General features: G+C 68.8%; 97 protein-coding genes (2 of these 97 running past the window's edge). 67 read left to right on the top strand and 30 right to left on the bottom strand.

Translation table 11 applies throughout. From position 1 onward, the window contains the following. The 3 genes from ACN22W_RS06880 to ACN22W_RS06890 all read left to right on the top strand — a co-directional run. Window positions 1-539, top strand: the 3' portion of a protein-coding gene (locus ACN22W_RS06880) for a class II aldolase/adducin family protein (protein WP_419686934.1). The gene continues 229 nt to the left of window position 1, outside the view; the window shows 539 of its 768 coding nt (coding positions 230-768); its start codon lies off the left edge, out of view; its stop codon occupies window positions 537-539. Between the two features lie 109 nt (window positions 540-648). Then, complete coding sequence (locus tag ACN22W_RS06885) at window positions 649-2,475, top strand: acyl-CoA dehydrogenase (RefSeq protein WP_419686936.1); 1,827 nt, start codon at window positions 649-651, stop codon at window positions 2,473-2,475. A 148-nt stretch (window positions 2,476-2,623) separates the two neighbouring features. Further along, a complete protein-coding gene (locus ACN22W_RS06890; RefSeq protein ID WP_419686937.1) occupies window positions 2,624-3,604 on the top strand; it encodes an NADPH:quinone oxidoreductase family protein in 981 nt (326 codons plus the stop codon). 52 nt (window positions 3,605-3,656) lie between these two features. Here ACN22W_RS06890 and ACN22W_RS06895 read toward each other — a convergent pair whose 3' ends face one another. Beyond that, window positions 3,657-4,574 (bottom strand): LysR substrate-binding domain-containing protein, encoded by a 918-nt coding sequence (locus tag ACN22W_RS06895; protein WP_419687381.1) that lies wholly within the window; start codon window positions 4,572-4,574, stop codon window positions 3,657-3,659. A 180-nt stretch (window positions 4,575-4,754) separates the two neighbouring features. Here ACN22W_RS06895 and ACN22W_RS06900 point away from each other — a divergent pair, with 180 nt between their 5' ends. From ACN22W_RS06900 to ACN22W_RS06915, 4 genes are all read left to right on the top strand, one after another. Further along, window positions 4,755-5,453, top strand: coding sequence for a pirin family protein (locus ACN22W_RS06900; protein WP_412022065.1), 699 nt, complete (start codon window positions 4,755-4,757; stop codon window positions 5,451-5,453). A gap of 49 nt (window positions 5,454-5,502) precedes the next feature. Then, entirely contained in the window at window positions 5,503-5,919 is a 417-nt protein-coding gene (locus ACN22W_RS06905; RefSeq protein WP_122166525.1) for a DoxX family protein, read from the top strand. 171 nt (window positions 5,920-6,090) lie between these two features. Continuing rightward, window positions 6,091-6,690, top strand: coding sequence for an NAD(P)H:quinone oxidoreductase (gene wrbA / locus ACN22W_RS06910; RefSeq protein WP_343491597.1), 600 nt, complete (start codon window positions 6,091-6,093; stop codon window positions 6,688-6,690). 71 nt (window positions 6,691-6,761) lie between these two features. Further along, the gene (locus ACN22W_RS06915) at window positions 6,762-7,775 is read left to right on the top strand and encodes an alpha/beta hydrolase (protein WP_419686939.1); all 1,014 of its coding nucleotides are present in this window, start codon (window positions 6,762-6,764) and stop codon (window positions 7,773-7,775) included. A 32-nt stretch (window positions 7,776-7,807) separates the two neighbouring features. Here ACN22W_RS06915 and ACN22W_RS06920 read toward each other — a convergent pair whose 3' ends face one another. Beyond that, complete coding sequence (locus tag ACN22W_RS06920; protein WP_048244274.1) at window positions 7,808-8,344, bottom strand: PadR family transcriptional regulator; 537 nt, start codon at window positions 8,342-8,344, stop codon at window positions 7,808-7,810. A gap of 149 nt (window positions 8,345-8,493) precedes the next feature. Between ACN22W_RS06920 and ACN22W_RS06925 the strand changes: the two genes are divergently transcribed. Further along, a complete protein-coding gene (locus ACN22W_RS06925) occupies window positions 8,494-10,515 on the top strand; it encodes an FAD-dependent oxidoreductase (protein ID WP_419686941.1) in 2,022 nt (673 codons plus the stop codon). Between the two features lie 43 nt (window positions 10,516-10,558). Beyond that, complete coding sequence (locus ACN22W_RS06930; RefSeq protein WP_419686943.1) at window positions 10,559-10,999, top strand: nuclear transport factor 2 family protein; 441 nt, start codon at window positions 10,559-10,561, stop codon at window positions 10,997-10,999. Window positions 11,000-11,033: 34 nt separating this feature from the next. Here the strand turns inward: ACN22W_RS06930 and ACN22W_RS06935 are convergent, their stop codons facing one another. Next, the gene (locus ACN22W_RS06935; RefSeq protein WP_419686944.1) at window positions 11,034-12,467 is read right to left on the bottom strand and encodes a PLP-dependent aminotransferase family protein; all 1,434 of its coding nucleotides are present in this window, start codon (window positions 12,465-12,467) and stop codon (window positions 11,034-11,036) included. Window positions 12,468-12,640: 173 nt separating this feature from the next. Between ACN22W_RS06935 and ACN22W_RS06940 the strand changes: the two genes are divergently transcribed. Then, window positions 12,641-13,801: a pyridoxal phosphate-dependent aminotransferase gene (locus ACN22W_RS06940; protein ID WP_419686945.1), complete on the top strand. Its 1,161-nt coding sequence runs from the start codon at window positions 12,641-12,643 to the stop codon at window positions 13,799-13,801. Between the two features lie 52 nt (window positions 13,802-13,853). Beyond that, window positions 13,854-14,585, top strand: a complete 732-nt coding sequence (locus tag ACN22W_RS06945) for a transporter substrate-binding domain-containing protein (RefSeq protein ID WP_419686947.1) — start codon at window positions 13,854-13,856, stop codon at window positions 14,583-14,585. 37 nt (window positions 14,586-14,622) lie between these two features. Here ACN22W_RS06945 and ACN22W_RS06950 read toward each other — a convergent pair whose 3' ends face one another. Both ACN22W_RS06950 and ACN22W_RS06955 read right to left on the bottom strand, forming a co-directional pair. Continuing rightward, the gene (locus tag ACN22W_RS06950; RefSeq protein WP_419686949.1) at window positions 14,623-15,690 is read right to left on the bottom strand and encodes a maleylacetate reductase; all 1,068 of its coding nucleotides are present in this window, start codon (window positions 15,688-15,690) and stop codon (window positions 14,623-14,625) included. A gap of 42 nt (window positions 15,691-15,732) precedes the next feature. Continuing rightward, the gene (locus ACN22W_RS06955; RefSeq protein WP_419686951.1) at window positions 15,733-16,614 is read right to left on the bottom strand and encodes an intradiol ring-cleavage dioxygenase; all 882 of its coding nucleotides are present in this window, start codon (window positions 16,612-16,614) and stop codon (window positions 15,733-15,735) included. A gap of 117 nt (window positions 16,615-16,731) precedes the next feature. Between ACN22W_RS06955 and ACN22W_RS06960 the strand changes: the two genes are divergently transcribed. From ACN22W_RS06960 to ACN22W_RS06980, 5 genes are all read left to right on the top strand, one after another. Continuing rightward, on the top strand, window positions 16,732-17,655 hold the full coding sequence (locus ACN22W_RS06960) for a LysR family transcriptional regulator (RefSeq protein ID WP_419686953.1): 924 nt from the start codon (window positions 16,732-16,734) through the stop codon (window positions 17,653-17,655). A gap of 401 nt (window positions 17,656-18,056) precedes the next feature. Beyond that, window positions 18,057-20,147: a TonB-dependent receptor gene (locus tag ACN22W_RS06965; RefSeq protein ID WP_419687383.1), complete on the top strand. Its 2,091-nt coding sequence runs from the start codon at window positions 18,057-18,059 to the stop codon at window positions 20,145-20,147. 29 nt (window positions 20,148-20,176) lie between these two features. Next, window positions 20,177-20,944, top strand: a complete 768-nt coding sequence (locus ACN22W_RS06970) for an ABC transporter ATP-binding protein (protein ID WP_419686954.1) — start codon at window positions 20,177-20,179, stop codon at window positions 20,942-20,944. Further along, window positions 20,941-21,933 (top strand): ABC transporter substrate-binding protein, encoded by a 993-nt coding sequence (locus ACN22W_RS06975; RefSeq protein ID WP_419686956.1) that lies wholly within the window; start codon window positions 20,941-20,943, stop codon window positions 21,931-21,933. Before ACN22W_RS06970 ends, ACN22W_RS06975 begins: the two co-directional genes overlap by 4 nt. Then, complete coding sequence (locus ACN22W_RS06980; protein ID WP_419686958.1) at window positions 21,930-22,970, top strand: FecCD family ABC transporter permease; 1,041 nt, start codon at window positions 21,930-21,932, stop codon at window positions 22,968-22,970. The genes ACN22W_RS06975 and ACN22W_RS06980 overlap by 4 nt, the downstream gene beginning before the upstream one ends. A 63-nt stretch (window positions 22,971-23,033) precedes the next feature. On the opposite strand, the gene ACN22W_RS06985 is transcribed toward ACN22W_RS06980, so the two are convergent. Together ACN22W_RS06985 and ACN22W_RS06990 are read right to left on the bottom strand one after the other, a co-directional pair. Continuing rightward, window positions 23,034-24,410 carry an ATP-binding protein gene (locus tag ACN22W_RS06985; RefSeq protein ID WP_419686960.1) on the bottom strand — a complete coding sequence of 459 codons (1,377 nt, stop codon included), beginning with the start codon at window positions 24,408-24,410 and terminating at the stop codon, window positions 23,034-23,036. Then, a complete protein-coding gene (locus tag ACN22W_RS06990) occupies window positions 24,411-25,136 on the bottom strand; it encodes a response regulator (RefSeq protein WP_048244247.1) in 726 nt (241 codons plus the stop codon). 246 nt (window positions 25,137-25,382) lie between these two features. On the opposite strand from ACN22W_RS06990, the gene ACN22W_RS06995 reads away from it, so the two are divergent. Beyond that, window positions 25,383-26,129 (top strand): MipA/OmpV family protein, encoded by a 747-nt coding sequence (locus ACN22W_RS06995; RefSeq protein WP_419686962.1) that lies wholly within the window; start codon window positions 25,383-25,385, stop codon window positions 26,127-26,129. A gap of 229 nt (window positions 26,130-26,358) precedes the next feature. After that, the gene (locus ACN22W_RS07000) at window positions 26,359-26,688 is read left to right on the top strand and encodes a hypothetical protein (protein WP_048244387.1); all 330 of its coding nucleotides are present in this window, start codon (window positions 26,359-26,361) and stop codon (window positions 26,686-26,688) included. A gap of 168 nt (window positions 26,689-26,856) precedes the next feature. On the opposite strand, the gene ACN22W_RS07005 is transcribed toward ACN22W_RS07000, so the two are convergent. Then, window positions 26,857-28,104: a transglycosylase SLT domain-containing protein gene (locus tag ACN22W_RS07005; protein WP_419686964.1), complete on the bottom strand. Its 1,248-nt coding sequence runs from the start codon at window positions 28,102-28,104 to the stop codon at window positions 26,857-26,859. Between the two features lie 556 nt (window positions 28,105-28,660). Here ACN22W_RS07005 and ACN22W_RS07010 point away from each other — a divergent pair. The 4 genes from ACN22W_RS07010 to ACN22W_RS07025 are packed head-to-tail and all read left to right on the top strand — an operon-like array spanning window position 28,661 to window position 33,614. Further along, complete coding sequence (locus tag ACN22W_RS07010; protein WP_193098141.1) at window positions 28,661-29,170, top strand: sigma-70 family RNA polymerase sigma factor; 510 nt, start codon at window positions 28,661-28,663, stop codon at window positions 29,168-29,170. A 3-nt stretch (window positions 29,171-29,173) separates the two neighbouring features. Further along, on the top strand, window positions 29,174-30,160 hold the full coding sequence (locus ACN22W_RS07015; protein WP_419686966.1) for a FecR domain-containing protein: 987 nt from the start codon (window positions 29,174-29,176) through the stop codon (window positions 30,158-30,160). 54 nt (window positions 30,161-30,214) lie between these two features. Next, window positions 30,215-32,791 (top strand): TonB-dependent siderophore receptor, encoded by a 2,577-nt coding sequence (locus ACN22W_RS07020; protein ID WP_419686968.1) that lies wholly within the window; start codon window positions 30,215-30,217, stop codon window positions 32,789-32,791. Window positions 32,792-32,846: 55 nt separating this feature from the next. After that, the gene (locus ACN22W_RS07025) at window positions 32,847-33,614 is read left to right on the top strand and encodes a hypothetical protein (protein ID WP_419686969.1); all 768 of its coding nucleotides are present in this window, start codon (window positions 32,847-32,849) and stop codon (window positions 33,612-33,614) included. Between the two features lie 34 nt (window positions 33,615-33,648). On the opposite strand, the gene ACN22W_RS07030 is transcribed toward ACN22W_RS07025, so the two are convergent. Next, complete coding sequence (locus ACN22W_RS07030; protein WP_129514294.1) at window positions 33,649-34,539, bottom strand: LysR family transcriptional regulator; 891 nt, start codon at window positions 34,537-34,539, stop codon at window positions 33,649-33,651. A gap of 112 nt (window positions 34,540-34,651) precedes the next feature. Here ACN22W_RS07030 and ACN22W_RS07035 point away from each other — a divergent pair, with 112 nt between their 5' ends. Next, window positions 34,652-35,077 (top strand): VOC family protein, encoded by a 426-nt coding sequence (locus tag ACN22W_RS07035; RefSeq protein WP_021163061.1) that lies wholly within the window; start codon window positions 34,652-34,654, stop codon window positions 35,075-35,077. Window positions 35,078-35,209: 132 nt separating this feature from the next. Further along, on the top strand, window positions 35,210-35,794 hold the full coding sequence (locus ACN22W_RS07040; protein WP_129514295.1) for a flavin reductase family protein: 585 nt from the start codon (window positions 35,210-35,212) through the stop codon (window positions 35,792-35,794). A gap of 39 nt (window positions 35,795-35,833) precedes the next feature. Here the strand turns inward: ACN22W_RS07040 and ACN22W_RS07045 are convergent, their stop codons facing one another. Beyond that, on the bottom strand, window positions 35,834-36,730 hold the full coding sequence (locus ACN22W_RS07045) for a LysR family transcriptional regulator (protein WP_419686971.1): 897 nt from the start codon (window positions 36,728-36,730) through the stop codon (window positions 35,834-35,836). 97 nt (window positions 36,731-36,827) lie between these two features. Here ACN22W_RS07045 and ACN22W_RS07050 point away from each other — a divergent pair, with 97 nt between their 5' ends. Genes ACN22W_RS07050 through ACN22W_RS07060 form a run of 3 tightly spaced genes read left to right on the top strand, consistent with a single transcriptional unit; the run spans window position 36,828 to window position 39,835 of the window. Then, window positions 36,828-38,126, top strand: a complete 1,299-nt coding sequence (locus ACN22W_RS07050; RefSeq protein ID WP_419686973.1) for a CitMHS family transporter — start codon at window positions 36,828-36,830, stop codon at window positions 38,124-38,126. Window positions 38,127-38,165: 39 nt separating this feature from the next. Beyond that, complete coding sequence (locus ACN22W_RS07055) at window positions 38,166-39,524, top strand: acyclic terpene utilization AtuA family protein (protein WP_419686975.1); 1,359 nt, start codon at window positions 38,166-38,168, stop codon at window positions 39,522-39,524. Further along, the gene (locus ACN22W_RS07060; protein ID WP_419686977.1) at window positions 39,524-39,835 is read left to right on the top strand and encodes an AtuA-related protein; all 312 of its coding nucleotides are present in this window, start codon (window positions 39,524-39,526) and stop codon (window positions 39,833-39,835) included. The genes ACN22W_RS07055 and ACN22W_RS07060 overlap by 1 nt, the downstream gene beginning before the upstream one ends. A 28-nt stretch (window positions 39,836-39,863) precedes the next feature. On the opposite strand, the gene ACN22W_RS07065 is transcribed toward ACN22W_RS07060, so the two are convergent. The 3 genes from ACN22W_RS07065 to ACN22W_RS07075 all read right to left on the bottom strand — a co-directional run bounded on the left by ACN22W_RS07065 (window position 39,864) and on the right by ACN22W_RS07075 (window position 42,646). Then, window positions 39,864-40,685 (bottom strand): carbon-nitrogen hydrolase family protein, encoded by an 822-nt coding sequence (locus tag ACN22W_RS07065; protein ID WP_419686978.1) that lies wholly within the window; start codon window positions 40,683-40,685, stop codon window positions 39,864-39,866. 244 nt (window positions 40,686-40,929) lie between these two features. Beyond that, complete coding sequence (locus ACN22W_RS07070) at window positions 40,930-41,757, bottom strand: response regulator transcription factor (protein ID WP_419686979.1); 828 nt, start codon at window positions 41,755-41,757, stop codon at window positions 40,930-40,932. A 91-nt stretch (window positions 41,758-41,848) separates the two neighbouring features. Beyond that, window positions 41,849-42,646 carry a response regulator transcription factor gene (locus ACN22W_RS07075; RefSeq protein ID WP_419686981.1) on the bottom strand — a complete coding sequence of 266 codons (798 nt, stop codon included), beginning with the start codon at window positions 42,644-42,646 and terminating at the stop codon, window positions 41,849-41,851. Between the two features lie 121 nt (window positions 42,647-42,767). On the opposite strand from ACN22W_RS07075, the gene ACN22W_RS07080 reads away from it, so the two are divergent. Beyond that, entirely contained in the window at window positions 42,768-43,532 is a 765-nt protein-coding gene (locus tag ACN22W_RS07080) for a hypothetical protein (protein WP_419686982.1), read from the top strand. 61 nt (window positions 43,533-43,593) lie between these two features. Next, a complete protein-coding gene (locus ACN22W_RS07085) occupies window positions 43,594-44,418 on the top strand; it encodes a topoisomerase IV (RefSeq protein WP_419686983.1) in 825 nt (274 codons plus the stop codon). Window positions 44,419-44,460: 42 nt separating this feature from the next. On the opposite strand, the gene ACN22W_RS07090 is transcribed toward ACN22W_RS07085, so the two are convergent. Beyond that, window positions 44,461-45,390 (bottom strand): phosphatidate cytidylyltransferase, encoded by a 930-nt coding sequence (locus ACN22W_RS07090; RefSeq protein ID WP_048244224.1) that lies wholly within the window; start codon window positions 45,388-45,390, stop codon window positions 44,461-44,463. 35 nt (window positions 45,391-45,425) lie between these two features. After that, window positions 45,426-46,058 (bottom strand): lysophospholipid acyltransferase family protein, encoded by a 633-nt coding sequence (locus ACN22W_RS07095; RefSeq protein WP_048244222.1) that lies wholly within the window; start codon window positions 46,056-46,058, stop codon window positions 45,426-45,428. A gap of 450 nt (window positions 46,059-46,508) precedes the next feature. Here ACN22W_RS07095 and ACN22W_RS07100 point away from each other — a divergent pair, with 450 nt between their 5' ends. From ACN22W_RS07100 to ACN22W_RS07115, 4 genes are read left to right on the top strand one after another with little or no spacing between them, the layout of a single operon-like run. Next, a complete protein-coding gene (locus ACN22W_RS07100; protein WP_048244220.1) occupies window positions 46,509-47,114 on the top strand; it encodes a CDP-alcohol phosphatidyltransferase family protein in 606 nt (201 codons plus the stop codon). A 59-nt stretch (window positions 47,115-47,173) separates the two neighbouring features. Further along, window positions 47,174-48,943 (top strand): bifunctional alpha/beta hydrolase/class I SAM-dependent methyltransferase, encoded by a 1,770-nt coding sequence (locus ACN22W_RS07105; RefSeq protein ID WP_419686985.1) that lies wholly within the window; start codon window positions 47,174-47,176, stop codon window positions 48,941-48,943. Next, window positions 48,940-50,346: a dual specificity protein phosphatase family protein gene (locus ACN22W_RS07110; protein WP_419686987.1), complete on the top strand. Its 1,407-nt coding sequence runs from the start codon at window positions 48,940-48,942 to the stop codon at window positions 50,344-50,346. The genes ACN22W_RS07105 and ACN22W_RS07110 overlap by 4 nt, the downstream gene beginning before the upstream one ends. Further along, window positions 50,346-50,798: a hypothetical protein gene (locus ACN22W_RS07115; protein ID WP_419686988.1), complete on the top strand. Its 453-nt coding sequence runs from the start codon at window positions 50,346-50,348 to the stop codon at window positions 50,796-50,798. Before ACN22W_RS07110 ends, ACN22W_RS07115 begins: the two co-directional genes overlap by 1 nt. Before the next feature lie 69 nt (window positions 50,799-50,867). Here ACN22W_RS07115 and ACN22W_RS07120 read toward each other — a convergent pair whose 3' ends face one another. Continuing rightward, window positions 50,868-51,890 (bottom strand): diguanylate cyclase domain-containing protein, encoded by a 1,023-nt coding sequence (locus ACN22W_RS07120; protein ID WP_419686990.1) that lies wholly within the window; start codon window positions 51,888-51,890, stop codon window positions 50,868-50,870. Window positions 51,891-52,373: 483 nt separating this feature from the next. On the opposite strand from ACN22W_RS07120, the gene bcsB reads away from it, so the two are divergent. From bcsB to ACN22W_RS07165, 9 genes are read left to right on the top strand one after another with little or no spacing between them, the layout of a single operon-like run. After that, window positions 52,374-54,695: a cellulose biosynthesis cyclic di-GMP-binding regulatory protein BcsB gene (bcsB, locus tag ACN22W_RS07125; protein WP_419686992.1), complete on the top strand. Its 2,322-nt coding sequence runs from the start codon at window positions 52,374-52,376 to the stop codon at window positions 54,693-54,695. Window positions 54,696-54,698: 3 nt separating this feature from the next. After that, window positions 54,699-55,919, top strand: a complete 1,221-nt coding sequence (gene bcsZ / locus ACN22W_RS07130; RefSeq protein WP_412022028.1) for a cellulose synthase complex periplasmic endoglucanase BcsZ — start codon at window positions 54,699-54,701, stop codon at window positions 55,917-55,919. Further along, window positions 55,904-59,812: a cellulose synthase subunit BcsC-related outer membrane protein gene (locus ACN22W_RS07135; protein ID WP_419686994.1), complete on the top strand. Its 3,909-nt coding sequence runs from the start codon at window positions 55,904-55,906 to the stop codon at window positions 59,810-59,812. Before bcsZ ends, ACN22W_RS07135 begins: the two co-directional genes overlap by 16 nt. Before the next feature lie 9 nt (window positions 59,813-59,821). Then, on the top strand, window positions 59,822-61,789 hold the full coding sequence (gene bcsE, locus ACN22W_RS07140; protein WP_419686995.1) for a cellulose biosynthesis protein BcsE: 1,968 nt from the start codon (window positions 59,822-59,824) through the stop codon (window positions 61,787-61,789). Further along, window positions 61,786-61,995 carry a hypothetical protein gene (locus ACN22W_RS07145; RefSeq protein ID WP_419686997.1) on the top strand — a complete coding sequence of 70 codons (210 nt, stop codon included), beginning with the start codon at window positions 61,786-61,788 and terminating at the stop codon, window positions 61,993-61,995. Before bcsE ends, ACN22W_RS07145 begins: the two co-directional genes overlap by 4 nt. Continuing rightward, the gene (gene bcsQ, locus ACN22W_RS07150; RefSeq protein ID WP_419686999.1) at window positions 61,992-62,771 is read left to right on the top strand and encodes a cellulose biosynthesis protein BcsQ; all 780 of its coding nucleotides are present in this window, start codon (window positions 61,992-61,994) and stop codon (window positions 62,769-62,771) included. The genes ACN22W_RS07145 and bcsQ overlap by 4 nt, the downstream gene beginning before the upstream one ends. Next, a complete protein-coding gene (gene bcsA, locus ACN22W_RS07155; protein ID WP_419687001.1) occupies window positions 62,768-65,305 on the top strand; it encodes a UDP-forming cellulose synthase catalytic subunit in 2,538 nt (845 codons plus the stop codon). Before bcsQ ends, bcsA begins: the two co-directional genes overlap by 4 nt. A gap of 27 nt (window positions 65,306-65,332) precedes the next feature. After that, window positions 65,333-66,898: a cellulose biosynthesis protein BcsG gene (bcsG, locus tag ACN22W_RS07160; protein WP_419687002.1), complete on the top strand. Its 1,566-nt coding sequence runs from the start codon at window positions 65,333-65,335 to the stop codon at window positions 66,896-66,898. Beyond that, complete coding sequence (locus ACN22W_RS07165; RefSeq protein WP_048244197.1) at window positions 66,880-67,077, top strand: hypothetical protein; 198 nt, start codon at window positions 66,880-66,882, stop codon at window positions 67,075-67,077. The genes bcsG and ACN22W_RS07165 overlap by 19 nt, the downstream gene beginning before the upstream one ends. A gap of 54 nt (window positions 67,078-67,131) precedes the next feature. On the opposite strand, the gene ACN22W_RS07170 is transcribed toward ACN22W_RS07165, so the two are convergent. The 4 genes from ACN22W_RS07170 to ACN22W_RS07185 are packed head-to-tail and all read right to left on the bottom strand — an operon-like array spanning window position 67,132 to window position 70,339. Next, window positions 67,132-68,016 (bottom strand): pirin family protein, encoded by an 885-nt coding sequence (locus ACN22W_RS07170; protein ID WP_419687004.1) that lies wholly within the window; start codon window positions 68,014-68,016, stop codon window positions 67,132-67,134. A gap of 31 nt (window positions 68,017-68,047) precedes the next feature. Further along, the gene (locus ACN22W_RS07175) at window positions 68,048-68,440 is read right to left on the bottom strand and encodes an OsmC family protein (protein ID WP_048244193.1); all 393 of its coding nucleotides are present in this window, start codon (window positions 68,438-68,440) and stop codon (window positions 68,048-68,050) included. A 47-nt stretch (window positions 68,441-68,487) separates the two neighbouring features. Then, a complete protein-coding gene (locus ACN22W_RS07180; protein ID WP_419687006.1) occupies window positions 68,488-70,068 on the bottom strand; it encodes a cation:proton antiporter in 1,581 nt (526 codons plus the stop codon). Window positions 70,069-70,078: 10 nt separating this feature from the next. Next, complete coding sequence (locus tag ACN22W_RS07185; RefSeq protein WP_129514320.1) at window positions 70,079-70,339, bottom strand: XapX domain-containing protein; 261 nt, start codon at window positions 70,337-70,339, stop codon at window positions 70,079-70,081. A 283-nt stretch (window positions 70,340-70,622) separates the two neighbouring features. On the opposite strand from ACN22W_RS07185, the gene ACN22W_RS07190 reads away from it, so the two are divergent. After that, complete coding sequence (locus tag ACN22W_RS07190) at window positions 70,623-71,309, top strand: hydrolase (RefSeq protein ID WP_412022019.1); 687 nt, start codon at window positions 70,623-70,625, stop codon at window positions 71,307-71,309. A 22-nt stretch (window positions 71,310-71,331) separates the two neighbouring features. Here the strand turns inward: ACN22W_RS07190 and ACN22W_RS07195 are convergent, their stop codons facing one another. Continuing rightward, window positions 71,332-72,255 carry a LysR family transcriptional regulator gene (locus ACN22W_RS07195; protein WP_412022018.1) on the bottom strand — a complete coding sequence of 308 codons (924 nt, stop codon included), beginning with the start codon at window positions 72,253-72,255 and terminating at the stop codon, window positions 71,332-71,334. A 118-nt stretch (window positions 72,256-72,373) separates the two neighbouring features. Between ACN22W_RS07195 and ACN22W_RS07200 the strand changes: the two genes are divergently transcribed. The 6 genes from ACN22W_RS07200 (at window position 72,374) to ACN22W_RS07225 (ending at window position 78,099) form a co-directional block, all read left to right on the top strand. Continuing rightward, window positions 72,374-72,541, top strand: coding sequence for a DUF1427 family protein (locus tag ACN22W_RS07200; RefSeq protein WP_412022017.1), 168 nt, complete (start codon window positions 72,374-72,376; stop codon window positions 72,539-72,541). Window positions 72,542-72,560: 19 nt separating this feature from the next. Further along, window positions 72,561-74,453, top strand: coding sequence for an amidohydrolase (locus ACN22W_RS07205; protein WP_419687008.1), 1,893 nt, complete (start codon window positions 72,561-72,563; stop codon window positions 74,451-74,453). 1 nt (window position 74,454) lies between these two features. After that, window positions 74,455-74,916 carry a DoxX family protein gene (locus ACN22W_RS07210; protein ID WP_419687010.1) on the top strand — a complete coding sequence of 154 codons (462 nt, stop codon included), beginning with the start codon at window positions 74,455-74,457 and terminating at the stop codon, window positions 74,914-74,916. 26 nt (window positions 74,917-74,942) lie between these two features. Beyond that, entirely contained in the window at window positions 74,943-75,857 is a 915-nt protein-coding gene (locus tag ACN22W_RS07215; RefSeq protein ID WP_193098172.1) for a glyoxalase, read from the top strand. Beyond that, window positions 75,854-76,549: a YoaK family protein gene (locus ACN22W_RS07220; protein ID WP_419687012.1), complete on the top strand. Its 696-nt coding sequence runs from the start codon at window positions 75,854-75,856 to the stop codon at window positions 76,547-76,549. The genes ACN22W_RS07215 and ACN22W_RS07220 overlap by 4 nt, the downstream gene beginning before the upstream one ends. Window positions 76,550-76,632: 83 nt before the next feature. Then, window positions 76,633-78,099 carry an alginate export family protein gene (locus ACN22W_RS07225; RefSeq protein WP_419687385.1) on the top strand — a complete coding sequence of 489 codons (1,467 nt, stop codon included), beginning with the start codon at window positions 76,633-76,635 and terminating at the stop codon, window positions 78,097-78,099. A gap of 117 nt (window positions 78,100-78,216) precedes the next feature. On the opposite strand, the gene ACN22W_RS07230 is transcribed toward ACN22W_RS07225, so the two are convergent. Next, window positions 78,217-79,818 carry an acid phosphatase gene (locus ACN22W_RS07230; protein WP_319022258.1) on the bottom strand — a complete coding sequence of 534 codons (1,602 nt, stop codon included), beginning with the start codon at window positions 79,816-79,818 and terminating at the stop codon, window positions 78,217-78,219. A 209-nt stretch (window positions 79,819-80,027) separates the two neighbouring features. Here ACN22W_RS07230 and ACN22W_RS07235 point away from each other — a divergent pair, with 209 nt between their 5' ends. From ACN22W_RS07235 to ACN22W_RS07245, 3 genes are all read left to right on the top strand, one after another. After that, window positions 80,028-81,413 carry a cytochrome-c peroxidase gene (locus ACN22W_RS07235; protein ID WP_419687013.1) on the top strand — a complete coding sequence of 462 codons (1,386 nt, stop codon included), beginning with the start codon at window positions 80,028-80,030 and terminating at the stop codon, window positions 81,411-81,413. 108 nt (window positions 81,414-81,521) lie between these two features. Further along, a complete protein-coding gene (locus ACN22W_RS07240; RefSeq protein ID WP_419687015.1) occupies window positions 81,522-81,908 on the top strand; it encodes a hypothetical protein in 387 nt (128 codons plus the stop codon). 11 nt (window positions 81,909-81,919) lie between these two features. Next, complete coding sequence (locus tag ACN22W_RS07245) at window positions 81,920-82,390, top strand: NUDIX hydrolase (protein WP_343491746.1); 471 nt, start codon at window positions 81,920-81,922, stop codon at window positions 82,388-82,390. 117 nt (window positions 82,391-82,507) lie between these two features. Here ACN22W_RS07245 and ACN22W_RS07250 read toward each other — a convergent pair whose 3' ends face one another. Further along, window positions 82,508-84,217, bottom strand: a complete 1,710-nt coding sequence (locus ACN22W_RS07250) for a glutamine--tRNA ligase/YqeY domain fusion protein (protein ID WP_129514330.1) — start codon at window positions 84,215-84,217, stop codon at window positions 82,508-82,510. Window positions 84,218-84,467: 250 nt separating this feature from the next. Between ACN22W_RS07250 and ACN22W_RS07255 the strand changes: the two genes are divergently transcribed. Together ACN22W_RS07255 and ACN22W_RS07260 are read left to right on the top strand one after the other, a co-directional pair. Further along, window positions 84,468-84,677 (top strand): ornithine acetyltransferase, encoded by a 210-nt coding sequence (locus ACN22W_RS07255; RefSeq protein WP_006497729.1) that lies wholly within the window; start codon window positions 84,468-84,470, stop codon window positions 84,675-84,677. 145 nt (window positions 84,678-84,822) lie between these two features. Then, complete coding sequence (locus ACN22W_RS07260; RefSeq protein WP_419687018.1) at window positions 84,823-85,371, top strand: RBBP9/YdeN family alpha/beta hydrolase; 549 nt, start codon at window positions 84,823-84,825, stop codon at window positions 85,369-85,371. 34 nt (window positions 85,372-85,405) lie between these two features. Here the strand turns inward: ACN22W_RS07260 and ACN22W_RS07265 are convergent, their stop codons facing one another. Beyond that, window positions 85,406-86,626 carry a CaiB/BaiF CoA transferase family protein gene (locus ACN22W_RS07265; protein ID WP_129514332.1) on the bottom strand — a complete coding sequence of 407 codons (1,221 nt, stop codon included), beginning with the start codon at window positions 86,624-86,626 and terminating at the stop codon, window positions 85,406-85,408. A gap of 254 nt (window positions 86,627-86,880) precedes the next feature. Between ACN22W_RS07265 and alaS the strand changes: the two genes are divergently transcribed. Beyond that, window positions 86,881-89,505, top strand: coding sequence for an alanine--tRNA ligase (gene alaS / locus ACN22W_RS07270; RefSeq protein WP_129514333.1), 2,625 nt, complete (start codon window positions 86,881-86,883; stop codon window positions 89,503-89,505). Between the two features lie 214 nt (window positions 89,506-89,719). Here alaS and ACN22W_RS07275 read toward each other — a convergent pair whose 3' ends face one another. After that, complete coding sequence (locus tag ACN22W_RS07275; RefSeq protein WP_048244168.1) at window positions 89,720-90,634, bottom strand: LysR family transcriptional regulator; 915 nt, start codon at window positions 90,632-90,634, stop codon at window positions 89,720-89,722. Between the two features lie 128 nt (window positions 90,635-90,762). Between ACN22W_RS07275 and ACN22W_RS07280 the strand changes: the two genes are divergently transcribed. The 11 genes from ACN22W_RS07280 to ACN22W_RS07330 all read left to right on the top strand — a co-directional run bounded on the left by ACN22W_RS07280 (window position 90,763) and on the right by ACN22W_RS07330 (window position 107,156). Beyond that, entirely contained in the window at window positions 90,763-92,001 is a 1,239-nt protein-coding gene (locus ACN22W_RS07280) for a YbfB/YjiJ family MFS transporter (protein WP_419687020.1), read from the top strand. Between the two features lie 408 nt (window positions 92,002-92,409). Next, on the top strand, window positions 92,410-94,083 hold the full coding sequence (locus ACN22W_RS07285) for a ShlB/FhaC/HecB family hemolysin secretion/activation protein (RefSeq protein WP_419687021.1): 1,674 nt from the start codon (window positions 92,410-92,412) through the stop codon (window positions 94,081-94,083). Between the two features lie 62 nt (window positions 94,084-94,145). Further along, window positions 94,146-97,376, top strand: coding sequence for a GLUG motif-containing protein (locus tag ACN22W_RS07290; RefSeq protein ID WP_419687023.1), 3,231 nt, complete (start codon window positions 94,146-94,148; stop codon window positions 97,374-97,376). Between the two features lie 400 nt (window positions 97,377-97,776). Beyond that, entirely contained in the window at window positions 97,777-101,214 is a 3,438-nt protein-coding gene (locus ACN22W_RS07295) for a GLUG motif-containing protein (RefSeq protein ID WP_419687024.1), read from the top strand. Between the two features lie 309 nt (window positions 101,215-101,523). Next, entirely contained in the window at window positions 101,524-102,060 is a 537-nt protein-coding gene (locus ACN22W_RS07300; protein ID WP_039347430.1) for an NUDIX domain-containing protein, read from the top strand. A 133-nt stretch (window positions 102,061-102,193) separates the two neighbouring features. Next, window positions 102,194-102,631, top strand: coding sequence for an acyl-CoA thioesterase (locus tag ACN22W_RS07305; protein WP_129514340.1), 438 nt, complete (start codon window positions 102,194-102,196; stop codon window positions 102,629-102,631). A gap of 9 nt (window positions 102,632-102,640) precedes the next feature. Then, the gene (locus tag ACN22W_RS07310; RefSeq protein ID WP_419687027.1) at window positions 102,641-103,576 is read left to right on the top strand and encodes a branched-chain amino acid ABC transporter permease; all 936 of its coding nucleotides are present in this window, start codon (window positions 102,641-102,643) and stop codon (window positions 103,574-103,576) included. Then, window positions 103,569-104,798, top strand: coding sequence for a branched-chain amino acid ABC transporter permease (locus ACN22W_RS07315; RefSeq protein WP_193098181.1), 1,230 nt, complete (start codon window positions 103,569-103,571; stop codon window positions 104,796-104,798). The genes ACN22W_RS07310 and ACN22W_RS07315 overlap by 8 nt, the downstream gene beginning before the upstream one ends. Beyond that, on the top strand, window positions 104,795-105,547 hold the full coding sequence (locus ACN22W_RS07320) for an ABC transporter ATP-binding protein (protein WP_419687029.1): 753 nt from the start codon (window positions 104,795-104,797) through the stop codon (window positions 105,545-105,547). Before ACN22W_RS07315 ends, ACN22W_RS07320 begins: the two co-directional genes overlap by 4 nt. After that, window positions 105,544-106,248, top strand: a complete 705-nt coding sequence (locus ACN22W_RS07325) for an ABC transporter ATP-binding protein (RefSeq protein ID WP_419687031.1) — start codon at window positions 105,544-105,546, stop codon at window positions 106,246-106,248. The genes ACN22W_RS07320 and ACN22W_RS07325 overlap by 4 nt, the downstream gene beginning before the upstream one ends. 161 nt (window positions 106,249-106,409) lie before the next feature. Continuing rightward, a complete protein-coding gene (locus tag ACN22W_RS07330; protein WP_419687032.1) occupies window positions 106,410-107,156 on the top strand; it encodes a glucose 1-dehydrogenase in 747 nt (248 codons plus the stop codon). A gap of 52 nt (window positions 107,157-107,208) precedes the next feature. Here ACN22W_RS07330 and ACN22W_RS07335 read toward each other — a convergent pair whose 3' ends face one another. The 5 genes from ACN22W_RS07335 to ACN22W_RS07355 all read right to left on the bottom strand — a co-directional run bounded on the left by ACN22W_RS07335 (window position 107,209) and on the right by ACN22W_RS07355 (window position 113,534). Continuing rightward, a complete protein-coding gene (locus tag ACN22W_RS07335; RefSeq protein ID WP_419687034.1) occupies window positions 107,209-107,703 on the bottom strand; it encodes a heme-degrading domain-containing protein in 495 nt (164 codons plus the stop codon). Between the two features lie 82 nt (window positions 107,704-107,785). Further along, on the bottom strand, window positions 107,786-108,604 hold the full coding sequence (iolB, locus tag ACN22W_RS07340; RefSeq protein ID WP_129514347.1) for a 5-deoxy-glucuronate isomerase: 819 nt from the start codon (window positions 108,602-108,604) through the stop codon (window positions 107,786-107,788). A gap of 53 nt (window positions 108,605-108,657) precedes the next feature. Next, window positions 108,658-109,587 carry a myo-inosose-2 dehydratase gene (gene iolE, locus ACN22W_RS07345; protein WP_419687036.1) on the bottom strand — a complete coding sequence of 310 codons (930 nt, stop codon included), beginning with the start codon at window positions 109,585-109,587 and terminating at the stop codon, window positions 108,658-108,660. Window positions 109,588-109,646: 59 nt separating this feature from the next. After that, window positions 109,647-111,530, bottom strand: a complete 1,884-nt coding sequence (iolD, locus tag ACN22W_RS07350; protein WP_419687037.1) for a 3D-(3,5/4)-trihydroxycyclohexane-1,2-dione acylhydrolase (decyclizing) — start codon at window positions 111,528-111,530, stop codon at window positions 109,647-109,649. Window positions 111,531-111,575: 45 nt separating this feature from the next. Continuing rightward, complete coding sequence (locus tag ACN22W_RS07355; protein WP_412021996.1) at window positions 111,576-113,534, bottom strand: bifunctional 5-dehydro-2-deoxygluconokinase/5-dehydro-2-deoxyphosphogluconate aldolase; 1,959 nt, start codon at window positions 113,532-113,534, stop codon at window positions 111,576-111,578. 306 nt (window positions 113,535-113,840) lie between these two features. On the opposite strand from ACN22W_RS07355, the gene ACN22W_RS07360 reads away from it, so the two are divergent. Beyond that, window positions 113,841-114,703, top strand: the 5' portion of a protein-coding gene (locus tag ACN22W_RS07360; protein ID WP_048244139.1) for a sugar ABC transporter substrate-binding protein. 64 nt of this gene lie beyond the right edge of the window; 863 of the gene's 927 nt are visible here — the first part of the coding sequence; the start codon lies at window positions 113,841-113,843; its stop codon lies beyond the right edge, outside the window.

The raw sequence follows: 114,703 nt of genomic DNA on the forward strand, positions 1-114,703 counted from the left end.
AAGGACGCAAGGTGTCCGACTCACCATACGAGATCAATCCGGCCGGCTTCACGATTCACAGCGCGGTGCATGCGGCCCGCGACGATGCGCTGTGCGTGATGCATACGCATTCGATCAACGGCGTGGCCGTGTCGGCGCAGGAAGGGGGCTTGCTGCCGCTGTCACAGCAATCGCTCGGCGTACTGGCATCGCTCGGTTACCACGACTACGAAGGCATCGCGCTCAACGAGGGCGAGAAATCGCGCCTCGTGCAAGACCTGGGCAGTAACACGAACCTGATGCTGCGCAACCACGGGCTGTTGACCGTCGGCGCCACGCCTGCCGATGCGTTCGTCGCGATGTACTTCTTCGAAGCGGCGTGCATGATCCAGGTCCGCGCGCAGGCCGGCGGCTCGACGCTGTTGCCGATCGCGCAACCGATTCTCGACGGCATCAAACAGCAGATCGCCGCGGTGACGCGCGGGATGGGCGCCGGGGCGCTCGTCTGGCCCGGATTGCTGCGCCGGCTCGATCGGCGCAATCCGGGGTACGCGGCGTAACGTGTCCGTCGTTGTTGTTTTAGAACGACCGTGCTAAATTCGTGCCGGCAGTTTCAATCGCGGTTCCATTCAATCGGCTGACAAGGCCGGCACCCCGGGAGACAGCACGATGAGCCTGTTGATGTCGCGACGCGATCTCGCGTTCCTGTTGTACGACTGGCTCGATGCCGAAGCGCTCGTCGCGCTGCCGCGCTACGCGGAGCACAGTCGCGAGACCTTCGATGCGGTGCTCGACACCAGCGAGCGGATCGCCGAAGAACTGTTCGCGCCGCACGCCGCGCGCGGTGACCGCGAGGAGCCGCATTTCGACGGCGAGCGCGTGACGCTGATTCCGGAAGTCGAACCGGCCGTGCGGGCTTTTGCGGACGCCGGGCTGATCGCCGCGGGCCACGATGAAACGCTCGGCGGCATGCGCTTGCCGAAGCTGGTCGAAGCCGCGTCGTTCCTGTACTTCCAGGCCGCGAACATCGCGACCGCCGCTTATCCGTTCCTCGCCGTTGCCAATGCAAACCTGCTCGTCGCGCATGGCAGTCCCGCACAGATCGACGCGTTCGCGCGCCCGGAACTGGACGGGCGCTTCCTCGGCACGATGTGCCTGTCCGAACCGCAAGCCGGCTCGTCGCTGTCCGACATCACGACGCGCGCGGATGCCGACGGCGACTCGCCGCTCGGCCCGCGCTACCGGCTGACCGGCAACAAGATGTGGATTTCCGGCGGCGAGCACGAACTGACGGAGAACATCGTCCACCTCGTGCTCGCGAAGATTCCCGACGAACACGGGCGACTGCCGACCGGCACGCGCGGCATCTCGCTGTTCATCGTGCCCAAGTACCTGCCGGCCGATGACGGCGCGCGCGGCGAGCACAACGACGTCGTGCTTGCCGGGTTGAACCACAAGATGGGCTATCGCGGCACGACCAACTGCCTGCTGAACTTCGGCGAAGGCACGCGTTATCGTCCGGAAGGGCGTGCGGGCGCCATCGGCTACCTGGTCGGCCAGCCGAACCACGGCCTGGCTTACATGTTCCACATGATGAACGAGGCGCGCATCGGTGTCGGCGCGGGCGCGGTGGCGCTCGGCTACACCGGTTATCTGCACGCGCTCGACTATGCACGCAACCGGCCGCAGGGGCGTCCGCTCGGACCGGCCGGCAAGGACGCGGCCGCGCCGCAGGCGCCGATCGTCGCGCATCCGGACGTGCGGCGGATGCTGCTTGCGCAGAAGGCCTATGTCGAAGGCGGCCTCGCGTTGATCCTGTACTGCTCGAAGCTGGTCGACGAGGGGCGCGCGCACGACGACGCAGAGGTGCGTGCCAACGCCGCGTGCCTGCTCGACATCCTGACGCCGATCGCGAAAAGCTGGCCGTCGCAGTGGTGTCTCGCCGCGAACGACCTCGCGATCCAGGTGCACGGCGGCTACGGCTACACGCGCGACTACGCGGTCGAACGGTTCTATCGCGACAATCGACTCAATCCGATTCACGAAGGCACGCACGGCATCCAGGCGCTCGACCTGCTGGGCCGCAAGGTCGCGCAGGACGACGGCGCATTGCTGCGCGCGCTCGACGCGCGTATCGGCGCGACCGTCGAACGCGCACGGGCGCTGGATGCCGACATGCGCGAGCAGGCCGATGCGCTGGCGCAACGCTGGGCGCGGCTGTGCGACGTCACGCGACAGCTGGGCGCGATCGGCGATCCGCAGCAGCGGCTCGCGAATGCGAGCGTCTATCTGGAAGCGTTCGGCCATCTCGTCGTCGCGTGGCTGTGGCTCGACGTGACGCTCGCCGCGCACGGGCATGACGGCGATTTCCACGACGGCAAGCGTGCGGCGGCCCGTTACTTCTTCCGCTGGGAATTGCCGAAGGTGGATGCGCAACTCGATCTGCTGTCGAGCGTCGACACGACGACGCTCGACATGCGCGACGCGTGGTTCTGAACGTCGCTGCTTCAATATTCCGGAATGCTGACGATGTGGTGGATGCCGATCCTGCCGGCCGCCGCGTATTCGTCGTGACCCGGCCGTGCGGGTGTGTCCCGCAGGCCGAACCGATCCGCGGCCACGCCGCGCAAGGAGAGAGAAGAGCATGAAAGCCCTGTTGTGTACCGCATTCGGCCCGATCGACCGCCTGCGTATCGAGGACGTGGCGATTCCGGAGCCGGCCGCGGGCCAGGTCCGGATTCAGGTGAAGGCGGCGTCGCTCAATTTCCCCGACGCGCTGATCGTCCAGGGGTTGTATCAGGTGAAGCCGGCGCTGCCGTTCTCGCCGGGCGCGGAGTTTGCCGGCGTGATCGATGCGGTCGGCGAAGGCGTCGCCAACTGGCGGCCCGGCGATTCCGTGGTCGCGTTCACCGGGCACGGCGGGTTCGCGGAACAGTGCGTGGCCGACGTGCACCAGATCGCCGCGCTGCCGCCGGGCATGACGTTCGAGCAGGGCGCGGCGCTCGTGCTCGCTTACGGCACGTCGCTGCACGCATTGCAGCAGCGCGCGCGCCTGCAGCAGGGCGAGACGCTGCTCGTGCTCGGCGCGGCGGGCGGGGTCGGGCTCGCCGCGATCGAGATCGCGCAGGCGCTCGGCGCGCGCGTGATCGCGGCGGCGTCGAGCGCCGACAAGCTCGCGCTGTGCCGCGAAGCGGGCGCGGACGAGACGATCGACTATGCGACCGAAGACCTGCGCCGCCGCGTGGACGAACTGACCGGCGGGCGCGGCGCCGACGTCGTCTACGATCCGGTGGGCGGCGCCTACAGCGAGGCGGCCTTGCGCGCGACCGCGTGGCGCGGCCGGTTCCTCGTGGTCGGCTTCGCGGCCGGCGAGATCCCGAAGATCGCGTTGAATCTGGCGCTGCTCAAGGAGCGCGACATACTCGGCGTGTTCTGGGGCGACGCGGTGCGCCGCGATCCCGAGCAGCATGTCGCGAACATGCGTCTGCTCGCCGAATGGTTCGCGGCCGGCAAGGTACGGCCCGCGATCACCGAGCGCGTGTCGCTGGCCGGCGCGGCCGACGCGATCGCGCGGATCGCGAACCGGCAGGTGAAGGGCAAGGTGGTGATCCTGCCGGACGCATGATCCGGACCCGGCGCGCGTCATCGCGCTGCGTGTGCGGCCGTGCCGGCGGCCGCTACGCGATCCGGTTCAGTTCGTCGAAGCCCGCGACGAGCGCGTCGAGCAGATGGCGAACGGCGGGCACCATGCCGCGGCGCGTCGGGAAGATCGCGTGGACCAGCGCCGTCGGTGCCGACAGCGCGGGCAGCAGGTGGAGCAGCCGGCCGGCCTGAAGGTCGGCGCTCACCAGTTCGCGCGGCAATTCGGCGACGCCGATGCCGCCGAGCGCCGCAAGCCGCAGACTCCCCAGATCGTCGGTGGCCAGTCGCGGCCGATGCGCGAAAGAGATGGCCCGCCCGTCGCCGTCGGCCAGACTCCACACGTACTTGTCGCCGCTACTGGCCGTTGAAACCGTCGGCCAGTCCTTCAGGCTGTCGATCGACTCGGGTGCCGGAAAACGTGCGGCCAATGCCGGGCTGGCGACGAGAATCCGGAACGACAGCCCCAGCTGCCGAACCGCGAGATCGGTGTTCTCCAGCGGCGGAACCCGGACCCGGATCGCGAAATCCAGGCCTTCCTCGACCACATCCACGCGCCGGTTGGTCGCATCGAGCAGCACCTGAACCTGCGGATTGTTCTCGATGTAGCGCGCCAGCATCTCCGCGACACCGGAACTCAGCAGCCCGACCGGGCAACTGATGCGCACGGTGCCCTGCGGCTGCGTCCGCGTGCGATCCACGATGTCCTTCGCGGCCTTCGATTCCGCGACCAGCGCGACGCAATGCTGATGGAACTGCCGCCCGGTTTCCGTCAGCGACAGGCTGCGGCTCGTGCGATTGAGCAGGCGCACGCCGAGTTCCTCCTCGAGCGCGCGAATGCGCCGGCTGAGCTTCGAGGTTTGCGCGCCGAGGCTGCGGGCGGCGGCCGTGAAGCTCCCGTGTTCCACCACTTCCGCAAAGAGCCGCAGATCGTTCAGGTCGGCGATGGGGTTCATGGCGACGGCTCCGTTCGATGAGATCGTTCTATTCGGAGCAATGATACGTTGCGATTCAGGAGATATGCGAGCGATCTTTGCGAATTTAGCATTCGTCCAACGTTCGGTGCTTCGCAGATTCCGGTGAGGCGCCGCCAGGCAACCGCCCGTCGTTCGGGCACCAGGAAACAGGAGGCGGACATGCTGACTCATCGACGCTGGGCATCACTGGATGCGGCGAACCATGGCTGGCTGCGTGCGAAATACCATTTCGCGGTCACGGCCGAGGGCACGCCGGAGCACGCGCCGCTCGGACCGTTGATCGTCTGGAACGACGACGAGATCGCCGTCGGCAGCGGGTTCCCGATGCACGGGCACCGCGACGTGGAAATCATCACGTACGTGCGGCAAGGCGTGCTCGGCCATCGCGACACGTTGGGATCCGAAGGAACGATCAGCGCGGGCAACGTGCAGGTCATGAGTGCGGGAACGGGCATCCGTCATGCCGAGTTCAACCGGGGCGACATGCCGCTCAAGCTCTATCAGATCTGGCTGCTGCCGCGCACGAACGGCGGGGCGCCCGGGTGGGACACGAAGCAGTTTCCGAAAGGCGACCGGTCCGGACGTTTCGTCGTGCTGGCGAGCGGCTTCGCCGGCGACGACGGCGCGCTGCCGATCCGTGCCGACGCACGGGTGCTCGGCGCGACGCTGAAGGCGGGCGAGCAGGTTCGGCAAGTACTGGGCGCATCGCGCCGCGCGTATCTCGTCGCGGCTTCGGGGCGCATCGAAGTGAACGGAGAACGCGTGGGGCCGCTGGACGGCGTCGCGATCACGAACGAGGCCGCGCTCGAGATTGTCGCGGTCGAAGATTCTGAGCTGGTGATGGTGGACGCCGGCTGAGTGCCTTTATTTCCCAGTCCACCGAATCATTTCATTTCAGGAGTTCATCATGGATCGTTACAAGTATCTTCCGCTTCTCGGCCGCATTCTGATCGGCGCGCCGTTTCTGATGAGCGGGCTGAGCAAGCTCGCCGCGCATGCGACAACCGTCGGCTACATCGCGTCCGTCGGCCTGCCGGCGCCGTCGCTCGCTTTTGTGGTCGCGGTGCTGGTCGAGGCGGGCGGCGGCCTGCTGCTGATGTCGGGTTATCGGGCCCGTCCGGTGGCGCTGGCGATGGCGCTGTTCAGTCTGGTGACCGCGGTGTTCTTCCATCACAACTTCGCCGACCAGAACCAGATGATTCACTTTTTGAAGAACGTGATGATGGCCGGCGGCCTGCTGCAGATCGCGTACTTCGGCGCGGGCGCGTTCAGCCTCGACGCACGGATCGGGCGCACCGCGTTGCGTATCGCACCGGCGGCGTGAGCCGAACGGGCCGATCCTCCGGGGCGACCAGGCGCGTGACAGGCCCGGCCGTCTCGTCAGGACCACCGCACGGTCGTTCCGACTTTCATTCCGTCACACCACACGGCGTGCGTCAGCCGGCGCGCGTTGATACCGTCGCGACTTCCTCGCGACCATCGTTAGGAGTTCGTCATGTCTAAAGTTCTCGTGCTGTATTACTCGTCATACGGTCATATCGAGGCGCTCGCGGATGCGATGGCCGAAGGCGCCCGCTCGGCGGGTGCCACGGTCGACGTCAAGCGGGTGCCGGAAACGGTGCCGGAGGCCGTTGCCCAGGCCGCGCACTTCAAGCTCGCCCAGCAGGCGCCGGTTGCGACGGTGGCCGAACTGGCCAACTACGACGCGATCATCGTCGGCACGCCGACGCGCTTCGGCCGCATTTCGTCGCAGATGGCGGCGTTCCTGGATCAGGCCGGCGGCCTGTGGATGAGCGGCGCGCTGAACGGCAAGGTCGGCGGCGCGTTCACGTCGAGCGCGAGCCAGCACGGCGGCCAGGAAACCACGCTGTTCTCGATCATCACCAACCTGCTGCATTTCGGCATGACGATCGTCGGGCTGCCGTACACCCACCAGGGGCAAATGACGCTCGACGAAATCGTCGGCGGCGCGCCGTATGGCGCGACCACGATCGCGGGCGGGCAGGGGCAGCGCCTGCCGAGCGAGATCGAGCTGGCCGGTGCGCGCCATCAGGGCGAACTGATCGCACGGACCGCGAACAAGCTGTTCGCCTGAACGTCGGCCGCCCCGCGCGGTTTGGCGGGGGCAGCCGTACGCGATGACTTTCCGAATCAGAAGGACTGGCGATGAACAACGTTTCGAACGAAGGCGGGCCGAGCGAGCACGTCGTGATGCATCCGCTCGATCCGGACGATGCGGCGGTCGTTGCCGCGATGCGGGCCGGCATGCGTGCGATGAAGGGGGCGCGGCTGGGCATTGAAGCGCGTGACGCGTTCGATGCGGCGATGGAAAACGTGCAGCGCCGCGACGATGTCACGTTCGCGTTCGACACGGTCGGCGGCGTGCCGGGGTACTGGGTGTTTCCCGCGCATGTGCGCTCCGGCGACGCGCTGCTCCATCTGCATGCCGGCTGGTTCAACTTCGGGTCCGCGGCGGCGTTTCGCCATTCGGTCGCGCAACTGGCGGTGCGGGTCGGCGTCAGGGCCTTCATTCCGGACTATCGTCTGGCGCCCGAACATCCGTTTCCGGCCGCCATCGACGACGTGCTGGCCTGTTATCGCGGGCTCGCCGAAAAAGGCATTCGCCGGATCGCCGTCACCGGCGATTCGGCCGGCGGTGCGCTCGCGCTGGTGCTTGCGTCGCGGGTCGCGGCCGATGCGGTTTCGGTCTCGGCCTCGGCCTCGGTCACGGCCGATACGACGCTCGTGGGTGTCGCGGCATTGTCGCCGGTGACGGATCTGACGCTGTCGGGCGCGACCTACGACACGCGTGCCGACGCCGATCCGCTCTTCACGCGGGCGCAGGTGTCGGAACTGGTGCGTGCTTATCTCGGGGCAGCCGATCCGAAGCATCCGCTGGCGTCGCCGCTTTACGCGCGTGTCGCGGGCTTGCCCGCGGTGCGGATTCATGTCGGCGACGACGAAGTGCTGCTGGACGATTCGCGTCGCTGGGTCGAGCGCGCGGTCGCGGCCGGCGTGGATGCGCGGCTCGACGTGTGGCATGGGATGTCGCATGGATTTGCCGGCGGGATCGGCAAGCTGAAGGCATCCGCGCAGGCACTCGACGCGATTGGGCTGTTTCTCGTCGAACAGCTGCAAACCGGTGGCGGCGCGCGCGTCCGGCCGCGATCCGCAGCCTGAGTGCTACCGCGCGGGGTCGAGACGCGCGCGGGTCAATCCTTCGGCAGACGCAGCGTGTCGAGCGCATCCTGCGAGAACTCGACCCAGAACCGCTCGTTCGCGATGCCGGCCTGCAATACCAGGTGCTGAAGGCGCTTCGCGCGCGAATCGGCGCCTTCCGGGAAATCGCGCGCTTCGATCTGCAGATACAGGTCGAGCTTCTCCTGGTGGAGCGCGATGCGCCGCCTGATTTCTTCCTCGAGCCCCGCCGGGCCCAGCACCGCTTCCGCGCGCAGGCGCACCATCAGCGCTTCGCGCAGCGGCGTCGGATCTTCCGGTTCGGCGATCCAGCGCCGCAGTTCCTTCTTGCCGGCCGGCAGGATCCGGTACGCACGCTTGCGGCCGCGCCCCGATTCGGCGGGCAGCGATTCGATCCAGCCGGTTTCCTCGAGACGCCCCAGTTCGCGATAGATCTGCTGGTGCGTCGCCTGCCAGAAATAGCCGATCGAACGATCGAAGCGGTCGGCGAGTTCGGAGCCCGAACCGGGGCGTTCGGCGAGAGCGGTGAGGAGTGCGTGAGGCAGGGACATGTCGGGTCGGAAGCGGCGGCGGAATGAACCGCATCTTGCCATATCGGGGCCACAGTACAAGCGGGGAGTCTTGTTAGTGCAACATGTTGCATAAACAGAATCGGCGAGCTAATATTTCTGCAACTTGTTGCATTAACAGGAGCCGACCGATGACCCGCTATCCGCATTTGACGACCCCGCTCGAACTCGGCTTCACGTCGCTCAGGAACCGCGTACTGATGGGGTCGATGCACGTCGGCCTCGAGGAAGCGCCGAACGGCTTCGAGCGGATGGCGGCGTTTTATGCAGAGCGCGCGCGCGGCGAGGCCGGTTTGATCGTTACGGGCGGCTTCGCGCCGAACGAGCGCGGTCGTCCGGCGCCGGGCGGCGCGATGCTGACGACCGAAGCGGACGCCGAGCGCCATCGCGTCGTGACGCGCGCGGTGCAGGCGGAGGGCGGCAAGATCGCGCTGCAGATCCTGCATTTCGGGCGTTATGCGTATCACCCGGCGCTCGCGGCGCCCAGCGCGCTGAAGGCGCCGATCAACCCGTTCACGCCGCATGCGTTGAGCAGCGACGAAGTCGACGAGACGATCGCCGATTTCGTGCGATGCGCGGCGCTTGCGCAACACGCGGGTTACGACGGCGTCGAGATCATGGGGTCCGAAGGCTACCTGATCAACGAATTCATCGCCGCGCGCACGAACCATCGCGACGACGCGTGGGGCGGCGCGTACGAGAACCGCATCCGCTTCGCGGTCGAGATCGTGCGGCGCGTGCGCGAGCGGGTCGGCACGAACTTCATCGTCATCTACCGGCTGTCGATGCTCGATCTCGTCGAAGGCGGTTCGACGCTCGACGAGGTGATCCGGCTCGCGCAGGCGATCGAGGCGGCCGGCGCGACGATCCTCAATACCGGCATCGGCTGGCACGAGGCGCGCATTCCGACCATCGCGACCAAGGTGCCGCGTGCCGCATACGCGTGGGTGACGCGGCAACTGATGGGCAAGGTCGGCATTCCGCTCGTCGCGACCAACCGGATCAATACGCCGGGAGTCGCAGAGCAACTGCTCGCCGACGGCTATTGCGACATGGTGTCGATGGCGCGGCCGTTCCTCGCCGATGCCGCGTTCGTCCGCAAGGCGCGGGAAGGGCGCGCGGACGAAATCAACACGTGTATCGGCTGCAATCAGGCGTGCCTCGACCACACGTTCAGCGGCCGGATCACGTCCTGTCTCGTGAATCCGCGCGCGTGCCATGAAACCGAGCTCGTGATCCAGCCCGCGCAGCAGCGCAAGCGGATCGCGGTGGTCGGCGCCGGGCCGGCGGGCCTCGGCTTCGCGGTCACGGCGGCCGAACGCGGTCACGCGGTGACGCTGTACGAAGCCGGCGCCGAGATCGGCGGCCAGTTCAATATCGCGAAGCAGGTGCCCGGCAAGGAAGAGTTCCACGAAACGTTGCGCTACTTCCGCCGGCAGATCGAACTGCGCGGCGTGACGCTTCACGTCAATACGCGCGCGACTGCCGAGATGCTGCTGCAGGGCGAATTTGACGAAGTGGTGATCGCGACCGGCATCGTGCCGCGCACGCCGCCGATCGACGGCGTTGGCCACGCGAAGACGCTCGGTTATCTCGACGTGCTGCGCGATCACAAGGCCGTGGGACGCAACGTTGCGATCGTCGGCGCGGGCGGAATCGGCTTCGACGTCGCGGAATTCCTCGTCCATCGCGACGACGGCGCGCGCATCGACGTCAACCGGTTTTTCGCCGAATGGGGCGTCGATCAATCGTACGCAAGGGCCGGCGGCTTGCGCAATGCGCAGCCCGAGCCGGCGGCGCGGCACGTGCATCTGCTGCAGCGCAAGGCGTCGAAGGTCGGCGACGGACTCGGCAAGACCACCGGGTGGATCCACCGCACTGCGCTGAAGGCACGCGGCGTCGGGATGTCGTCGGCGGTGACGTACCGGCGCATCGACGACGATGGATTGCACGTGACGATCGACGGCGTCGAGCAGACACTGCAAGTGGACAACGTGGTGATCTGCGCCGGGCAGGAGCCCTCGCGCGAACTGGCGGAGCAACTGCAGGCCGCCGGATGCAAGGTGCACCTGATCGGTGGCGCTGACGAAGCCGCCGAGCTCGATGCGAAGCGCGCGATTCACCAGGGCACGACGCTCGCCGCGGCCCTTTGAGACCGTTTCGTTCCTTTTCCGCCCGACGCTACAGGAGTCTTCGATGACGAATTCCCCGATGCATCTTCATCCCGCTGTCGCGACCTCGCTCGACACATGGCATGCGCTGATCGAACGCAAGGATCTTGGCGCGCTGGATTCGATCGTCCATCCGGACGCCGTGTTCCGTTCGCCGATGGCGTTCAAGCCGTACGGCCCGGCACCCGCGCTGCTGATGGCGCTGCGCACGGTGATCACGATCCTCGAGAATTTCACCTATCACCGCCAGTTCGTCGCCGACGACGGCAAGAACGTGGTGCTGGAGTTCAGCGCGAACGTCGGCGACAAGGCGCTGAAGGGGATCGACATGATTCGCTTCGGCGACGACGGGCGGATCGTCGAGTTCGAGGTCATGATCCGGCCGTTCAATGCACTGCAGGCGCTCGGCGCGGAAATGGGCGCGCGGCTCGGGCAGCAGCTTCCGGCGTTCAAGGTCGGCGGCTGAACCGGTCGGGTGCCGCGCGGCAACCGCTGTTCGATCAGCGCGCGAGCTGCGCGTGCGCGAGCCGGCCAAGGCGCCGGATGCCGTCCTCGATGCGTTTGTTCCACACGTGACCCGCGCTCAGGCGCAGGCAGTGGCGAAAGCGCCGGCTGGCGGAGAAGACGTCGCCCGGCGCGAAGCAGATGCCCTGTTCGAGCGCGGCGTCGAACAGCGCACGCGAATCGAAACGCTTCGGCAGTTCGAGCCAGAGCACGAAGCCGCCGGCCGGGCGGCTCACTTTGGTGTCGGCCGGAAAGCTGGCTTCGATCGTACGCGTCATCCGTGCCAGGTTCTCTTCGAACAATCGCCGGATACGGCGCAAATGCGCATCGTATGCGCCGCTCGCCAGGAAATCTGCCAGAGCGACCTGGAGCAGCGTGGGGCCGCAGAGGCTGAGCGCGAGCTTGCGTTCCATCACCTGTTGCGCACGGTCGCCCGCGGCGATCCAGCCGATCCGGTAACCGGGCGCGAGGCTCTTGGAGAACGAGCTGCAGTAGATCGTATTGGCGCCGCCGTCGAGTGCGATGAACGGCCTGGGCCGATCGCGCCCGAAGTGGATGTCGCCGTAGACGTCGTCTTCGATCAGCGGCACGCGATGCCGCGCCAGCAGCGCGAGCAGCGCGCGTTTGTCGTTTTCGGTCATCGTCGAGCCGAGCGGATTGCCGAAGCTCGACGACAGCACGCAGGCGGCGATCGGTTCCGATTCGAGCCGTTGCGCGAGCATGCCGACATCGACACCGCGCAGCGGGTCGGTCGGCAATTCCAGCGCCTTCATCCCCAACGCTTCCAGCGTGTGAAGCAAGCCGAAGTAAGTCGGCGATTCCACCGCAATCGTATCGCCGCGCTTCGCGACGGTATTCAATGCAAGCGTCAGCGCTTCGGTGCAGCCGTTCGTGACGAGGATGTCGTCGGCGGACAGCGGATGCCCGAAGCGCATGGCCCGCCTCGCGATTTCGCGGCGCAGCGCCGGTTCGCCGTATGGCGGGCAGTAGACGTTGTAGCGCATGCCGTGCTGACGCGCCGCGCGAGCGAGTGCGAGATCGAGCCGTTTCGATTGCAGCAGCGCCGTGTCGGGTACCGCGCAGCCGAGCGGCACGAGTGCCGAATTGGCGGCGTGTTCGAGCAACGCGGCGACCGCGCCGCTGATCGACACCGTCGACGCCTTCGCGCGTGAGCGCGACGCCGACGGCAACGCGAGCGACCCACCGCGTGCAGCCGCGACGTAAAAACCGGACTGCGGCCGCGACACGAGCACGCCGCGATCTTCGAGCAGACGGTAGGCCTGCAGCGCGGTGGAGACGCTGATGCGCTGCTGCTCGCTCACGGCGCGCACCGACGGCAGCCGCGCGCCGGGTGCGAGCGTGCCGTTGTCGATCATGCCGACGATGAGATCGGCCAGTTGCCTGTAACGGTACGGCGTATGCGTGTCCATGGGGCGCCTGCGACAGGGGAGTGGCCGATTATCGATCGTGCGCGGGCATCTCGCCAAGCAGAATTGTGTTGGTCCAATCGTCGGAAAATTGTGGCTGTTATGGTTTTCGTGCGAACGCTACGATGGCGCTGTTCCGGTCGGTTGACCAGCACAGCAAATTGAGGGGCAAGCGCATGCAAGCGACACAGACGCAATCCGGCGAATGGCGCGGACGATTTCCGTACAACGAAATCATCTCGCTGCTCGATGTGAATCGAACCTTCAACCTGGCGGAGAGCACGTCGCAAGACCTGACGGTCGGCGAGTTGCTGGATCTGGCCGGCGTCGAACCGGTTCGCAACCTGAAGCTCGGCTACAGCCAGTCGGCAGGCGCGGCCGCGCTGCGCGACGCGATTGCCGATACCTGCAACGTGCCGGCCGCGCAGATCGTGACGACGCAAGGCACCGCGCTCGGGCTGTTTCTGCTCGCCTACGAGCTATGCCGGCCCGGCGACGAGGCCGTGCTCGCGACGCCGTGCTTTCCGCCGAGTCGCGATTGCCTGGTCGGTGCCGGCGCGACGGTGCGCGAGGTGCGGCTGTCGTTCGAGAACGGTTATCGACTGGACCTCGCGCAGTTCGAAGCGAGCCTGTCGCCGAACACCCGGCTGGTCAGCATTGCGTCCCCGCAGAATCCCGGCGGCGTACAGGCGTCGCGCGCCGAGATCGACGGGCTGCTCGCGTTGATGGCGCGGCGGTGTCCGGACGCGATACTGTTCATCGACGAGACCTATCGCGAGGCGACCTATGGCGACGCCGCCGTGGCTGCCAGTTTCGCGGGTGTCGATTCACGCATCGTCACGGGCTCGTCGGTGTCGAAGGCACTGGGTGCGCCCGGGTTGCGGACCGGGTGGCTCACCGTGGCCGACGCGGGGCTTCGGGCGCGCTTGCTCGTGGCCAAGCTGAACACCGTGATCTCGGGTTCCGTGCTCGACGAAACGCTTGCCGCGACCTTGCTGCGCAACCGGGAGCGTGTGCTCGCACCCCGGCGCCGGCTGCTTGCCGATGCGCTCGACGTCGTGTCGGGCTGGTGCGAAGGCGAGCGCGGACGTGTCGAATGGGTACGGCCGGACGCCGGTGCGCTGTGCTGCGTGCGGCTGCGTGCAGATGCATTCGACGAGCAGGCCGTGGCGCGCTTCTGGCAAGTGCTGCCCGAGTACGATCTGCAACTGGCGTCCGGCACGTGGTTCGGCGAAAGCAGCCGCGTGTTCAGGCTGGGCTTCGGTTATCTTCCGCTGGAACGCCTGTCGCCGGCATTGTCGGCGCTGTCGCGGGCGATGGATGCGGCTGTGGCATGAACCGGGCCCCGGGCGGGCGGGGCGGACATCATTGAACGTCAGGAGTGACACGATGAAAGTGAGGATTGCGTATATCGAGGAGCCGCCGTTCTACTGGACGGGCGACGATGGCACCGTAACCGGCGCGGATATCGAGCTGGCCGAGGTGGTGCTGCGCGCGATCGGCGTGACGGAAATCGAGTATCACCCGACCTCGTTCGACGCACTGCTGCCGGGCGTGCAGGCCGGCCGCTGGGACATGAACGTGCCGATCTTCGTGACGGCCGAACGCGCGCAGCACGTTGCGTTCAGCGTGCCGGTGTGGGCGATCGGCGACGGGTTTCTGGTTCAGGCCGGCAATCCGAAGGCACTGACGAGCTACGCGGCCGTCGCGGCACGCGGCGATGCGCGGCTGGGGTGCGTGGCCGCGCAGGTGCAGATCGACTCGGCCCGGTCGGCAGGCGTGCGCGACGATCAGATCGTCGTGTTCAAGGATCAGCCCGACGCAGTCGCCGCGTTGCTCGCGGGGCAGATCGATGCGTATGCAAGCACGGCGATCGGGAACCGCGTTGTCGCGGGTGCGAACGAAGGCGTGGCAGCCGTCGCGCACGAGCGTGGCGCGGGTGCGGCGGCGCCGGCCGGTGCGTTCTCGTTTAGCAGGAACAACGATGCGCTCGTGCAGGCCGTGAATGGGAAGCTGCGCGAGTATCTCGGCTCGGCCGATCATCGCGAGCGGATGGCGAAGTACGGTTTTACGCGGGCGGAGATCGACGGCGTGGTGGCGGGCGGCGGCGCGCAGTCGTAGCGTTGCACGCAACGTTACGCGCCAGCCGCGCGCGGATTCAGCGTACGTTCGAGCGGGGCAGGCTGCCGTCGAATGCATCCTGCAGCAGCGCACGCAGGCCGTCGCGTTCGATCGGGCGCGGGTTCCAGTACGGATTGGCGGCCGCGAGATCGGCCGCGCGATCGAGGTCGGCTTCCTGCATGCCGATCGCTTTCAACGAGACCTGTGCGCCGTTGTCGAGCGCCAGCGCGTAGATGCCGCGCGCCGCGTCGTTGGTGCCGATTGCGCGGGCGATCCGCTGCATCGCGTCCGGTGCATGCGCGGCGTTGTACGCGAGTGCATGCGGCAGCACGACCGTATGGGTCGGCGCGTGCGGCAGGTTGAAACTGCCGCCGAGCGTGTGACAGAGCTTGTGGTGCAGCGCCATGCCGACGTTGCCGAGAACCATGCCGCACAGCCACGCGCCGTAGAGCGCATCGCTGCGCGCCGCGAGATCGGCGGCGTTGCGGCGCACGCCGGGCAGGCCGCGCGCCAGCGCGCGAATGCCTTCCTCGGCGACGAGGCTCATGACCGGATTCGCGTTGTTCGCGTAGAGGCCTTCCGCCGCGTGCGCGATCGCATTGATGCCGCTCGTCACCGACAGTTCGACCGGCAGCGTGACGGTGAGCTCGGGATCGTAGATCACCGTCTTCGGCAACACGCGCGCGTCGGACCCCGTGCGCTTGACGCCGCCTTCGGTCAGGCCATAGATCGGCGTCATTTCGCTGCCGGCGTAGGTGGTCGGTATCGCCAGGATCGGCAGGTTGCTTTCGAGCGCGATCGCCTTGCCGAGGCCGATCGTCGACCCGCCGCCGATCGCGATCGCGCAATCCGCGTCGCATGACCGGGCGAACGCCTGCGCATCGCGGGCGATTTCGATCGGCACGTGCATCGTCGCGCGGTCGTAAAGCCCGGCGGCACGCGCACCGAGCCGCTCGACGATGCGTTGCGCGAGTTCGCGCTGGTCCGGCGTGCAGAGCACCAGCGCGCGCTGCGCGCCCAGTTCCAGCACTTCGCGTTCGAGATGCTGCAGGCTGCCGGCACCGAAGACGACGCGTGCGGGACGCGCCTGGTAGATGAAGTTCATGTTCTCGTTACTCCGTTGCGTAGTCGACCTGGTCGTGCCGGATCATGCGGCGCGCTCCGCGCGATTCAGCACGAAGTCGTAATCGAGCGTGTAGAACGGCGTGTCCATGCGCGATCCGTCGGGCGCCGTGCCGGGCGCGTGCCGGACCCAGTCGGCGACGAGCGTCGAACGCACGCCGAATACCGCATCGGAGTCGAGATAGCGGTCGCCGTCTCGGAACACGTGCGTGATCAGCGTTTCGAAGCCGGGCGCCTCGATCATGAAGTGCAGGTGCGCGGGGCGCCACGGGTGGCGGCCGAGCGCATCGAGCATCGCGCCGACGGGGCCGTCGTGCGGAATCGGATACGGTTCGGCGAGGATCGAACGGAACGCGTAGCGGCCGTCGGCATCGGTGCGCAGCCGCCCGCGTGCACGATGCGTGACCGAGCCGTCGTCGGCCGGCTGTTGCACGTCGTAATGCCCGTCCTCGTCGGCTTGCCAGACTTCCAGCGAGGCGTGCGCGACGGGCGTGCCGTGGATGTCGCGCACACGACCCGACACGAAGCAGGGCTCGCCGCATGCGCCGTTCGCGATGTCGTCGAACATCCCGAACTCGGGGCTGCCTTCGACATAGAACGGACCGAATACGGTCGCCTCCGTGCAGCCGGCCGGCTTCGCATGATTCTGCGCGGTCACGAGCGTCGACAGCCCGAGCACGTCGGACAGCAGGATGAACTCCTGCCGCTTGTCGTCGGTGATGTGCCCGACCGCGGTCAGGAAGCCGATCGCGGCCTGCCATTCGGTTTCGGTGAGCTTCGTTTCCCGTGCGAACGCATGCAAGTGCTGGACGAGGCTCGTCATGACCGTGCGCAGCCGCTCGTCGTGGCAGCCGCCCAGCGACGCGATCACGGCCTGCGTGATGGTGTCTTCGTTGAGATTGCGCATGGGGTCGTCTCCTGATGTCGTTCGATCACGCATTGACGTAACATTAATTCCTCCTTTGATCGTAATAAAGAGGGTTTGGAGGAGTTTTGTTCTCCGCCAGGTGGAAGAATCGAACGCATGGACAAGTGGACGCAGATCGAATTTTTCGTGCAGGTGGCCGAGCTGGGCAGCCTGTCGAAGGCTGCCGAGCGGCTCGGTATGTCGAGCGCGGCGGCGAGCCGCTGCCTGAATGCGCTTGAAGAGCGCCTGGCGGCGCGGCTCGTCGAGCGGACCACGCGCCGCTTGTGGCTGACCGACGCCGGGCACGAGTACCACCGGCGCTGCGTCGCGATCCTGACGGAGCTGTCGGAGGCCGACGCGGCGGTCAACGAGGCGAGCGTCAATCCGGCCGGCACGCTGCGCGTGACCGCGTCGGTGTCGTTCGCGTCGATCTATATCGCGCCGGCGTTGCCGGAGTTTCATCGCCGCTACCCGAACCTGACCGTGCAGATCGTCGCCGCGAACCGCTACCCGGATTTCATCGAGGCCGGCATCGACGTGGCGATCCGCACGCGCGAGCACGAGGCCGATTCGGGCATCACTGTGCGCAAGCTCGCCGAGACGCGGCGCGTGCTGGCCGCGTCGCCCGGGTATCTGGCGAAGCATGGCGCGCCGGCGACGCCCGACGCGCTGTGCGACCACCGGCTGCTGGTCTACAACCTCGCCAACGATCCGTACGTGCTGCATTTCCGCCACGGCGCGAAGAAGCAGTCGGTCACGATCAAGAGCGTGCTCGATGCGAACGAAGGGCAGGTGATCCGAGCCGCGGCGCTCGCCGGGCTCGGCATCCTGATCCAGCCGCTCTACATCATCCACGACGATATCGTCGCGGGAAAGCTGGTGCCGGTGCTTACCGACTGGCAACTGCCGACGCTCACCGTCAACATTGCGTACCAAAGCCGCCGTCACCAGCCGGCGAAGATCCGCGTATTCACCGAGTTTCTGGTCGAGCGCTTCGAACGCCTCGGACTCGCGCGCAAGTGGAAGGAAGTCGGCCGCTGAGCGAGGGCGGTCGGTCGCGATCGGCCTGCGGTTGCGTGACGGGTTGGGGCCTGAGTCGAGCGTGGTCGTGAAGGATCAGCACGAGTTCGCGGTGCGCAACCGGCCGCAGGGCGACACGCTGCGGGTGCAGTTCAGCTTTCCGCTTCAGCGGCATCGCGCGAGCCGGGACAAGCTGACAAAATCCTGACGAATCAAGTTGATATATTGTATCATCCGATGTTTTCGTCGCCTGCCGCCCGGGCCGCCGGGCATGGCCGCGCGCGACGACACCATCCGAAGATCGATACGAAGTGACGAAAGCCAGAAACAAACCGGCGCGAGGGGAGCGGCAGCATGCCGCGTCGCGCCGGAACACCGGCGCCTGGCGCGCACGCGGCTGCACGACCTTGCTGGGCTGCGCGATGGCGACCTCCGGCGCATGGGCCGCCGAAGCGGCAGCCCCCGCACCGGACGACCGGCACGCGTTGCCGGCGATCAATGTTTCCGCGCGATCCGCGCCGGTCGACCCGCTGACGCAACCGCTCGAAACGGGTTCGCGGCTCGGGCTGGCGAGCCTCGATACACCGGCGAGCGTCGAGACGGTCACGGCCGACACGATCGAGGCGCGCGGCGATCGCACGGTGCTCGACGCGGTCACGCGCACGGCCGGGTTCTCGAGCGCGATGGCGCCGGGCACCGGCGGCACCGCGATGAGCGTGCGCGGCTTCAGCGGGCAGGAATCGGTGATGACGCTGCTCGACGGCGTGCGGCTCATGCCGGCGGCCGGCACGATCACGTTCCCGTTCGATACGTGGTCGGTCGAGCGTATCGAGGTGCTGCGCGGCCCGGCGTCGGTGCTGTACGGCGAAGGGGCGATCGGCGGCGTCGTGAACGTGGTGCCGAAGCGGCCGCAGCGCACACGCGAGACGACGCTGCAGGTCGGCGTCGGCCCCGACGGCGCGAAGCGCGTCGCGTTCGATACGACGGGCGCGCTCGGCCCGTGGCTGTCGTACCGCTTCTACGCGAGCGATACACGCGCGAACGGTCTCGCGGAGCGGGCCGATACGCATACGACGGCGGTCGGCGGCGCGCTGCGTTTCGACGTGAGCCCGCAACTCACGCTGACGCTCGACTACGACTACGGCCGCCAGATGCCGGCGACCTACTATGGCGTGCCCGCGCCGAACGCCGTGCTCGACCCGTCGCTGCGCAAGCTCAACTACAACGTCGGCGATGCGACGATCGCGTATTACGACCAGTGGACGCGCCTGTCGGCCAGCTACCGGCCCGCGGCCGGCGTGACGATCGACAACCAGCTCTACTACCTGACGTCGAACCGCCACTGGCGCAACGCCGAATCGTATGCGCTCGACCCCGCGACGGGGCGCGTCACGCGCGGCGACTATCTCGACATCGGCCACCACCAGCGGCAGATCGGCGACCGGCTGAGCGCGCGTTTCGACGGCACGCTGTTCGGTCGCGCGAACCGCTTCGTCGTCGGCACGGAATTCAGCCAGATCACGTTCGACGGTACCAACAATTCGCCGTACGGCGGCGAATCGACGGTGGCCGCGCATGGCTTCGATCCCGGCGTGTTCGCGAGCCCCGACCCGACGCTGCCGAAGTTCAGTACGCGTGCGCGGCAGGCCGCGGTGTTCGCCGAGAACCGGCTCGAAGTGCTGCCGCGGCTCGCGTGGGTGAGCGGCCTGCGTTACGACCACATCGCGTTCAGCCGCGAGCAGGCGGCGACCGGCGCGGGCTTCGACAAGCGTTTCGCGAACGTCGGCTGGCGCACGGGTTTCGTGTTCGAAGTCGCGCCGACGTTGAGCGCGTATGCGCAGTACACGACGGGCGCGGAAGGCCTCGGCTCGCTCGTGACGCTGTCCGCGTCGCAGGCGAACTACCGGCTCGCGACCGGCGAACAGTGGGAAGCCGGCGTCAAGCAGACGCTGCTCGACGGCCGCGCGTACTGGACGTTCGCGGTGTACGACATCACGAAGCGCAACCTGCTCAGCACCGACCCGTTCAATCCCGCGCTGCGCCAGCAGGTCGGCAGGCAATCGTCGCGCGGCGTCGAGCTGACGGGCGGCGCGCGGCTGCCGCACGGCTGGACGGTCGACGCGAACGTCGCGCTGCTGCGCGCGCGCTACGACGCGTTCAACCAGACGGTTGGCGGCGCGACGGTGTCACGCGCCGGCAACGTGCCGTCCAACGTGCCGCAGCAGACGGCGAACCTGTGGCTCGGCTGGGCGTTCGCGGAGCGCTGGCAGGCGAATGCGGGCGTGCGTTATGTCGGCGCGACGTACGGCGACGATGCGAACCGCCTGCAGGTGCCGTCGTACACGGTGTTCGATGCGTCGCTGCGCTGGCAGCCGACGTCGCGCACCGAGCTGGCGCTGTATCTGCGCAATCTCGCGAATCGCACGTATGCGGTGACGACGTCGAACGGCGGCGAGCAATGGTTGCTCGGTCCGTCGCGCTCGGCGGAGCTCGTCGCGACGATGCGTTTCTAGTGCGGCGCGGCGAATCTCCGGTGGCGCACATGCTCGAAATCGAACGCGTGAGCTGGTCTCCCGGCGGTGCGGTCACCGTGCTCGATGCGGTGACGCTGAACGTCGCCGACGGCGAGTTCGTCGGGCTGGTCGGGCCGAACGGCAGCGGCAAGACGAGCCTGCTGCGCTGCGTGTTCCGTTACGCGCGGCCCGACGCGGGCGGTGTCGCGCTCGATGCGCAGGACGTGTGGCGCATGCGGCCGCGCACGGTCGCGCAACGCATCGCGGTGTTGCAGCAGGAGACGCCGGACGATTTCGGGCTGACGGTCGACGAACTGGTCGGCATGGGCCGCACGCCGCACCAGCGGCCGTTCGATGCGGAGTCGGCCGACGACCGCCGGATCGTCGAAGCCGCGCTGCACGACGTCGGTCTTGCCGAGCGCCGCGCGCAACGCGTCGCGTCGCTGTCGGGCGGCGAGAAGCAGCGCGCGCTGCTGGCTCGTGCGCTCGCGCAACAACCCGAGCTGCTGCTGCTCGACGAACCGACCAATCATCTCGACCTGCGTCACCAGCTCGAACTGCTCGCGCGCGTGCGGCGCCTCGGCATCGCGACGCTCGCGACGATTCACGACCTCAATCTCGCGGCTGCGTATTGCGACCGGCTCCATGTGCTCGCGCACGGGCGGGTCGTCGCGTCCGGCGCGCCGGACGACGTGCTGACCGAAGCGCTGCTGCGCGACGTGTTCGGCGTCACCGCGCTCGTCGACCGCCATCCCGTCACGGGCCGGCCGCGCATCACGCCGCTTCATCCGGAATGACCGCCATGCCGTTTCCTGTCCTGTCCACCGTATCCCGTCGGGTTGTCGCCGCTGCCGTGCTCGGCTGCGCTGCCGTTCACGCGGGCGCCTATCCCGTCACCGTGCGCAGTTGCGATCGCGACGTGACGTTCGAGCGCGCGCCGACGCGCGCGGTGAGCAACGACGTGAACCTGACCGAGATGATGCTCGTGCTCGGCCTGAAAAACCGGCTCGTCGGTTATACGGGCATCGGCGGCTGGAAGACCGGCACCGCGCGCGTGCGCGACGCATTGCGTGGCGTGCCCGAACTGGCGAGCCAGTATCCGTCGCTCGAAGTACTGGCTGCCGCGCGCGCCGATTTCTATCTGGCGGGCTGGAACTACGGGATGCATGTCGGCGGCGCGGTGACGCCCGCGACGCTCGCGCCGTTCGGCATCCGTACGTACGAACTGACCGAATCGTGCTCGCACGTGATGAAGCAGACGCCCGCGTCGTTCGACGACGTGTTCCGCGATCTGAACAATCTCGGCCGGATCTTTGGCGTCGAGGCGCGTGCCGTGCAGGTGGTCGCCGCGATGCGCGCGCGTCTCGCGGCTGTGTCGCGCACGATCGGGCGCCCCGAGCCGCTGCGCGTGTTCGTCTACGACAGCGGCACCGACAAGCCGATGACGGCGGGCGGGCTCGCGATGCCGACTGCGTTGCTGGCGGCGGCAGGGGCGCGCAACGTGATGGACGACGTGCCGCGCAGCTGGACGCAGGTGAGCTGGGAGAGCGTGGTCGAACGCGATCCGCAGGCGATCGTGATCGTCGACTATTCGGCGGTGACGGCCGCGCAGAAGCAGCAGTTCCTGCTGAGCCAGCCGGCGCTCGCGCGCGTGGCCGCGATTCGCGACCGGCGCTTCGTCGTGATTCCGTACGACGCGGCGACGCCGGGGCCCGAGAATGTCGCGGCGGTCGAGACGCTGGCCCGCACGCTGTATCCGGCCGCGTTCGCCGGGCCGGCGCGATGAGCGTGCGCGTGCAGGCGTCGCGGCTCGGCATGCGCGTGGTGCTGCCGGCGCTGGCCGTGCTGCTGATCGTGTCGATCGTCGCGTCGGCTGCGTTCGGTCCGGCGCCGATCGCGATGCCGGTCGCGGTGCGCATCGTCGCCGCACATATCGCAGCGGCGTTCGGCGAGACCGGCGCGTTCGCGGCGGGCGCGGGCGACGACAGCATCGTGTGGCTGATCCGGATGCCGCGCGCGTTGCTGGCCGCGATCGTCGGCGCGACGCTCGCGGCGGTCGGCGTCGCGTTGCAGGCGGCGACCGCGAACCGCCTTGCCGATCCGCACCTGCTCGGCGTAAGCGCGGGCGCGATGCTCGGTGCCGTCGCGGTCACGGTGGTGGCCGGCGCGGCGTTCGGCCCGTTCACGTTGTCGGCCGCCGCATTCGCGGGCGCGCTCGCGGCAACCGCATGCGTCATCGCGCTCGCTTATCGGCGCGGCCGGCTCGAATCGGACCGGCTGCTGCTCGCGGGCGTATCGGTGTCGTTCATGATGGCCGCGTTCGGCAACCTGTTGCTGTATCTCGGCGACCAGCGCGCCGCGTCGTCGGTGCTGTTCTGGATGCTCGGCGGCGTCGGGCTCGCGCGCTGGGATCTGCTGCCGGTGCCGGCCGTGTGCGCGGTGCTCGCGGGCGGTGCGCTGTACGCGCGCCGGCGCGAACTGAATGCGCTGATGTCGGGCGATGCCGCCGCGGCTGCGCTCGGCGTGCCGAGCGCGCGGATGCGGCGCGAGGTCTTCGTCGTCGCGTCGTTCGCGACGGGCGCGATGGTCGCGGTGAGCGGCGCGATCGGCTTCGTCGGGCTCGTGACGCCGCATCTGTGCCGGCGCGTCGTCGGCGCCGAGCACGGCAGGCTGCTGCCGGTCGCCGCGTTGACGGGCGCGATCCTGCTCGTGTGGGCCGATGTCGCCGCCCGCACGCTCGCGGCGCCGGAGGACCTGCCCATCGGTATCGTGACCGCGCTGTTCGGCAGCCTGTTCTTCGTCGCGTTGTTGCGTCGCCGCTGAGCGGCGCGCATGTGCCGCCGGCAAGCCGTCAGGCGAGGGCGGGGCGGTGGCCCGCCGCGCGATTCATCGCGGCGGCGTGGCCGTGCGCGTGCCGTCGCCGAGCGCGTCGGTGTGCGCGATCGTGCCCGCCAAGTCGAAGAGACTGTCCGGCAGTGCGCGCGCGGGCAACGTGATCACGAAGCGTGCGCCGCCGAGCGGCGAATCCTCGAGCCGCACGTCGCCGCCGTGCACCTGCGCGACGCGCCGCACGATCGCGAGCCCGAGCCCGAAGCCACCGGTCTGCCGGTCGCGGCTCGAGTCGAGTCGCTGGAACGGTTCGAACACGCGGGCGCGTTCGGCGACCGGAATGCCGGGGCCATCGTCGTCGACGCTCAGCACGAGTGCGCCGGACCGGTCGCTGGCAGCGGCCAGCACCACCGTGCGCTGCGCGTAGCGCGCGCTGTTGCGGATCAGGTTCAGCAACGCGCGGGCGACGAGCTTCGGATCGCACACGTGGGTCGCGGGCGCGCCCAGCGTCGATACGTCGAGCGTGACGCCGCGATCGGCGATGTCGTTCGCGACGTTGCCGGCGACGCTGTCGATCAGCGCATCGACGACGACTTCCATCGGCGCGAGCTGGCTCGCCCCCTGTTCGAGCCGGCCGATCGTCAGCAGCTCGGTGACGAGTTCGTCGAGTTCGCGCACATCGCGCCGCAGCGCGTCGCGGCGTTCGCGCATCCGCGCCGATTCGTCGGGCTCGGCGAGCAGCGCGAGCCCGAATTCGAGCCGCGCGAGCGGCGTCTTCAGCTCATGCGAGATGCCGTGCATCATTTCGCGCTGCTGCTTGATCGACGCCTCGATGCGCTCGGCCATGTCGTTGAACTGCTGCGACAGCTCGTCGATGTTCGACTTGCCCGACAGCTTCACGCGCGTCGACAGCATGCCGGCGCCGAATGCGCGTGCGGCGTCCTGCAGCTTGCGCAGGTCGCGCCAGTGATAGTGAATCCACAGCACCACAGCGAACAGCGTGCTGATCGCGAGCAGCAGGTACGCATAGATCCTGATGTCGAGATCGGACGCTTCGACCGGCCGCGCATGCAGCACCGTGCCGTCCGCGAGCGGCATGTAGTAATCCTTGCTGTTGTAGCTGATCGCGATCTTGCCGGCATCGAGATCGCGCAGCGGCGCGCCGCTCAGTTGCGCGCGGGCGGCGGCCATCGACATGAAACCGAACCCTTCGTTGCCGTGCTTCGCGAGTTCGCGCAGCGCGAGCTCGCGTTGCCCGCCCGGATGGCGTTCGAGGTAGTCGTTGAGCACGAACGCGTAGGTCGTCAGCGAGTCGCGCTGCGCCTGCGCGGTGCGCTCGTAGAAGATCCGGTCGAACGACAGCTGGATGAACATGATCGCCGCGATGACGAACAGGATCACGACGAGGTACAGCCTGATCAACGGACGCAGCATTTATTCGTCCCACGCGGAAGGGCTGAACAGGTAGCCGCGGCCCCAGATCGTCTTGATCTTGTGCGGCTCCGATGAGGCATCCTCGAAGCGGCGGCGCAGCTTCGAGATGCCGGAATCGACCGAGCGGTCGAGCCCGTCGAATTCGATGCCGCGCAATTGCTTCAGGATGTCGTCGCGGCTCAGCACGGTGCCGGCTGCGCGCGCGAGGATCAGCAGCAGGTTGAATTCGGCGGTCTTCAGGTCGACCGGCTCGCCGCGCCACGTGACGGTGCGGTTCGGCGGCGAGATCACCAGTTCGCCGAATACGAGCGCCTCGGGCGGTGCAACGGGCGCATCCGCGGCGGCCGGCTGCGCGCGGCGCAACAGCGCGCGGGCGCGCGCGACGAGCACGCGCGGCTCGATCGGCTTCGTCACGTAGTCGTCGGCGCCGGTCTCGAGTCCCGCGACCTGGTCGTAGACGTCCAGGCGCGCGGTCAGGATCAGCACGGGGACGTTGGTGAACGCACGGATGCGCCGGCAGACCTCCATCCCGTCGAGATTCGGCAGCATCAGGTCGAGTATCACGAGGGCCGGCTGGTGCTCGCGCACCGCCGCGACGGCGAGGTCGCCGCGCCGCACGACCGTGACCGCGAATTCATAACCGTCGAGGTACTCGCGAACGAGCTGCGCGAGCCGGTCGTCGTCCTCGATCAGCAGTACACGGTATTTGAGCGGATCTTCGTTCATATTCTCCTCGAGACGCACGCGCCATCTCGTACCCCGGCAGGCCGGAGCGTGGCGCGGCACGCGAATTCTATCCGGCGCACCGGAGGCCGGGGGAGCAGGGCGACAATCGCGGACAATCGAACACAATTGAGCACAGATTCTCCGCAGATTCTGGACAGTCTTGGCGCAGGGCGGCACCTAGACTGCGGGCTCCGTCACTCTTATCTCAATATTGTGCGCCCATTACTCCGCCGCTACCGCTATTGCATGCCGCTTGCCGGCCTGACCCTCGCCGCCGCCGCCCACGCGGAAAACCAGTATTCGCTGTCCCTCGGCGGCGGGTTCGCGCCGCGCTACCAGGGCAGCAATCAGTATCGCGGCGTGGTCGCGCCGTCGTTTTCCGCCAAGTTCGGCAACGGCTTTTTCATCGACACCACGCAGGGCGCCGGCTACCGGCTGGATCTGCCGCATGGCGTGTTCGTGTCGGCGGCCGTCAGCTACGACGCGGGCCGCGCGGACGAGAGCCGCTTCGACCTGCCGGGCTCCGACTACCTGAAGGGCATGGGCCGGATTCCGGGCTCGGTGCTTGTCGGCGTGCGCGCGGGCGTGACGCTGTTCAATGCGGCGGAACTGAGCGTCACGATCGACTCACCGGTGACGCATACGTCGCGCGGCGTATCGGGGCACATGGATCTCGCGGTGCCGGTGCTCAAGACCTCGCAGCACGAGATCGTCGTGACGGGCACCGTGCATGCGGGTTCGGGACGCTATACGCAGACGTTCTACGGTGTGACCGATGCACAGTCGATGACGAGCCGGTTCCGGCCGTATTCGACGAGCGGCGGGATCGACAGTGCGTCGATGGCGGTCGCGTGGAACTGGACCCTGTCGCAGCACTGGTCGGTGCTCGCGACCGGCGGCGTCACGCGGCTGCTCGGCCGTTACGGCGACAGCCCGATCGTCCAGTCGCGCAGCAACTACTTCGGCATCGCGGGCGTGACCTACAAGTTCTGAGCGGGTTGGGCGCGATCGTCATGCACGCGCCGTCACGCGGGGCAGCGTGCGGTAACATGCAGGCGGCTCCGGCGCGCCGAATCGGCGTGGCCGGCGCGTGCGAGGCCGCGGTTCGCTTGCCGGCCTCTGTCCGGAAACGGCGGGCGACGCGCGGCACCGATCATGCATGCAACGCCCGGTCGGCCAGGAACGCCGCACATGCTCCGCCGGGCGCGAAAGGGAGAAACCGATGAAGAAGACAATCGCGATGATGATGGCACTGGTTGCGAGCGCAACGTTTGCGGGATGTGCGGACATGAACGGGAACAACACGAACGCGGGCAGCGTGCCGGCGAATGGCGGGCAGGCGGGCGCGTCGCACGCATGCAAGGCGGATGCGGGGCCGGACGATGCGCTGGTCGGCAAGACCGAGGCCGATGCGGCGGCGCAACTGGACGGCTGCCTGTGGCGTGTGCTCGAGCGCGACGGCAAGGCGTTGCCCGGCACGATGGATTACCGTGAGGAACGCCGCAATCTCGGCATTCGCGACGGCAAGGTGATCTGGGTGCGGCGCGGGTGATCGATCGACGTGATGACTCCGCGACCGGAGTCGTCGACGTCGCGTTATCCGCGCGTGTGTTTCAGGAAGAGCGGCACGGCTGAACTTGAGTGGGCGGCATGAACGCGCCCGAGTTGCCGCCGACCGTGGAGAAATGATCGCCGCGCAATGCGTGCGATCGCGTGCGCGTTACTTCGAGATGTACCACAGCGCATCCGTGCTGACGCGCGAAGGCTGAGCCGCAGGCGCCGGAACCGGCGCGGCGGGCGGCGTGTTCGACGTGACGGCGGTCGGCAGCGTGGCGGGAATATTCGCGGTCGACGGCGATGCCGCAGTCGATCCCGATCCGGACGTCGACGGCGTGTTCAGATACCAGAGCGCATCGGTCGACGACGTGCGCTTTGCGGCCGCATTGGCGGGCGTATTGGCCGCGGTATTCGTCCCCGCATCGACGGACTTCTTCGACGCTGCGGCCGCAGCCGTCGGCGAGCCTGCGGTTGCCGGACGCTGCGTCGCCGTACCGGCCTGCGCGTTCATCCCTGCAGCCCCGGCCGCGCCACGCTGCGCGCGCGCCTCAAACGGCCCGAGCTGGAAGATTAACGTTTGCGCGGGACGTGTCACAACGGCATACGGAAACTGCAGCTCCCACGACATCAGCACGCGCCCGGCCGACGTCTCGGTGAAGATCGCCGGCACGTGCTTCATGTCGCTGAACTGCACGTAGATGCGCGCGCCGTCGTCGAACACCTGGGTCGGTTTTGCCTGGTCCGCACCCGTGACCGTCCATCCGAAGTTGTACGTGCCGGCCGGGCCGGCGGGTCCGCCCTGCGGCGGCGGCGGCGGCGGTGCGGCCGGCGAGATCGTGCGCGCGCGCGTGACCGGCGGCGCGGACACGCTCAGGCTCGCGAACGGGTTGTACGCCTGTTGCTGCTGCGGTGGCGTAAAGGAGGGCGGAAGGATGGGCATGGGAGTATCCGGCGAATCCGGCATGGTCCGGATTGCATCATAGACCTTGCGCGCATACGCGAGGCGCTTGTCGGGCGACGCGGAGTTGTACGCGCCGATCGCGTTCCAGTTGGGACCGAGCTGGCGGATGTTCTGCGACAGGATCCACGCGCCGACATACGCGTTCGTGCACGGATCGAACAGGCTCTGTTGCGTGATGCCTTCGCGCGCGAGCGTCGGCAGCCACGTGCTGTTGATCTGCATCAGGCCGATGTCGACCGTGCCGTTCGTATTGGTGTTGATGGCATTCGGATTCATCCCCGATTCGACCTGCGCGATGCCGCGCATCAGCGCGACGCTCACGTGCTGGAACGCGGCCGCGTCGTCGAGGCAATCGGCCCGCGCGACGCCGTGCAGCGCGCACGACATGGCAATCGTCGAGGCGACTTTCAGCGTTTCGCGGCTGATCGAACGGGTGGTATGACGCGGCATGGCAGGATGGGGCGGAATCCGGGCGCCCGGTGCAAGGAAATTACGCGAGACGCGAAGTTTGCCATAGCGAGCAGACAAATGGCTCGCGTCAAACTTTCCTTTGCATTTGCCCATCAGTTCGCCATGCATTTTTATCGCGCCGGATCACCGGTTGCCGTGAAGCTTGGTCGGTAAAAATGGCCGGCATTCCGCGCGTATGCCGATGCAGTGAGGTGTTCGGAAAACTGACGCATCGCGTCAGTTGTACCGGGAAAGCGGCGGTGAATGGAACAGGACGGAAATCGCCCGGTAATTTTGCGATCGGACCGATAAAGGCGATAAAAAGAGCGGCCGAAACCGCCGGGTCGACAAGCGCGGTTTCGACCGGCCGTGCGGCGCGCCGTCCGGGCCCCGCGAAGTCATTGCGGCTTCGTCATGCATCCTGGTTCCGGTGCGCCGTCTGCGTGACCGACCGTAGCCGCCGTGCACCGAAACCCCGGCCGCCGGTCCGCTTTTGTATATAATAATCATTCTCATTTACAAAATCGCCGACGCCTGCGCACCCCGGAACCCGGCCATGTCCGCTGACAAGCTGTCTCTCCATCGAGAAATCGACGCCCTCTATGTTGGCCACCACGCGTGGCTGCGCGGCTGGCTGAGCCGCAAGCTCGGTTGCGCGCACCGCGCGGCCGATCTGGCGCACGACACGTTCATGCGCCTGCTCGCGCGTGACGAGCCGATCGGCGCTGACGAGCCGCGTGCGTTCCTGACCACGGTCGCGCAGCGCGTGCTGAGCAACCACTGGCGGCGCGAGCAGATCGAGCGCGCGTATCTCGACGTGCTCGCGCAACGGCCCGAAGCGGTTGCGCCGTCGCCGGAAGAGCGGGCCGTCGTGCTCGAGACGCTGCTCGAAATCGACCGGCTGCTCGACGGGCTGCCGCTCGCGGCGAAGCGCGCGTTCCTGCTCGCGCAGCTCGACGGACTCACTCAGGCCGAGATCGCGCGCGAACTCGGCGTGTCGCTCGCGACGGTGAAGCGTTATCTCGTGAAGGCCGGCACGCAGTGCTTCTTCGCGATGGCGGCCTGACCGATGGCCGCCCCGGAAGCGCCGGCGGTGCCGCCGCAGGTCGCGCGTCGCGCGGTCGAATGGTGGGTCGATCGGCAGGCCGGCCGCACGGACGACGCGTTCGCCGCCGCACTCGCGCGCTGGCGCGCCGAGGATCCCGCGCACGACGCGGCGTGGCGTCATATCGAAGCGATGCAGGGCCGGTTCGGCCGGCTGACGGCCGGGCTCGACACGCAGGCCGCGCACGCGGCGCTGCTGCCGCCGCGTGCGGGCCGCCGCCGCGCGGCCGCGAAGACGCTGGCCGTGCTGCTGTTCGCGGGCGGCGCCACGTGGATGGCCGATCCGGTGCGGCGCGCGGCGATCTGGCCGGCCGACCTGCGCACGGCGGTCGGCGAGCGGCGCACGGTGACGCTCGCGGATCGCACGGTCGTCGTGCTGGATACCGACACGGCGCTCGACGTGCGCTTCGACGGCATGGCGCGCCGCCTGCACCTGCTGCGCGGCGCGATCATGGTGACGAGCGGCCACGACGATCGCGTGCCCGCGCGGCCGCTCGTCGTCGCGACCGCGCAAGGCGAGCTGCAACCGCTCGGTACGCGCTTCGCGGTGCGGCAGCGCGACGGCGCGACGCGCGTCGAGGTGTTCGCCGGCGCCGTGCGCGTGCAGCCGGCCGATGTGGCGGCCGGCACGCGCGTGATCGCGGCCGGCGAGGGCGCGGAATTCACGCGCGACGCGATCGGCGCGTCGGCGCCGCTCGATGCGTATGCGTCCGCGTGGACGGGTGGCATGCTCGTCGCATCGCGCATGCGGCTGGCCGACCTCGTCGCCGAACTCGATCGTTATCGCCGCGGCAGCCTGCGCTGCGATGCGGCCGTGGCCGACCTGCGCGTGTCGGGCACCTATCCGCTCGACGATCCCGCGCGCGTGCTCGACACCTTGAAGGCGACGCTGCCGATCGACGTCGACTACCTGACGCGCTATTGGGCGACGGTCGTGCCGGCCCGTTCGTGAGCGCGTCGAAAATTTTTTTCTCCGACCTGAGCTGTTTCTCGATGTTCGCGTGACATGGGTAGTGAAAGCAGCACTGGCCCATCGTCCACCGACTCCCCGATCATGGTTTCCATCCGTCTCACGTATCGGCGCCGTCCGGCGCCCGCCCGTCATCTGCCGCGCGCATCGCGCCCGGCCGCGCCCGCCGCGCCGGGCCGCCTTGCGCGCCGACTGGCCGGCGCCGTCCTGCTGTCGGCGCTGCTGCCGCTGCCCGCGCTGGCCGACACCGATGCCGATGCGGCACCCGCCGCGCAGCGCGCGTCGCGTCGCGCGTTCGACATTCCGGCCGGCCCGCTCGAAGCGACGCTGAACCGGTTCGGGCGCGATGCAGGCATCCTGCTCGCGTTCCCGGCCGAGCTGACGGCCGGTCTCACGAGCGGTGGCGTGCACGGCCGATTCGACGTCGACGGCGCACTCGATCGTGTGCTGGCGGGCACCGGGCTCGTCGCGCTGCGCCAGCCGGGCGGCGGCTACACGCTGATGCGCACGAACGGCTCGGCCGCGCGGCCTGCGGCGACCGGCGCGGCGGCGGCTGCCGAGCTGCCGGCGATCAACGTGCGCAGCACCGCGCTGCGCGCGGAAAGCTACCGGCCGCCGAAGGAAGCGGGTGTGCTGCGCTCGGATATCCCGCTGCTCGACACCGCGCAGGCCGTCAACATCGTGCCCGCGCAGGTGCTGCGCGACCAGCGTCCGCGCAATCTCGACGACGCGCTCGGCAACGTGAGCGGCATCACGCAGGGCAACACGCTCGCGGGCACGCAGGACACGATCATGAAGCGCGGTTTCGGCGGCAACCGCGACGGCTCGATCATGCACAACGGGATGCCGATCGTGCAGGGGCGTTCGTTCAACGCGGCGGTCGACAGCGTCGAGGTGCTCAAGGGGCCGACGTCGCTGCTGTACGGGCTGATGGATCCGGGCGGCGTCGTCAACGTGGTCAGCAAGCAGCCGCAGCTCACGCGCTACAACGCGATTTCGCTCGGCGCGTCGACGTTCGGGCACGGCAAGAACGGCGGCAGCGCGACGTTCGACTCGACGGGGCCGGTCGGCGATTCGCGGCTCGCGTACCGGCTGATCGTCGACCAGTCGAACGAGCAGTACTGGCGCAACTTCGGTGAAAACCGCCAGACCTTCGTCGCGCCGTCGCTCGCGTGGTACGGCCGCGATACGCAGGTCGCGGTGTCCTATGAGTACCGCCAATTCCATTCGCCGTTCGATCGCGGCACCGCGCTCGACCCGCGCACCAATGCGCCGCTCGACATTCCCGCGCGGCGGCGACTCGACGAGCCGTTCAACAACATGGACGGCGAGTCGCATCTCGCCCAACTGAGCGTCGATCACCAGTTCAATGCGGACTGGAGCGCGCATCTCGGCTACAGCTACAACCGCGAAACCTACGACGCGAACCAGTTGCGCACGACGGGCGTCGATCCGGTGAAGGGCACGCTGTCGCGCAGCAACGATGCGACGCACGGTTCGCTCAGCACCGACAGCTACGGGATCGGCTATGTGAACGGCAAGCTGACGCTCGCGGGGATGCGCCACGACGTGCAGATCGGCTTTGACAGCGAGTACCGCCGCATCTACCGCAAGGACATGCTGCGACAGGCCGTGAAGACGCCGTTCAGCTATCTCGATCCCGTGTACGGGCTGCTGCCGCCGTCGAGTACCGTGTCCGCGAGCGACAGCGACCAGACCGACACGCTGCACGATGCGTCGGCGTTCGTCCAGGACACGATCCACCTGACCGACAAGTGGATCGTGTCCGGCGGCTTGCGCTACATCACGTACAACCAGGTCGCGGGGCGCGGCCGGCCGTTCAAGGCGAACACCGACCTCAGCGGCTCGAAGTGGCTGCCGCGTGCGGGCGTCGTCTACAAGTGGACCGAGTCGTTCTCGCTGTACGGCAGCTATTCGCAATCGCTGAAGCCGTCGTCGTCGATCGCGCCGATGACGGGCTACATCATCGACGGCGCGACGCCGCCCGAGGAAGCGACCGCGTGGGAGGTGGGCGGCAAGCTCGACCTGCCGGGCGGGATGACGGGCACGCTCGCGCTGTTCAACATCGACAAGAAGAACGTGCTCGTGTCGCAGTACAACGACGCGACGAAGCTGACCGACTGGCGCACGTCGGGCAAGGCGCGCTCGCGCGGCGTCGAGCTTGACCTCTCGGGCAAGATCGGCGAACGCGTGAACGTGATCGCGAGTTATGCGTACATCGATGCGAAGACGACCGAGGATCCGCTGTACGCGGGCAACCAGCTGTGGAACGTCGCGCGCCACACGGCGTCGCTCGCGGCCGTCTACGACGTCGGCACGCTGGTCGGCGGCGACGACCTGCGCATCGGCGCGGCGGCGCGCTACGTCGGCGCGCGGCCCGGCGATTCGGCGAACAGCTTCACGCTGCCGTCGTACGTGCTCGCCGACGCGTTCGCCACCTACGACACGCGGATCGGCAAGCAGAAGCTGTCGTTCCAGCTCAACGTGAAGAACCTGTTCAACCGCACGTATTACCCGTCGAGCGCGAACCGCTATTTCGTCGCGATCGGCGACGCGCGACAGGTGTCGCTGCTGACCACGCTGCAGTTCTGACCACGCAATCGCCGCGTGGCCGATCCGACGGCGCGCGGCTTCGGAGAAGCTCCAGATGAACCGGAAGATGAAGACCGGCGCCGTGCGCGCCGTTGCTATCGACGCGCGGCGCCGCGTGTTGCGCGCGATCGCGGGCTCGGTGCTCGCACTGGGCCTGGGCGCGGGGGTTCCCGCCACCGCGCTTGCAGCCGACGCGCCGCAGGCCGTCACGCGCGTCGCGATGCTCGTGCAACTGCGCGGCCCGAACCTGAAGGTCGACGAACGCATCGTCCAGCATCTCGGCGAGCGGGGTTACGCGGTGCGCCTGATCGACGAGTCGGCCAGCCCCGACGCGGCGCGCGATGCCGACCTGGTCGTGATCTCGTCGACGGTGTCGTCGAAGAACGTGCGGCCCGGCTGGCGCACGCTCGACAAGCCGCTCGTGACGTGGGAAAACGACCTGCTCGACGATCTTGCGATGACGGGCAAGCGTCACGACGTCGACTTCGGCGAAACGGGCAAGGAGCGCTACCTGTGGCTCGTCAATGCGCCGCATCCGATCTCGGCCGGGCTGCCGGCCGGCGCGACGAACGTGTACGGCAAGCAGGCGCCGATGAGCTGGGGCAAGCCGGGGCTCGGCGCGATCACGATCGCGACCGTGTACGGTCAGCCCGACAAGGCCGCGATCTTCGCGTACGAGAAGGGCGCGACGATGGACTACGAAGCGCTCGCGCCGGCGCGCCGCGTGATGTTCTTCCTCGACAACGACACGTTCGTGAACCTGTCGCCGGCCGGCGTCGCGCTGTTCGATGCGGCCGTCGACTGGGCGGCCGGGCGGCGCTGATCGGCCACGGCAACCGCGTCGCCGGGCGTGCGACTCAGGTTGCTTGCGGCGGTGCGCTTCGTTGCGACGCGGCTTCGATCAACCGGGCCAGCATCTGCGCCGGTTCCGACATCGTGCGCCGCGCGCGATGCACGAGCCCGATGTCGCGGTGAAACGTGTGGTGCCCGAGGTCGAGCGCGCGCACGCCGGCCGGCCAGCGGCGATACACGGCGGTCTGCGGCACGATTGCGATCCCGACGCCGTTCTCGACCAGCTTGACGATCGCGTCGAGCTCGTCGAGTTCGCAGGTGTCGCGCACCGCAATGTGCATCTTCCGCAGGAAACGATCGACCTGTCGGCCGCCGAACGATGCGCGGTCGTAGCGGACGAACGGCTCGGTCGCGAGCAGCTCGGCCCAGTCCTTGCCCTTCACGCCGCGCGGCACGATCAGCCGGAACGGTTCCTGCGCGAGCGTCGTCCAGTGCAGGTCGCTCTGCAGCGAAAACGGCGGCCGGATGATTGCGGCCATGTCGATCTCGCCCGCGTCGACCCGGTTGACCAGCTCGATCGACAGTCCCGGTATCACGCGCGTCCGGCAGCCGGGGTGGCTGCGATGGAAATCGGCCAGCGCGGCCGGCAGCAGCGCGCTCTGCACCGACGCGATCGCGCCGATCGTCACGCGCACGGCGGCCGGCGAGCCGGGCGCGGTCGAGCTCAGGTTCTCGTACAGGCCGATCAGCGCCTGCGCCTGGTCGAGCACGTGATGGCCCATCTCGTTGAGACGGGCCGAGCGGCCTTGCCGGTCGAACAGCGCGAAGCCGAGTTCGGCTTCGAGACGCTGCATCTGCGCGCTCACGGCGGCCTGCGTCAGCCCGATACGGTTGCCGGCCGCGGCGAACGTGCCTTCCCGGGCGACGGCGACGAGAGTTTTCAGCTCGCGGATCATTCATCAATTCCGTTTGTGAATTGCAAAACTATATATTGATTTAATTTTTGCGTGGCGTTGTCTACCATGGTGCGATCCGCGCGCCATGCGCGTGTTTCTTCACGAGGCAACCATGAGTCTTTCCCCGTTTCACCTGGCGATTCCGGTCTACGATCTGCCGGCCGCGCGCGATTTCTACGGCCGTGTGTTCGGGCTGGAAGAGGGGCGTTCGAGCGCGCAATGGGTCGACTTCGACTTCTATGGGCACCAGCTCGTGATCCATGAGCATCCGAAGACCGCGTCGCAGGAAGGCGCGCATACGAATGCCGTCGACGGTCACGACGTGCCGGTGCCGCACTTCGGGATCGTGCTCGACTGGGCGAGCTGGGAAGCGCTGGCCGAGCGGTTGAGGTCGTTCGGCGTGACGTTCGTGATCGAGCCGTATGTGCGGTTCCAGGGGCAGGTCGGCGAACAGGCGACGATGTTCCTGTTCGATCCGTGCGGCAATGCGCTCGAGTTCAAGGCGTTCCGCGATATCGGCCAGCTGTTCGCGAAGTGACGCGCGGGGCCGTCAGCGCCGATTGAAATTGGGTGCGAGAATGCGGCGTTCGGCCGGGCCGCGCGCACGCGCACCGGCCGGTGCCGCGCCGCACGGCTTCCGTCCGTGCGCGCCGTTCTCCAAGGAACCCGTATGGACAGTCACATCGCTCCGGTGGAGCTGAAGAAAGCCTACCGTCTCCTCAACCACGGGCCGACCGTGCTCGTATCGGCCCGCCACGACGGCGTCGACAACGTGATGGCCGCGGCCTGGGCGTGCGCGCTGGACTTCCTGCCGCCGAAGCTGACGGTCGTGCTCGACAAGTCCGCGAAGACGCGCGAGCTCGTCGAGCGCAGCGGCACGTTCGTGATCCAGGTGCCGACGGCCGCGCAACTGCAGCTCACGCACGCGGTCGGCAACCACAGTCTTGCCGAGCGACCCGACAAGCTGCGCGAAGCGGGCGTCACGCTGTTCGATGTCGACGGCCACGACCTGCCGTTCGTCGCCGGATGCTCGGGCTGGCTCGCGTGCAAGCTGATCCCCGAACCGCACAACCAGCAGACCTACGACCTGTTCATCGGCGAAGTGGTCGGTGCGTGGTCCGACACGCGCGTGTTCCGCGATGGCCACTGGTATTTCGAATCGGCCGATCCCGCGCTGCGCAGCCTGCACTACATCGCGGGCGGTAATTTCTATGCGATCGGCGAATCGCTGCACGTCGATCCGGACGCGCCGTAAGCGTCACGCGATCTTCCGGTTCCGCTCAGGGAGCGTGGCTCACGCGCGCTTCTTCAATTCCGCCAGCATTGCTTCGGCGAATGCCTGCGCGACGCGCGGCAACGTGCGTCCGCGTTTCGTGACGAGCGCGATCGGCCGCACGAATGCGGGATCGTCGATCGGCTTCGCGACCAGCTCGGGCTCGGCGCGCACCTCGCGCGCGGTCGCGGGCAGGATCGTCACGCCGAGGCCGCCGCGCACCATCGCGACCGCCGTCATCATGTAGGTCGGCTCGCATGCGATGTCGGGCGTGCAGCCGGCCGCTTCCAGCGCGGCATCGACGACGCTGCGCACGCTCGTGCCCTGCGCGGTGAGCACGAGCGGCACGCTGGCGACGTCGGCGGTGGTCACGCGGCGCTGGCGCGCGAGCGGATGGTCTTTCGGGCACACGGCGACGAGCCGGTCGGCACCCGCGTACAGCACCTCCAGCGATGCATCGAACGCGTCGCCGCCCGTCAGCCCGAGATCGGCCTCCTCGTTGCGCACGAGTGCGGTGACGAGGCTCGCGACGCCGTCGCGGATCTCGAAGCCCGCACGCGGCACGTCGCGCCGGAACGACTGGATCAGCTCCGGCAGCACGCTGGACGCGAAGGTCGGCAGGCACGCGAGCCGCACTGTGCCGCTCGTGCCTTCGCCGAGCGCGCGCGCATCGCGCAGCACGCGTTCCATGTCGTCGAGCGAGCGCTGCAGCAGCGGCAGCAGTTCGCGCCCGGTCTGCGTGAGCGCGACGCTGCGGCTGTTGCGGTCGAACAGCCGCGCGCCGACGATTTCCTCGAGCCGGCGGATCTGCACGGTCAGCGCCGGCTGCGACAGGTGCAGGCGCGCGGCCGCACGCGTGAAGTTGCCGGCGTGCGCGACGGTGACGAACGCGCGGATGTCGCGGAGATTCAGATCCATAACGATTCGTGATTGCTGCGATCAAATCATTTCAATTGTGCTATCGCTGCGCCGACCTTACGCTCGTCTCCAACAAAAGACAAGGTAGGAGACACGGATGCTGCCGTTACTCGGGCTTGGCACGATCGTCGTGCTGCTGGCCGCGATTCTGTCGAAGCGGATGTCGCCGCTCGTCGCGCTGATCATCGTGCCGATCGCCGCGTCGCTGATCGGCGGCTTCGGGCTGCACACCAGCAAGTTCGTCATCGACGGGCTGAAGGGCCTCGCGCCCGTCGTCGGGATGTTCGTATTCGCGATCCTGTATTTCGGCACGATCACCGATGCCGGCACGCTTGACCCGATCATCGACCGCATCCTGCGCGCGGTCGGCACGCGGCCGACGCGCATCGTGATGGGCACGACGCTGCTCGCGCTGCTGATCCATCTCGACGGCTCGGGCGCCGTCTGTTTTCTCGTGACGATTCCGGCCGTGCTGCCGCTGTACGACCGGCTGAAGATGGACCGGCGCGTGCTGGCCGCCGCGGTGTCGATGGCCGCGGGCATCAACTTCCTGCCGTGGACGGGGCCGATGATCCGCGCGTCGGCGTCGCTGCACCTGCCGGTGTCGGCGCTGTTCAACCCGCTGATTCCGGTCCAGGCGATCGGGCTCGTGTTCGTGTTCGGCGTCGCATATTGGCTCGGGCGGCGCGAGGAGAAGCGGCTCGGCCTGTCGCGCGACGCTGCATCGATTCCGCTGCCGAAGCGCGAGCTGACGCCCGACGAGCAGGCGCTGCGCCGGCCGCACCTGTTCTGGTTCAACCTCGTGCTGACGTTCGTGGTGCTCGGCACGATGGTCGTGATGGGCGAGAAGATCCCGCCCGCGATCATGTTCATGGTCGGGCTGTGCATCGCGCTGATGGTGAATTACCCGGACGTCGACATGCAGAGGAAGCGAATCGACGCGCATGCGCGCGCCGCGCTGATGATGGCCGGCATCCTGCTCGCGGCCGGCGTGTTCACCGGGATCATGCAGGGCAGCGGGATGCTGAAGGCGATGGCGCAGGCGGTGGTCGGCTTCGTGCCGCCGTCGATGGCCGGCCACATCCCGGTGGTGCTCGGCCTCGCGTCGATGCCGCTCAGCATGCTGTTCGATCCCGATTCGTTCTACTTCGGCGTGCTGCCCGTGATCGCGGAGGTGGCCGGCCAGCTCGGCGTGCCGGCCGTGCAGGTCGGGCAGGCCGCGCTGCTCGGGCAGATGACGACCGGGTTTCCGGTCAGTCCGTTGACGCCCGCGACGTTCCTCGTCGTCGGCCTGTGCGGCATCGAGCTGGCCGAGCACCAGAAATTCACGTTCCCGCTGCTGTTCGGCGCCTCGATCGTGATGACGATCGCGTGCGTCGTGCTGGGCATTTTTTGATCTTTCCCGGCGGCGTAACCGCCGGACGACGGTACGGACATGACAGCAAAGCAACCTGAACGGCGCGTGCGCATCGGCGCGGGCGCCGGTTACTCGGGCGACCGGATCGAGCCCGCGGTCGAACTCGCCGAACATGGCCAGCTCGACTATCTCGTCTTCGAATGCCTGGCCGAGCGCACGATCGCGATCGCGCAGCAGGCGCGGCGCAAGGACCCGGCGCTCGGCTACGATCCGCTGCTCGACGCGCGGATGCGCGCCGTGCTGCCGGTCGCCGTGCCGAAGGGCGTGCGCATCGTGTCGAACATGGGCGCGGCGAACCCGCGTGCGGCCGCGCAGCGTACCGCACGGATCGCGCAATCGCTTGGCATCGCGGGGCTGAAAATCGCGGCGGTCGAAGGCGACGACGTGCTCGACGTCGTGCTGCGCGGCGCGTTTCGTTTCGAGGAATCGGGCGACGAAGTCGCCGCGTATCGCGACCGCATCGTGTCCGCGAACGCGTACCTCGGCGCCGCGCCGATCGTCGACGCGCTCGCGGCCGGCGCGGACGTCGTGCTGACCGGGCGCGTCGCCGATCCGTCGCTGTTCGCCGCGCCGCTGATTCACGCGTTCGGCTGGCGGATGGACGATTGGGACACGCTCGGGCAGGCGACGGTCGTCGGCCATCTGCTCGAATGCGCGGGGCAGGTGACGGGCGGTTATTTCGCCGATCCCGGCTACAAGGACGTGCCGAACCTCGCGCGGCTCGGGTTCCCGATCGGCGAAGTCGCGGCCGACGGCGCGGTCGTGATCACGAAGGTGCCGCACGCGGGTGGCCGCGTGAGCGCGGCGACCTGCAAGGAACAACTGCTCTACGAGATTCACGATCCGGCGCGGTATCTGCAGCCCGACGTCGTCGCGGATTTCACGCGGGTCGCGGTCGCCGAGGAGGCGCCGGACCGCGTGCGCGTGACGGGCGGGCGCGGTAGCGTGCGGCCCGATACGCTGAAGGTGTCGGTGGCTTATGTCGACGGCTATATCGGCGAAGGCCAGATCTCGTACGGCGGCCCGGGCGCGCTCGAACGCGCGCGTCTCGCGCTCGACATCGTCCGCGAGCGGTTGGTGCTGACCGGCGTCGCCGCGACCGAATTGCGCTTCGACCTGATCGGCGTCGATTCGCTGTATGGCGACGCGACGCCGGCCGTGCGCGGTGAGCCGGCCGAGGTGCGGGTCCGGGTGGCCGGCCGCGCGGCGAGCGCCGACGAAGCGGCGCGGATCGGCAATGAAGTCGAGACGCTTTATACGAACGGGCCGGCCGGCGGCGGCGGCGCGTTCAAGTCGACGCGCGAGGTGATCGCCGTGCAGTCGGTGCTGCTGCCGCGCGCGGCCGTGACGCCGTCGTTCTCATTCGTGGAGGTTTGATGCAACTGCGTGAACTCGCGCATGCGCGCACCGGCGACAAGGGCAATACGCTGAACGTATCGGTCATCTGCCGCGATCCGCGACATTACGACCATCTGCGCGCGCATCTGGATGCGGATGCGGTGAAGGCATGGCTCGCGGGCATCGTGCGCGGTGACGTCGTGCGTTACGAATTGCCGGCGCTCGGCGCATTCAACTTCGTGATGCGCGACGCGCTCGGCGGCGGCGTGACGCGCTCGCTTGCACTCGATGCGCACGGCAAGTCGGTCAGTTCGGCGCTGCTGGCGATCGACGTGCCCGACCCGGCGTGACGGATGGCGCCGCCCCCGGGGCGAGCGCTTACGGAATCAGCAGCTCGCGAAGGCCGTTGGCGTGCTCGATGCGTTCGCCGGCGATGTGCAGGCGCTGATCCCGGCGATAGTCGTAGACCGCGCGCGATGCGGCGAGCTGGTCGAAATCGAGTTCGACCGCGTGACGCGATTCGGTGTTGCCGGCTTCGAAGATCACGTTGCCGAACGGATCGACCGCGAGGCTGCCGCCCGCGAACACGACGTCGTGCGCGCTGTCGCCGACGCGATTGGCGACCACCGCGAACACCTGGTTCTCCATCGCGCGCGCCGATGCCGACGTGCGGTGGACGTAGCGGTACGGCTCCATGTTGCCGTCGGTCACGAGGATCAGCTGCGCGCCGAGTTCGGCGAGCGCACGGCCGGTTTCCGGGAATTCGCTGTCGTAGCAGATCAGCAGGCCGATCCGCACGCCGCGCCATTCGATCGTCGCGTAACGATCGCCGGGCAGCACGACGCCATGCTCGCTGACCCACAGATGCGTCTTGCGATAGCGCAGCGCGATGCCGTCCGGCGTGACGAACACGGTCGTGTTGTAGAAGCGCCCGCCATCGTTCTCGATCAGCCCGACCACGACGGCGACGTTGCGCGCCCGCGCGGCCGCGATGACCGCGGCGATGCTCGGGCCGTCGAGCGGCTCGGCGACTTCGGCGAGATTGGACGGATCGAGGAAGCCCGTGAGCTGCGCTTCCGGAAACATCACGATGTCGGTGCCGGGCGCGCAGGTCGCGATCGCGTCGAGCGTGCGCTGCAGGTTGTAGTGCGTGTCGCCGTCGCGGCCGGCGAGCTGGACGATGTCGAGCTTCAGTTTCATGGGTGAATTCGGTGGCAGTGGCCCGTCGCGGCACGCGGCGGAGCGGTTGGAAACAGGGCCTAGTATGCGCTGATCCTTACGGATTCCCATCCCGCCGATGCGTTAACCCGTCGGGGGTATTGAACTCGCGAGAGATACCGACGGGAGCGTGACCGGATACGGAAATCAGTGGCTGCCGGAGAGTGTCGTGAAAGGGCGAGCACCGACTGAATCCGCAAGGACGCCCGGACGGCGCGCGAAACGCTTAGCCGTCGATCAGCGCCCAGTCGAACAGCTCGCTGCGCGTGCGCACGCCGAGCTTCGCGAACGCGCGCTTCACGTAGGTTTCGGCGGTCGAGTGGCGGATGTCGAGCAGGGTTGCGGCTTCCGGCACCGAGCGGCCGCTCAGCAGCAGCTTGCAGATTTCCTGCTCGCGGCGCGACAGGCGCACGTCCTGGCGCGCGATGCGCGCGTCGAAGCCGTGATGCGACGGCGCGTGGCCGGCCGCCGGCGCGATGCGGCGCGCGGCGCACGAGCGCGCATGCATTTCGAGCAGCGGGAACAGCAGGTCGGCCATCTGCCGCAGGTGGAACAGCTCGTCGCGGCTGAATGCGGCCTGGCCGGCCGAGCGCGTGACCGACAGCGCATACTGGACGTTCGCATTGCCGTGCACGAGCATGCATTCCTGCGTGACGCGCTGTTCGTCGAAGAAGCGCCGGCGGAAATCGCCGTCGGGCAGGCCGCCGACGTGCCGCTGCAGCAGCAGCGTGCCGGTCGTGCCGCGCACCGGCTGGATGAGCGGATCGGTTTGCCAGAAATCCAGATAGTACGCATCCATCAGCGCGCACAGCTCCTGATACCGGTCGCCCCAGCTCCCGAGCCATTCGATCAGATAACCCGACGCGGCGCCCGGGTCGGGCCGCCAGCGTTCGAGGTGGATCGCGTCGGTGACGAGGCTCTCGTTGACGAAGCGGGCGACGGCGTTGGCGAATCCGGCAGTGCCGGCCGCCCGGATCGCATTGCCGAGCGTCTGCGGCCGCACGCCGATGACAGGGCCGCCGTGGCCGGGTGAAGCGGGTGGAGAGAGGTGCATCGCGGGGTGCCCGGGAGGCTGAACGATACGCGGACCTTACGCGAGCGGCGCGCGGACGTCAGCCGGGGATTGCCCGCGTCTGCGCCCCGCATCACGCATCGGTCTGCGCCTTCAGGAACAGCGAAAACAGCTCCGACTGCGAATTGATCGCGAGCTTCGCGTAGATGTTGCGCCGGTGCACCTTGACCGTTTCCGCCGAAATCGCCGGCTTGATCGCGACTTCCTTGTTCGAGCGGCCGCTCAGGATCAGCCGGATCACGTCGAGCTCGCGCGCGGTGAGCGGCGTGCCGAGCCGCGCCATCGCGTGCTCGAAGCCGTCCTGCGCACCGGCACCGGCCCGGCGCGGCGGCGCGGGTTCGGCGGGCGTGCGCTCGTACGCGAGGCGCTGGCGCATCAGTCCGGCCACCCAGGGGCGCACCAGGTCGAGCAAGGCCACCTGTTCGGGGCTGAAGCGTCGCTTGCTGCCGAGCGACAGGCACAGCGTGCGCGTGTCGTCGAGCACGACGTTGAACTGCACCTCGTCCTCGACGACGTTGTGCGTGAAATAGAGCGTGTAGTACTCCGTGTCGCGAAAGCACTCGGGCGCGACGTCGGACAGCCGGAACAGGCCGCTCTTCGGCGCGTCGCGGTTCGCGATGTAGAACGGGTCCAGCAGGTACAGGCCCTGCACGTAATCGCGGTACAGCGGATCGGGGCCGCCGCCTTCGTACGGGCATTCGGCGAACACCTGCGGGCGGCCGTCGCAGAACATCAGCGCGACCCAGCTGTCGACTTCGACGTATTCCTCGATCAACCGGATCAGCGACAACCAGAAGCCCGGCTGGTCGAGCGACTCGATGAGCCGTCCGACCGACCGGTGCCATGCGACGTCCTGCAACGTGAGGTTCATGCGTGTGTCCGTGTCGGGCCGGCCGATGCGTTTGCGATGCCGCGCCGTGCGTGTACGCTACGGGCTCGCGGGCACGTTTCCGCACGCGCGGCAGGGGCCGCGCGCATCACCGGATCCTGGAATGAAGAACGAGATCGTAACGCCGGCCGGCGCGAATGGCGAGGCCGTGCGGCGTCGCCGGTTCGCGGCCGTTGCCGCGCGCGTCGCGCTGGCGTGTCTGGGCGCGGTGGCCGCGCAGTCGGCCGTCGCCGCGCCGCCGGCGTCGTGCAGCGAGCAATTGACGCAACTGATCGTGCCGGCGCTGCGGCAGACCGCGATGGACCGGCGCGCAATCCGTGCCGACGTCGACGAGCGTGACGGCGACGTCTACCGCGTCCGCCTGTTCGTCACGCCCGATCATCCGGGCACGCCCAACGAGGACGCGACGATCGGCTGGGTGACGCTCGACACGCATGCGATGCGCGCGCTCGACGTCACGCGCGATCCCGACCGGCCGGACGTGCTGGCGATCAACCGGCGCGCGCTGTCGCGCTTCGTGTCGGCGTGTGCGGCGCCGGCCACGCCGGCCGCGCCCGCGCACAGCGCCGTCGATTGCGACGCGCTGAACCGCCGCGCGCAAGCGCAGGGTGATGTCGTGATGGGCAGCGACGCGGGGCGCGTCGTGACCGGCAAGGGGCGTCTGCCGTTCTTTTCCGCGCCGGACGACGCCTGCCGGATCGACGGGCTGTTCATCGTCGAGCACGACCGCGTCGATGCGCGGGCCGAATACGGCCGTTTCACGTCGGTCGTCTATCTGAATTCGCGCACGCGCGGCATTGCCGAAGGGTGGGTGCAAACCGCGCGCCTGAAGCCGGACGGCACCGGCATCGCGCCCCGGCAACCCTGATCGCGTGCACCAGTTACCACTCGCCGCACGCCGTTCCAATCCAACCGAATCGAACCCCGTCATGACTGTCCAGCACCGGAAAAAACGTCTCAAGCCGATTGCGGCTTCGCTCGCCGTACTGGGCGCACTCGCGGTGCTCACCGCGCTTTCCGCGTTGTCGCCCGTCTACGCGGCCGATTCGATCCCTGCCGACCGTCAGCTGCAGACGTTCATTCACGACAGCTACGGCAAGTGGCGCGCGGACCGCAAGGGCTGGCAGGCGGATGGGGACGATGTCATCTATTCGACGTGCGGCTCGCTGCGCGTCACGACCGCCGACGGCCCGCGGTACCTGCTCGCGATGTGCGGCGAGACCGAAGCAGCCGTGCAGAACGGGATGCCCGGCATGGATTCGGATGGCACGGCCGGCACGATCGATTTGTACGTGCTGAAGCCGGCGCCGGACGGCAAGTCGCTCGAGCCGGTCGTGAAGAAGACGGATATCGCGTCGGGCAAGCGCGGCGAACCGGGCACAGTGCGCATCGAGCGGCTCGGCCCGCATCTGTTCGGGTTCGTCATCGGCGACGGGATCACGCTGCAGGGCTACACGCAGGCGAGCCGGTCGATCTGGCTGCCGCTCGGCAACGGGATCGTCGAAGCGGCGCCGCGCATCAACGAGACGCTCGACAATGCGGGATCGCTCGATTGCGGGAACGCGAAGTCGCATTGCGAAAGCCGCACGTTCACGATCGTGCCCGACACGACAGGCACCGGCGATGTTTATCCGCTGACGGTCACGGAAACGGGCACGCGCGGCGACAAGGACCTCCACGCGCGCTACACGGTGAAGTTCGACGCGGCGCGCGGCCGCTACATCGTGCCGAAAGCACTGCGCGAAGGGTATTGAGCGCCAGCGCGCGGGAACGGGCGGCGTTGCGCCGCCCGCGCATCACACGTACAGGTAGCGCACGAGGTGGAAGAACACGGGCGCGGCGAAGCAGATCGAATCGACGCGATCGAGCATGCCGCCGTGGCCCGCGATCATCGAGCCCCAGTCCTTCGTGCCGAGCGAGCGCTTGACGGCCGACAGCACGAGCCCGCCGACGAAGCCCGCGATCACGATCGCGAGCGAGATCCCGAACGCCGCGCCGAAGCTGAACGGCGTCACCCGATACAGCGATGCGCCGCACAGCGTCGCGAGCAGGCCGCCGCCGATGAAGCCTTCGATCGTCTTCGACGGCGACAGCTGCGGCGCGATCTTGCGGCGCCCGAACAGCTTGCCGACGACGTACTGCAGCACGTCGCTGATCTGCACGACCACGAGGAAGAAGAACAGCAGCAGCGCGTTCTGCCCGGTGTAGTGCGGAATGTCGAGGATCAGCACGGCCGGCGCGTGGCTCAGCCCGTACACGCACACCATCAGCGCCCAGTTGATTTTCGCGTTGCGGCTCAGGAATTCGCGCGTGTCCTGCGTGAGCGCGGACACGAGCGACATCGCGAAGAACAGGTGCACGGGCACGAAGATCGAATACATCCCGTACCAGTTGATCCCGAGCAGCAGGTACTGCACGGGGATCGCGACGAAGAACGCGATGAAGAGCGTCGTATGGTCGCTCGCGGTCGTCGGTGTGAGCGTGATGAATTCGCGCAGCGTCAGGTACGACAGCAGCGCGAACACGAAATACGTGACGTTGTTGCCGAGGCCGATCGCGATGGCCATGATCGCGATCATCGCCCACCACGCGCGGATGCGCTGGTTCAGGTTGACGATGGTCGAGCTCGTGCCGCCGCTGCGCGCGCCGAGGATCGCACCGATCACGGTGGCGACGACGAGCACGCCCGTGACGCCCGCGACCAGTTCCCAGAAGAGAGTTCGCATGGAGATATCCGGAAAAGGAAAGGAGGGCGCCGCGTTCAGCCGGCCGGTCGCTGCGGCGGCGCGAGCGCGACGACCGCGTCGTGCATGCGGGCGAGGAACGTCGGTTTTTCTTCCTGGTCGCCGAGCGCTTCGTTCGCGCCGAAGTGCACCTTGCAGATCAGCGGCACGGGCCAGATCGCGCCCTTCGGCATGATGCGCTGCAGGTTCTCGAGGTAGACGGGCGCGAGCGCGACGTTCGGGAACTCGGTCGCCAGATGGAACAGCCCGCTCTTGAACGGCTGCGGCAGCACGTCGGCGCCGCGCGTGCCTTCCGGGAAGATGATGATCGAGTGGCCTTGCCGCAGCGCGTCGCGCACGGGTTCGAGCGGGTCGCCGCCGGATTCGCGGTGGCGGTCGATCAGCACGACGTTCAGCAGCTTCTGCGCGATGTGGCGCTTCATGTCGCTGCTGTCCCAGTAGTCGCGCGCGGCGACCGGCCGCACGACCGCGCGCACGTTGCGCGGCAGCGCGGCGAGGATCGCGAGCGTGTCGATGTGGCTCGTGTGGTTCGAGAAGTAGATCTTCTGCGTCGGTGACGGCGGCGCCTGATGCCAGACCGGATACGCGCCGGCGACGAGCCGCACGATGGACAGCAGGAAGTCGCGCTGCCAGACGTTGAGAATGTTCATCGGCGCTGCGCCTCCTGCCTGCATGCCCGGCCGCATGTGCGGCGGGTGGGGCCCCGGAATGCCGGCGCGGCAGGATGCGCGCCGGACGGCCCTTGTTTAAATTTTTTCAAATTCGTGGCTGCCTGTCGCAGGTCCGCGATAATCGGACGGTTCGCCGTCACACGCTGTTGCGTCGCGGCGAATGCGCCGGTCCGCGGCGGGATAATCGGCTGTTGCACGAGTGCCCGTTTGCAGTTCGAATGGATCTCGCTGCGATCGGGCCAGCGGATTATCGCGAGTTTCCGTAAAAAACGCCAGATTGGCGCCGCGGGTGCATGCTTGACGCATCGGGGCCACTCGGCGACGATGAGGGCCTTCCATTGAAGGCCGACGAAGGCCGTTTCGCCGCCTGGGGCTGGGTGGCGGGAAACGTGTCCGACTGTTCCGCGCGAATAATACGAATACGAAACGATGAGCCTCTACGCACTCAAACCCAAATTCCAGGACCGTCTGCGCCCGTTCGCGAATTCGCTCGCCGAACGCGGCGTCACCGCCAACCAGGTCACGCTGTTCGCGGCCGGCGGCTCGATCGTCGTCGGTGCGCTCGCCGGGCTCGGCGTGTTCGCCCGCGCGCTGTTCCTGCTGATTCCACTGTGGCTGTTCGCGCGGATGGCGCTCAATGCGATCGACGGGATGCTCGCGCGCGAGCACGGGCAGAAGAGCACGCTCGGCGCGTACCTGAACGAGCTGGGCGACATCGTGTCCGACGTCGCGCTCGTGCTGCCGTTCCTCGCGATTTCCGCGTTCGCTCCGGCGGACGTCTGGCTGTTCGCGCTGACGGCGGTGATCGTCGAATGCGCGGGGCTGATCGGGCCGCTCGTCGGCGCGAGCCGTCGTTACGACGGCCCGTTCGGCAAGAGCGACCGCGCGCTGGCCCTCGGCGCGTTCGCGCTGTGGATCGGCTTCGGTTTGCCGGTCGGCAGCGTCGCCGCGTGGCTGTGGCGCCTGCTGATCGTGCTGTCGATCGTCACGGTAGTGCGGCGCGTGCAGGCCGGCATCGCCGAAAAGGGCGGTTGAGGTACGAGGCGCCGGAGGGCGGCGCCACATGATTCGAATAACGAAACGAGAGAGATCGCATGAGCGCACGCACGGCCCGTGAGGCCGACTTCATCACGCACGACGGCGAAACGCTGTTCTATCGTCACTGGCCCGCCACCGGCCCGCGCTGCCGCGGCGCCATCGTGCTGCTGCATCGCGGCCACGAGCATTCGGGGCGCGTCGCACACCTCGTCGACGAGCTCGACCTGCCCGATTTCGCGTTTTTTGCGTGGGATGCGCGCGGCCACGGCCGCTCGCCCGGCGCGCGCGGCTACAGCCCGAGCGCGGCCGCGTCGGTGCGCGACCTGCAGACCTTCGTCGAGCATATCCGCGACACGCACGGCATCGCGATCGAGGACATGGCCGTGGTCGCCCAGAGCGTCGGCGCGGTGCTCGCGGCCACCTGGGCGCACGACTACGCGCCGCCGATCCGCTGCCTCGTCGTCGCGTCGCCGGCCTTCCACATCAAGCTCTACGTGCCGTTCGCGCGACCTGGCCTGCGGTTGATGCACAAGCTGCGCGGGCTGTTCTATGTGAACAGCTACGTGAAGCCGAAATTCCTCACGCACGACCCCGAGCGGATCGCGAGCTACGCGTCCGATCCGCTGATCACGCGGCCGATCGCGGTCAACATGCTGCTCGACCTGCACGACACCGCGAAGCGGATCGTCGCCGACGCGGCCGCGATCACCGTGCCGACGCAACTGCTGATCTCGGGCGCCGACTGGGTCGTGCATCGCGGCCCGCAGGACCGCTTCTTCGAACGGCTCGGCGCGGCGCGCAAGGAGCGCATCGTGCTGCCGGGCTTCTATCACGACACGCTCGGCGAGCGCGATCGCGCGCAGGCGCTCGCACCGCTGCGCACCTTCGTGCTGCGCGAGTTCGATGCGCCGAGCCCGCGCGTGTCGCTCGCCGACGCCGACCGGCGCGGCGCGTTCCACGACGAATACGCGGCGCTCGGCCGGCCGCCCGCGAACGTGTTCGCGCGCGCTTACTGGGCGCTCACGCGGGCCGGCCTGAAGGCCGGCGGCGCGCTGTCGGACGGCATCGCGCTCGGGCTGCGGCTCGGCTTCGATTCGGGCTCGACGCTCGACTACGTGTATCGCAACCGCGCGCAGGGCCGGCTCGGCGTCGGCGCGCTGATCGACCGCACGTATCTCGATTCGCCGGGCTGGATCGGCATCCGCCAGCGCAAGGTGCATCTGCAGGAACTGATCGGCACGGCGATCGGCCGCCTGCGCGGCCATGGCACGCCGGTGCGGATCGTCGATATCGCGGCCGGACACGGGCGCTATGTGCTCGACGCGATCGCGACGGCCGCCGAGCGCGACGGCGCGGCGCCCGATGACATCACGCTGCGCGACTACAGCCCGCCGAACGTCGAGGCCGGGCGCGTGCTGATCGCGCAGCGCGGCCTGGAGCCGATCGCGCGCTTCGAGCGCGGCGATGCGTTCGACGAAGCGTCGCTCGCGACGCTCGAGCCGCGTCCGACGCTGGCGATCGTGTCGGGCCTGTACGAACTGTTCGGCGAGAACGCGCTGATCGAGCGCTCGCTGCGCGGGCTCGCACAGGCCGTGCCGCCCGGCGGTTATCTCGTCTATACGGGGCAGCCGTGGCATCCGCAGCTCGAATTCATCGCGCGTGCGCTGAACAATCACCGCGGCGAGGCGACCTGGGTGATGCGCCGCCGTTCGCAGGCCGAGATGGACGAACTCGTCGCGCGCGCGGGCTTCCGCAAGCTCGACCAGCGGATCGACGAAATGGGCATCTTCACGGTCAGTCTCGCGCAGCGGGTCGACGCGTCATGAGCGAGTTCGGCGGCGACGCGCGCGGCCTGGCGGCGCAGGCGTCGGCGGCCGGTGCGCGCGACGCGTCGTTCGCGTTGCGCTTCGGCTGGCTCGCGGTGATGGGCGCCGTGTTCTTCTCGACGTACGGCTTCGCGAACTGGCTCGCCGCGCGCCGCGCAGTGGTGCCGACGTTCGCATTCGGCTGGGAGCATGCGATCCCGTTCGTGCCGTGGTCGATCGTGCCGTACTGGTCGATCGACCTGCTGTACGCGTTGTCGTTCTTCTTCTGGACGCGCCGCGCCGATCTGCTCGATCACGTGAAGCGGCTGCTGACCGTGCAACTGGTATCGGTTGTGTGCTTCATCGCGTGGCCGCTGCGCTTCGGCTTCGAGCGGCCCGACGCGGGCGGCGTGGCCGGCGCGCTGTTCACGCTGCTGATGGGTTTCGACAAGCCGTTCAACCAGGCGCCGTCGCTGCACATCGGGCTGCTCGTCGTGCTGTGGGCCGTCTATGCGAAGCATCTGCGCGGCACGGCCGCGCGCGTCGTGCTGCATCTGTGGTTCGCGGCGATCGGCGTGTCGGTGCTGACGACCTACCAGCATCACGCGATCGACGTGCCGACCGGCGCGGCCGTCGGTTGTCTCGCGCTGTTCCTGTTTCCGTTGCGCGATGCCGCGGGCCGGTTGCCGGGCGCCGATGCGTCGCCGGGCGCGGCCGGCCGCGCGCTCGCGCGTCGTTATGCGCTCGGCGCGGCGCTGGTCGCGCTCGTGGCGCTGTGGTGCGTGCCGCGCGCGCCGGGCTGGGCGTTGGTGGCGGGGTGGGTCGCGCTGGCGCTCGCGTGCGTCGCGTGGATCTACCGGCGTGGTGCGCCGGGCGCCTTCCAGAAGGATGCGCACGGGCGTTTCCCGGTCGTCATCCGCTGGCTGCTCGCGCCGACGATCGCCGGCGCATTCGTCAATTCGCGGCTGTGGACGTTCCGGCAGCCGGCACCCGTGCGGATCGACGAGCGCGTGTCGATCGGCCGCACGCCGACGACGCGCGACGTGCGGCGCCACGGCTTCACGGCGCTGGTCGACCTGACCGCCGAGATGCCGCGCTGGGCAGCATCCGATGCGTCGTTTGCATACGCGGCCGTGCCGCAGCTCGATCTTGTCGCGCCGACGGCGGCGCAGCTCGCGCAGGCTGTCGCGGCGCTCGAACGCCTGCACGGGGAAGGGCGCGACGTGCTGGTCTGCTGCGCGCTCGGCTACGGGCGCAGCGTGCTGTGCGCGGCCGCGTGGCTCGCGGCACGGCGCGGGCTGGGCGATGCGCGCGACGCGCTTGCCGCCGTACGCGCGGTGCGGCCGCATGCGGTGTGGTCGGACGACGGCGTGGCCGTGCTGCAGCACTGGATCGATCGCCGTCGCGGCGCGGGACGCGGGTGATGCGCGATCCGTCCACGCCATTCAGGATTGCCGCCGCGCGCGGCGCGCTCGATGCGGGCGCGTGGGCGATCGCGGCCGCGCTGGCCGCGGCGGGCGCGGGCTGGTGGATCGCGGTGGGCTGGGCGCCGGCGTCGATCGCCCGCGTACTGCTGGCCGTCGTCAGCACGGGGTCGGGGATCGCCGCGCTGTGGTACGCGGTGCGCATCGAGATCGACCGCCGGTTGTTCGCCGCGCTCGCGCGGGCAGCCTCCGGCGATGCGTCGGTCGACGACGAACTCGCGGCGCTCGACCGCGCGCTCGCCGATCTCGGCTGGATCGATGCAGGGAAGGCCGGGCGCGCGCTCGACGCGCGCGTGCGCGGCGCGGTCGGGCTGTGCCGGGCCGGCGTGCTCGTCGCGATCGTGCAGTGGCTCGTGGTCGGGCTCGCGATCGCGATGCCGCAGGTCGGCTAGCGCGGCTTCACGCGATGATCGGGCGCGCCTGTTCGGCTGCGCCCGCAGCGGACCGGCTTCGGGCCGGCGTTACGCAGGCGTCCTGTGTTGCGATCGCGACCGCTTCGCTTCGTACATCGCCTGATCCGCATGCTCGATCAGCGCGTTCATGTCGGTGCCGTCGTCGGGCAGCATCGCGATCCCGACGCTGACGCCGAGCCGCAGCGGCTGTCCCTCGAATTCGAACGGTTCGCCGACCTGCCGCGCGAGCCGCGTGCTTTGCGCATGCGCGTCGTCGCGGTTGCCGATGTTCGGCAGGAGCACCGCGAATTCGTCGCCGCCGACGCGCGCGACCGTATCCGAGCGCCGCACCGCACCCTGCATCCGCGCGGCGATCTCGCGTAGCGCGGCGTCGCCCGCGCGGTGGCCGAAACCGTCGTTGATCGGCTTCAGCCCGTCCATGTCGATGTTGAGAATGCCGAGCCGGCCGTTCGCGCGCAATGCCGTATGCATCGACTGACGCAGGCGGTCGTAGAACAGCGCACGGTTCGGCAGGCCCGTGAGCGCGTCGTGCGTCGCGCGCAGGTACAGCTCGTTCGCCTCGTTGCGCGCCGCGTGGAACATCGCGGCGGCGATCAGCTCGGCCGTCAGCCGCAGCGTGCCGGCATCGGCTTGCGAGAAGCCGTCGACGTCCGGCGACATCACCTTCAGCACGCCGACCGTCGTGTCCGCATGCGTGAGCGGCATCACGAGCATCGAGCGCAGGCCGACCCGGCGGCACGCATCGCGATCGACGCGCGGGTCGATTTCCGAATCGGTGCAGTGCAGCAACTCGCCTTCCTGCACGCACAGGCCCGACAGGCTGCCCGAGCGGCGCAGCCGCAGCCCGAGCATCCCGGCCGCGGTGCCCGACGCGGCGCGGTACACCATGTCGTCGCCTTCGGCGAATTCGACCGCGGCGGCGCTTGCGCCGGTCAGCAGCGGCACTTGTTCGGCCACATAGGCCATCACGCTGCCGAGGTCGAGGCCGAGCTTCGCGATTTCGGTCTGCACCGCGATGATGCGCAGCAGCGTGTCGGCGGACGGGGTGGCGGTGTTGGCGATTTGATCCAAGTCAGTTTTCTCGCGAAGAAAGATCATCGGGCGGCGCGGGAGTGCGGTAGCATACGCGCCGCCCCGCGGCAGCGCCTTGCGGGCGGTCTGCAACGGACCGCCGCCGGCATGCCGGCCCGGCCGGCCGCGCCGGCAGTATGCCGTTCGGTCTCACCGGCAGCAATGGCGAAAATTTTGCCATTCACTCCTCTTGCGCAGCATTTCCGACCGGCCTGAGGTTTTTTTCGCTTCACCGTCGCGAATCGGGGTAAGTTTTGTCCTATTTTTGAGATAGTGTGACGAATACGCGTGTGCCGGTGCCAGGCGCGCGCAACACGACGCAGAGACCGCTAAAGAATCGGCCGCGTTGTTTCGATATATGAATCAGGCCAGTTAGATATGAGGGGAAGCAGTGGGATTGTGCACTCACGGGCATGGCTGCTTGATGCGCGCAGATTTCGACGCGAATGAAGACCGGACAACCCTGACGACGCGGAGCCGCGCATGAAGCCGGCCGCGTCGCTGTTCGTCCTGTCGGTCGCCGCGCTCGGCGCTTTCCACACGGCCGCGCTGTCGGCCGCTCCGATACGGGCGGTGCCGGCTGCCGCTGCGGTCGGCGCTTCGGCACCCGCCGCCGTTGCCGCCGACGCGGCACCGCTCACGGCTGCGCCGACGGCGGGCAGTGCGTCGTCCGCCGGGCTGCCGGCGACGACCGTACACCTGCCGTTCGCGTCGCTCGGCGCATTCGACCCGCTGCGCCTGCGCGGTGCCGACGACGCGCGCACGATCAACGCGGGCGTGCGGCTCGACCGCGTGGTCACGGGCGCGCGGCTGCGCCTGACCTATGCGTATTCGCCGTCGCTCGTGTTCCCGATGTCGCACCTGAAGGTGTCGGTGAACGGCGAGGTCATCGCGACCGTCCCGTTCGACGCCGCGCGCGCGGGCCGCACGGTCACGCAAGAGATCCCGATCGATCCGCGCTACTTCTCGGATTTCAACCAGATCGGCCTGCGCCTGATCGCGCACTACACGCTCGACCATTGCGAGGATCCGTCGAACTCGGCGCTGTGGGCCGACGTGAGCCCGACGAGCGAACTGATCCTCGACGAATCGCCGGTCCGCCTGCCGAACGATCTCGCGCTGCTGCCCGCACCGTTCTTCGACCGGCGCGACAACGGCCGCGTGCGGCTGCCGTTCGTGCTGCCGGCGTCGCCCGATTCGGCGACGCTGCGCAGCGCGGGCGTGCTCGCGTCGTGGTTCGGTGCGCTGGCTGACTACCGGCATACGCGCTTCCCGGTGTCGTCCGCGTTGCCGGCCGACGACCAGGCAGTGGTGATCGGCACGGCCGCGACGCTGCCGGCCGGCCTCGCGCTGCCGTCGGTCAACGGCCCGCTGCTCGCGGTCGCCGACAACCCGGCCGCGCCCGGGCGCAAGCTGCTCGTCGTCACGGGCCGCACGGCGGCTGAAGTGGACGACGCGGTGTCGACGCTCGTGCTCGGCCGCGCGGCGTTGTCGGGGCCGTCGGCGACGGTCGCGCACGTCGATCTCGGCGCGCCGCGCAAGCCGTACGACGCGCCGCGCTGGCTGCCGGTGAACCGGCCGATCACGTTCCGCGAGCTCGTGTCCGATCCGCGCGAGCTGGAAGCGCGCGGCACGACACCCGACGCGATCCGCCTGAACCTGCGCGTGCCGGCCGATCTCCATTCGTGGAACGGCGCGGGCGTACCGATCACGCTGCGTTACCGCTATACGGCGCCGACCGTGCAGGACAACTCGACGCTCGCCGTCGAAATCAACGACCAGCTCGTGAAGTCGTACCGGCTCGGGCCGGCCCATGCCGAGGACGCGCGCGGCCGCATGCAACTGCCGCTGCTGTCGGTACCGGAAGGGCGCGTGACGAGCGACGTCGATATCCCGGCGTTTCGCGTCGGCAGCGGCAACCAGCTGCAGTTCCGCTTCACGCTCGACTCGCAGAAGACGGGCCTGTGCTCGAGCACGGCCTCCGAGCCGCAGCGCGCGGCGATCGATCCCGATTCGACGATCGACTTCTCGCACTTCGTCCATTACGCGCAATTGCCGAACCTCGCGTATTTCGCGAACAGCGGCTTTCCGTTCACGCGCTTCGCCGACCTGTCGCAGACGGCCGTCGTGATACCCGACCGGCCGTCGCCGCAGGAACTCGAGGCCTACCTGACGATGCTCGGCCACATGGGCGAGTGGACCGGTTTTCCGGCCCTGCGCGTGCAGGTCGCGCGGCCCGGCGACGTTGCCGCGCTGTCGGGCAGCAAGGATCTGCTCGTGATCGACGGCTCGCCTGCGTCGCCGCTGCTCGCGCACTGGCGCTCGGCGCTGCCGCTCGCGATCGGCGAGCAGGACGGTGCGGGCGCGACGCGTGTCGCGTTTACGGTGAAGGAGCGCTGGCGCAACGGCGTTGGCCTGGCCGACGGCGGCGCGCATATCGAACAGACGGGCCCGCTCGCGGCGCTCGCCGGTTTCGAGCTGCCGGGCAGCCATGGCCGCAGCGTCGTCGCGCTGACGGCGACCGACCAGCCGCGCCTTGGCGACTTGCTGAACGTGTTCGAGAACGCCGGCCTCGTGTCGCAACTGCAGGGCGATCTCGCGCTGGTGCGGCCGGGGCAGGTCGACAGCCTGCGCGTCGGCGAGCCTTACGTGGTCGGCTTCGTGCCGTGGTATGCGCGCGTGTGGACGCATGCGGCGCGGCATCCCGTCGTGCTCGGCGCGGTTGGCGTCGTTGCGGGGCTGCTGCTCGCGCTCGGCGTGTTCAGCGTGCTGCAGAGAATCGCCGCGCGTCGACGGGGGATGTAACGGATGGCGCGGGTTATGGCGAAGCGACGGGCAACGCAGCCGGCGCGACGCGTCGGCGCGGCGTTCGCGCTGACGGTCGCGATGGCATGCGCGGCGGCCGGCATGGCCGCTCGCGCGCAGGCCGCGGGGGCCGACGCGGCCGCTGCGGGATGCAGCGCGGCGTGGCCGCGCTGGGACGCGTTCAAGCGCGATTTCATCTCGGCCGACGGCCGCGTGATCGACGTCGGCTCGGCCGATTCACGCACGGTGTCGGAGGGGCAGGCGTATGGACTTTTCTTCGCGCTGGTCGCGAACGACCGGCGCATGTTCGACACGATCCTCGCATGGACCGAGAACAACCTCGCGCAGGGCGACCTGAGCGCGCACCTGCCGGCGTGGCTGTGGGGCCGTGCGCCCGACGGCGCGTGGCGCGTGCTCGACGCGAACGCCGCGTCCGACGCCGACCTGTGGATCGCATACGCGCTCGTCGAGGCCGGGCGGCTGTGGCACGAGCGCAGCTATACCGCGCGCGGCACGCTGCTCGCGAAGCGTGTGCTCGACGAGGAAACGGCCACCGTGCCGGGCCTCGGCGTCACGCTGCTGCCGGGGCCGACGGGGTTCAAGCTGGCCAATGGCCAGTGGCGCGTGAATCCGAGCTATTCGCCGCCGCAGGTGATCCGCGCGCTCGGCGCGCGCCTGCCCGACGACCGGCGCTGGGCCGCGCTGGCTTCCAGCACCGGGCGCGTGCTGCTCGACACGGCGCCGAAGGGTTTTTCGCCCGACTGGGCGCTGTATCGCGCGGGCACCGGCTTCGGGCCCGATCCGGAGACGCACGCGGAGAGCGCGTACAACGCGATCCGCGTGTACCTGTGGGCGGGCATGCTCGACCGCGCCGATCCGCTTGCCGCGCCGTTGCTCGCGCGTTTCGCGCCGTTTGCGGACGCCATCGCCGCGCGTGGCGCGCCGCCGGAGAAGGTCGATACGACGACGGGCGTCGCGGGGCCGAACGACGGCAACGCGGGGTTCTCGGCGGCGGCCGTGCCGTTTCTCGATGCGCGCGGCCAGCGCGCGCTCGCGGATGCGCAGGCGGCCCGCGTCGAGTCGCTCGCGCGCCAGTCGGCGCCCGGCTACTACACGAGCGTGCTGACGCTGTTCGGGCTCGGCTGGCGCGACGGGCGCTACCGGTTCGGCGCGGACGGCACACTCGACGCCCGCTGGGGAGGCCGTTCGTGCGCCGCCCGCTGAAGCGTGCCGCGCCGCATGTCGCGGGGTTCGCGTGGCTCGCGTCGTCGGTGTGCGCGGCGGCGCCGGGCGCCGCATCCGACACGCCGGCGCCGAAAACCGCCGCGCCGGCGACGTCCGTTTCCGCCGACGCGCAGCGCCAGCTCGACACCGCGCGGATGTGGGGTGTCAAGCATCGCGACGACCTCGCGCGCGATGCGCTGCGCAAGGGGCTGCTGATCGCGCCGGGCGACACCGAACTGCTGGCCGAGCAGGTGCGCGTGCTGCTGCGGCTCGGCGACGCGAAAGGCGCGCAGGCCGCGCTCGCGCGCCTGCAGGCGCAGTCGCCCGATGGGCCCGCCACGCGGCGGGTGGCCGACGAATATCGCGTCGCGACGAGCGGGCGCGGCGAGATGGCGCAGATCCGCCTGCTCGCGCGCAGCGGCCGCACCGACGAGGCGGCCCGGCGGATCGTCGCGCTGTTTCCGAACGGCGCGCCGTCGGGCGCGCTCGGCGCCGAGTATTACGAAATCCTCGCGAATGCGCCGGGGACACACGACTCGGCGCTCGCCGCGCTGCGCCGCAGGATCGCGGCCGATCCGCAGGACACCAGCGCGGCCATGGCGCTCGCGCGGCTGCTGAACCAGCATGCCGCCACGCGCGCGGAGGCGAACCGGATCGCATGGTCGCTCGCGAAGCGGGACGACGCCGATCATACGGAGGCGATGTCGCTGTGGCGGCGCGTACTGCAGGCGGCCGGCAGCGATCCCGCGTATCTCGATGCGCTGCAGGCGTATCTCGCGCTCGTGCCGGACGATACCGAATTCCGCGGCCGGGTTGCCGAACTGGACAGCCGGCGCGATGCGCAGCGCCGGCTCGAACGCGATCCCGGCTACATCGCGCAGCAGCGCGGCCTGCAGGCGCTCGCGCGCGGCGACCTGGCGGGCGCCGATCCGCTGCTCGCTCGCGCCGCGCGTGCGCGGGCCGACGATGCGGACGCGGTCGGCGGGCTTGGCCTGTTGCGTCTGCGCGAAGGCCGGCACGACGAAGCGCGTGCGTTGTTCGCGCGGGCCGCGACGCTCGCGACCGACCAGCGCGACAAATGGCAGAGCCTGGCGCGCACCGCGCAGTTCTGGGGGCTGCTTGCGCAAGGCCGCGCGGCCGCCGCTGCAGGACGCCCGAAAGACGCCGAGCGCGCGGCGCGTGCCGCGCTCGCGATGCAGCCGAACAGCCCGGACGCGAAGCTGCAGCTCGCCGATGCGCTGCTCGCGCAGCGCGACTGGGCGCGCGCGGAGCCGTTGCTGCGCGAGTTGCTGGCCGCGCGTTCGCCGAGCCTGCCGGCCGTGCGCGGCGCGGCAATGCTGTATGAGAACACCGGCCGTGCGGACCGGATCGGCCCGCTGCTCGACGCATTGCAAGGACGCGTGACGGGCCGCGACGATCGCCGCGCGCTCGACGGCCTGCGCGCCGACCTGCTCGCGGACCAGGCGCGCGCGCTCGCCGACAAGGGCGAACGCGGGCCGGCCGCGCAACGCTACGAGGCCGCCGTGCGCGCGGCACCCGACGCGCCGTGGACGCGTTTCGCGCTCGCGCGCCTGTATCGCGACATGGGGCTGCCGCAACTCGGCCGCACGGTGATGGACGACGGGCTCGCGCAAAGCGATACGCCCGAGATGCGCTATGCGACCGCGCTGTACCGCAATTCGGTCAACGATTTCGCGGGCGCGCAGGCCGCGCTCGCACCCGTCGACGACGCACACCGTTCGGACGGGATGCGCGCGCTGGCGCGCAAGCTCGATGCCGAAAGCACGCTGGCCGACGCGCGCGGCGCGCTCGGGCGCGGCGACCGCGTGGCATTTGCCGCGTCGCTCGCGCATGCGCAGGCGAGCGCGCCGGGCGATCCCGACATGCTCGCCGCGGTCGGCGCGCAGTGGATCGACGCGGGCGAACCCGATCGCGGCCTCGCGCCGTTGCACGACTGGATCGTCGCGCATCCGCGCGAAGCCGACGCGGACGTGCGGCTGCGCTACGGCGACCTGCTCGGCAGCGCGGGGCGCGACGACGCGCTCGCCGCGTGGCTCGACGCACTGCGCCGCGAACCGTCGCTGACGCCCGCACAGACGGCGAGGCTCGAGGACCAGTCGCTGCGGCTCGTGCTGCGGCAGACGGACGATGCGATCGGGCGGCAGGACTACGCGCAGGCGCGCACGCTGCTCGATCGCGCGAGCCCGGCCGGCCGCGCGGACAAGCGCTATGCGCTCGAAGTGGCCGATCTGGAACGCGCGCAGGGGCACTATGGCGCTGCGCGAGACGCGCTTGCACCGGTCGTCGCGCGCACGCCGGACGATGCCGATACGCAGCTCGCGCTCGCGCGCATCGACGAGGACAGCGGCAACCGCGCGGCCGCGCTCGCGCGAGTGCAAGCGGTGCTCGCGCGCATGCCGGACGACGACGTCGATACGCAACTGTCGGCCGTACGCCGCCTGAATGCGCTGCGCCGCCCGGACGAAGCCGCGCAGGTGACCGACCGGCTGCACGCCGCATATCCGGCGCGCGCGGACGTGACGGTCGCGGCCGGGCGCGTGGCCGAAGCACAGGGTCGTTATGACGACGCGGCGTCGCTGTATCGCTTGTCGCTGTCGCAGGAACGCACGGCCGGCGTGAGCCCGGGCCGCGACGGCCTGACGCCCGCGCAGGCCGCGTTCGCGGATCTCGAGCAGCGCCGCAACCCCGAGATCGAGACCGGCTGGACGCCCGCGTACAAGTCGGGCGACGAAGGCATTTCGTCGTATCGCGCGCAGCAGGTGCCGATCTACCTGCAGCTGCCGATCCGCTACGACGGGCATGTGTTCGCGCAGATCGACACCGTGCACCTGGATCCCGGCACGCTCGATACCAGCGATCCGAACGCCTATTCGCTCACGACGTTCGGGACCTACGCGGCGCTCAAGGCCCAGAGCGGGCTGCCGCCGCCATTCCCGTCGAATCAGTCGGCCGCCGCGTTGATCGCGAATCCGCCGGGCTCGCTGCACCAGACGGCGACGGGCGTTGCGCTCGGCGCCGGTTATCGCACCGATGCATGGCGCTTCGATCTCGGCACGTCGCCGCTCGGCTTCCCCGTGCATTACCTCGTCGGCGGCGTGCGTTATCGCTTCGATGCAGGCCCGGCGAGCTTCAGCGTGAATGCGTCGCGGCGGCCGGAAACGAGCAGCGTGCTGTCGTATGCCGGGATGCGCGACCCGTGGACGGGCGCGGTGTGGGGCGGCGTGCGCCGCGACGGCGTGAACCTGCGCGCGTCGGTCGACGTGGGCCGCACGAACCTGTTCGCGGAACTCGGCGCGGGCGTGCTGTCCGGCCGCAACGTCGAGCGCAACGCGGAAGTCACGCTGCGCACCGGCTTCACGGTGCCCCTGTACGAGCGCGCGACGATGAAGGTCAGCACCGGGCTCGTCGGCAACGCGTGGCACTACGCGCAGAACCTGCGCTACTACACGTACGGGCAGGGCGGTTACTACAGCCCGCAGCGCTACCTGTCGCTCGGCGTGCCGATCGAATGGGCGGGGCGGCACGACGCGCTGTCGTGGGACCTGACCTTCACGGGCGGGGTCTCGAACAGCTACGAGAAGGATTCGCTGTATTACCCGACGTTCTCGGATCAGCGGGCCGCGCAGGTGGCGGCCGGGTTCGTGTACGCGGGCAGCTCGACGCGCGGCGTGTCGTTCTCGTACGGCGTGAACGGCATCGTCGAATACCGCGTGAATCCGCACCTGAGCGTCGGCGCGCAGTTGCATGTCGACCGGTCGCACGACTACGCGCCGAGTTCGGCGCTCGTGTACCTGCGTTATGCGTTCGATGCGCGCGCGCAACCCAGCTGGCTCGTCACGCCGACGCCGGTGCGGCTCTATTCGGATTACTAGGGGACCGTCGTGAATACGGAAATCGATGCTACTCGTCCCGCGCTCGGCGCTGCCGGCCTGCTGGGCCGCCTGCGCGCGCTGCTGCGCACGGGGCCGGCCGGCGGCCGCATCGGCACGCTGAGCCGGCTCGCGATCGACGGCTTGCCCGACACCTGGACGCAACTGGAAGCGGGTGGCCTGTACGCGATCTACGCGGCCGGCAGCACGCCGGCCTGCGACGCGCTCGTGTGGGAGAGCGTGCGACAGGCGCGCACGCGCGACGTGACGGTCGTGCTCGCACGCGATCCGGAGCGTGTCACCGAACAACTGCAGGCGCGCGGATTCGCGGGCGGCGCGCATCCGGCCGGCTGGCCGCGCAACCTGAACGTGCTGGCGATGCCGGCGGCGGCCGAGCCGGCCGACGGCGCAGGCGCCGGCGCGACCGGCGACGCGCCGCGCCGCGCGGCGCCGGGCCCGTTCGCGCGACTCACGGGCGGCTTGCGCGCGATGAAGCGCTACGGCTTTCGTGCGCGCTCGCTGTATTTCGTCGAAGGCGCGCAGCGCTGGTTCAGCTGGGACGACCCGGTCGCGCTCGCGGACGAAGCGCACGCACTCGCCGACTGGTGCCGCACGCGCCGGATCGCGCTCGTGCTGCTGCTCGATCCCGAAGCGGCCCGTGCGGGCACCGACGTGCGTACCGACGATCCGCCGCTCGTCCGCGATGCGGATCGCACGCCGCGCAGCGGTTTCCACGGCGTCTGCTCGGGCGTCGCACAGATGCAGCGCACGCACGGCGAACTGCTGTGGATCGTCGATTTCTGGCGCGCGGGCGACACGCTCGCGGCCGGCGAAGTGCGGCCGCTGCGTTTTGCGCCGGGCGGCCGGCTGTCCGCGAGCGTCGACGGCGGCGCGACCGAGCCGGCGCACCGGATGAAGCTGGCGAGCGACGAGGATCGCGTCGTCGTCAGCCGCGCGGTGCTCGACGGCGCGACCCGCGTGCCGGGCGACTGGGAAATCGTCGACGACAACGCAGCCGTCGTCGCGGCCTGCGCGCAAGCCCAGGCCGCGACCGCGGTGCTCGTGTTCCGCTCGCATGCGCAGCTCGAAGCGTTGTGCGCCGACGTGCACGCGCTGCGCCGGCAGTGCGGCGGCGCGCTGAAGATCGCGGTCGTCGAGCGCGGCGAGGTGCTGCGCCAGCAGTTCGAGATGCTCGTGCTGAGCGTCGGCGCGAACCGCGTCGTCGCGCGCGACCTGCCGGTGTCGCGGATGCAGGCCGCCGTGCACGCGCTGCGCGGCCAGCTCTATGCGCGTCCCGTCGCGGCCGACTATCGGGGGGCGCTCGCGGCCGCGCTCGGCGATTCGGTGCTCGGTTATCTGCCGGTCGGCGCGTTCTGCCTGCGGATTCGCGCGGTGCTCGATCGCGGCGCCGTGCTCGCGCTGCCGCATACGCTCGCGAAGATCACGCTGCTGCCGGGCGTGTCGCACGTCGACGCGCTGCGGCATTGTCGGCCGCGCCGCGCGGGCGACGTCGTGACGGCCGATGCAGGGCACCTGTACGTGTTCCTGTTCGCGTGTGAGCCGGTCGATGCCGACGACGCGCTTGCGCGAATCTTCGACGCACCGGTCGACTCGCTGTCCGACCGCGTCGTATGCCTCGGGCAGGGCAGCATCGACACGGAACTCGATGCGCTGAAGGCCGAAAACCGGCGCGCGCCGATCGCCGACTACAGCGACCTGTTCTCGGCCACGCAGCCGGCCGGTGCGGCACGCACGTCGGCCGCGCGCGCCGATTCCGGTGCGGCGTTGCCGGACGCGCGCGAGGTGAGCGATGCGGTCGATGCAATCGATGCCATCGTCTCGCTCGAGGCGATCGGTGCGATGCCGGCGCTCGCGCACCTGGCCGCCGACGCACCGGCCCCGCATCCCGTCAATCCCGCCGCGCGTGCACGCGGTGCCATTCGCAGCGCGATGCCGCTGCGCAATCCGGAGGGCGCATGATCGCCGAACTCGTCATCGGTTTCATCGTCGGCATCGTGATCGCGGTGCCCGTCTGGATCGTCGCGCAGCACCTCGGCATCGGCCGCGGCTTTCATGCGCCGCGCGGGATCGACCGGCGCGACGCGGTGCCGTGCGAACTGGTGCCGGTCGCGCTGCGCGGGCGGTTGCTGCCCGGCGCCGAGCGCGGCGACGAGGCGGCCCGATGAAGACGATCGCCATCACGTCGACGACGGGCGGCGCGGGCCGCACGACGCTCGCGGCCGCGCTCGCGGTGCTGCTCGCGCGCCGCGGCCGGCCGGTCGTCGCCGTCGAATTCGATGCGCAGAACCTGATGGGCGCGACGCTCGGCCTCGACACGCTGGCCGAACACGGCCTCGCGCACAGCGTGCTCGGCGGCGCCGAGCCGTGGCACGCCCATACATGGCGCAATGCCGACGGCGTGCTGTTCGTGCCGTACGGGCAGGTCGACGCGGCCGGCGCCGCCGCGTGCGATGCGCGGCTCGTGGCCGACCGCGCGTGGCTGTCGCGCGCGCTCGACGAGATCGGGTTGCCGGCCGACGGCGTCGTGCTGGTCGATACCGCGCGTTATCCGTCGCCGCAGGCCGAGCAGGCGATTCGCTGCGCGGACCTGACGCTGGTCGTCGTGCCGCCCGAGCCGACCGCCTGCGCGACGACCGCCGCGCGGCTCGGCGCGCTCAGGGCCGGCGGCGGCGATCTGCAGATCGTCGTGAACCGGCTGAACCCGGCGCGCGACATGCAGCGCGACGCGCTCGCGATGCTGCGCGCGGTCGCGGGGCCGGGCTCGATGCTCGACCAGCGGATTCACGTCGATGCGGCCGTGCCCGAAGCGCTCGCGCGCGGCAGCTGGATCTTCGACGACGCGCCGTATTCGCAGGCGTCGCACGACCTGAACGGCATCGCGAACTGGGTCGATACGTGGCTGGCCGCCGGTGCGGCCGGTCGCAGCGGAGCGGTGCGATGAAGGCCGTGCGCGTGCCGCGACTGCGCGCGTTCGGCCGCTGTGCGGCCGACTGGTTCGCGCGCGGCATCGGGCTGCCGGCGGAACGTACGCGGATCGATTGGCTCGTGCGGCTGTTTTTCCACGTGCCGCCGACGGGCCGCCCCGATCATGTGCGCCGCTGGGTGCGCGTCGCGTTCCTGCGGCTCGCGCACGAGTGGGGCGTGCTGCAGCCGCTCAGTGTGCGCGAATGGCTGTGGCGCTCGATCGTGCGCGCGCCGCGCGCGGCCGACGGCCGGCCCGCGCGCGATCCGCTCGCGTGGTTCGACACATTCGTCGTGCCCGTCTACGTGGCCGGGCGCGCGGTCGGCCGGCGCGTCGACGCGTTGCTCGAACGCCTGCCGTGGGTGCGCTGGGGCGGCTGGCTCGATGCGCGCGCGAACGGCGTCGGCCGGCGCCGCTGGCTCGCGCCGCTGCTGCTGGTGGTCGGCGCGCTGCTGTGGGCCGCGGCCGGCATGTCGCCGCTGATGCCCGGCGCGCAGTTCGCGTTCTTCGCGATCGTCGCGGTGCTGGCGCTCGCGCTGCGCCGCCTGCCGGGCCACCTGCCGACGCTCGCGCTCGCGTCGCTCGCGCTGCTCGCGACGGTGCGCTACGTGTGGTGGCGCACGACGCAGACGCTCGACTTCCGCGGCCCGGTCGAGGCGATCGCCGGTTACATGCTGTACGGCGCGGAAGCCTACACGTGGATGATCCTGCTGCTCGGTTTCGTGCAGACCGCGTGGCCGCTCGACCGGCCGATCGTGCCGCTGTCCGACGATCCCGACACCTGGCCGACCGTCGACATCTATATCCCGACCTACAACGAGCCGCTGTCGGTCGTGAAGCCGACGGTATTCGCCGCGCAGAGCATCGACTGGCCGACGGCGAAGCTGCGCGTGTACCTGCTCGACGACGGCCGGCGCCCCGAGTTCGCGGCGTTCGCGGCCGAAGCCGGCATCGACTACCTGACGCGCGACGACAACCTCCACGCGAAGGCCGGCAACATCAACCGCGCGCTGCCGAAGACGCACGGCGAATACATCGCGATCTTCGACTGCGATCACGTGCCGACGCGCTCGTTCCTGCAGACGACGATGGGTGTGTTCCAGCGCGACCCGAAGTGCGCGCTCGTGCAGACGCCGCACCATTTCTTCTCGCCCGATCCGTTCGAGCGCAACCTCGGCACGTTCCGCGAGATCCCGAACGAGGGCAACCTGTTCTACGGGCTCGTGCAGTCGGGCAACGACCTGTGGAACGCGACGTTCTTCTGCGGATCGTGCGCGGTGCTCAAGCGCAGCGCGCTGGAGGAGGTCGGCGGCGTCGCGGTCGAGACGGTGACCGAGGACGCGCACACGGCGCTCAAGCTGCACCGGCGCGGTTATACGTCGGCGTACCTGCCGACCGTGCAGGCGGCCGGCCTCGCGACCGAAAGCCTCGCGGGCCACGTGAAGCAGCGCACGCGCTGGGCGCGCGGGATGGCGCAGATCTTCCGCATCGACAATCCGTTCCTCGGGCGCGGGCTCGGCCTGATCCAGCGGATCTGCTACGGCAACGCGATGCTGCACTTCTTCTACGGGATTCCGCGGCTGGTGTTCCTGACGATCCCGCTCGCGTACCTGTTCTTCCACCTGTACTTCATCAACGCGTCGTCGCTCGCGCTCGCGAGCTACGTGATCCCGTATCTCGTGCTCGCGAACGTCGCGAACTCGCGGATGCAGGGGCGCTACCGCCATTCGTTCTGGGCCGAGGTCTACGAATCGGTGCTCGCGTGGTATATCGCGCTGCCGACCACCGTCGCGTTCTTCAGCCCGAAGCACGGCAAGTTCAACGTGACCGACAAGGGCGGCAAGATCGACGAAGGGTACGTCGACTGGTCGACGTCGAAGCCGTACCTCGTGCTGTTCGGGCTGAACGTGCTCGCGATCGCGGCCGGGCTGTGGCGGCTCGTGGCCGACCAGGGCGACGAGGCGTCGACGATCCTGATCACGCTCGGCTGGACCGTGTACAACCTCGCGATGCTCGGCGCGGCGCTGGCCGTCGCGCGCGAGACCAAGCAGGTGCGCGTCACGCACCGGATCGCGATGCGCGTGCCGGCCATGCTGCTGCTCGCCGACGGAACGACTGCCGCGTGCTTCACGAGCGACTACTCGACCGGCGGCCTCGGCCTCGAAGCCGTGCCGGGGCTGCCGCTCGCCGTCGGCGACACGCTGACGGTGTGCGTGACGCGCGGCGACCGGCCGTTCCCGTTCCCGGTGCGCGTGAGCCGCGTGACGCCGACCCACGTCGGTCTGAGCTTCGAGGAGCTGACGCTCGAACAGGAGCGCCAGCTCGTGCAATGCACGTTCGGCCGCGCGGATGCGTGGCTCGACTGGCACGAAGGCCAGCGCATCGACACGCCGCTCGGCGGGCTGAAGGAAGTGCTGCGCGTCGGCGTGGACGGTTATGTACGGATGTGGAAGGGTGCGGCGCGCGGCTTGCAGGCCATGCTGGCGCCGAAACTCGATCGGGCGCGCGACTGACGCGGCGCTCATCATGGAGTGGGTTAGATGACGTTCTGGAATCTGTATTTCATCCTGAAGTTCGCGCTGTTCGCGACCGGGCACCTGCAGCCGTTGTGGCTCGCGAACCTCGCGTTCGCGGTGGCGCTCGCGGCGAGCGCGCCGATCCGGCATCGTGTGTGGCGCATCGTGCGGCAGGTCGCGGCGATCGCGATCGCGGTGCCGCTGCTCGCGCACGAGCTGCATGCGCCGCCGCTCGCCCGTCTCGCCGAGGCCGCGCGCGAAATGAGCACGTTCCGGTTCGACTACTGGATGGAACTGCTGCCGCGCCTGCTGCCGCCCGTGCTGCTGCTGACGGTGGCCGGCGCGCTGATCGTCTACTTCGTCGTCAATCGCTGGCTGCGCGTCGCGACGTTCGTGCTGGCCGTGCTGATCGTGATGCCGCTGTGGCAGGCCGGCAGCGGGCTGATGGCGCGTGTCGTCGCACCGCTCCCGCAGCAGGCGAACGTGACGGGCACGACAACGATGGGGCGCGCCGACCAGCCCGAGGATCACAACGCCGCGCTCGCGACGTTCCGCGCGCAGGAGTCGCAGCGGCAGGTCGCGTTCGGCCATCTCGGCAACGATCCGGCCGCGCAATTCGACGTGATCGTGCTGCACATCTGCTCGCTGTCGTGGGATGACCTCGATGCGGCGAAGGTGCGCAATCACCCGATGCTGAGCCACTTCGACTACCTGTTCACGAACTTCAGCACGGCCGCGAGCTACAGCGGCCCGGCGGCGATCCGCGTGCTGCGCGCGAGCTGCGGGCAGGAGGCGCACGAGGACCTGTACAAGCCCGCGCCGCAGCAGTGCCAGCTGTTCGCGCAGCTCGCGGGCGCCGGTTACACGGTGCAGTCGCTGCTGAACCACGACGGCCACTTCGACAACTTCCTGCAGGTGGTTCACGACAACATCGGCGTGGCCGACGCGCCGATGATCTCGAACGCGGCCGCGCCCGTCGCGATGCATGCGTTCGACGGCTCGCCGATCAAGGACGACTACACGACGCTCGCGAACTGGTATGCGCAGCGTGCGTCAGTGCAGGGGCCGGTCGCGCTGTACTACAACACGATCAGCCTGCACGACGGCAACCGCGTGGTCGGCAGTTCGTTGACCAGCATCGACTCGTATCCGCAGCGCGCGACGAAGCTGATGAGTGACTTCGATCGTCTCGCCGACCTGATCGCGCAATCGGGCCGCCGCGCGGTGATCGTGTTCGTGCCCGAGCACGGCGCCGCGCTGCGCGGCGACAAGAACCAGGTCGCGGGCCTGCGCGAGATCCCGACGCCACGCATCGTGCACGGGCCGGTTGGCGTGCGGCTCGTCGGCTTCGACGGCAATCACGGCGCGACGACCGTGATCGAGCAGCCGGCCAGCTTCCTCGCGCTCGCGCAATTGCTGTCGAACCTCGTGTCGAACAGCCCGTTCAAGCCGGGCACGACGCTCGCGCAATACGCGGCCGACCTGCCGCGCACGCGGATGGTGGGCGAGAACGAGGGCACGGTGACGATGCAGACGGCCGCGGGTTACGCGGTGAAAACTCCGGATGGCGTATGGATCGACGAACAGTAATCCTTCCCGGCGAAAGCGACGACGATCGCTTGTCGCAGCCGAACGACGTGCTCGGTCTCGCGCGGCATCTGCCGGCGCTCGACCCCGAACGTTATGTCGACGAGCAGGCGCGCCGCGCGTTCGTCGAGTCGCTCGATCGCTGGCCGACGCTGGCGAAACTGATGGGATTGAAGCGGTAAACGCAAGACGGCCGGCATGCGTGCCGGCCGTCGTTGGCTCGTGAGCGAAACCGCTTAGTGCGCCTTGCGTTCCGGCTGGCGCGTCCACTCGTCTTCTTCGCCCGGCACCTTGCCGAACGTCTGCGCGGCCCACGCGGCGCGGGCCGCTTCGATCTTCGCGCGCTCGCTCGACACAAAATTCCATTCGATGAAACGTTCGCCCGGCAGGTGCGCGCCACCGAGCAGCATCACGCGCGCGCCGTTCGCGCTGGCGAGCGCCACGGTCGCGCCCGGTTCGAGCACGGCCATCGTCGCGGGAGCGAGCGGTGTGCCGTCGATCGCGAGGTCGCCGTCGACGAGATACACACCGCGTTCGTCGTGCTCCGCGTCGAGCGCGAGTCGCCCGCCCGCCGCGAATTCCGCATACGCATAGAGCGTTGGCGAGAACACCTCGACCGGCGACGTGAGCCCGAACGCGCTGCCTGCAATCACGCGCACGCTTGCGTCGTCACGCGTGAACGACGGCAGCGTGTCGGCCGGATGATGGACGAACGCGGGCGCGGTGTCCTCGTGCTCGACCGGCAGCGCAACCCAGGTCTGGATGCCGTGGACGGGCTGTTCGTGCGGCCGGTCCTCGTCGGGCGAGCGCTCCGAATGAACGATGCCGCGTCCGGCCGTCATCCAGTTCACGTCGCCGGGCACGATCTTCTGCCGGAAGCCGAGGCTGTCGTGATGCATCAGCGAACCGTCGAACAGGTAGGTGACGGTCGCGAGCCCGATGTGCGGATGCGGCAGCACGTCGATGCCGCGCCCGGCCGGCAATACCGCGGGCCCCATCTCGTCGAAGAAGATGAACGGGCCGACGAGCCGCGCGGCGCGCGCGGGCAGCACGCGGCGCACGACGAGGTTGCCGATGTCGCTTTCGCGCGGCGTGAGCAGGGTCTTGATCGATGCGGACATGGTGAGGATCTCGTGGTCGATGCGGGGTGCGTCAGGCGATCGCGGTATCGATCGTGATCGGATGCGTGAGGATCTTGTGCACCGGGCACGCGTTCGCGATCTGCAGCAGGCGCTCGCGCTGTTCGCCGGACAGGTCGCCGTCGAGCGTGATGCGGCGCACGATCGTGCTGCCCGCGTTGCCCGATTCGTGCGCGAGCTTCACGTGCACTTCGGCGAGCGGCCAGCCCTTGCGTTGCGCATACATCTTCAGCGTGATCGCGGTGCAGGCGCCAAGGCTCGACAGCAGCAGCGCGACCGGGGTCGGTGCCGCATCGCCGCCGCCGAGCGGCGCCGGTTCGTCGGCGCGCCACTGGTGGACGCCATCGCTGAAGTGGACGAGGTAATCGACGGAGCCGATGCTCGCTTCGACGGACAGTTCGCTCATTGCAATTCCAGGTGGGGAAGGGGGAGGACCGGCGGCATGGCCGGGCGTTAAGGTTCGAGCAGCCGCTGCAGCCGCAGTTCCTCGAAATCGAGCTCCGATTCGATCCGGTGCAGCACGGCGTCGTCGACCTTGCCGTCGCGATGCAGGTCGAGCAGCGCCTGGCGCGACACGCCGACGAGTTCGAGTTCGACGCGCAGCATCCGCGCGCGTACGCCGGCCGGTTCGGCGCCTTGCCGGTGTGCACGTTCGTTGAACGTGACGCGGCTCCGGTATTCGGCGAGCAGGCGGTCGAGCGATGCACGTTCGAGGTTCGATCCGCGCTTCTCGAGCGCGTCGAGTTCGGCGAGCGCCGCGCCGAACGTCTGCGCGCGCACCGCATGCTCGGACATCGTGTGCCGCGCGGCCGGCCGCAGCTTCAGCACGCGGATCAGCGGCGCGAGCGTGCCGCCCTGCACGACCAGCGTTGCGATGATCAGCAGGAACGTGCTGAACAGGATCAGGTCGCGGCCGGGGAAGTTGCCGGGCAGCGCGATCGCGGCCGCGAGGCTCACGACGCCGCGCATGCCCGACCAGCCGAGCACGATGGCCTCGCGCCACGACCACGGCGGATGGCCCGCGCGGGGCGCGCGCAGGCGGCCCGGCAGCCACATCGCGACGAACACCCACACGACGCGCGCGGCGATCGCCGCGGCGGTGGCGGGCAGCGCGACGCGCAGGCCGGCCATCAGCACCGCGCCTTCGTGGTTCACGCCCGCGAGGATCGCGTGCAGCGCGAGGCCGATCAGGATGAACACGAGCGCGTCGAGCAGGAACACGATCGCTTCCCACGTCGCTTTCGCCTTGATCCGCATGTCGGCGTCGAACACGCGATGCTGGCGCACGCCGAGCACGAGGCCGCAGGTCACCACCGACAGCACGCCCGAGCCGTCGACGGCTTCCGCGACGCCGTAGCTGCCCCATGCCATCAGGAAGGTCACGACGATGCCGAGCATCGGGTCGCGCAGGCGCGGCAGCACCCAGCACATCGCATGGCCGCACACGAGGCCGATCGCGATGCCGATCAGCGTCAGCGAGAAGAACAGGCCGGTGGCGCTCGCGGCCGTGATCGACGCGGCGAGTGCGGCCGATACGGCCATCTGGTACAGCAGCAGGCCCGACGCATCGTTGACGAGGCTTTCGCCTTCGAGCACCGCGACGAGCCGCGCGGGCAGCGGGTGGCGCTGCAGGATCGCCTTCGCGGCGACCGCGTCGGGCGGCGACACGATCGCGCCGAGCGTGAAACACGCGGCCCACGGCAGCGCCGGGTTCGCGGCATGCACGGCCAGCGCCACCGCGACGGTCGTGAACGCCACCGCGCCGAGCGCGAGCGACGCGATCGAGGCGAGCTCCTGCCGGAATTCCTTCCACGCGGTGTAGAACCCGCTCGACATCAGCAGCGGCGGCAGCACGGCCGCGAGCAGCAGCGCCGGGTCCATGTCGGGCACGCGCTTGCCGGCGACCGCGACCACGCAGCCGCCGAGCAGCAGCACGACGGCCGGCGGAATCGAGATCCGTTCGGCGAGCCACGTGAGCGCGCCCGCGCCGCAGATCAACAGCAGCAGGTAATGAAACAGTTCGACGTTGGTCATGAGCCTTGCATCACGACGGCTTGCGGTCGTTCGCGGCGCCGCCCGGCAGCGTGCCGAACATGTGCTGGCTGCACTGCGCGTCGCGCCACGCGGTATTCAGCCGGTACCCGGACAGCATCCGGCGCGCGAGCGGCAGGATCTGTTCGCCGGCCAGCATGCCGAGCAGGCCGATGAGCGCGATGATCGGCGGCGCCGGCGAATTCACGCCGAGCGCACCGTAGATGACGCCGGCGAGGATGCCGGCGAGCAGCGACAGCAAATACGGTTTCATGATGAAAACCTCTCGTGTTAGGCTGGTCGGGGGCGAAGGGCGCGCCTTCAATGTGCTGGAAGCGTATCGGGTTTACGTGCGGAACAAAAGGGCGGATAGCCCTTGAAGAGACCCCTCTTTCGGAATTCGATCGATTCCGTTTCTTGGATGTTCGAGCCGCGACTTTTCCGATTAAATGGCTGCAACCGGAAGACGCAAATCCGGGGCAACGCACAGTCGGCTCCTCGTACTTTCGGAACGAGGCAAGCCTTAAACGTTTCCTGTCCATAGGATGATTCGCGCCATGAGCAACCCCAAGCTTGAAGTCCTCACCCCCCAGAACAGCCAGTTGATCTTCATCGACCAGCAGCCGCAGATGGCATTCGGCGTGCAGTCGATCGATCGCCAGACGCTGAAGAACAACGTCGTCGGGCTTGCGAAGGCCGCGAAGGCATTCAACATTCCGACCACCATCACGACGGTGGAATCCGAAAGCTTCTCGGGTTACACGTATCCCGAACTGCTCGACGTATTCCCGAACCAGAAGACGCTCGAACGCACGTCGATGAACTCGTGGGACGACCAGAAGGTGCGCGATGCGCTGGCCGCGAACGGCCGCAAGAAGGTGATCGTGTCGGGGCTGTGGACCGAAGTCTGCAATACGACGTTCGCACTCTGCGCGATGCTCGAAGGCGACTATGAGATCTACATGGTGGCCGATGCGTCGGGCGGCACGTCGAAGGACGCGCACGACTTCGCGATGCAGCGCATGATCCAGGCCGGCGTCGTGCCCGTCACCTGGCAGCAGGTTGCGCTCGAGTGGCAGCGCGACTGGGCACGCCGCGACACCTACAACGCCGTGATGGCGATCGCGAAGGAACACTCGGGCGCGTACGGGATGGGTGTCGACTACGCGTACACGATGGTCCACAAGGCAGCGCAGCGCACCGCGACGCCGCACGAGTCGATCGCGGCCGTGCCGGCGAAGTAACAGGCCGCATGCGGCCGCCCGTTCAAACGGGCGGCAGTGCCCACGGCGCGTGTGTCAGGTGCTCGACGAGAAAGTCGAGCAAGGCCGTCACACGCGCCGCGCGCAGCATGCCGGGCGGCGTGACGAGGTTGACGTTGATATCGGGAATCTTCCAGTCATGCATCACTTCCTCGAGCGCGCCGCTTTGCAACTCATTCCACACCAGGAACGCCGGCTGCAACGCCAGACCGTGGCCGGCAATCAGCGCGGGACACAGAACGTCGGCATTGTTGGCACGGATGCGTCCGCGCACGGGCACGCCGAATTCCTCGCCCGACGTCGTGTGGCGAAAACGCCAGTATTCGGGTGTCGGGATGTTCGTGTAGGTCAGGCACACGTGCTGGTCGAGTTCGCTCGGATGGGTCGGCCGGCCGCGCCGGTCGAGATACGCGGGCGACGCGACGAGCGGCCGGCGCACCGCGCACAGGCGGCGCGCACGCAGCGACGAATCGTTCAGTTCCGCGATCCGGATCGCGACGTCGAAACCGCCGGACACAATGTCGACGAAGTTGTCGGTGAGCACGAGGTCGACGTCGACGCGCGGGTAGCGCTCGAGAAACGCGGGCAACAGCGGTGCGAGATTGCACAGGCCGTAGGACATCGGCGCGTTCACGCGCAGCAGGCCGTGCGGTTCGAGCGCATGCGCGGACGCTTCGCCTTCGATCAGTTCGGCGTCGGCGAGCAGCCGGATCGCACGATCGCGCAGCAGTTCGCCGGTCGGCGTGAGCGACAGCTTGCGTGACGTGCGGTACAGCAGCATCGAGCCCAGGCGTTTTTCGAGGCGCGCGATCGCTTTCGACACCGTCGGTTGCGATATGCCGAGCAGGTCGGCGGCCTTGGCGAACGAACCGGTCTCCGCAACGCGCGCGAAGATGGCCCAGGCTTCGAGATCGGGAAGATGTTGCATGGCTGGGAAGCGTGGCAGTGAAGCAAAGCGGATTCGGCGGCAGCGGATCGCACCGCCGGCGCGCGGCGCCCGGGCGGGCGGCAACGCGGGTCATTCTAATCCAGTCGGGAGGGAGCGTATGGAATCGTATGTCGTTTCATTGGGCGCCGGCGTGCTGGTCGGCGTCGTGTACAGCGTGATCAAGGTGCGCTCGCCCGCACCGCCGCTGATTGCACTGGTCGGGCTGGCCGGCATGTTGATCGGCGTTGCGGCCGTCGCCCCGGTCCGTCACTGGCTCGGTTTCTGATTGCATCGAGGACACATTGATGAGCGTTACCGACACTCAACCCGATCTCATCCTGCACAACGCGCGCATCACGACGCTCGATCGTGCGAACCCGGTCGCGACCGCCGTCGCGATCAAGGACGGCCGCTTCGTCGCGGTCGGCGGCAACGCGGACGTCATGCCGCTCGCCGGCCGCGCGACGAAAGTCGTCGACCTCGACGGCCGTACCATGCTGCCGGGCCTGATCGACAACCATACGCACGTGATTCGCGGTGGCCTGAACTACAACATGGAGCTGCGCTGGGACGGCGTGCGTTCGCTCGCGGTTGCGATGGAGATGCTGAAGCGGCAGGTTGCCGTCACGCCCGCGCCGCAGTGGGTGCGCGTGGTCGGCGGCTTCACCGAACACCAGTTCGTCGAGAAGCGCCTGCCGACGATCGACGAACTCAACGCGGCTGCGCCCGATACGCCGGTGTTCATCCTGCACCTGTACGACCGCGCGCTGCTGAATGCAGCCGCGCTGCGCGTCGTTGGCTACACGAAGGACACGCCGGAGCCGCCGGGCGGCACGATCCTGCGCGACGCCGCGGGCAACCCGACCGGGCTGCTGCTCGCGAACCCGAACGCGACGATCCTCTACGCGACGCTCGCGAAAGGGCCGAAGCTGCCGTTCGAATACCAGTACAACTCGACGCGCCACTTCATGCGCGAGTTGAACCGTCTCGGCGTGACGGGCGTGATCGACGCGGGCGGCGGTTCGCAGAACTATCCCGACGATTACGAGGTGATCCGCAAGCTGCACGATGCGGGCGAGATGACGATCCGGATCGCGTACAACCTGTTCACGCAGAAGCCGAACGCGGAGAAGGAAGACTTCGTGAACTGGACGAAGAGCACGAAGTATCACGACGGCACCGACTACTTCCGCAACAACGGCGCGGGCGAAATGCTGGTGTTCTCCGCGGCCGACTTCGAAGACTTCCGCGTCGCGCGCCCGGATCTGCCGGCGCAGATGGAAGACGATCTCGAAGGCGTCGTGCGCGTGCTCGCGCAGAATCGCTGGCCGTGGCGCATGCATGCGACCTACGACGAAACCATCAGCCGCGCGCTCGACGTGTTCGAAAAGGTCAACAAGGACATCCCGCTTGCCGGCCTGAACTGGTTCTTCGATCACGCGGAAACCATTACCGAAAAATCGATGGACCGGATTGCGGCACTGGGCGGTGGCATCGCGGTGCAGCACCGGATGGCTTATCAGGGCGAGTATTTCGTCGAACGCTATGGCGCGCAAGCGGCCGAAGCGACGCCGCCCGTCGCGAAGATGCTGTCGAAGGGCATCAAGGTCTCGGCCGGCACCGATGCAACGCGGGTTGCGTCGTACAACCCGTGGGTGTCGCTCGCGTGGCTCGTGACGGGCAAGACGGTCGGCGGCCTGCGGATGTACCCGCAACGCAACCTGCTCGATCGCGAGACCGCGCTGCGCATGTGGACCGAGTACGTGACCTGGTTCTCGAACGAGGAAGGCAAGAAAGGGCGCATCGCGGTCGGGCAACTCGCCGACGTTGTGGTCCCGGATCGCGATTTCTTCACGTGTGCGGAGGACGATATCGCGGATACGACCGCACTGCTGACGGTGGTCGGCGGCAGGATCGTGTGGGGCGCGGGCCCGTTCGTGTCGCACGACGCGCCGATTCCGCCCGCGATGCCGGACTGGTCGCCCGTGCGCGAGTACGGCGGTTACGGCGGCTGGGGCGCGACGCAGCGCAGCGGCGCACCGCTGCAGCGCGCGGCCGCTGCCGCTGCGATGTGCGGTTGCGCGAACGCGTGCAACGTGCACCAGCATGCGCATGCCGGTGCGTGGGGCAGCGCTTTGCCGACGTCGGACGCAAAGGGCTTCTGGGGTGCGTTCGGCTGTTCTTGCTGGGCGGTCTGACATGGCCTCCTCGACCAATCGCAGCGGCGTCGACAACCCGGCGTGGGTCCATGCGCTGTTGGCGCAGCCGTGGGTGCTGCCGCTCGTGCGGCTCGCGCTGGTGTCGGCCTACCTGATCGGCGGCGTCGCGAAGGCGCTGGATTTCGACGGCGCGGTCGCCGAGCAGGCGCATTTCGGCCTGCATCCGGCCGCGCTGTGGGCGGTGCTCGCGATCGCGGTCGAGATCGGCGGTTCGCTGTGCGTGGTGTTTCGCCGCTTCACGTGGCTCGGTGCCGGCAGCCTCGGCATGCTGACGTTCGTCGCGATGATCGTGGCGAACGATTTCTGGAACCACACGGGCGCTGAACGCTTCATGGCGCTCAACAGCTTTTTCGAGCATCTCGGGCTGATCGCCGCACTCGTGCTCGCGACCGTGCTCGACGATGCGAAGCGCATGGCCGGTGACGGCCATACCACTCGATGACGATGAAACAACAAGGAAATCCTGTCATGAAAACGATTCGTTCCGCCTTGCTCGCGCTGGCGATCGCCACGGGTCTCGTCGCGGCGCCGGCCGCGTTCGCGAAACCGCCCGTGCCGCCCGCGGCCACGCCGACGCTGGCCGTCGGGCCGCAATACGACACGACGCACGTGTACGTGGCGCCCGAGGATTTCGATCGCTTCACCGACAGCTTCGTCGCGACGTTCGGCGGCAGCAAGTCGAAGCAGGGCGTGTTCCAGGTCACGCCGACGCCGAGCCAGACGATGTCGCAGCTCGTGTTCACGCCGGCCGGCACGATCTCCGTGTTCGGTTTCAAGACACCGGTGCCCTGGCCGTTCGGCGCGGAACGCACCGGTTATCTCGTCACCGACATGGATGCGGCGATGAAGGTGGCGCGCGAGCACGGCGCCGACGTGATCGTCGACACGTTCCCGGATCCGATCGGCCGCGATGCGGTCATCTCCTGGACGGGCGGCGTGAAGATGCAGCTCTACTGGCATACGCAGGCGCCGAAGTACGACGCACTGCAGACGATCCCCGAGAATCGCGTGTACGTGTCGCCGCAGAGCGTGCGCAAGTTCGTCCATGATTTCGTCAAGTTCTCGAACGGCAAGGTGGTGTCCGACAACCTCAAGGCGCCGGGCATCGAGATCGGCCGGCCGAACGACACCTATCGCCGTATTCGCATCACGTCGGGCTTCGGCAAGATGACCGTGCTCGTGACCGACGGCCATCTGCCTTATCCGTACGGGCATGAGATGACCGGCTATGAAGTGTCCGACCTGGCCGCGACGCTGAAGAAGGCGCAGGCCGCGGGCGTGACCGTGCTCGTGCCGTCGTACACGGCGGACGGGCGCGACGCGGCGATGGTCCAGTTCCCGGGCGGCTACGTCGCCGAGATCCACGCGGGCGCGGCACGATGAAGCACGAGGACACGATTCTTGCCGCGGTGGCCGGCTTCGTCGACACGCTGAGCTTCGTCGCGCTGTTCGGGCTGTTCACCGCGCACGTGACCGGCAACTTCGTGCTGATCGGCGCGGGCGTCGCGGGGTTCGGGCAGGGCATCCTGCTGAAGCTGAGCGTGTTTCCCGCGTTCGTGTGCGGTGTGGTCGCGAGCAGCCTGATCGCCCGCGCGTTTTTCGGGCGGCCCGCATGGCAGGGCGCACGCGCGCTCCACGCGGTGCAGGCCGTGCTGCTGCTCGGCTTTTGCGCGGCCGGCGTGTGGGCGTCGCCCGTCACGCAATCCGACAGCCTGCCGGTGTTGCTGGCCGGCATCGTCGGCACATTCGCGATGGGCGTGCAGAATGCGCATCCGCGCGTGATCGCGCGTGCCGGCGTGCCGAACACGGTGATGACCGGCAACGTCACGCAGGCGATCCTCGACGTCGTCGACCTGCTGTCCGCCGGCACGGCCGACAGCGTGCGCGCCGCTGCACGCGCGCGCTTCGCGAAGATGTGGCCGGCGATCGTCGCGTTCGCGCTCGGTGCGACGTGCGGCGCGCTGGGTTTTCGCCATGTCGGATTCTGGGCGCTGCTTGTTCCCACAGGTGCGCTCGCGGTGCTGGCGGCCTGCGCGGGGGCATCTGCCCGCACGGCCGCACAGGAGCATGCATGATCGCGCGGCGTGGAAGCGTGCGTCGTCCCCGCGTGCGGCAAGCGGGCCGGATCGACGCGCGCGGTCACGAGTGGATCGCTGCGATGGGCGGGCAGGGTGGCGCGACGACGCGACACATTCGCTTCGATCGGGTCGCCCGCGCGTCGGTCGTTGCGGGGCTGCTGCTCGCGGGTGCCGATGCGGCGTTCGCGGACACGACGACGGCCACCGCCGACAGCGCGCCCGCAACGACCTGCACGGCCAAGCGCCCGACCGTGCTGTTCAACCGCTGGCAGGAAGACTGGTCGGTGCTCGCGAATCCGTGCGTGCCGCGCGCGCCGCTCGACGGGCTGAAGTACATCCCGCTCGGCAACGATCCGGCATCCTATCTTTCGCTTGGTGTGAACCTGCGCGAGCGCCTGGAGACCAACGACGCGCCGCTGTTCGGCATCGGCTCCGCGCAATCGGATACCTACCTGATCCAGCGCGTCGAAGTGCATGCCGATGCGCATTTCGGCCAGCACTGGCAGTTCTTCGTGCAGTTGCAGGACGATCGCGCATTCGGCAAGAACACGATCACGCCGGTCGACAAGAACCCGCTCGATCTCGAGCAGGCGTTCGCGACCTACACCGGGGCGCTCGGCGGCGGCACGTTCAAGTTTCGCGTCGGCCGGCAGGAAATGGCGTTCGACTTGCAGCGCTTCATTGCCGCGCGCGACGGCCCGAACGTGCGGCAAGCGTTCGATGCGGTATGGGCCGACTACGAATACCAGAAGTGGCGCTTCATCGGCTATGCGACGCAGCCGGTGCAGAACCGCACCGTGTCCGCGTTCGACGACGTGTCGAACCGCGACCTCACGTTCAGCGGCGTGCGCTTCGAGCGTCAGTCGGTCGGGCCCGGCGACCTGTCGGGCTACTGGTCGCGCTACAACCGCAGCAACGCGCGCTTTCTCGACGCGAGCGGCGCTGAGCATCGCGACGTGTGGGACCTGCGCTACACGGGTACGCAAGGCCGCTTCGACTGGGATCTCGAAACAATGCTGCAGACGGGCACGGTCGGCAGCAGCACGATCCGCGCGTGGGCGGTCGGCTCGATCGCTGGCTACCGGCTCGACGCGCCGTGGTCGCCGCGCGTCGCGCTGCAGGTCGATGCGGCGTCGGGCGACAGGCATCCGCACGACGGCCGCGTCGAAACCTTCAACCCGCTGTTTCCGAACGGCTATTACTTCACGCTCGCGGGTTTTACCGGGTACTCGAACCTGATCCACGTGAAGCCGTCCGTGACGCTGAAGCCGTCGTCGAACCTGTCGCTGCTCGGCGCGCTCGGTTTCCAGTGGCGCGAGACGACCGGCGACGCCGTCTATCAGCAGGGCAACGCCGTGGTGCCGGGCACGGCCGGCAAAGGCGGGTTGTGGACGGGCATGTACGTGCAGCTGCGCGCGGACTGGACGATCGCGGCGAACCTGATCGGCGCAATCGAGGCCGTGCATTTCCAGGTCGGCGACGCGATCCGGCAGGCGGGCGGGCACAACGCCGACTATGTCGGCGTCGAGCTCAAGTACGGCTGGTGACGCAGGGGCACGGTGACGCGGCCCAATAAAAAGGGCGGCCATGAGGCCGCCCTTCGTTCGTGCGGGCCGGCGTCGATGCCGGCCCGTTCGCCGCGATGTCGTGATGTCGCGATGTGGTTACAGGTTCGGCGACAGCGCGAGCGCGTTCGTCAGGTCGCCCATCGGCTGCGCGCCGTTGGCCTTCAGCGCGTCGTCGCGTTGTTGCAGGCCCGTGAGGCGCGGCAGCGAGAAGCGGCGCGTGATGAAGCGCAGGATCGATGCGGTGTCGTACTGCGTGTGGTCGACGAAACCCTTCTTCGAGAACGGCGACACGATGAGTGCCGGAATCCGCGTGCCCGGGCCCCAGCGATCGCCCTTCGGCGGCGACACGTGATCCCAGAAGCCGCCGTTTTCGTCGTACGTGACGACCACGACCATGTTCTTCCACTGCGGGCTGGCCTGCAGGTGCGCGATCAGGTTCGCGATGTGCTGGTCGCCGCTTGCGACGTCCGTGTAGCCCGCGTGTTCGTTCAGGTTGCCCTGCGGCTTGTAGAACGCGACCTGCGGCAGCGTGCCCGCGTCGATCGCCTTGATGAACTCGCTGCCGTCGGTGCCGCCGTCGAGCAAGTGCTGGGCGCGGCTCGTGCTGCCCGGTGCCTGGTTCGCGTAGTAGTTGAACGGCTGGTGGTGCGGCTGGAAGTTCGGCGCCGTCATGTTCGGGCCGTAGATCACGTTGGCCGTGCCGCTTTGCGCGGCTTGCAGCGCCTGGTTCCACGCGCCGCCGTACCATGCCCACGACACGCCCGCGTTCGACAGCAGGTCGCCGATGTTCTGCTGCGTCTGCGGCGGCAGCGTCGACGCGGCGGACGGATCGGCGAGGTTCGGGTCGCCGCCCGATGCGGCCTTGTTGCCGCTCGGCTGGTACGGCGGCTGCATCGTGTTGATCGCGAAGAAGTCCGGCGTCAGGTTGCCCGAGTTCACGAACTTCGGAATCCCGTCGAGCGCGGAAGCCGGCGAGTTGCTCGCGAGCTGCAGCGACTTGCCGTCGGCGCCGACCGCCGAGATCGAACCGGCGGCCGGGCTCTTGTCCGCGTTCGCGTAGAACGGCGCGCACGCGCAGATCAGGTACTGGTGGTTCAGGAACGAGCCGCCGAACGCACCCATGAAGAAGTTGTCGGCCAGCGTGAACTGCTGCGCGATCTTCCACAGCGGCAGCTTCGTCGCGTCGGGCGTGTAGTGGCCCATCACGAGGCCGCCGGAATCGGCCCAGGCGGCGAACATGTCGTTCTTGCCGCCGTTGATCTGCATCTGGTTCTCGTAGAAGCGGTGATACAGGTCGCGCGTCGTCACGCTCATCGGCGTGTTGAAGCCGCTCGGATCGTCGATCGCGAACGGCGCGTTCGGCAGGTTGGCCGTCATCGCCTCGGTCACGGCCGGCGTGACGCCCTTCGCGGTCAGGCCGCCCCAGACCTTCGGCAGCGTCGCGAGCGGCTGGCCGTTGCGGTCCTTCTGCTGCGCGCTCGCCGCGGTCACGTTCTGCAGGCCGTTCGCGCCCGGGAAGTTGCCGTACAGGTTGTCGAAGCTGCGGTTTTCCGCATAGATCACGACGACGTTCTTCACCGTCGACAGGCCTTGCTGCTGGACGTCGTCGCCGCCGCAGGCGGTGAGGGCGACGGCGGCGGCAACGGCGATCGGTGTAAAGCGAATCCAGGCGTGGTTTTTCATGCGTTGTACTCTCATCTCTCTCTTGTCGCGTGGGGAACCGGAGCATCCGTGTGCCGCCGGTTCTCGAAGGTGACCGTGGCATGTCCGGCTGTAAGCATTTTGAGGGCGCGATTTGACAGCCGGGTGTAGGCGTCCTTTCGATTAGCTGTCGATCGACCGTCATGCAACGGTCACGCGGCTGACATAAACTCCGGCCGCTCCTGAACCCACTTTCCGACGAATCGATGAAGCCTCGCCAACCGACAGCCGGCGCGTTCGCGCGTTCGTGGCTGCATCTGACCGGCGCGCTCGCGCTGGTCACCACGCTTGCAACCCTTGCCGGCTGTGACGGACAGCCGGGTGCGGGCACGCCGCCCGCGCAGGCCGCGAGCGCGGCGAGTGCACCGGGCACCGCGAAGTTGGTTGCGTCCGCAACGGTTGCCGCGAGCGGCGCCGTGGTCGCGACGAACCAGCCGCAGACGCGTGCACAAGTTTACGAAGGCGTGCGCCGGATGACGGCGCTCGGCAAGCAACTTTTCTTCGACCCTACACTGTCAGGCTCCGGCAAGCTGGCGTGCGCGTCGTGCCACAGCCCCGATCACGCGTTCGGGCCGCCCAATGCGCTGGCCGTGCAGTTCGGCGGCGACGACATGAAGCGCGCGGGCTTTCGCGCGGTGCCGTCGCTCAAGTACCTGCAGGGCGTGCCGCAGTTCACCGAGCACTTCCACGATTCCGACGACGAAGGCGACGAGAGCGTCGATGCGGGCCCGACGGGCGGCCTCACGTGGGACGGCCGCGTCGACACGGGCGCCGAGCAGGCGCGCATTCCGCTCACGTCGCCGTTCGAGATGAACAGCTCGCCCGCGAAGGTCGCGCAGGCCGTGAAGGCCGCGCCGTATGCGGACGAGTTCCGCGCGGTGTTCGGCGTGAAGGTGCTCGACGACGACGCGGCCACGTTCAAGGCCGTGCTGCGTGCGCTCGAGACGTTCGAGCAGACGCCCGAACTGTTCTCGCCGTACACCAGCAAGTACGACGCGTATCTCGCCGGTCACGCGCAGCTCACGCCGGCCGAACTGCGCGGGCTGCAGTTGTTCAACGACGAGAAGAAGGGCAATTGCGCGAGCTGCCACATCAGCCAGCGCGCGCTCGACGGCACGCCGCCGCAGTTCAGCGATTTCGGGCTGATCGCGATCGCGGTGCCGCGCAACCGCGCGTTGCCCGTCAATCGCGACCCGCGCTTTTACGATCTCGGTGCATGCGGCCCCGAGCGCACCGACCTGAAGGGCCGCGACGAATTCTGCGGGCTGTTCCGCACGCCGTCGCTGCGTAACGTCACGCTGCGCAAGACGTTCTTCCACAACGGCGTGTATCACACGCTCGAGGACGTGATGCGCTTCTATGTCGAGCGCGACATTCATCCGGAGAAGTTCTATCCGGTCGTGCACGGCAAGGCGCAGATCTACGACGATCTGCCGAAGCGCTACTGGCCGAACATCAACCGCGAGCCGCCGTTCGACCGCAAGCGCGGCGAGCAGCCGGCGCTGAACGCGGCCGAGATCAAGGACGTGATCGCGTTCCTCGGCACGCTGACTGACGGATATCAGCAAACGGCCGCGCCGGCCAAGCCCTGAAGGCATCCATTGCCGCACGCATGCTATGCTCGCTCGCTGACGGGCGTGGCGCGTGCCGGTTCGCCGGCATGCGCCACGCCGTTCGATCGAACATCCAAGGAGAACAACATGTCGATGCGTGCATCCCTTTCCGTCGTCACGCGTGTGCTGGCCGGCGCCGCGTGCGCAGCCGCGATGCTGCCCGCCCATGCGCAGAACAACCTGAACTTCCTGACCGACACGCCGCTCAGCTATTTCAGCAAGGCCGACACGGCGTCGCTGTCGAAGGCCGCCGCGAAGGTGCGCGACGAAGGCAAGGACGGCGAAACCACGACCTGGCAGAACAGCGGCAGCCGCACGCAGATCGAAGCGAAGCTCACGCCGACCACGACCGAGACGGACGGCAAGACCTGCCGTGAAATCACCGCCGACATCACCGCGAAGGGCCAGACGATGACGCTCAAGCCCGTCTACTGCAAGACGGCCGCGGGCAAGTGGCAGCTGCAGAAGCGCTGAGCACGCGTGTGATGAAGCGGGGCGGCGCGCCGCGCACGGTGTCGTGCGGCGTCGTGATCCTCGATGCGGCCGGCCGCGTGTTCCTCGCGCACGCGACGGACACCACGCACTGGGATATCCCGAAGGGGCAGGGCGAGCCGGGCGAGTCGCCGGCCGACGCCGCGCTGCGCGAGCTGCTCGAGGAAACCGGCATCGAATTCGCGCCGGCCCGGTTGCTCGATCTCGGCCGCTTCGCGTACCGGCACGACAAGGATCTGCACCTGTTCGCGGTGCAGGTCGCGGACGGCGAGATCGATCCCGCGCACTGCACGTGCACGTCGATGTTCCCGAGCCGTCGCGACGGTTCGATGATTCCCGAGATGGACGCGTATCGCTGGACCGTGCCGGGTGACATCGACGCGTATGCGAGCCGCAGCCTCGCGCGGCTGTTTCGCACGAAGCTGTCGCTGGTGGAACTGCATCGGCGGTTGTCGGGCGTGTGAGTCAACGCGGCGGCTTCGCTTCGAACCACGCAACAAAAAACCGGCCCTCAGGCCGGTTTTTTTATGGTCGCGCGACGTCGGCCTGGGGCCGTGCGCCGCGCGCGGCGCAGCAGGCCGTTACGCCGGCTTGCCCCAGCTGTCGCGCAGCCCGACGATCCGGTTGAACACGGGCTTGCCCGGTTTCGAATCGACGCGATCGGCGACGAAGTAACCGTGCCGCTCGAACTGCAGGCGCGTTTCCGGCGCGATGTCGTCGTTGCCCGGCTCGATATAAGCCTGCACGATCTTCTTCGAATCGGGATTCAGCGCTTCGAGGAAGTTCGCGCCGCCCGCGTCCGGATGCGGTTCCTTGAACAGGCGGTCGTAGATCCGCACTTCGGCCGGCTGCGCATGCTTCGCGCTGACCCAGTGGATGTTGCCCTTGACCTTGTACGTGTTCGCGCCGTCGGTGCCCGACTTGCTGTCCGGGAAGTAGTTGCAGTGCACGGCCGTCACGTTGCCGTCGGCGTCCTTGTCGAAGCCCGTGCATTCGATCACGTAGCCGTAGCGCAGGCGCACCTTGTTGCCCGGGAACAGGCGGAAATAGCCCTTCGGCGGGTTCTCGACGAAATCCTCGCGTTCGATCCACAGCTCGCGCGAGATCGGGAACGTGCGTACGCCGCGGTCCGGATGGTGCGGATGCACGGGCGCCGTGCACGCTTCCTCGAGGTCTTCCGGATAGTTGTCGATCACGAGCTTCAGCGGATCGAGCACCGCGACCGTGCGCGCGGCCTTGTCGTCGAGGTCGTCGCGCAGCGCGCCTTCGAAGATGCTCATGTCGATCCACGAATCGATCTTCGTCACGCCGATCCGCTCGCAGAACAGGTGAATGCTCTCCGGCGTGAAGCCGCGGCGGCGCACGCCGACGATCGTCGGCATCCGCGGGTCGTCCCAGCCGTCGACGTGGCCTTCGGTGACGAGCTGCAGCAGCTTGCGCTTGCTGGTGATCGCGTACGTGAGGTTCAGCCGCGAGAATTCGATCTGTTGCGGCAGCGGGCGCGTGAACATGCCGGCTTCCGCGAGTTCGTTCAGCACCCAGTCGTACAGCGGGCGGTGATCCTCGAATTCGAGCGTGCACAGCGAATGCGTGATGCCTTCGAGCGCATCCGAAATGCAGTGCGTGTAGTCGTACATCGGATACACGCACCACGCGTCGCCGGTGCGGTAGTGATGCGCGTAGCGGATCCGGTAGATCACCGGGTCGCGCATGTTCATGTTCGGCGAAGCCATGTCGATCTTCGCGCGCAGCACGTGCTCGCCTTCCTTGAACTCGCCGGCCTTCATGCGGCGGAACAGGTCGAGGTTTTCGTCGGGCGTGCGTTCGCGGAACGGCGACGGCTTGCCGCCTTCCGTCAGCGAGCCGCGGTTCGCGCGCATTTCATCCGCGCTCTGGCTGTCGACGTAGGCCTTGCCGCGCTTGATCAGCAGCTCGGCGAACTCGTACAGCTTGTCGTAGTAGTCGCTCGCGAAATACTGGTGATCGACCGCGTCCTTGCGCCAGTCGAAACCGAGCCAGCGCACCGCGTCGACGATCGAGTCGACGTACTCGACGCTTTCCTTTTCCGGGTTCGTATCGTCGAAGCGCAGGTGGCACACGCCGCCGTAGTCGCGCGCGACGCTGAAGTTCAGGCAGATGCTCTTCGCGTGGCCGATGTGCAGATAGCCGTTCGGCTCGGGCGGGAAGCGCGTTTCGACGCGGCCGCTCCATTTGCCGGTGCGGTTGTCGTCGTCGATGATGTTGCGGATGAAATTGGAAGCCGCGGGGGCGTCGTTGCGTTCGGTGCTCATGCGGTTGGCGTCAGGTTGTGTCGGCGTCGCGCCGGTTTAATCCTGTAATTCTACCTGACCGGGGTCCGTCCCGCGCGGCTTGCGGGTCGGGAGCGATGCATTCGCGATGCGTGCCGCAATATCTCGATAGTGTGTCGGCTGTAACACGACGTAAATCGGATTGCCCGCGCCGTTCGAGTTTTCCTATGATGGCTTTACCGATTCAATGCCGCCATTCGCGTCATCGCATGGCGGGAGGAAGCCAATAACCATGATGAAGAAGACCACTTTTCTCGTTCGTACCGCGGTGATCGTCGCGGCCCTGTCGCAACTCGGCGCATGCGCGATGACGCATACGCAACGCAATGCCGGTATCGGCGCGGCCGCGGGCGGCGCGCTCGGCTACCTGATCACGGGTGGCCCGGTCGGCACGGTGGCCGGCGCGGCGGCTGGCGGCCTGGTCGGCGCCGGCGTGCGCTGATCGCCGCACGGTCGTGACGCCCGCGTGAGCGCGTCACGACCCGCCGCACAACCCTCCGGTTTTTGACAGGCAGCATCAGGGAGAGGAGGGTGTGCGACACTTCGTCGACATCCCACAACGACACCATTCGTCGACGCATCCTTCCATGAGCGCCCCCCTCGTTTTCGTCCTGCCGGGCTACGCCAATTCGGGCCCGCTTCACTGGCAGAGCCGCTGGGAGCGCGCCGATGCGCGCTTCTCGCGCGTCGCGATGCCCGACTGGGATCGCGCGTTCCGCAACGGCTGGTGTCTCGCGCTCGACCGCGCGGTCGAGGCCGCGCGCGGGCCCGTGCTGATCGCCGGCCACAGCCTCGGCACGCTGACCACGGCATGGTGGGCGACGCGCTACGCGCGCCCGGCCGCGCTCGCGAAAGTGCGCGGCGCCTTGCTCGTCGCGCTGCCCGATCCCGCCGGGCCGGCATTTCCGGCCGACGCGCACGGGTTCGGGCCCGTCCCGCACGAGCGGCTGCCGTTTCCGACCTGCGTGGTCGCGAGCAGCGACGATCCGTACGGTTCGATCGCATTCGCGCGCGACTGCGCGCAAGCATGGGGCAGCACCTTCCACGACATCGGCCCGCGAGGCCACATCAACGCGGACAGCGGGCTCGGCGACTGGCCGGCCGCACGCGGCTGGCTGGACGCGCTCGCGCGGTAGGCACCGCCGCGCGAGCGCCTGAAGCGGCCGATCGTCAGATCGCCTGCTTCGCCTTCAGCGCCGCGATCCGCGCGTCGTCGTAACCGAGCATGTCGCGCAGCACGTCGTCGGTCTGCGCGCCGAGCAGCGGCGGGGCCGTGCGCGCGTCGGGCGGCGTCGCGCTCATCCGGATCGGATTGCGTACGAGCTGCACGTCCGCGCCGCACGGGTGCGGCAACGCCACCTGCATTCCGCGCGCGACGACCTGCTCGTTGTCGAACACCTCGTCGAGATCGTTGATCGGGCCGCACGGCACGCCGGCCGCTTCGAGCACGCCGATCCAGTCGGCCTTGCCGCGCGTCTTCACCATCTCCGCGAGGATCGGCACCAGCGTGTCGCGGTGGCGCACCCGCGACGGGTTCGTCGCGAAGCGCTCGTCGTCGGCCAGTTCGGGCCGGCCGCCGGCCTCGACGAACTTGCGGAACTGCCCGTCGTTGCCGACCGCGACGATGATCCACCCGTCGCTCGTCTGGAACGTCTGGTACGGCACGATGTTCGGATGCGCGTTGCCCCAGCGCACCGGCGGCTTGCCGCTCGCGAGGAAGTTGGTGTTCATGTTCGCGAGCAGCGCGACCTGCACGTCGAGCAGTGCCATGTCGATGTACTGGCCTTCGCCGGTACGGTCGCGGTGCGCGAGCGCGGCGAGCACGGCGATCGTCGAGTAGAGGCCGGTCGCGAGATCGGCGATCGCGACGCCGGCCTTCTGCGGGCCGCCGCCTGGCTCGCCGTCGCGCTCGCCGGTGATGCTCATGAAGCCGCCGATCCCCTGGACGATGAAGTCGTAGCCCGCGCGGTGCGCGTACGGGCCCGTCTGGCCGAAGCCGGTGACCGAGCAGTAGACGAGATCGGGCTTCACCGCGCGCAGCGATTCGTAGTCGAGCCCGTATTTCTTCAACTGGCCGACCTTGTAGTTCTCGAGCACGACGTCGCTTTGCGCGGCGAGTTCGCGCACGATCTGCTGGCCTTCGGGCGTCGCGATGTCGATCGTCACCGAGCGCTTGTTGCGGTTCGCCGCGAGGTAGTACGCGGCTTCGGCGGTATCCGCGCCGTCCGCGTCCTTCAGGTACGGCGGCCCCCAATGGCGCGTGTCGTCGCCGGCGCCCGGGCGCTCGACCTTGATCACGTCCGCGCCGAAATCGGCAAGCGTCTGCGCGCACCACGGGCCTGCGAGCACGCGGGTGAGGTCCAGCACGCGGATATGGCTCAGGGCACCCATCGTCGAATCGTCTCCTTTCATGGCTGGCCTTCCTTGTCGGGCAAGGCCGATTGGCATGCCGAGCATCTTAAGGCGAATCGGCCATCCGGGTGGCCCAGCCGGACCATCCGGCCGGCCGGGCCGCTTTGCCGGCGCTTTGCCCGGAAGCCGGTCCCGATCCCGTATAATCGATCGTTTCCGAATCCATGCCGCCGCACGCCCCGCCAAGGGCGCCGGCGTTTGAAGCCGTCTTTGCCAGACTGTCCCCGCACGCCATGAAAGCTGCCGAAATCCGCGAGAAATTCCTCAAATTCTTCGAATCGAAGGGCCATACGATCGTTCGCTCGTCGAGCCTCGTGCCCGGTAACGATCCCACGCTGATGTTCACGAACTCGGGCATGGTCCAGTTCAAGGACGTGTTCCTCGGGACGGACCCGCGCCCGTACTCGCGCGCCACGACGGCGCAGCGCAGCGTGCGCGCGGGCGGCAAGCACAACGACCTCGAGAACGTCGGCTACACGGCGCGTCACCACACGTTCTTCGAGATGCTCGGCAACTTCTCGTTCGGCGACTACTTCAAGCACGACGCGATCCGCTTCGCGTGGGAGCTGCTGACCACGGTCTACCAGCTGCCGAAGGAAAAGCTGTGGGTCACCGTCTACCAGGAAGACGACGAGGCGTACGACATCTGGGCGAAGGAAGTCGGCGTGCCGGCCGAGCGCATCATCCGGATCGGCGACAACAAGGGCGCGCGCTACGCGTCGGACAACTTCTGGACGATGGGCGACACGGGCCCGTGCGGCCCGTGCACGGAAATCTTCTACGATCACGGCCCGGACGTGTGGGGCGGCCCGCCGGGGTCGCCTGAAGAAGACGGCGACCGCTACATCGAGATCTGGAACCTCGTGTTCATGCAGTTCAACCGCGACGCGCAGGGCAACATGACGCGCCTGCCGAAGCAGTCGGTCGACACCGGCATGGGCCTCGAGCGCCTCGCCGCGGTGCTGCAGCACGTGCACAGCAACTACGAGATCGACCTGTTCCAGAACCTGATCAAGGCCGCCGCGCGCGTGACCGAGATCAGCGACCTGACCAACAACTCGCTGAAAGTGATCGCCGATCACATCCGCGCGTGCTCGTTCCTGATCGTCGACGGCGTGATCCCCGGCAACGAAGGCCGCGGCTACGTGCTGCGCCGGATCGTGCGCCGCGCGATCCGTCACGGCTACAAGCTCGGCCGCAAGGGTTCGTTCTTCCACAAGCTGGTGGCCGACCTCGTCGCCGAGATGGGCGTCGCGTATCCGGAGCTGAAGGAAGCCGAGCAGCGCGTGACCGACGTGCTGCGCCAGGAAGAAGAGCGTTTCTTCGAGACGATCGAGCACGGCATGTCGATCCTCGAGGGTGCGCTGGCCGACGTCGAAGCGAAGGGCGGCAAGGTGCTCGACGGCGAACTCGCATTCAAGCTGCACGATACCTACGGCTTCCCGCTCGACCTCACGGCCGACGTGTGCCGCGAGCGCGGGATGACGGTCGACGAGCCGGCGTTCGACGACGCGATGGCGCGCCAGCGCGAGCAGGCGCGCGCGGCCGGCAAGTTCAAGGCCACGCAGGGCCTCGAGTACACGGGCGCGAAGACCACCTTCCACGGCTATGAGGAAATCGCGTTCGACGACGCGAAGGTCGTCGCGCTGTACGTCGACGGTTCGTCGGTCAACGAAGTGAAGGCCGGCCAGGATGCGGTCGTCGTGCTCGACCACACGCCGTTCTACGCGGAATCGGGCGGCCAGGTCGGCGACCAGGGCGTGCTCGCGAACGCGTCGACGCGCTTCGCGGTGGCCGACACGCTGAAGGTGCAGGCCGACGTGATCGGCCATCACGGCTCGCTCGAGCAGGGCACGCTGAAGGTCGGCGACGTGCTGCGCGCGGAAATCGACGCGCACCGCCGCGCCCGCACGCAGCGCAACCACTCGGCCACCCACCTGATGCACAAGGCGCTGCGCGAAGTGCTCGGCGCGCACGTGCAGCAGAAGGGTTCGCTGGTCGACGCGGAAAAAACCCGTTTCGACTTCGCGCACAACGCACCGATGACCGACGACGAAATCCGTCGCGTCGAGCAGATCGTCAACAACGAAATCCTCGCGAACGCGCCGGGCATCGTGCGCGTGATGCCGTACGACGAAGCGGTGAAGGGCGGCGCGATGGCGCTGTTCGGCGAAAAATACGGCGATGAAGTGCGCGTGCTCGACCTCGGCTTCTCGCGCGAACTGTGCGGCGGCACGCACGTGCACCGCTCCGGCGACATCGGCTTTTTCAAGATCGTCGTCGAAGGCGGCGTCGCGGCCGGCATCCGCCGCGTCGAGGCGATCACCGGCGACAACGCGGTGCGCTTCGTGCAGGATCTCGACGCCCGCGTGAACGAAGCGGCGGCCGCGCTGAAGGTGCAGCCGTCGGAACTCACGCAACGCATCGCGCAGGTTCAGGAGCAGGTGAAGTCGCTCGAGAAGGAACTGGGCGCGCTGAAGTCGAAGCTCGCATCGAGCCAGGGCGACGAGCTCGTGCAGCAGGCCGTCGAAATCGGCGGCGTGTACGTGCTGGCTGCCACGCTCGACGGCGCGGACGCGAAGACGCTGCGTGAAACGGTCGACAAGCTGAAGGACAAGCTGAAGAGCGCGGCGATCGTGCTGGCAGCTGTCGAAGGCGGCAAGGTCAGCCTGATCGCGGGCGTCACGCCGGACGCGAGCAAGAAGGTCAAGGCTGGCGAACTCGTGAACTTCGTCGCGCAGCAGGTCGGCGGCAAGGGCGGCGGCCGTCCGGACATGGCGCAGGCTGGCGGCACCGAGCCGGCGAACCTGCCGGGCGCGCTGGCTGGCGTCAAGGGCTGGGTCGAAGAGCGCCTCTGATCGGCCCGACCGGCGCGGTGCCCGCGAGAGGGCAGTGCGCCGTCCGGTACCGCGCGGTTCTATCGACGGAATCGCATGAAACGACCCGACCGGCATGGGTGCCGGTCGGGTCGTTTTGCGTTTACACGTGGTGCGGGGGGCGATCCGCCACCCTGTCCGGCCCGCAATCGAGCGGTGCGCGAGTGCGCCGTCGCGTGTCGGTTGGCGGATCGCGTCAGGCCGGTTGCGCCACGCGCGGTTTCTGTACCGCGTCCGGCTGCCGCCCGGCCTCCCCAAGCGCGTCGCGCAGCGCGGCGAGCGCCGCCGACGCATAACCTTGCCGCCACGCCAGCAGCGTATCGATCCGTTCGAATTCCGGAATCGCATGCGCCGTGATGTGGTCGATCTCGGGCTGCAGGTCGAGCACCGAGCGCGGCGCGACCGCGACGCCCGCGCCGGCCGCGACACACGCGACGATCGCGTGGTAGGACCCGAGTTCGAGCACCCGTGCCGGCTTCAGCCCGTGCGCCGCATACCACTGCTCGACGTACTTGCGGTACGTGCAACCGCGCTCGAACGCGATCAGCGTCGGCAGGATCACGTCGCGCGGCGTGCGCACCGGCGGATGGCCGCGCGGCGTCAGCAGCACCAGTTCTTCGCTGAACACGGGCACCACGTCGAGCGTGTCGGGCAGCGTGTCCGGCGCGGGCGGGCGTGCAAACAGCGCGGCGTCGATCTCGAACGTGCGCACTTTCTCGATCAGCCAGGCCGTCGTGCCCGTCACGAGTTCGAGCGACACGTCGGGCCACGCATGGTGATAGCGCGCGAGCACGGTCGGCAGCCGGCTCGCGGCCGTACTCTCCATCGTGCCGAGCCGCAGCCGCCCGCGCGGCGTGTCCTCGCGCACCGCGTCGCGCGCCTCGTCGGCGAGCGCGAGCAGGCGCTCCGCATACGGCAGCAGCGTGTGCCCGGCCGGCGTCAGCACGAGCCGGCGACCGTCGCGCACGAACAGCGCCGCGCCGAGTTCTTCCTCGAGTTGCTTGATGCGCGTCGTCACGTTCGACTGCACGCGATTGAGCTTCGCCGCCGCGCGCGTCACGCCGTTCTCGCGCACGACGGCCCGGAAAATCGCCAGCGCCGCCAAGTCCATGATTCTCTCCAAGGGATGACTGGATTCTTAATTATTCATTTTTCGAGAACGATCGGTCAAGCTAGGATGACGCCATCCCGATCCTCGTCGCGGCCGGCGCATCGCATGCGGCGGCCCGTGCTGCCGCCATGTCCCGTTTCGATGCACCGCCCGCTGCCCACGCGCTTTCGTCAGACGAATCCGACCGCCACGCCCGTACGGCCGCGCTGGCCTGCATGATCGGGCTGGCCGTCGCGCTCGGCGTCGGCCGCTTTGCGTTCACGCCGCTGCTGCCGCTGATGCTCGCCGACGGCTCGATCGGCCTGAAGGCCGGCAGCTGGCTGGCATCGGCGAATTACGCGGGCTACTTCGCCGGTGCGGTCAGTTGCGCGGCGTTGCACGTCGCGCCCGCGCGGATGGTCCGCTTCGGGCTCGCGGCCACAGTGCTGCTCACGGCCGCGATGGGCGCCGGCCATCTGCTGCCGCTGTGGATCGTGGTGCGCTTCGTCGCCGGCGTGGTCAGCGCGTGGACGTTCGTGTTCGTATCGCAATGGGGGCTGCGCCGGCTCGCGGAACTGCATGCGCCGGAGTGGAGCGGCGTGATCTACGCGGGGCCGGGTGTCGGCATCGTGCTGACGGGGCTGGTCGGCAGCGCGCTGGCCGGTCATCGCGCGGCGCTCGGCTGGTTCGGCTTCGCGGCGCTGTCGATCGTACTGTCGGTCGCGATCTGGCGCACGTTCGCCGTGCCGGCTGCGGCGAGCTCGCTGCCGTCCGGCGCTGTGGCGCACGCAGCGGCCGTGGCCGCGCCGGACACCGCCCGCCGCCATCGCGCGGATGCCGCATGGCTCGTCGTGCTGTACGGGATGCCGGGCTTCGGCTACATCATCACGGCGACCTTCCTGCCGGTGATCGCGCGCGCCGCGCTGCCGGCGGGCTCGCCGTGGCCCGACCTGTTCTGGCCGATGTTCGGCGCGGCGCTGATTGTCGGCGCGCTCGCCGCCGCGCGGCTGCCCGGGCACTGGGACAACCGGTTGCTGCTCGCGCTCGGCTGCGCGACGCAGGCGCTCGGTATCGGGTCCGGCATCGTGTGGCCCAATGCAGCGGGTTTTTCGCTCGGCTGCGTGCTGCTCGGCCTGCCGTTCACCGCGATCACGCTGTTCGCGATGCGCGAGGCGCGCCGGCTGCATGGCGAGCGTGCGGCCGGGCTGATGGGTTATGCGACCGCTTCGTACGGCGTCGGGCAGATCGCGGGACCGCTCGTGGCGGCGCCGCTGGTCGCGCGATATGGATCGTTCACGCCGGCCCTGTGGGTCGCGGCCGCGACGCTGCTGGCCGGGGCGGCGGGGTTCGCGGTTATCGCGGCCGCCGCCGCGCGTCGGCGACAGTAAACCTGATGGTCGGCACCGGCGGATCGCGTGCCGCGTCGACGGGTGTTGCCTCGCCGGCTACATGGAAAGGTGCGGGCCTTTATGGTCGATGTCGATGCGGGACCGGGTAATTGAATAGGATTACTGTATTTCATTCGGCATGACTTCGTACGCGATGCGATTTGAACGAAAGGTGCCGCCCAAATTTCGTACCTGATCTACATACATCCGGAATGTCTGTCTGTAGCATCCGCCGAATAAATTGATCGCCGGAGTGTTCCGGCGGTTCGACTTCGGATGCTGTGGCGTATGTGGGCAGATCAAGTTCAAACAAGAATCGTCGTCCGTTTTCGCGACGACGTCGGCGCTTTCCTCGTCGCCGATCCTCGCGTGGCCGGCTCGCGGGCCGTGGCCGTCGAATCCGGTGGCTTGCGACATGCAATCAGAGGGGGCAACCTTGCGCTGTGCCTGTCGCTGTTGTGGGGCGCGGGCGCCGCGAGCCTGCCTGGTCAAGCGCACGCACAAGTGCCGAACGCCGGCTCGACGATGCGCGACGTCGAAACGTCGCGGCCGGCCCTGCCGCCGGAAGCCGCCCCCGATCTCGAGATCGTCCCGTCCGAAAGCGCCGCGCAGCCGCCACCGGAAGCCGGGCCGCGCATCGTCGTGCGCGCGTTCGAGGTCGGCGGCAACACCGTATTCGACAGCGCCACGCTGCAGGCGCTCGTCGCCGGGCTCGTCGGCGACACGCTCGGGTTCGCCGACCTGCAGCGCGCGGCCGAGCGAATCACCGCCTACTATCGCGAGCGCGGCTACGTGCTTGCGCGCGCCTACCTGCCGAAGCAGGACATCGAGGACGGTGTCGTGCGCATCGAAGTCGCCGAAGGGCGCTACGGCAAGATCGAGATCCAGAACCATTCCCGCGTATTCGATGCGGTGCTGCGGCAGCCGCTTTCCACGTTGCATTCGGGCGACGTCGTGCGCGGCTCCAGTCTCGAGCGCAGCCTGCTGCTGCTCGACGATCTGGCGGGCGTCGGCGCGCGCGGCACGCTGCGCCCGGGCGAAGCACCCGGCACGACCGATCTCGTCGTCGAGGCCGAACGTGCGGCGCCCGCGTCCGGGTCGCTCGAATTCGACAACTTCGGGGCGGTATCGACGGGGCGCTACCGCGTCGGCGGCAGCATCGACGTCAATGCGCCGTTGCGGCTCGGCGATCGGCTGAGCCTGCGCGGGCTCGGCACCGACGAACGGCAACGCTATTACCGTGCCGCCTATCAGGCACCGGTCGGGCCTGCGTCCACGCGGGTCGGCGTCGCATATTCATCGGTGCATTACCGGGTCGCCGGGCGGTTTTCCGATCTCGAGATGAGCGGGCGTGCCAGCGTGCAGACCGCATATGTCGTACAGCCGCTTGTGCGTGGACGTGATTTCAGCGTCACCGCGCAGGTTCAATACGAAAACAAGAACCTGCGCGACGAATACGGCGCGCTCGAACTCCGCAATGACAAGAACATCGGCCTGTGGACCGTCGGGCTCAGCGGCAACAACCAGGACGGCTGGCTGGGCGGCGGCCGCAGCGGCTTCTCGGTGATGTTCGGCGTCGGACGGTTGCGCGGCAACGATGTTTTCGCAGCGAACGAACTGACGAAGGCGATCGGCAGCTTCGCGAAGCTGAACCTGAATGCGCAGCGGATTCAGGCGTTGGGCGGCCGGTTCCAGCTGTATGGGCAAGTCAGCGCACAGCTCGCGTCGCGCAATCTCGACTCATCCGAAAAATTCAGTCTGGGCGGCCCTTACGGCGTGCGCGCGTATGCGCTGGGCGAAGGCAGCGGCGACCAGGGCTGGCAGGCGAGCGCGGAACTGCGTTATCTCGTCGCGCCCGGCTGGCAGGTCAGCACGTTCGTCGATGCGGGGGGCGTGCAGGTCAACCGGCATCCGTGGACGCACGAACGGAACACGCAGCACATGCAGGCGGCGGGTGTCGGCGCGAGCTGGTATGGCGCGAAGCGGCAAGTCACGCTGACGGCCGCATTGCCGCTCGGCCGGGGGAGCGATTCGCCAGCTCGCTCGCCGAGCGTATGGGTTCAGGCCGCTCAGTATTTCTGAGCGTGCGTGATCGGTTGCTCGTTTCCCGCGAGCATTCAAATATCAAATAAAGAGGATTCCAAATGAATAAGGCCTATTCACTGGTATGGAACGAAGCGCAGGGCGGCTGGTGCGCGGTGAGCGAAACCGCGCGCCGTCGTGGCAAGGCAGGTAGCGGCAAGCGCCTGCTGGCGGCGGGGGTGTCGCTGCTGGGTCTGGCGGCAACGAGCGCCTACGCGCTGCCGACGGGCGGCGCGGTGGCGTCGGGGCAAGCCGACATCGCGACGTCGGCGGACGGCAAGACGATGTCGATCAATCAGCACACGAATAAGCTGATCACGAACTGGCAGGACTTCAGTGTGAGCGGCGGCGAGCGCGTGTCGTTCCAGCAGCCGACGAGCCAGTCGATCGCGCTGAACCGGGTGATCGGCACGAACGGCAGTCAGATCCACGGCCAGATCGACGCGAACGGCAAGGTGTTCCTGGTGAACCCGAACGGTGTGGTGTTCGGCGCGGGCGCGCAGGTGAACGTGGGTGCGCTGGTCGCATCGACGAAGGACGTGTCGGACAAGGATTTCCTCGCAGGCAACTACCGGTTCGCCGGTGCATCGGGGCAGTCGGTGGAGAACGCCGGGAAGATCACGGCGGCCGAAGGCGGCAGCGTCGCGCTGCTGGGTGCACGGGTGTCGAACACGGGCGTGATCCGTGCACAGGCCGGCAGCGTGGCACTGGGCGCGGGTAACGCGTTCACGGTGAACTTCGACGGCAACGGCCTGCTGAACCTGCAGGTGGAAGGTGGCGCGATCGATGCGCAGGCGCACAACGGCGGGTTGCTGAAGGCGGACGGCGGCGAGGTGCTGATGACGGCGCGCGCGGCGAATGGCCTGCTGAACGCGGTGGTGAACAACAGCGGGACGATCGAGGCGCAAGGGCTGAGCGCGCGCAACGGGAAGATCGTGCTGGATGGCGGGCTGGTGCAGGTCGCCGGGAAGCTGAACGCGGCTGGCGGCAACGTAACGACGCGAGGTGAGCGAGTGCAGGTATCGAGCGATGCACAGGTCGATACGCGCAGCGCGTCGGGCCGAACGGGCACATGGACGATCGAGTCGGCGAACGCGAACGTCGATGGCACGGACGCTGCGATCGGTGCGGCAACGCTGTCGCGCACGCTGGGCACGACGAACGTCGCACTGACGAACACGTCGGGCGACCTGACGGTCGACGGCGCGGTGAACTGGACGAGCGACCACGGGCTGACGTTGACGTCGAACAAGGGCGACGTCGCGCTGAAGCGGTCGCTGACCGCAAGCGGCGCAAAAGCGGGCGTATCGGCTAACGCGGCGGGCGAGATCCGCGTGGACGACAAGCTGGCGCTGACAGGCGAGCAGGCACGACTGGAACTGAACTCGACGAAGGGCCGGCGGTTCACGCAGGACAACGCATCCGTGACGCTGTCGGGCCGCGATGCGTCGTTCTCGTCGAACGGCGAAGCGTATCAGGTGATTCACGACGTGGCGGGCCTGCGCAACGTGGACCGCAACCTGACGGGCCGCTACGTGCAGGGTAACGCGATCGACGGCAAGGGCGCGGCATTCCAGAGCATCGGTGCGAACGGTTCGTTCGACGGCGTATTCGACGGTCTTGGCAACACGATTTCGCGACTGTATGTCACCGGGAGCACCCCGTCCGTCGGGCTGTTCGCCGAGAACCGTGGGCGCATCGCGAATCTCGCGCTTGATTCGTTTGCCGTGAGCGGCGCGTCGAACGCTCGCGATTCGATGGTCGGCAGCCTGGCCGGCTACAACCGCGGGACGATCTCGAACGTCCGCGCGACGGGGATGAGCGTCTCGTCCTCGTCCGCCGACCGGGGCCGGCACGATGTCGGGGGGCTCGTCGGCGTGAACGACGGCGGCGTCATCGACGGCGCGCGCTTCCAGGGGCGTATCACCGGCTACAGCAGGGCAATGTCGGTGGGCGGGATAACCGGCCAGAACGTCTCCGGTGCGCGGATCGCGAACAGCCGCGTCGACGCCGAGATCGCGAGCAAGGGGTCGTCGTCGGTCGGCATGTACATAGTGGGTGGCCTCGTCGGCACGAACTGGAACTCGACCGTAACGGATTCGTCGAGCAGCGGGAAGCTGTCGGTGGGCGACAACACGTTCGCAGGCGGCCTGGTCGGCTTCACGGCCGGCGGCGCGATCGCTCGCTCGAATGCGTCGATGGCCGTGTCGGCCGGTAAAGAGGGCTATATCGGCGGCGCGGTCGGCTGGAACGTCAGTGCGGCGTTGTCGAACGTGTCGGCGAGCGGCAGCGTCAGCGCAACGTCCGGGGCGATGGTCGGTGGTCTGGTCGGCAACAACGGTGGCACCATTCGCGATGCATCGGCGAGCGGCAACGTCAGCGCAGCGTCCGGGGCAAAGGTCGGCGGTCTGGTCGGCGGCAACGACGGCACCATCCGCGATGCAACGGCGAGCGGCAACGTCTTCGCGAAGGCCGGCAGTACCATCGGCGGGTTCGTCGGCAGTAACGACGGCGGCGAGATCAGCCGGTCGCAAGCGTTCGGCAACGTGAGCGGAAGCGGGGCGGCCGCGGTTGGCGGCTTCGCGGGCGCGAACGTCGGCGGCGTCCTCGCCGGCGTATCGGCGAAGGGGCGCGTGACCGATGCCGCGCATGGCGTCGTCGGCGGCCTGGTCGGCAAGAACGCCGGTGCGATTCGCGACGGTGTGGCGGAAGGCAACGTGAGCGCGGGCAACGACAGCATCGTCGGCGGGCTCGTGGCCGTCAACGACGGGAAGATCTCGGGCTCGCGATCGAGCGGGTCGGTGCACGGCGGTCTGGACAACAGGATCGGCGGGCTCGTCGGCGAGAACCGCGGCACGATTGCATCGTCGAGCTCGACGTCGAACGTTTCCGCGGAGCGCGGCAGCTACGTGGGCGGCGTGGTCGGCTACAACAAGGGCCGGGACGCCATCGTGAGCGACTCGCAGGCGTTCGGCAGCGTGGCGGCTGTCGGCGCGCGCTTCATCGGCGGGTTTGCCGGGTGGAACGAGGCGTTGATCACCGATTCGCAATCGTCGGGCACGGTGTCGAGCATGGCTTCGTTGGGCGGCGGTTTCGTGGGCGGTAACGGCGGCACGATTCGCTCGTCGCGGACCAGTTCGAAGGTCGAATACGCGGCGCAGGCGCGGCCGGTGTTTCTCGGCGGTTTCGCTGCGGTCAACGCGGGAACTATCGAATCGAGCCATACGACGGGCGCGGCATCGGTTGAACCGTTCACCGGTTTGAATATCGGCATGATCGACGGCAAGCGGTAATCCGCGTCAACGCGGGGTGTGGCGTTGCGCACGGCCCGGTGCCGCCGCCCGCCCATCCCGTTCCTCGAGGGCGGTAGTCGAGCCGCGGCGGCCCGTTCGCGACGGGCCGGCTTTCCGGTGTCGAACGAAGCGATGCCGGCGTGCCCGGTACGTGTGATGTCGACATCCGCGAGGCAGGCCGCGAATCGCTTCTTGCCGCCCTCCATTTTTAAATTCATCCAGGTATGCAAATCGACTGGCTATGCCGGGTCGATCCCTGCGCGTATCCGTTCGGCGACGTGCAGGGTCGACGGCATGCCTGTCGGGCGTATGGGTTCAGGCTGCCCGGCGGTGCCGTGTGGCGTGATCGGAGGTCCGTCGAAGACGGGCCGGTTGAAACGTAGATTGAAGAGGATTCCAAATGAATAAAGCCTACTCGCTGGTATGGAACGAAGCGCAGGGCGGCTGGTGTGCGGTGAGCGAAACCGCGCGCCGTCGCGGCAAGGCAGGTGGCGGCAAGCGCCTGCTGGCGGCGGGGGTGTCGCTGCTGGGTCTGGCGGCAACGAGCGCCTACGCGTTGCCGACGGGCGGTGCGGTGGCGTCGGGGCAAGCCGACATCGCGACGTCGGCGGACGGCAAGACGATGTCGATCAACCAGCACACGGACAAGCTGATCACGAACTGGCAGGACTTCAGCGTGGGTGGCGGCGAGCGCGTGTCGTTCAAGCAGCCGGACGTCAAGTCGATCGCGCTGAACCGCGTGATCGGGACGAACGGCAGCCAGATTCACGGCCGGATCGACGCGAACGGCAAGGTGTTCGTGGTGAACCCGAATGGCGTGGTGTTCGGTGCGGGCGCACAGGTGAACGTGGGCGGTCTGGTGGCATCGACGAAGGACGTGTCGGACAAGGATTTCCTTGCAGGCAACTACCGGTTTGCCGGCGCGTCGGGCCAGTCGGTGGAAAACGCGGGGACGATCACGGCGGCCGAAGGCGGCAGCGTGGCGCTGCTGGGCGCGCGGGTGTCGAACACGGGCGTGATCCGTGCGCAGGCTGGCCGCGTGGCGCTGGGCGCGGGTGACGCGTTCACCGTGAACTTCGACGGCAACGGCCTGCTGAACCTGCAGGTGGAAGGCGGCGCGATGGATGCGCAAGCGCATAACGGCGGTCTGCTGAAGGCGGACGGCGGCGAGGTGCTGATGACGGCGCGCGCGGCGAACGGTTTGCTGAACGCGGTGGTGAATAACAGCGGGACGATCGAAGCGCAAGGGCTGAGCACGCGCGACGGGAAGATCGTGCTGGATGGCGGGCTGGTGCAGGTCGGCGGGAAGCTGAACGCGGCTGGCGGCGCGGTGACGACGCGCGGCGAGCGGGTTCGCGTGTCGAGCGAGGCGCAAGTCGATACACGCAGCGCGTCGGGCCGCACGGGTACGTGGACGATCGAAGCGGCGAATGCGAACGTGGGGCATGCGGACGGCACGCAGCACGTTTCGACGGTCAATGGGACGGACACGAACGTCGATAGTGCGGACGCGGCGATCGGCGCGACGACGCTGTCGCGTGCGTTGAACACGACGAACGTCGCGTTGACGAACACGGCAGGCGATCTGACGGTAAACGGCGCGGTGAACTGGACAGGCGAGCATGCATTGACGCTCACGTCGCAAAAGGGCGACGTCGCGCTGAAGCAGTCGTTGACGGCGAGCGGCGCAAAAGCGGGCGTGTCGGCGAATGCGGCAGGCGAGATTCGCGTGGACGACACGCTGGCGCTGACAGGCGATCAGGCACGCCTCGAACTGAATTCGACGAAGGGTCACCGGTTCGAGCAGGACAACGCATCGGTGACGCTGTCGGGCCGCGATGCGTCGTTCTCGTCGAACGGTGAAGCGTATCAGGTGATTCACGACGTCGCGGGCCTCCGCAATGTCGACCGCAACCTGAGAGGCCGTTACGTGCTCGGCAACGCGATCGACGGCAAGGGCGCGGCGTTCCGGAGCATCGGCGCGAACGGCGCGTTCGACGGCGTGTTCGACGGCCTCGGCAATACCATCGGCGATCTGTCGATCTCCAATCAGGGCGGCAACGCCGTCGGCCTGTTCGCGTTCAACGCCGGCCGCATCGCCAACCTCGGGCTGGACAAGGTGTCGACGCGCGCGGTCGTGCCGTCCTACTGGTCGCCCGTCAGCGTTGGCACGCTGGCCGGCTACAACACGGGCACGATCTCGGACGTGAAGGCGACCAACGTCGCCGTAAGCGGCGACGGGCACGCGATCGTCGGCGGCCTGGTCGGCAGCAACTTCGGCGGCACGATCGAGCGCGCATCCGTGGCGGGGCGTGTCGACGGCGGCCGGGATGCGCTGAACGTCGGCGGCCTGGCCGGTGAAAACATCGCGTTCGTCTCGCTCGACGACGCGATGATCCGCAACAGCCGTGCCGACGTCCAGGTCGTCAGTTCGTCGAGCGGCAGCGCAGGCGGGCTGGTCGGAGACAACCGCGGGAGGGTCGATGCGTCGAAGGTCACCGGCACCGTGACCGCGCTTGGCACCGGCGCCCGTGTCGGCGGCCTCGCCGGCGCCAACAACGGCGGTGCGATTGACGCATCGACGGCCGCCGCGGATGTGCGGGCCGCACGCAACGCATCGGTGGGCGGTCTGGTCGGTTACAACGCGGGCCGGGTGGACGCGTCCGGGTTCAAGGGCATCGTGGCGGCAAGCGACAGTGCTCGCGTGGGCGGGCTGGTCGGCGAAAACCGTGGCGTCGTCAATGCGTCGACGGCCGCCGGTCGGGTGATGGCCGGTGCGTCGAACATCGGTGGCCTCGTGGGCGCCAACTTCGCGAGCGTCCGCGAATCGACGTCCAGCGCCGCCGTGGAGGCAGGCGCTGCCGGCGTGGCTGGCGGGCTGGTCGGCCATAACGTCGGCAAGGTTGAAGCGTCGAGCGCGAACGGCTATGTCGCGGCGGGCGCTAACGGCATCGCGGGCGGGCTCGCCGGCCGCAATGCGGCGACCGGCGAAGTGCTCGCGTCGTCCGCGAGCGGCGACGTCTTCGCACGCGACTACGCAACGGCGGGCGGCCTCGTCGGCGTGAACGACGGCGCGATCCGCGCATCGTCGGCGCGCGGCACCGTGGTGGCAGGCATGCTCGGGCAGGCCGGCGGGCTGGTCGGCGTCAATACCGGGAACGTGCGGGCATCCGATTCGACGGGTTCGGTGGCGGGCGACATCTCGAGCGTGGCCGGTGGCCTCGTGGCAACCAACAGCGGCGTCATCGACGGATCGTCGGCAGCGGGCGAGGTCTGGACCGCATTCGACAGCATCGCCGGCGGGCTGGTCGGCCGCAACTCGGGTTCGGTGCTCAAGTCCGACGCGAAGGGTGCGGTCACCGTGATGGGTGCGGGCAAGGCAGGCGGCCTGATCGGCTTCAACGCCGGCCGCGTGTCCGGGTCGAGTGCGTCCGGCGATGTTCTGGCCGATCGCCGCAGCGCTGTCGGTGGCCTGGTCGGCGAAAACTACATGGGCGCATCGGTGGAACAGTCCAGTGCGACCGGTTCGGCGAGCGGTAGCCACGATAGCTACGTTGGCGGCCTGGTCGGCTTCAACAGCGGGGCGATCGCATCGTCGTCGTCGGCCGGCACGGTTTCCGGCGGCTACTACGCGCGGCTCGGCGGCCTGGCGGGCGCGAACTTCGGCTGGATCGACAGCTCGACGACGAAAACCCGCGTCGTGCTGACACCGGGATACGCGCAGCAGTCCGGCGCGCTCGTGGGCCTGAACTTCGGCAACGTGACCGGCAGCAGCACGACCGGCAACAACGCCGGGATGCCGCTCGCCGGTATCAACTACGGCAGCATCCGCGACTGACCGGCGCCGTCCGTGCCGGCTACGGTCTGACCGGCCCACCGGCGATCCGGACGGCCCGCGACGGCCTGAGCGGGACGGCAGGCCGCCGCATGCCTAAAGGAGGGCGCGGCGCGTCGGGCATGCGCATCGGCGCGTCGCCCGGCCGGGGCGAACACGGGCGAATCGCGTCGCCCGCACCGTTCCGGCCGGCTCATCCTGTCATCGCTGAAAGCCTCGTCGCGGCGCAAACTCGCTAGAATCGAGACTTTCCCGCGCCGAGCGCGAACGGGGCCGCCACCGCAGGCGGCCCCGTTCGCCCTGTCTCCATCGATGACCACCGCCGACTACCGTTTTTGCCCACGCTGCGCCAGCCCGCTGACCGAGCGCGCCGATCCCGACCATGAAGGCGGCCGCATTCGCCAGGCCTGCCCCGACGACACCTGCGGTTACGTGCACTGGAACAACCCGCTGCCCGTCGTCGCGGCGATCGTCGAACTCGACGGCAAGATCCTGCTTGCACGCAATGCGGCCTGGCCCGAAGGGATGTTCGCGCTGATCACCGGCTTCCTCGAGAACGGCGAAACGCCCGAGGACGGCATCGCGCGCGAGGTGTTCGAGGAAACGGCGCTGAAGGCCGAGCACGTGTCGCTCGTCGGCGTCTACGAATTCATCCGCAAGAACGAGCTGATCATCGCGTACCACGTGCGCGCGTCGGGCACCGTCGCGCTGTCGCCGGAACTGCTCGAATACAAGCTCGTCGATCCGCCGCTGCTGCGCCCGTGGCGCGCCGGCACCGGCGTCGCGCTCGCCGACTGGATGCGCGCGCGCGGCCTCGATTTCGAGTTCGTCGACCGGCCGGGGCAGTGACGGGCCGGCCCGTGCGCAGGGTTTCATCCGACGTGCCGCGCGCGACGCGGCACTTCGCTTCTTGTCGGCGCGCCATGCCGTACGGCCGCCGCGCTTCGTTCGCATCGCTCCCTTCGTCCTGACCGCCATCGCCATGTCCGACAAGCCGCAGCCGCGTCCGCGCGACGCCTACCGCCACTTCCTGCCGATCACGACCCGCTGGATGGACAACGACGTCTACGGGCACGTGAACAACGTCGTCTACTACAGCTACTTCGACACCGTCGTGAACGCGTACCTGATCCGCGCGGGCGTGCTCGACGTCGAGCACGGGCAGACGATCGGGCTGGTGGTCGAGACGCAGTGCAACTACTTCGCGCCGCTCGTGTTTCCGCAGTCGGTCGACGCGGGGCTGCGGGTCGTCAAGCTCGGCACGTCGAGCGTGCGCTACGAGATCGGGCTGTTCGCGCAAGGCGACGCCGCACCCGCCGCGCAGGGGCATTTTGTGCACGTGTACGTCGATCGCGGCACGCGCCGCCCCGTGCCGCTGCCCGACGCGCTGCGCGCCGCGCTCGAATCGCTCGCGGCCTGACGTAACGCGGTGCACGCGTTCGCGCTCCAGGCCTTCAACGGCCTCAGTTACGGCTTGCTGCTGTTCATGCTGTCGGCCGGCCTCACGCTGATCTTCAGCGTGCAGGGCGTGCTCAACTTCGCGCATGCGAGCTTCTACATGCTGGGTGCGTACGTCGGCTACAGCATCGCGTTGCGCGCGGGCTTCTGGCCCGCGCTCGTGCTCGCGCCGCTCGCGGTCGGGCTGCTCGGCGCCGGCTGCGAACGCTGGCTGCTGCGCCGCGTGCAGGCACGCGGTCATACGAGCGAGCTGCTGCTGACCTTCGGCCTCGCCTATCTGATCGGCGAGGGCGCGAAACTCCTGTGGGGTCTCGCGCCGCTGCCGGCACCCGTGCCGTCGCTGTTCGACGGTGCGCCCGTGACCGTGTTCGGTCTCGCGCTGCCGCGTTACCGGCTGTTCATGATGGGGATGTCCACCGCGATGCTGATCGCGCTCGGCGCGCTGCTGCGCGTGTCGCGCGTCGGGCTCGTGGTGCGTGCCGCGCTCACGCACCGCGCGGCTGTCGAAGCGCTCGGCTACGACGTGCCGCGCGTGATGACGGGCCTGTTCGGCGCGGGCACCGCGCTCGCGGCGCTGGCCGGCGTGATCGGCGCGCCGCTGGCGGTGATCGAACCCGCGCTGGCCGAGACCGTCGGGTCGGTCGTGTTCGCGGTCGTCGTGATCGGCGGGCTCGGTTCGCTCGGCGGCGCGTTTGCCGCGTCGCTCGCGGTCGGTTTCGCGCAGACCTTCGCGGCCGCGAGCGACACGTCGCTGCGCGACCTCGCGTTATGGGCCGGTTTCGCGCTGCCCGACAGCGTGGCCGCGGTGTCGATCGCGCAACTGGCGCCGCTGGTGCCGTACCTGCTGCTGGTCGCGGTGCTGGTCGCGCGGCCGCGCGGGCTGTTCGGCGAGCGCGCCGATGCGTAGCCGCACGCTCGCCGGCCTCGCGCGCTGGGCGCTGTTCGCCGCGTGCGTCGCGCTGCCCGCATGGCTGTGGCCGCATGGCGCGGTGCTCGGTTATCTCGCGCAGACGGCCGCGCTCGTCGTGCTCGCGCTGTCGTACAACCTGCAGCTCGGCACGACCGGGCTGCTGTCGTTCGGCCATGCGGCGTTCGCGGGCCTTGGCGCGTTCGCGGCCGCGCACTGGTTCAACCGCTTCGGCGGGCCGCTGCCGCTGTTGCCGCTCGTCGGCGGCGCGGCCGGGGCGGGCTGCGGGTTCGTCGCCGGGCTGCTCGCGACACGCCGTTCCGGCACCGCGTTCGCGATGATCACGCTCGGGCTCGGCGAATGCGTCGCGGCCGCCGCGTGGAGCGTGCCCGCGTGGTTCGGCGGCATCGGCGGCGTGCCGATCGACCGCGCGAGCGGCACGCCGTGGGGCAACTGGCATTTCGGTGCGCCGGCGCACGCGTATGCGGTGATCGCCGCGTGGTGCGTCGCGTCGGCGTGGGCCATGCACGCGTTGACGCGTACGCCGCTCGCACGGCTCGCGAACGCGGTGCGCGACAACCCCGTGCGGGTCGCCGCGCTCGGCACCGATCCGCGCCGCGTGCGGCTCGCGATGGTCACTTGCGCGTCGTTTTTCGCGGGCATCGCCGGCACGCTGACGCTGATCGACGTCGAGATCGCGACGCCCGACAGCGTATCGATGGCGCGCTCGGCGACCGTGCTGATCGCCGCGGTGATCGGCGGCACCGGCGCGTTCTTCGGGCCGGCGGCCGGCGCCGCCGTGCTGACCGCGCTGAGCGTCGTCGTTGCGGGCGTGTCGCGCGCGTGGGCGCTGTATCTCGGCGTGCTGTTCGTCGTGATCGTCGTGGCCGCGCCGGGCGGGATCGCGGGCATCGCGCAAGCGCTCGCGCATGCAATGCGGCGCGACGCGCCGGCGGCCGAGCGGTGGCGCATGTTGTGCGGCGTCGGCGCGTGCGTGTTCTGGGGCGTCGCGATTGTCTGCGCGGCCGAGCTCGGTTATGCGTGGCGCTTCGCGCAGGACGACGGCGCGGGTCTTGCATTCGGCGCATGGGGCATCGACGCCGATACGCCTGCCGGCTGGGCCGTCGCGTGCTCGGCGGCAGGTATCGGCACGCTGCTGTGGGGCTGGCGCGCGCGGCTCGTGCCGGGCGGGCAGGCCGGCAAGCGGGAGGACGGGCGATGAACGGCAACGCGATCGCGCTTCATGGCATCGTGCAGCGTTTCGGTGCGCAGACGGTGCTCGACGGCGTCGAATTGAGCATCGCGGCCGGCGAGCGCCATGCGCTGATCGGGCCGAACGGCGCGGGCAAGTCGACGCTGTTCGGTGTGATCGCGGGTGCGACGCGGCCGACGCGCGGGCGCGTCGTGCTGCACGGCGTCGAGTTGCGCGGGCGCGGGCCGGTCGTCGCGAGCCGCCTAGGCATCGGCCGCAGTTTCCAGCAGACGAGCGCGTTCGCGCGGCTGACCGTGTTCGACAACCTGCGCTGCGCGGCGCTGCATGCGCCGGCCGAACGGCGGCGCTGGTGGAACCGGCTGCGCGAAGCGGCGTCGGTCGATCTCGCGGCCACGCGCGTGCTGCACGACATCGGCCTCGACGCGCGGCGCGACACGCCGGCCGCCGAACTGAGTTATGCGGAGCAGCGCGCGCTCGATCTCGGGATCGCGCTTGCGAGCGGCGCGCGCACGCTGCTGCTCGACGAGCCGACGGCCGGCATGAGCCGCACGCAGGCGGCGCGGATGATCGCGCTGATCCGGGCGACGACGCAGGGCCGCACGGTGCTGATGATCGAGCACGACATGGACGCGGTGTTCGGCTTCGCCGAGCGCATCACGGTGCTCGTGCGCGGCACGGTGGTCGCGACCGGCGCGCCCGATGCGATCCGCGCGGATCCGGCCGTGCGCGCTGCCTATCTCGGTGAGGGCGGCGCATGAGCACGCTGCTCGACATTCGAGGCCTGCGCGCGTGGTACGGGATGCAGCCGGTGCTCGACGGCGTCGATCTCGCGCTCGCGCCTGGCGAGACGCTCGCGCTGCTCGGCCGCAACGGCTCGGGGCGCTCGACGCTCGCGAAGGCCGTGATGGGGCTCGTCCGCACGGCCGGCTCGGTGTGCATCGCCGGCGCCGAGTGCGTGGGCGCGCGCACGTTCGAGATCGCGCGGCACGGCGTTGCTTACGTCGCTGAAAGCCGCGACGTGTTTCCGCTGCTGACGGTGCGCGACAACCTGCGGCTCGGGCTGCGCGGCACGCGCGGCGCGGCCGAACGCGCGGCGCTCGACCGCCTGTTCGACCGCTTTCCGCTGCTGGCTGCGCGCGCGGACGTCAAAGCCGGGCGGCTGTCGGGCGGCGAGCAGCAGGTGCTCGCGCTGGTCCGTGCGCTCGCCGGCAGCCCGCGCGTGCTGATCGTCGACGAACCGGCCGAAGGGCTCGCGCCGCTCGCGGTCGACGAAGTCGGTGCGTGCCTTGCCGCGCTGCAGGCCGACGGCGTCGCGATCGTGCTGATCGAGCAGCGGCTGCAGTTCGCGCCGCGGCTCGCGCGGCGCGTCGCGGTGATGGGGCGCGGACGGATCGTCTACGACGGCGCGCTCGACGGCCTTGGCGGCGAGGTCGCCAACGCGTGGCTGAGCGCCGGTTGACGGCGCCGGCTCGATTGTTCGGCTGGCCCCACCAGTCAATTCGCGTCGAGCCGCTTTATTGCCGCCACGCGACGCCGTACATTGCCAGCCATGACGGTGCGCCGCGTCAGCGCGGCAACCGGCGTCATCTATCGAACGTCTTCTGACTGAGGAATGAAATCATGAGCAAGCTGGCAGGCAAGGTAGCGATCGTCACGGGCGGATCGAAGGGCATCGGCGCAGCGATCGCCAGGGCGCTGGCCGCGGAAGGCGCGTCGGTCGTCGTCAACTATGCAAGCAGCAAGGCGGGCGCCGACGCGGTCGTGAGCGCGATCGTCGAAGCGGGCGGCCGGGCGGTCGCGGTCGGCGGCGACGTGTCGAAGGCAGCCGACGCGCAGCGCATCGTCGAGTCGGCGATCGACACGTACGGCCGTCTCGACGTGCTCGTCAACAATTCCGGCGTGTACGAATTCGCGCCGATCGAAGCGATTACCGAGGAACACTACCGCCGGCAGTTCGATACGAATGTGTTCGGCGTGCTGCTCGTGACGCAGGCGGCCGTCAAGCATCTCGGCGAAGGCGCGAGCATCATCAACATCAGCTCGGTGGTGACCAGCATCACGCCGCCCGCCAGCGCGGTGTACAGCGGCACCAAGGGCGCGGTCGACGCGATCACCGGCGTGCTCTCGCTCGAACTCGGCCCGCGCAAGATCCGCGTGAACGCGATCAACCCGGGCATGATCGTGACCGAGGGCACGCACACTGCTGGCATCATCGGTTCCGATCTCGACAAGCAGGTGCGCAGCGAGACGCCGCTCGGCCGCCTCGGCGAGCCGGACGACATCGCGTCGGTCGCGGTGTTCCTCGCGTCGGACGATGCGCGCTGGATGACCGGCGAGCACCTCGTCGTGAGCGGCGGGTTGAACTGATCGTGCGGGACGGCGGGTCGGCGTGCATGCGCCGATCGCGCCGATTGCACTGCTACGCGAGCATCGCCAGCGCATACCCGCCGACGTGCCACTGCAGGCTCTCGACGACGAGCGCGTGATTGTCCTCGGAGTCGAGCCCCGCGATCGTCATCACGCCGACGATGCCGGCCCCGGCAATCCGCAACGGCACGCCGCCGCCGTCGAGCGCGTAGTCGTCTTCCGATAATCCCTGCGACTGCAGCGACCAGCCGGCGCGGTGAAAGCGCTCGCCGACCGCGAGCGAACTCAATCCGAAACGCAATACCGTGTTCTGCCGCCGGCGGATCGCGTCGCTGTCGTCCGCGTGGCTGCCGTCGAGCGCGCAGTAGAAGAGCGGCGCCTGCTCGCCGACGATGCTCACCGCGATCGGCAGCCCGCGCCGCGTGGCGAGGTTGACCGCGATTTCACCCATCCGGCGGGCGACGGCGGCATTGAAGCGCGGCAGCGCCGGATTCGACGCGTCGTCGTCGAAGGGATGGGGTTCGAGGCGAAAGAGGGTCGTGACCATGGCGGCTCCGTGTCGTCGCCGGCTCTGTGTGCGCGTGCCGGGCGTCGCGTCGTCACGGGCCGCGCGCGGGCCCGTCTTTCGTTCAGCGCTTCGGCGCGGCGTCGAGCATCCACTCGTGTGCGGGATCGTTCTTGAACGCCCACGCGCGGCTCGGCCCGGCCATCACGTTCAGGTAGTACAGGTTGTAGCCGTGCGGCGCGACGACCGGGTGGTAGCCGCGCGGCACCATCACGACGTCGTGGTTCTCGACCGCGCATGCCTCGTCGAGGCTGCGGTCGTCCGTGTACACGCGCTGGAACGCGAAACCCTGCGGCGGATCGATCCGGTGGTAATAGGTTTCCTCGAGCGAGGTTTCGTCGGGTGCCGCGTCGCGGTCGTGCTTGTGCGGCGGATAGCTGCTCGAATGGCTGGCCGGCGTCACGACTTCGACCACGAGCAGCCGGTCGGCCGCCGGGTTGTCGCCCATCAGGATGTCGCACACGTAGCGCGTGTTGGTGCCTTGCCCGCGCACCGAGCGGCGCATCCGTTCGCCGTCGAGGCGCCGCACCGGCTTGTCGCCGCTCGCGTACGGCGCGGTGCACAGCGCGATTTCCGCATCGCGCGTCGCGACCAGCGTGACGGTCTTGCCGCCTGGCACGTACAGCGCGTCCGGCGAGACGTCCTCGAATACGCTGTCGCGCTTGCCGAGCGCGTCGTAGGTTTCGCCGTCGACGCTCGCGCGCACCGTACCCGTGAGCACGACGACGCACAGCTCGCGCGTGCCGGTGTCGAGCGTTTCGGTGTCGCCCGCCTTCAGGCGCAGCGCGCGAAAACCGACGTGCTTCCAGCCGGCCGACTCGGGCGTGACGTTGCAGATTTCGCGGTCGGAAGAGGCCTTGACCAGCAGGGGAGAAATCGTCATGGGGTGGGGCTCCGCAACAGGGTGGGGCTCAAGGGTCCGGGGGCGCCAGCGCTTTACGCGCTCAACCGGTCGACGATCGCGCGCAGCGACTCGTAACCCTTCTTCGCATACGCATAGCTCGGCGCGACGGCCGGATCCTGCTCGGCTTCGACGACGAGCCAGCCTTCGTAACCGGCGTCCTTCAACGTGCGCAGCGTCGCATCGTAGTCGAGCGCGCCGTCGCCCGGCACCGTGAAGGTGCCGTTGATCACGCCGTTCAGGAAACTCCAGCCGTCGTTGCGCGCCTGCGTGACGACCTGCGCCCGCACGTCCTTGCAATGCACGTGGACCACGCGCGACACGTGCTTCTTCAGCAGCGTCACCGGGTCGGCCGCGCCGCCGAAATACGCGTGGCCCGTGTCGAACAGCAGGAACACCTTCGCCGGGTCGGTCAGCGCCATCAGCCGGTCGACGTCGTCGGGCGACTCGACGTACGCGCCCATGTGGTGATGGTAGGCGAGCTTGATGCCGTACGTGTCGAGCAGGTGCGCGCCGAACGCGTCGAGGCGCGCCGCGTAGCGCTGCCACGCGGCATCGTCGACGAAGCGCGGCCGCTTCGCGACCGGCGTGTCGATGTTCCCCTGGATCGTGCCCGCGCATTCGCCGTAAACGACGACCTTCACGTCGTTGTACTGCAGCTTCGTCATGTGCGCGCGGCAGCGTTCGATTTCGGCCGCGACCGCATCGGCGTCGCTCATGCCCGGTTCGACTTCCGCGAGAAAGCCCGAATACCAGCCCGACACGCACACGAGCCCGAACTCGGCGAGCTTCGCCTTCAGCTCGGGGCCCGTCTTCGGAAACTTGTTGCCGAGCTCGAAGCCCGCGTAGCCGATTTCGGCGCCTTCCTTCAGCGCCGTTTCGAGCGGCGTCTCGCCGCCGAGCGACGGCAGGTCGTCGTTCATCCACGACAGGGGATTGATACCGATGCGGACGTTCCAGCTCATGACGTGCTTCCTTGGTTCGAATATTGGGTTCGCGATGCGGGTTCGGGGGTGGCGCGGCATCAGCGCCGCTGCCGGATCTTCGCGTCGATGTACGCGCGGTGCGCCTGCTCGACGCCGGCACGCGCGGACACCTGCGGCACCGCGACTTCCCACCACGCGCCGCCGTCGTCGGTCGTGCGCGTGTGCGTGGTGTCGATCACGAGCACCTGACTTGTCGTTGCCGCGCGTGCACGCTTCATTTCGCTGCGCAGCTCGCCGATGTCGCGCACGTGCACGGCTTCGGCGCCCATCGCGCGCGCATGCATCGCGAAGTCGATCGTCGAGCGCTCGCCGCCTTCGGGCACGCAGTCGTCGAGCATGTTGTTGAAGCTCGCGCCACCGCAATTCAGCTGCAGCCGCTCGATGCAGCCGTAACCGCGGTTGTCGAGGATCACGACGATGAGCTTGCGGCCGAGCATCACGGAGGTGGCCAGTTCCGCGTTGAGCATCATGTAAGAGCCGTCGCCGACGATCACGATCACTTCGCGCTCGGGCCGCGCGAGTTTCGCGCCAAGGCCGCCCGCGACCTCGTAGCCCATGCACGAGTACGCATAGTCCATGTGGTAGTTGCCCGGCACGCCGCTGCGCCACAGCTTGTGCAACTCGGCCGGCAGCGTGCCGGCCGCGCACACGACGAGATCGTCACGTGCGCTGTCACGCCCCGCGTCGGCCGCGGAATCGCGCACCGCGCCGATCACTTCCGCGTCGTACGGCAGCGTGTCCTGCGGCACGCGCGTCGTCAGCTCGGTCACGCGCGCGTTCCATGCGGCGGCCTGATCGCGGTTGGCGGCCGTCCATGCCGGATCGGCGCGCCAGCCGGCCAGCGCGGCCGACAGCTGGCCGAGGCCGGTGCGCGCATCGGCAACCAGTTGCCGGCCGCGCTTCTTGCCCGCGTCGAACGGCTGCACGTTCAGGCTCAGCAGCGTCGCGTCGCCATAGAGCGTGTGCGAGCCGGTGGTGAAGTCCTGCAGCCGCGTGCCGACCGCGAACACGACGTCGGCCTGCGCGGCCGCGCGGTTCGCGGCGGGCGAGCCCGTCACGCCGATCGACCCGAGGTTCAGCGGATGGTCCCACGCAAGGCTGCCCTTGCCGGCCTGCGATTCGGCGACCGGCACGCCGTGCGTGTCGGCGAACGCGCGCAGCGCGTCCCACGCCTGGCTGTACAGCACGCCGCCGCCGGCGACGATCAGCGGTTTCTTCGCGGCCTTCAGCACGTCGAGCGCATCGGCGAGTTCGAGCGCGTCGGCCGGCGGCCGGCGCATCCGGATCACCGGCGGCGCGAAGAAATCCTCGGGCCAGTCGTACGCGAAGGTCTGCACGTCCTGCGGCAGCGCGAGACACACGGGGCCGCACTGCGCGGGGTCGGTCATCACCTGGATCGCGCGCGGCAGCGCGACGAGCAACTGCTCGGGCGACGTGATCCGGTCGAAGTAGCGCGTGACGGGGCGGAAGCAGTCGTTCGCGCTGACGTCGCCCTGTTCGAAATCCTCGACCTGCTGCAGCACCGGGTCGGGCAGCCGCGACACGAACACGTCGCCGGGCAGCAGCAGCAGCGGCAGGCGGCCGACGTGCGCGAGCGCGGCCGACGTCAGCATGTTGGTCGCACCGGGGCCGATGCTCGACGTCGCGGCCATCATCCGCTGGCGGAAATTCGCTTTCGCGAACGCGACGGCCGCGTTGGCCATCCCTTGTTCGTTGTGCGCGCGGAACGTCGGCAGCCGGTCCCGCTCGGCGTGCAACGCTTCGCCGAGCCCGGCCACGTTGCCGTGGCCGAAGATCGCGAACACGCCGCCGCAGTACGGCAGGATCTCGGTGCGGCCGTCGGGCTGGACGACTTCGGCGCGCAGGGCGGCCAGGTAGCGCACGAGCGCCTGGCTGACGGTCAGTCTCACGGTAGAGGTCATGTCGGTCGGTGAAGAGGATTCGGGTGGATCATCACGGGCGCCGTGTCAGGCCGCGGCGGCGCGGGCGGCCGCGGCACGGCGGCCGAGCCATGCGTCCACGAGCTGCGCGAAGTTGCCGGCGACTTCGTCGACCAGCGCCTGGTCGTCGATCCGGCCGGCGAACCAGTTCAGCGACGCATCGGCCCACAGCGTGCGCCCGACCATGAAGCCCTTGACGATCGGGTTGGTCGCCGAGCGGAAGCTGTCGACCAGATATTGCAGCGGCTGGTTCAGCCCGAGGATCACCGCGCCGCGGCAATGCGGGTCGCGCTCGGCGATCAGCGCGGCGAGTCGCGTCCAGCCGTCGGCGCTCAGCGGCGTGAGCTTCCACCACTCGGGCATCACGCCGAGGTTGTAGAAGCGCGCGATCGTGCGCAGCACCGCGTCGTCCTCGGTGCCGGCCGGTGTGACCGCGCGCGGCGGGATCATTTCCAGCAGCAGTTCGTTGCCGCTGGCACGCGTGGCTTCCCACAGTTCCAGCACGCGCTGTTCCTGTTCGACGCGCAGGTCGACCTGGTCGTCGGGGTGATAGTGAACGAGGCATTTCACGACCTGTTCGGTCGGCCAGTGCGTGAGCGACGAGCCGACCGAGCGCGTGTCGTCGAAACGCAGCGGCCGCGAGCCCGGCAGCTCGACCGGGCGGCCGACCCACCAGCCGCGTCCGGTGGCCGACGCAAGCGCGTCGCTGCCGTAGCCGCCGCCGTCGATCAGCACGCCGACATGGCCTTCGATATGACGATCGCGCTCGACCTGCTCGACCGCGCGCACGAGCAGGCGCTTCAGCGTCTTGATCCGCGCTTCGTCCGCGCCGGCCTGCACCGCGAGTTCGTAGAACTGGCTGCGATGGTCGAACGCCATCACGCACAGGTCGTCCCATTCGCGGCGCGGCACCGTGACGCGATGCAGGTGTGCAAGCGTGCGGTCGGCGTCGACCACCGGATTGCGGTTGCCGTCGAACCAGTGCGCGAGTTCGGCCGGCGTCGGCATCGCGGCCGAGCACGCATGGCGCGACACGACGATCGCGCCGCACGCGTTCGCGATGCGGGTCGACTCGGCCCAGTCGCGGCCGCGCAGCAGTCCCGACAGCAGGCCCGACAGGAACGCGTCGCCCGCGCCGAGCACGTTGAGCACCTCGACGCGTTCGCCGAGAAACGTCGGTGCATCGTCGATGCGCGCGGGGATGTCGCCCTCGATCACACAGCAGCCGAGCGCGCCGCGCTTGACGACCAGCGCGGCGTTCGTAATCCCGCGCACCGCCTGCAACGAACCGATCAGGTCGTGCGGCACGCCGCCCGCGATCAGGAATTCCTCCTCGGTGCCGACCAGCAGGTCGAATTCGCCGAGCACCTGCTGCAACTGCCGCGTCACCTGCGCGTCCGGCACGTAGCGGTTCTCGCCCGCGCCGCGCGCGGTCAGCCCCCACAGCACCGGCCGGTAGTCGATGTCGAGGATCCGCACGACGCCGTGGCGGCGCGCGTAACCGAGCGCGGTCAGCGACGCTTCGCGCGTGGCCGGCGTCGACAGATGCGTGCCGGTGATCGCGAGCGCGCGGCAGCCGGCGATGAAGTCCTCGCGGATCTCGTCGGCGCGCACGGCCATGTCCGCGCAGTTCTCGCGCACGAACAGCAGCGGGAACGTGTCGCGATCCTTCAGCCCGAGCAGCACCAGCGCGGTGAGGCGCTCGCGGTCGGTCTGCAGCTGGCTCGTGTCGCAGCCTTCGCGCTCGAGCGTCTCGCGCAGGAAGCGGCCCATCTGCTCGTCGCCGACGCGCGAGATCATCGCGGTCTTCAGCCCGAGCCGGGCCACGCCGAACGCGACGTTGCCCGACGAGCCGCCGAGATACATCTGGAAGCTGCGCGCGTCCTCCAGGCGGCTGCCGTACTGCTGCGCATAGAGATCCACGGCCACGCGGCCGAGGCAGGCGAGATCGATGGGGCGGTCACTCGGAAAGTTCAGCAGGCTCATATCACGTGTCACGCTCGCGGCCGGCGTTCGGCGCTGCCGGCAGATTAGGGGACCGATCCGCCGGTGGCGGTCCGCATCGTGCGCTGCACGACGCGAGGCTGCCTGCCGCAAGGAATCGGGCTACGGACGCAGTCTAGACTTTTTGGAAATCCAGTTCCCTAGGTGAAATCACGTAGAAATAAATTTCCAAAATTTCGAGGAAGTGATCTACAGTTTCATCCGGATGCTTCAGTCCGTATCGGACTCGGCCCGGCGGCGCGCAACGTGCCGTCTTCCGCCCCCCGGAGATGAGGAGACAGAGTGATCATGAAGACCAAGCTGATGGCCGTCGCGGCCGCCGCGATCCTGGCTGCGCCGCTCGCGCACGCCGAGAAGATCGGCGTGACGATGGCGTCGTTCGACGACACGTTCCTGACGATCCTGCGCAACAGCATCACCGACGCGGCGAAGAAGGACGGCGCGACGGTGCAGATCGAGGATGGCGGCAATGACGTCGGCAAGCAGTTGAGCCAGGTCCAGAACATGATCGCGCAGAAGGTCGACGCGATCATCGTGAACGCGGTCGACACCGACGCGACGCCGAAGATCACGAAGATGGTGACGGCGGCGAAGATCCCGCTCGTCTACGTGAACCGCAAGCCGGTCGATTTCGACAAGCTGCCGGCCGGCGTCGCGGTCGTCGCGTCCGACGAGAAGCAGTCGGGCACGCTGCAGGCGCGCCAGGTGTGCAAGCTGCTCGGCGGCAAGGGCGACATCCTGGTGCTGATGGGCGAGCTGTCCAACGAATCGGCGCGCGCCCGCACCAAGGACATCGAGGACGTGATCGCGACGAAGGAATGCTCGGGCATGAAGATCGTCGACAAGCGCGAAGGCAAGTGGAGCCGCACGCAGGGCCAGGACATCACGATGAACTGGCTGAGCTCCGGGACGAAGTTCGACGCGATCGTGTCGAACAACGACGAAATGGCGATCGGCGCGATCAACGCGCTGAAGGCCGCGCGCAAATTGACGCCGAAGACCGTCGTCGCCGGCATCGACGCGACGCCGGACGGCCTCGCTTCGATGAAGAGCGGCGAACTGAAGGTGTCCGTGTACCAGAACGCGGCCGGGCAGGGCGCGCAGGCGGTTGCCACGGCGCTCAAGCTCGCGAAGAAGCAGAACGTCGACCG

Source organism: Burkholderia theae, from assembly GCF_048565265.1.
Lineage (GTDB): Bacteria > Pseudomonadota > Gammaproteobacteria > Burkholderiales > Burkholderiaceae > Burkholderia > Burkholderia theae.

Coding starts and splice junctions, on each gene's coding strand:
- ACN22W_RS06885 (WP_419686936.1), top strand. CDS start 649: ATGAGCCTGTTGATGTCGCGACGCGATCTCGCGTTCCTGTTGTACGAC.
- ACN22W_RS06890 (WP_419686937.1), top strand. CDS start 2,624: ATGAAAGCCCTGTTGTGTACCGCATTCGGCCCGATCGACCGCCTGCGT.
- ACN22W_RS06895 (WP_419687381.1), bottom strand. CDS start 4,574: ATGAACCCCATCGCCGACCTGAACGATCTGCGGCTCTTTGCGGAAGTG.
- ACN22W_RS06900 (WP_412022065.1), top strand. CDS start 4,755: ATGCTGACTCATCGACGCTGGGCATCACTGGATGCGGCGAACCATGGC.
- ACN22W_RS06905 (WP_122166525.1), top strand. CDS start 5,503: ATGGATCGTTACAAGTATCTTCCGCTTCTCGGCCGCATTCTGATCGGC.
- wrbA (WP_343491597.1), top strand. CDS start 6,091: ATGTCTAAAGTTCTCGTGCTGTATTACTCGTCATACGGTCATATCGAG.
- ACN22W_RS06915 (WP_419686939.1), top strand. CDS start 6,762: ATGAACAACGTTTCGAACGAAGGCGGGCCGAGCGAGCACGTCGTGATG.
- ACN22W_RS06920 (WP_048244274.1), bottom strand. CDS start 8,344: ATGTCCCTGCCTCACGCACTCCTCACCGCTCTCGCCGAACGCCCCGGT.
- ACN22W_RS06925 (WP_419686941.1), top strand. CDS start 8,494: ATGACCCGCTATCCGCATTTGACGACCCCGCTCGAACTCGGCTTCACG.
- ACN22W_RS06930 (WP_419686943.1), top strand. CDS start 10,559: ATGACGAATTCCCCGATGCATCTTCATCCCGCTGTCGCGACCTCGCTC.
- ACN22W_RS06935 (WP_419686944.1), bottom strand. CDS start 12,467: ATGGACACGCATACGCCGTACCGTTACAGGCAACTGGCCGATCTCATC.
- ACN22W_RS06940 (WP_419686945.1), top strand. CDS start 12,641: ATGCAAGCGACACAGACGCAATCCGGCGAATGGCGCGGACGATTTCCG.
- ACN22W_RS06945 (WP_419686947.1), top strand. CDS start 13,854: ATGAAAGTGAGGATTGCGTATATCGAGGAGCCGCCGTTCTACTGGACG.
- ACN22W_RS06950 (WP_419686949.1), bottom strand. CDS start 15,690: ATGAACTTCATCTACCAGGCGCGTCCCGCACGCGTCGTCTTCGGTGCC.
- ACN22W_RS06955 (WP_419686951.1), bottom strand. CDS start 16,614: ATGCGCAATCTCAACGAAGACACCATCACGCAGGCCGTGATCGCGTCG.
- ACN22W_RS06960 (WP_419686953.1), top strand. CDS start 16,732: ATGGACAAGTGGACGCAGATCGAATTTTTCGTGCAGGTGGCCGAGCTG.
- ACN22W_RS06965 (WP_419687383.1), top strand. CDS start 18,057: ATGGCGACCTCCGGCGCATGGGCCGCCGAAGCGGCAGCCCCCGCACCG.
- ACN22W_RS06970 (WP_419686954.1), top strand. CDS start 20,177: ATGCTCGAAATCGAACGCGTGAGCTGGTCTCCCGGCGGTGCGGTCACC.
- ACN22W_RS06975 (WP_419686956.1), top strand. CDS start 20,941: ATGACCGCCATGCCGTTTCCTGTCCTGTCCACCGTATCCCGTCGGGTT.
- ACN22W_RS06980 (WP_419686958.1), top strand. CDS start 21,930: ATGAGCGTGCGCGTGCAGGCGTCGCGGCTCGGCATGCGCGTGGTGCTG.
- ACN22W_RS06985 (WP_419686960.1), bottom strand. CDS start 24,410: ATGCTGCGTCCGTTGATCAGGCTGTACCTCGTCGTGATCCTGTTCGTC.
- ACN22W_RS06990 (WP_048244247.1), bottom strand. CDS start 25,136: ATGAACGAAGATCCGCTCAAATACCGTGTACTGCTGATCGAGGACGAC.
- ACN22W_RS06995 (WP_419686962.1), top strand. CDS start 25,383: ATGCCGCTTGCCGGCCTGACCCTCGCCGCCGCCGCCCACGCGGAAAAC.
- ACN22W_RS07000 (WP_048244387.1), top strand. CDS start 26,359: ATGAAGAAGACAATCGCGATGATGATGGCACTGGTTGCGAGCGCAACG.
- ACN22W_RS07005 (WP_419686964.1), bottom strand. CDS start 28,104: ATGCCGCGTCATACCACCCGTTCGATCAGCCGCGAAACGCTGAAAGTC.
- ACN22W_RS07010 (WP_193098141.1), top strand. CDS start 28,661: ATGTCCGCTGACAAGCTGTCTCTCCATCGAGAAATCGACGCCCTCTAT.
- ACN22W_RS07015 (WP_419686966.1), top strand. CDS start 29,174: ATGGCCGCCCCGGAAGCGCCGGCGGTGCCGCCGCAGGTCGCGCGTCGC.
- ACN22W_RS07020 (WP_419686968.1), top strand. CDS start 30,215: ATGGGTAGTGAAAGCAGCACTGGCCCATCGTCCACCGACTCCCCGATC.
- ACN22W_RS07025 (WP_419686969.1), top strand. CDS start 32,847: ATGAACCGGAAGATGAAGACCGGCGCCGTGCGCGCCGTTGCTATCGAC.
- ACN22W_RS07030 (WP_129514294.1), bottom strand. CDS start 34,539: ATGATCCGCGAGCTGAAAACTCTCGTCGCCGTCGCCCGGGAAGGCACG.
- ACN22W_RS07035 (WP_021163061.1), top strand. CDS start 34,652: ATGAGTCTTTCCCCGTTTCACCTGGCGATTCCGGTCTACGATCTGCCG.
- ACN22W_RS07040 (WP_129514295.1), top strand. CDS start 35,210: ATGGACAGTCACATCGCTCCGGTGGAGCTGAAGAAAGCCTACCGTCTC.
- ACN22W_RS07045 (WP_419686971.1), bottom strand. CDS start 36,730: ATGGATCTGAATCTCCGCGACATCCGCGCGTTCGTCACCGTCGCGCAC.
- ACN22W_RS07050 (WP_419686973.1), top strand. CDS start 36,828: ATGCTGCCGTTACTCGGGCTTGGCACGATCGTCGTGCTGCTGGCCGCG.
- ACN22W_RS07055 (WP_419686975.1), top strand. CDS start 38,166: ATGACAGCAAAGCAACCTGAACGGCGCGTGCGCATCGGCGCGGGCGCC.
- ACN22W_RS07060 (WP_419686977.1), top strand. CDS start 39,524: ATGCAACTGCGTGAACTCGCGCATGCGCGCACCGGCGACAAGGGCAAT.
- ACN22W_RS07065 (WP_419686978.1), bottom strand. CDS start 40,685: ATGAAACTGAAGCTCGACATCGTCCAGCTCGCCGGCCGCGACGGCGAC.
- ACN22W_RS07070 (WP_419686979.1), bottom strand. CDS start 41,757: ATGCACCTCTCTCCACCCGCTTCACCCGGCCACGGCGGCCCTGTCATC.
- ACN22W_RS07075 (WP_419686981.1), bottom strand. CDS start 42,646: ATGAACCTCACGTTGCAGGACGTCGCATGGCACCGGTCGGTCGGACGG.
- ACN22W_RS07080 (WP_419686982.1), top strand. CDS start 42,768: ATGAAGAACGAGATCGTAACGCCGGCCGGCGCGAATGGCGAGGCCGTG.
- ACN22W_RS07085 (WP_419686983.1), top strand. CDS start 43,594: ATGACTGTCCAGCACCGGAAAAAACGTCTCAAGCCGATTGCGGCTTCG.
- ACN22W_RS07090 (WP_048244224.1), bottom strand. CDS start 45,390: ATGCGAACTCTCTTCTGGGAACTGGTCGCGGGCGTCACGGGCGTGCTC.
- ACN22W_RS07095 (WP_048244222.1), bottom strand. CDS start 46,058: ATGAACATTCTCAACGTCTGGCAGCGCGACTTCCTGCTGTCCATCGTG.
- ACN22W_RS07100 (WP_048244220.1), top strand. CDS start 46,509: ATGAGCCTCTACGCACTCAAACCCAAATTCCAGGACCGTCTGCGCCCG.
- ACN22W_RS07105 (WP_419686985.1), top strand. CDS start 47,174: ATGAGCGCACGCACGGCCCGTGAGGCCGACTTCATCACGCACGACGGC.
- ACN22W_RS07110 (WP_419686987.1), top strand. CDS start 48,940: ATGAGCGAGTTCGGCGGCGACGCGCGCGGCCTGGCGGCGCAGGCGTCG.
- ACN22W_RS07115 (WP_419686988.1), top strand. CDS start 50,346: ATGCGCGATCCGTCCACGCCATTCAGGATTGCCGCCGCGCGCGGCGCG.
- bcsB (WP_419686992.1), top strand. CDS start 52,374: ATGAAGCCGGCCGCGTCGCTGTTCGTCCTGTCGGTCGCCGCGCTCGGC.
- bcsZ (WP_412022028.1), top strand. CDS start 54,699: ATGGCGCGGGTTATGGCGAAGCGACGGGCAACGCAGCCGGCGCGACGC.
- ACN22W_RS07145 (WP_419686997.1), top strand. CDS start 61,786: ATGATCGCCGAACTCGTCATCGGTTTCATCGTCGGCATCGTGATCGCG.
- bcsQ (WP_419686999.1), top strand. CDS start 61,992: ATGAAGACGATCGCCATCACGTCGACGACGGGCGGCGCGGGCCGCACG.
- bcsA (WP_419687001.1), top strand. CDS start 62,768: ATGAAGGCCGTGCGCGTGCCGCGACTGCGCGCGTTCGGCCGCTGTGCG.
- bcsG (WP_419687002.1), top strand. CDS start 65,333: ATGACGTTCTGGAATCTGTATTTCATCCTGAAGTTCGCGCTGTTCGCG.
- ACN22W_RS07165 (WP_048244197.1), top strand. CDS start 66,880: ATGGATCGACGAACAGTAATCCTTCCCGGCGAAAGCGACGACGATCGC.
- ACN22W_RS07170 (WP_419687004.1), bottom strand. CDS start 68,016: ATGTCCGCATCGATCAAGACCCTGCTCACGCCGCGCGAAAGCGACATC.
- ACN22W_RS07175 (WP_048244193.1), bottom strand. CDS start 68,440: ATGAGCGAACTGTCCGTCGAAGCGAGCATCGGCTCCGTCGATTACCTC.
- ACN22W_RS07180 (WP_419687006.1), bottom strand. CDS start 70,068: ATGACCAACGTCGAACTGTTTCATTACCTGCTGCTGTTGATCTGCGGC.
- ACN22W_RS07185 (WP_129514320.1), bottom strand. CDS start 70,339: ATGAAACCGTATTTGCTGTCGCTGCTCGCCGGCATCCTCGCCGGCGTC.
- ACN22W_RS07190 (WP_412022019.1), top strand. CDS start 70,623: ATGAGCAACCCCAAGCTTGAAGTCCTCACCCCCCAGAACAGCCAGTTG.
- ACN22W_RS07195 (WP_412022018.1), bottom strand. CDS start 72,255: ATGCAACATCTTCCCGATCTCGAAGCCTGGGCCATCTTCGCGCGCGTT.
- ACN22W_RS07200 (WP_412022017.1), top strand. CDS start 72,374: ATGGAATCGTATGTCGTTTCATTGGGCGCCGGCGTGCTGGTCGGCGTC.
- ACN22W_RS07205 (WP_419687008.1), top strand. CDS start 72,561: ATGAGCGTTACCGACACTCAACCCGATCTCATCCTGCACAACGCGCGC.
- ACN22W_RS07210 (WP_419687010.1), top strand. CDS start 74,455: ATGGCCTCCTCGACCAATCGCAGCGGCGTCGACAACCCGGCGTGGGTC.
- ACN22W_RS07215 (WP_193098172.1), top strand. CDS start 74,943: ATGAAAACGATTCGTTCCGCCTTGCTCGCGCTGGCGATCGCCACGGGT.
- ACN22W_RS07220 (WP_419687012.1), top strand. CDS start 75,854: ATGAAGCACGAGGACACGATTCTTGCCGCGGTGGCCGGCTTCGTCGAC.
- ACN22W_RS07225 (WP_419687385.1), top strand. CDS start 76,633: ATGGGCGGGCAGGGTGGCGCGACGACGCGACACATTCGCTTCGATCGG.
- ACN22W_RS07230 (WP_319022258.1), bottom strand. CDS start 79,818: ATGAGAGTACAACGCATGAAAAACCACGCCTGGATTCGCTTTACACCG.
- ACN22W_RS07235 (WP_419687013.1), top strand. CDS start 80,028: ATGAAGCCTCGCCAACCGACAGCCGGCGCGTTCGCGCGTTCGTGGCTG.
- ACN22W_RS07240 (WP_419687015.1), top strand. CDS start 81,522: ATGTCGATGCGTGCATCCCTTTCCGTCGTCACGCGTGTGCTGGCCGGC.
- ACN22W_RS07245 (WP_343491746.1), top strand. CDS start 81,920: ATGAAGCGGGGCGGCGCGCCGCGCACGGTGTCGTGCGGCGTCGTGATC.
- ACN22W_RS07250 (WP_129514330.1), bottom strand. CDS start 84,217: ATGAGCACCGAACGCAACGACGCCCCCGCGGCTTCCAATTTCATCCGC.
- ACN22W_RS07255 (WP_006497729.1), top strand. CDS start 84,468: ATGATGAAGAAGACCACTTTTCTCGTTCGTACCGCGGTGATCGTCGCG.
- ACN22W_RS07260 (WP_419687018.1), top strand. CDS start 84,823: ATGAGCGCCCCCCTCGTTTTCGTCCTGCCGGGCTACGCCAATTCGGGC.
- ACN22W_RS07265 (WP_129514332.1), bottom strand. CDS start 86,626: ATGGGTGCCCTGAGCCATATCCGCGTGCTGGACCTCACCCGCGTGCTC.
- alaS (WP_129514333.1), top strand. CDS start 86,881: ATGAAAGCTGCCGAAATCCGCGAGAAATTCCTCAAATTCTTCGAATCG.
- ACN22W_RS07275 (WP_048244168.1), bottom strand. CDS start 90,634: ATGGACTTGGCGGCGCTGGCGATTTTCCGGGCCGTCGTGCGCGAGAAC.
- ACN22W_RS07280 (WP_419687020.1), top strand. CDS start 90,763: ATGTCCCGTTTCGATGCACCGCCCGCTGCCCACGCGCTTTCGTCAGAC.
- ACN22W_RS07290 (WP_419687023.1), top strand. CDS start 94,146: ATGAATAAGGCCTATTCACTGGTATGGAACGAAGCGCAGGGCGGCTGG.
- ACN22W_RS07295 (WP_419687024.1), top strand. CDS start 97,777: ATGAATAAAGCCTACTCGCTGGTATGGAACGAAGCGCAGGGCGGCTGG.
- ACN22W_RS07300 (WP_039347430.1), top strand. CDS start 101,524: ATGACCACCGCCGACTACCGTTTTTGCCCACGCTGCGCCAGCCCGCTG.
- ACN22W_RS07305 (WP_129514340.1), top strand. CDS start 102,194: ATGTCCGACAAGCCGCAGCCGCGTCCGCGCGACGCCTACCGCCACTTC.
- ACN22W_RS07315 (WP_193098181.1), top strand. CDS start 103,569: ATGCGTAGCCGCACGCTCGCCGGCCTCGCGCGCTGGGCGCTGTTCGCC.
- ACN22W_RS07320 (WP_419687029.1), top strand. CDS start 104,795: ATGAACGGCAACGCGATCGCGCTTCATGGCATCGTGCAGCGTTTCGGT.
- ACN22W_RS07325 (WP_419687031.1), top strand. CDS start 105,544: ATGAGCACGCTGCTCGACATTCGAGGCCTGCGCGCGTGGTACGGGATG.
- ACN22W_RS07330 (WP_419687032.1), top strand. CDS start 106,410: ATGAGCAAGCTGGCAGGCAAGGTAGCGATCGTCACGGGCGGATCGAAG.
- ACN22W_RS07335 (WP_419687034.1), bottom strand. CDS start 107,703: ATGGTCACGACCCTCTTTCGCCTCGAACCCCATCCCTTCGACGACGAC.
- iolB (WP_129514347.1), bottom strand. CDS start 108,604: ATGACGATTTCTCCCCTGCTGGTCAAGGCCTCTTCCGACCGCGAAATC.
- iolE (WP_419687036.1), bottom strand. CDS start 109,587: ATGAGCTGGAACGTCCGCATCGGTATCAATCCCCTGTCGTGGATGAAC.
- iolD (WP_419687037.1), bottom strand. CDS start 111,530: ATGACCTCTACCGTGAGACTGACCGTCAGCCAGGCGCTCGTGCGCTAC.
- ACN22W_RS07355 (WP_412021996.1), bottom strand. CDS start 113,534: ATGAGCCTGCTGAACTTTCCGAGTGACCGCCCCATCGATCTCGCCTGC.